Genomic DNA, 115,343 nt, shown 5'->3' on the forward strand with positions numbered 1-115,343 from the left:
TGTTTCGCTGTTTCGCTGTTTCGCTGTTTCGCTGTTTCGCTGTTTCGCTGTTTCGCTGTTTCGCTGTTTCGCTGTTTCGCTGTTTCGCTGTTTCGCTGTTTCGTTTCGGCTTGCTTCAGTCAGTCTGCCCGGATTGCGCGCCGCGAGTGCTGCGCAGCATCGCTTCGTAAATGCGCGAGTACTGATCGACCATCCGCTCGACGGTGAAGCGGCGCTCGAATGCCGCCCGGCATGCAGCGCGCTCGATCGTGTCGATTTCCGCGAGCGCGGCCACTGCTTCGTCGACGGAATCGACAAGGAAACCGGTCACGCCGTGTTCGACTATTTCCGGCGCGGCGCCGTTGTTGAACGCGATCACGGGCGTGCCGCAGGCGAGCGCTTCGATCATCACGAGGCCGAATGGCTCGGGCCAGTCGATGGGGAACAGTAACGCGCGTGCCTGCCCGAGAAAGTCGTTTTTGCGCGCGTCGTCGACTTCCCCGCAATACTCGACGTGCGGCAACTCGAAGAGGCTCGCAATCTCCTGCTCGAAATACTCACGGTCATCGTGGGCGATTTTGGCGGCGATGCGTAAGGGCAGGCCCGCGCGCCGCGCGATTTCTATTGCGCGGTCGGGCCGCTTGGCCGGCGAGATGCGACCGAGAAACGCCACGTAATCGCCTGGCTCTTCATGAAAGCGCAGCAGATCGGCGGGCAAGCCATGATGGACGGTCGCGCGCCAGTCAAGCCACGGAAGCGGCGCGCGCTGCGCCTCGGAAATCGACACCACCGGCATGTCGGCGAACTGGTGGTATAGCGCGCTCAAGCCGGGTACGTCGAGTCGCCAGTGCAAGATGGTTAGCGACGCGCATCCCAATCGCCGCGCGAATGGAAAGCTCGTGTAGTCGGTGTGAAAATGGACGAGGTCGAAGTCATCCGCGCGCCGTACCACTTCCTCGAGCATCGCGAAGTGAAACGCCTGCGCGTCGGCCGTATCTTCAATCAGGCGAATCGCACAATCGCTGCCCGAGACGAGTCGTGCCCTGGTGCGGGAATCGCCGGTTGCAAACAGCGTGACGTCGTGGCCCAGGGAGACAAGGCCGTCCACCAGCCATGCCACCACCCTTTCGACGCCGCCATAAGCGACGGGCGGCACTCGCTCGTACAACGGTGACACCTGGGCGATGCGCATGCGTTGCTCCGCTCGACGAACCGATGCGTAGCGCGCCGCATCGCGCATGCCCGGCAATGTCGCGTGTGAGCCGCCGCGATTGTCGTCGTTGGAAGATCGTCGTCGTTGGAAAAATGTACCGGTCGGCGATGAAATTTAAACGTTGTGGCGGGTAACGGGCAGCTAGGCGATTGGGCCGCTGTAGCCGTCGGCGGGCGACGCGGGCTCCACTCGCTCGACATGCTCGTCGATCCAGTCCGTCGCCCGTTCGCGCGCGAACTCGATCGCCTCATGCTCGTCGACGAAATCGCGATGAAACTCCATATCGTGCGTATCGTCGCTCGAACTCACGGCGCCTTCCGTCACTTCGATCCTCGCCTGCGCGACGATCGCGCCGTCGTCAACGCCTGCCGTGACGTGAACGATGCAGCCTCCATATTCGAAGTCCATGATGTCTTCTCCCGCGTGTAGTGGTTGTGCCGCGCTAGCCGCGCTTCGCGCTGCCGTTGCCGCGCGTCTTCGCGGAGGTTGGGGGCTGCGCGGTGTCCAATGTTTCCGCGCTCTCGTCGTCGATTGCTTCCGCCGCGCGTCGGCCCTTGCCCGACTGTTCCGCCGCAATCGGCGGCTCGGCGTCGCCCGCGTCGCCTTCCGCTTCGATCTGTGCCTGCGCGCGCAGCCAGTAATCGTCGGGCCGCCCTTCGGGCGAGCCGTCGCTCTCCCACAACTCATACGCGCGCTTGCGAATTCGGTCCTCTACTGTCGGTTCGACCGGTAAGCCTGACATTGCAATCTCCATACGGGTTGTGAGTCGGGGTTGTGAGTCCACCCACGCGCGCCACGCGGCGGCCGCGCCCGTGACGCAGCAAAGCACGTTCCCATGTGTTAACCGGTGAGGCTCGACGCCTCGAGTCGCAGATGCTCGCAAACACTCGCCAGGATTCACACCGACTCGCGCGCTTGCGCGCTCGCCGTAGCACCGGCCAGTTGTTATAATTCTTTCAGCAGTTCTGATTCAAATATAACGCCGCTCACACTGCCCACGCGCCAGGATTCCCATGCCGAAACCCGATCGTCTTCGCGCTCTCGCCGATGCCTTGACGAGGCAAAACGTGATGCGTCTGCGCGACGCCGCGGCTTTGCTGGGCGTGTCCGAAATGACGGTGCGCCGCGACATCGCGGCCAACTCGGATCGCTTCACGTATCTCGGCGGCTACATCGTCAGCGCGACCGACGTGCCGAACAACGCCGGCTATTCGCTCGAACAGGAAAAGGACCACTTCGCGCAGGCCAAGGCGGAGGCGTCGTCGATCGCCGCGGGGCTTATCGGCAACAACGAAACGCTTTTTATCGACTGCGGCACGACGCTCACCACGCTCGCGCGGCTCATTCCGCCCGAGCGACATGTCACAGTGGTCTGCTATTCGTTGAACGTGGCGGAGATTTTGCGGCGCAAACCGAATGTGCGGATGATCCTGCTAGGCGGCGTGTACGTGCCTTCGTCGGATTCGTTTGCGGGCGAGGAAAGCCTGGAGATGCTGCGCCGCATGGGCATCAACAAGGCGTTTATTTCAGCAGGCGGCGTGGACCCCGCGCGCGGCGTCACGTGCTGGAATTTTCACGAAGTCGCGTTGAAGCAGGCCGCAATGGCGAGCGCCGTCGAACGGCACCTGGTGGTGGACATGAGCAAGTTCGGCGTCGTCAAAGCCGTGCGGTTCTCGCAGGTGGACGACTTCGATTCGATCATCACCGAACGCGGCCAGGAGCACCGCAAGCGCAGATAACGCACACGTTACGTCTCGTTATGCGTCCGTTGCGTTTTCACTTACGTTCTCACTTACAGCGCTGCGCTTCGATACATGAGAAGCGCAGCGCGTGTCCAGCCAAAAGACGCTCAGCGCTTGCGTTGCAACGCGAAGAGCGTCCCGGCAAGCAGAATAAACGCGCCGATAATCACCTTTTGCCAGGTGCTCGGTACGCCGACGAGAATCAGCACGCTCTTGATGAGCGTGACCAGCACCACACCTAGCAGCGTTCCCACCACCGTACCCGTGCCGCCTGTAATGCGGGCGCCGCCGAGAATGACTGCGGCGATCACGTCGAGTTCGGAGCCCACCAGATCAAACGGATTCGCGAGGCGGTTGTTCGACACGTGCAAAATGCCCGCGATGCCCGCGAGCATGCCTGTATAACCGAACACGAACAGATGGATCGCGCGCAGGTTGTAGCCGAGCCGCTCCGCAATCGCGAGCGAGCCGCCCATCGCATAGACGGCGCGGCCCATCATCGTGCGATTCAGCAGCCACCATGTGACGACCGCGGCCGCGACCAGCGCGAGAACCGACACGGGCAGCACCGCGCGCAAGCCGTCCGCGGTGTGATAGAAAAACAGCGGAATGCGTCCGAATCGATCCATGCTGTGCGGAATGTTCATGAAGAACGTCGTGCCGATGAACGTCAGCAAAAGCCCGCGATAGAGATATTGCGTGCCGATCGTGACGATCAGCGAAGGCGCTTTCAGCCGATGCACGAGCAGTCCGTTCACCATGCCGAGCACGACGCCGCCGAGCGCGCCGGTGACGAGGATCAGTGCGAACGGCGCGTCCGGCCACCAGGCGAACACGGCTTTCGTGATGCCGTACATGGTCAGCGCGGCGATCGCGGTGAACGACACGTCGATGCCGCCAGATGCGAGCACGACGAGCGTGCCGAGCGCGAACAGTGACATCGTGGTCGCCGAATGCAGCAGGTCGAACAGCGTTGCGAACTGGAAAAATCGTGGATTGATTGCGCCGACGATCAGGCACGTCACCACGATCAGCGCAACGGTAAACCACTCGGGGTTGCGCGCGAGCCGCGTGCGCAATCCTGGCGCTTCGACGCTCGGCGCGATTTCGACGACGGTGGGAGTGGTCATGGTCTGCTTCATTGGCGATGCGCTGGGCGGGTCGGTGCGCGGATCGATGCGCGACGGGATGCGCGAGTTCATGGCGGTTGACGTCCTCTATGCCGCTTCGGAAAGCAGCGCGTGATACAGATCGGCTTCGCTTAGTTCGTCGGCGCGATATTCGGCGGCCACACGGCCCTTCTTCATCATCAGAATGCGGTCGCAGTTCTGGAGTAGTTCGGGCAAGTCGTCGCTGATCAGAATGATGCCTATACCGCGTTGCGACAGCCGCTGCATGATCCGGTAAATGATGTCCTTGGAGCCCACGTCCACGCCCACAGTCGGTCCATGCAGAATCAGCACGCGCGGGTCGATGGCGAGCCAGCGGCCGATCAGCACGCGTTGCTGATTGCCGCCCGACAGTGACTGCACCGGTTTGTCGACGCCAGGCGTTGCGATCTGCAACTCCTTCACGGTCTGTTCGGCGAGTGCTTGAGCGCGCGTGCGGTCGATCTGGCCGAAGCGGTCGCGCAGGCTCGAAATCATCGCGGTGATCACGTTGTCGCGAATCGGCTTGTCGAGAAAAAGGCCCTCGTTCAAGCGGTCTTCGGGCACATAGCCGATGCGATGTCGCTTCGCGTCGGAAGGCGTGCGCAGCGCGATCTGCTGCCCGTCGAGCAGCACGTCGCCCGATTGCGCCGGTGCGACGCCCGCCAGCGCGCGCGCAAGCTCGTTGCGCCCGGAATCGAGCAGCCCGGTCACGCCGAGAATCTCGCCACCGTGCAGCTTGAAAGAGACGTCGCTGAACTGCCCCGCGCGCGTGAAGCCGCGCACGTCGAGCACGATGTCCTGCGCATGCGCGCTCTCGCGGTAACGTTCATTCGACAGATGGCGGCCCGTCATCAGTTCGCTGATCTGCGCCTTGGTGAACTCAGCAATGGGCCCTTGCGCCATTTTCTGTCCGTCGCGCAACACGATCACTTCGCCGCCGATCGCGTAGCACTCGTCGAGTTTGTGACTCACGAACAGCACCGTGACGCCTTGCGCGCGGAGGTTCGCGAGCACTGCGATCAGATTGTCGACTTCTTTTTGCGTGAGCGACGTAGTGGGCTCGTCCATGACGACGAACTTCGCCTCGCTCGCAATCGCGCGGGCAATGGCGACGAGCTGGCGCGTTGCAAGCGGCAATTGCTCGATCAGCGTCGATTGAAACTCGCTGTTGCCGGGCAGGCCCACGGCTTCGAGCGCGCGCGCGGCGGTGGCGGCGAGCACGCGGCGATCGAAGGTACGCGCGAGCCGTCCTTCGTGTGTCGCAAGCTCCGACGTGAGCGCGACGTTTTCGGCGACGCTCATGTTGGGCAGCAGCGAGAGATCCTGATATACGGTTTCGATGCCGGCGGCGAGCGCTTCGAGCGCGGACAGCCGCGCGTGCGGCACGCCTTCGATAACCAGTTGGCCCTCGTCCGGCGGTTGCGCGCCGGAAATGATCTTGATCAGCGTGCTCTTGCCGCAGCCGTTTTCACCGAGCAGGTGATAGATCTGCCCGCGCTGGAAAGAGAGACTCACGCCACGCAATGCATGTACGCCGGTAAAGCGCTTATGCACGCCGACCACTTCCAGGAAAGGTTGCGACAACGGCGCGGAAGATACGTCTTGTTGATTCATGATGATCGGTCGCGGTGCCGGGGCGCGCCCACCGGACGCGCCCCGAAGTGAACAACGGAATCAGAACGGATACTGCTTGTAGTTCGACTTGTCGACATTCACCCAGCCCTGGCCGCGCACGATGATGCCCTTGCCGGGGCCCTTCGCGACCGTCACCTTCGTGTAGCCAGGAATGCCGAGATCCGCGCCGTTCTCCACGGTCTTGCCGTCCACCAGCATCTTCGCGACCTTGTTCATCGCAATGCCGGCGAGCTTGGGATCCCAGAACGCAATGCCGTTGATCGCGCCGCTTTCGAGGAACTTGCCGGCCTCGGTCGGCAGACCCGTACCGTACACGCAGATCTTGCCCTGCATGCCCGCTTCTTCGACCGCACGGCCAATGCCGATCACATCCAGCGACGACGACCCCTGGAAGCCCTTCAGGTCCGGATGCTTGCGCAGTACTTCTTTTGCGACTTCATAGGCGCGCTCGCCGTCGTTGTTGGTTTCGAGTTTCGGCTCGACCAGATTCATCTTCGCGTATTTGGCCTTCGCGTTGCCGATGCCGCCGTCGGCCCATTGGACCTGCGAGCGGCTACCGAGCGAGCCGACCAGCACCGCCCACTTGCCCTCGTTGTGCATGCACGAAGCAAGGCGTTCATTCAGACCGGCGCCATAAGCGGTGTTGTCGAAAGCCTCGATGTCGACCATCGTGTTCTTCGCGTTGTCCGCTTCATGCGTGACCACCTTGATGCCGCGATCCATCGCCTTCTTCAGCGCCGGTTCGAGCGTCGGCGGATCGTAGGGGACGACGGCGATCGCGTTCACTTTCTTCGCGATCAGGTCTTCGATGATCTTCAGTTGCTGCGCCGCGTCCGCCCGGCCTGGGCCCGTCTGATACGCGGTCACGCCGGGGTTGTCCTTCGCGAACTCCTTGACGCCTTCGTCCATCCGGTTGAACCAGTTGATACCCGTCACCTTGACGACCGTGACAATCGTCTCGTTGGTCGCGGCCTGCGCCGCGGCGATCACGCCCACCGTAAGAGCGGCTGCTGCGAGCGCGGCGCCCAGTCGAGTCAATTTCATGCAAAGTCTCCTTTATCGTTCGATGTCGCCCGTGCTGGCCGTGTCAGCCGTCGCGAACAGGCAGGGCAACCTGTCCGCCTTTACCGAAAACCCGCTCTGCGCTACCGCCTCTGCGTCGCGCCCGCACTGCCGGAAGCCGGGGGCTTCGCGGGCTGGGTGGAGCCTCCTCCGCCGCCCAGACCGAAGATCGCCCGCACGCGTTCACCGCCCGCGAACGCCAGCGACAGCAGCAGCAAGAAGCCCCAGGCGCAGTCGCCGAAAAACTGCGACACGCCCAGCAGATTGAAGAGGCTCGACAGAAACTGCAGCACCGTCGCCGCGAAGAACACGCAGATAATGCGACCATGGCCGCCTGCCGGATTCACGCCGCCCATCACCGCAATCAGGATGGCGATCAGCAGATACGAGTTGCCGTAGTCCCACTTCGCGCTGGACGTATGCGTCGCGCTGATCAGGCCGGCGAGCGAAGCCAGCACGCCGCACATCGCGTAAGTGGTGATCAGCATGCGCGCGCGCGGAATGCCCGCGTAGAACGCGGCCTTCGGATTCGTGCCCATCAGATAGAGTCGCAAGCCGAATGGACTGCGCTTGAGCAGCCACCCGAGAACGATCACTGCGGCAAGAAAGATGCAGAACGCAATCGGCACCTGCAACACGGTGCCGTTGCCGATATCCGACAAGGGCTCGACATAATCGACATGCACCGACGCGCCGTTGCTGATCACAACCGCAAAGCCGGTAAACAGCAACTGCGTGCCGAGCGTGCAAAGAATCGGTGTGAGTCTGAGGCGCGCGATCACCACGCCGTTGAGCAGGCCGCCGAGCAGCCCCATCATGAGCACGATCGCGCAGAAGAGCGACGTGTACAGCACCGGCGAATCGTCACCGTTGACGAGGCGCGGCACGAGCATCGCGGCGACCATGCCCGACAGGTTCGCGAGCCCGACACCGGACAGGTCGATGCCGCCGTTGCCCGACACCATCGAGAGCATGATGCCGAGCGCGAGCAAGCCGAGTTCCGGCAGTTGGCCGCCCATCGACTGAAGATTGTCGATGTCTACAAACTGGCCGCGCGAGAGCCACGTCGCGACCAGCACGACGAGCACGTTGACGATCAGCAGAAAATTCAGTTGCCGGTCGGCGAACAGTTTTCCCGCAGCAAACGAAGACTTCATGGCGCTGACGATCTCCCTGACACTGCACGAATGATTACGAAGCCTGCGCTGCCTGAGCCGACTCGCTCAGTACACGGTTCACTTCGGCGAGCGTCGGCATTGAAGGCGCCGTGCCCGCGCGCGTGACGGATATGCCTGCGAGCGCGCAGCCGAAACGCATGGCGGAAATCGCATCCTCGCCGCGCGCGAGAGCGGCCGCAAAGCCGCCTGTGAAGCCGTCGCCCGCGCCGGCGGTTTCGACCACCGCACCGCACCGGAACGCAGGCAACCATATCGATTGGGTCGCATCATGCAGCAACGCGCCGCCCTCGCCGAGCGTCACGATCACGGTGCCGACGCCTTTCGCGAGCAATACGTCGGCTGCACGCCGGGCATCGTCGACGTTCGCGATCGGCACGCCCGTCAGCGCGGCGGCTTCGGTTTCGTTCGGCGTGATGTAGTCGCACAACGGGAAGATGTCGTCGTCGAGCGGCAATGCAGGCGCAGGGTTGAAGACGGTCGTGACACCATGCTTGCGTGCCACTTCCAGTCCGCGCCGCGCGGCCGCCAGCGGCTGTTCGAGTTGCGTGACGAAGACGCGCGAGCCCGCTATATCGGCTTCGATGGCATCGACGTCGGCCGCGCTCAGCGTCCCCGCCGCGCCCGCGGCAACGATAATGGCGTTCATGCCGGTGGTGTCGTCGACGAAGATATGCGCGGCCCCTGTGGAGACGCCTTCGACCACCGAGGCGCGCGCCGTGATGCCTTCGCGCGCCCATGTTGCTTGTGCAATGGAGCCGAATGCGTCGTTGCCGATGCGCGTGCAGAACACGACCTCCGCGCCCGCGCGTGCCGCGGCGACTGCCTGGTTCGAGCCCTTGCCGCCTGGCCCCATAGCAAATGCGGAGCCGGCAATGGTCTCGCCGACGAGCGGCATGCGCGCCGCGCGAAACGTCAGATCGGTCACGTAGATGCCGAGAATGACGACACGTCCGCTCTGTTGTGGCTGCGAGCTCATGAACGCAGCCCTCCTTGCGAGGTGTTCATCGCAGCGCGATGCGGCGCGTGCCGCACCATCTCGTTCTTCAACAGCAGGTAATGAGTGTTCAGCACGTTGTCTCCTCCATTTTCTGGTTGGCGTGCATTTGGCTGCGCGGTCAGTCTCCGTACGGTATCCAGATGTTCTTCACCTGCACGGCCTGACGCAGAAACGGCAGGCCTTCGCTTGCACGGTCGAACCAGTCGAACTGGCGGCCGTAGTCGGTGAAGGTGCGCTTCAGGTTGCCGACCGACTCACGCTCGATCAGCGTCGCATCCGCCGCGCTGCCGAAGCACCATACCGCGTCCACGTCGTCGTGCCGGGCGAGCGCCGGCAGCAGCGCTTCCCGTTTGCCCGTGACGATGTTCACTACGCCGCCGGGCACGTCGGACGTCTCGACGACCTGATAAAAGTCCGTCACCGCGAGCGGACACGCCTCGCCCGGCAGCACCACCACGCGGTTGCCCATTGCCAGCGCCGGCGCCGCGAGCGAAACGAAAGCAAGCAACGGCGCCTCGTCCGGACATGCGATGCCGATCACGCCGAGCGGCTCGTGCATGGCCAGCGCAACACCTCGCAGCGGCGGCGTATGCACCGCGCCATCGAACTTGTCGGCCCACGCCGCGTAGGTGAAGAGACGCGTGACCGAGGCTTCCACCTCCGCATGCGCCGCGGCATCCGTCGCGCCGTTTCGCACCGTCAGTTGATGCGCGAATTCGTCTGCCCGCACCGCCAGATTCTCCGCAAGATAGAACAGCACCTGCGCACGGTTATGCGTGCTCGCCTGCGACCACTTTTGCGCCGCGCGCGCCGCTTGCACCGCGTTGCGAATGTCCTTGCGGTTGCCCTCGCCCACTTCGCCAACCCGCGTTCCATCGGGCGCATGAACCGGCAACGAATAGCCGCTGTCCGGACGCACCTGCTTGCCGCCAATAAAGAGCTTGGCCGTGCGGTCGATCAACGCAAGGTTCGAAACCTGACGATCGTCGCTCGCATTCGTCGCCGCGCTAACCGGCTGGCGCTTCGGAAGATTGAGCCACGCACGCGGTTTCAGATATTCGTGAATGCCCTCACGTCCGCCCTCGCGGCCATAGCCCGATTCGCGATACCCGCCAAAACCGACGGCCGCGTCGAACAGGTTCGTCGCGTTGACCCAGACGACGCCCGCCGCGAGCCGCGGCGCGACGTCGAGCGCGCGGCCGATCGTTTCGCTCCACACGCTGGCGGCGAGCCCATAGCGTGAATTGTTGGCGAGCGCGATCGCTTCGTCGGGCGTGCGAAAGCTCATCGTGACGAGCACGGGACCGAAGATCTCTTCCTGTGCAAGAGTGGATGCGGGCGCAACGTTAGTGACGAGCGTTGGCGGATAAAAGCAGCCGTTGGCGGGCAACGCGGTATCCGCTGCCTGCCAGATCGCGCAACCTTCGCGCCGCCCGGTTTCGACGAGCGAGTGAATCCGCTCCAGTTGCACCGGATCGACGATCGCGCCCATGTCGATGCTCTTGTCGAGCGACGGACCCACACGCAGTGTCTCCATGCGGCGCTTGAGCTTTGCGATGAAGCGTGCCTCGATGCCTTCCTGTACCAGCAATCGGGAGCCCGCGCAGCAAACTTGCCCCTGGTTGAACCAGATGGCGTCGACCACGCCTTCGACCGCACCGTCGAGGTCGGCGTCGTCGAACACGATGAATGGCGATTTGCCGCCGAGTTCGAGCGTCAGCGATTTGCCCGAGCCCGCCGTGACCGAGCGGATCAGCTTGCCAACCTCGGTCGAACCGGTGAACGCAATCTTGTCGACTTGCGGATGCTCGACCAACGCTGCGCCCGTCGACCCGTCGCCGGTGACGACGTTCAGCACGCCTGCCGGCAGGCCGGCCTGATGCGCGAGTTCGGCGAACAGGAGCGCGGTCAGCGGCGTGTATTCGGCCGGCTTCAACACGACGCAATTGCCCGTTGCAATAGCGGGTGCGATCTTCCATGCGAGCATCAGCAGCGGAAAATTCCACGGCACGATCTGGCCGATCACGCCAAGCGGCGCATGATCCGCGAACTCGCTGTCCTGCAACTGCGCCCAACCCGCGTGATGCAGGAAGTGACGCGCGACGAGCGGCACGTCGAGGTCGCGCGTCTCGCGTATCGGCTTGCCGTTATCGAGCGCTTCGAGCACCGCAAAGAGCCGGCTATGCCGCTGCACCATGCGAGCGAGCGCATACAGATGCCGCGCGCGCCCCTTGCCGCCGAGCGCCAGCCAGCCCGGCTGCGCCGCGCGCGCGGCGGCTACCGCGGCGTCGATATCGGCCGCGTCGCCTTGCGCAATATCGGCGAGTCGCTCGCCGCTTGCGGGCGCATGCGAGACGAACTGCGCGCCGCTCGCCGGCGCATGCCACGCGCCGCCGATGAAATGCCCGAAACGCGCTTCATGTTGCGCAAGCCATTGGCGCGCGGGCTGATCGTCCTCGGGTGCGGGACCGTAATCCATCGAAGAAAAATACTCCGCTACGCTCATGGTGGTCTGCTTCAGGCTACGGGGTGACGGTTGAAAGCGGAATAACGGCCGCTCACGTGATGTTCGAGTTGCCGCTCGATGTCGGCAAGCAGGCTCGACGCGCCGATGCGAAAGAGCTCCGGTTCGAGCCAGGCGCGGCCGAGTTCTTCCTTCATCAGAATCTGATAGGACAGCACCGACTTCGCGCTCGACACGCCGCCTGCCGGCTTGAAGCCGATCGGCACGCCGGTGCGCTCGTGATATTCGCGGATCATGCGCACCATGACGAGCGACACGTCGAGCGTCGCATTCACGCCTTCCTTGCCAGTGGATGTCTTGATGAAGTCGGCGCCGGCCATCATGCAGACCATCGACGCGCGCGCGATGTTCGACAGCGTGCGAATGTCGCCGGTCGCGAGAATGGCTTTCAGATGCGCGGGACCGCAGGCCGCGCGGAATTCGCGAACTTCGTCGTAAAGCGCCTGCCAGTTGCCGGTGAGAACATATTCACGCGTGACGACGATGTCGATCTCCGCCGCGCCGTCCGCAACCGAGGCCTCGATCTCCTTCAGCTTCAGCGGATGCGGAATCAGTCCGGCCGGAAAGCCGGTCGACACCGCCGCGACCGGAATGCCGCTGCCCTTGAGCGCATCCACGGCCGCGCCGACAAAGCGGTGATAGACGCACACAGCGCCCGTCGTGATGCGCTGCGGCGTCATGCCGAGCGCTTCGAGAAGGTCGGCGCGAACGGGCTGACGCGCTTTCGCACATAGGCGCCGCACGCGGCCTTCGGTGTCGTCGCCGCTGAGTGTCGTGAGATCGATGCAGGTGACGGCTTTGAGCAGCCAGGCGGCCTGCGCGTCTTTCTTGACGGTGCGGCGCGTGGCGAGCGTCGCCGTGCGGCGCTCGACCGCCGACTGGTTGATGCGCAGACCGTCGAGCCATGACGCGTCGAACGGCATGCCCGGGTTGCGTACCGGATGAACGAGCGGCCCGCCGCGCAATGCGACGACCGAAGACGACGGCGAGAAAGAAGGATCAGGCATGAGGCGTCCGGAATTTTGGTGCACGGCACAACGAGGCGCCGGCGAATGACTCGTGTCTATGCTACCTCGCATGACAGGATTATCACAAGCGTTACGCGTCGATCATCACATTTTAACGATCTGACGGGGTGTGACGCCGCAAATGTTATTGACGCACCAAATCCATGATGCGAAGATCACAACACACCTAGGGCGCATCGCGGCAGCCACAAATAGAATTTGGTTGCGCCGACGAAGGAGACAAGCCAGATGAGTGAACCGGTCGCGCTCGCTTCATCGCTCCGCACGCCATTGATCCGCGTGGCCGGCGTCACCAAGCGGTTTGGCGGCGTACAGGCACTGCGCCGCGTCGATCTCGAAGTCCTGCCCGGAGAAGTCCACGCGCTGCTGGGCGAAAACGGAGCGGGCAAATCCACGCTGATCAAGATACTCAGCGGCGTCCATGCGTACGACGAAGGCGTCATTGAAATTGCCGGCGAGCGGGTCGTGTTCGACTCGCCCGCGCAATCGCGTGAGGCTGGAGTCGCAGTCGTCTATCAGGACTTGAGCCTCGTTGAATCGCTGTCGGTCGGCGCAAATCTCATGCTCGGGCGCGAACCTCGCACCCGCCTCGGCTTCGTCAAAAATCGCCAGTTGATGGCGACGGTCAGCGCGTTTCTCACGTCACACGGCATTCCGCTCGATCCGCGCACACCGGTCGGCGCCCTGCCCTTTGCGTACCGGCAGATGACCGAAATCTGCAAAGCGCTGATGGGCGACGTGCGCGTGCTGATTCTTGATGAACCCACTTCGGCGCTAAGCGGCGGTGAGGAACAGATTCTCTTTGACGCGATTCGCACGGTCACGGCGCGCGGCGTCGGCGTGATCTATGTCACACATCGGCTGAATGAAGTGTTCCGTATCGCGCAGCGTGTCACGGTGTTTCGCGACGGCGCCAATGCCGGCATGTTCCCGGTCGCGGAAACCGACATGAAACGACTCGTCGCGGCAATCGTCGGGCCGAAGCATGCCGCTTTGCAGGCAAAAGCAAACGCCGTTGAAGGCACCGGTGCGCCGGCCGGCGCGGCAACGTCTCTACCAGCTTCAGCGGCGGCCAGTGCTTCGACTACACCGGCGCTGAACATGTCCAGCGTCTGTAACGACCGTCTGCAAGACGTCGATCTGAACGTGGAACAAGGCGAGATACACGGCCTCGCGGGGCTGATCGGCAGCGGACGCACCGAGATTCTGGAAACGATCTTCGGGCTTCGCGCGATCGGGAGCGGCACCATCGCGATCGACGGTAAAGCGTGTTCCCAACTGAAGCCCGCCGAGGCGATCAGGCTCGGCGTCGCCCTCGTGCCCGAGGACCGCCATCTTGAAGGGCTGGTTCTCGATCATTCGATCGAACGCAATCTCACGTTGCCGCGCTTGCCGCAGTTTTCGCGCTGGGGTTGGTTGCGCAGCCAGGCCGCGGTATCGCAGGCGAAGACCGCGATGCAGGCGTTCTCCGTCAAGGCGCCAGGCGCTTCGACGCCCGTCAGACTCCTGTCGGGCGGCAATCAGCAGAAAGTCGTATTCGCCAAATGGAACCATCCGCGGCCGAGGCTCCTTCTGCTGGACGAACCGACGGTCGGTGTCGACGTCGGCGCGAGAGAGGAAATCTACGACGTGATTCATCAGGCGGCGCGCGACGGCACCGGCGTACTCGTCGTGTCCTCGGATCTGGATGAACTACTGCGCTTGTGCGACCGCATTTCGATCGTCGCAGACGGCCGCATCGTCAAGACCGTCGCGCGCGCGTCGCTCGCGAACGCCGAGGCGCTGCATCACCTGCTGCAACTTTCCCGCTCATCCACCGAGTCTCGCGAAGGGACTCCCCACGGGGCTCACGCAACATGAACGACTCCGCTTCGCCGTTGACGGCTGAACGGCAGGCCGCTTCGGCGCCGCGCAGCCGCGCGCGACGCATCGCGCAACTGCTGCTGCAAGGCGACCGGCCGTACGCGCTCTATATCGCGTTCGCCGTGCTGCTGGTGGTGTTCAGTTTCGCGTCGCCGTGGTTTCTCTCGATCGACAACTTCCTGAACATCGGCCGGCAGACCGCGCTGGTGTCGATCATCGCCATCGGCATGACGTTCGTGATCATCGCGCGGCAGATCGACTTGTCGGTCGGGTCGTCGCTCGCGTTATCTGGCATGTCCGCCGCGCTCGCGATGGCGTACATCGGCGATCACTGGTTGATCGGTGCAGTGGCCGGCATCGGCACGGGCGCGCTCGTCGGCGCGATCAACGGACTGGTGACCACGCGCCTGAACATTCCGTCCTTTCTCGTGACGCTGGGTTCGTTGAGCGCCGCACGCGGACTTGCACTGCTCGTCACGACCACGAAGCCGGTCATCATCACCAACGACTCCTTCATCTCGATCTTCGGCGAAGGCGATATTGCGGGCGTGCCGGTGCCCATCATCTGGACGGTACTTGCGGTCATCGCAGGCATTCTGCTGCTGCATTACAGCGTGTTCGGCCGCCAGGTTTATGCGGCAGGCGGCAATCCGACGGCCGCGCGCTACTCGGGCATCGACATCCGCCGCGTGACCACCCTCGCGTTCATTCTCACCGGGGTGCTGGCCGGACTTGCGGCGCTGGTATTGTCCGCGCGCTCGCATGCGGCGCGGCCCGACGTGGTGCAAGGACTCGAACTCGACGTGATCGCCTCCGTCACGCTCGGCGGATGCAGCCTGTTCGGCGGACGCGGTTTCGTGCTCGGCACGCTGCTCGGCAGTCTCATCATCGGCACGCTGAACAACGGACTCGTGCTGCTGGGCGTGAGTTCGTCGCTACAGCTTGTCATCAAGGGAATCATCATCGTTGCAGCAGTCGCATTTACGAAGAAGTGACGAGGCACGCCGATCACTCGTGAAACGCGGACCCCGGCGCGAACCGCGCGTGAGGTTGCCCGACCGGCAGGAGACTTAACCCCGACTCAATACAGACGTAAAGACCAACGGAGGAGAACATGAAACATTGTCATGGCTCGACAAGCCGGGCGGCACGTGGCGTGAATTCGTCAGTGGCGGCCGTCGTGACTGTGAGCGCCGCACTGGCCGCCGCACTGGCTTGCGCCAGCGCCGGCGCGCAATGCGTGAGCAGTCTGCAAGCGGGATCGATCGGACCGAAGTCGATTGTCGGCCAGGGACCGAACGGCGAGAAAGCCGCTTCGGTCGACGCCGTCCAGCTCACCGCCGCCGAGGCGGCCAAAGTGAAAGCGGGCAAATTCAAGGTCGGCATTTCGATGCAGACGATGAACCTCGACTGGTCGCAACTGCAGGTGCAAGGCATTACCGACACGCTGAAAAAGTACGACGTCGACGTGATCGGCACTGCGTCGGCCGAGTATCAGGTCGACAAGCAGATTGCGGATATCGAGAACACGATCCAGCGTCATCCCGACGGCATCATCTCGATTCCGGTCGACGGCACCGCGACCGCTGCGACGTACAAAAAGGTCTCCGCCGCCGGCATCAAGCTCGTGTTCATGGACAACGTGCCGACCGGGCTCAAGCATCCCGAGCAATACGCGTCGATGATTTCCGCCGACAGCGAAGGCAACGGCCAGATCGCGGCCAAAGTGCTCGCGTCGTGCGTGCCGCAGGGCGCGACCATCGGGCTCGTCAATTTCGGCGTCGACTACTTCAGCACGAAGGAGCGCACGAAGGCAGTCAACGAGTGGATGAAGACGAACCGCCCGGACATCAAGATCAAGCAGGTCGACTTCACGGATCCGTCGAAGGTCGGCCAGATTGCGGGCGACTTTTTGACGGGCAATCCGGACGTCAAGGGGCTCTTCGCCGTGTGGGATCAACCGGCGCTCGACACACTGACTTCGATGCGCGCGCAAGGCGTGAACATTCCCGTCACCACCGTCGACCTGGGTCTTCAGTCGGCGATCGAGATCGCCAAGGGCGGACCGCTGAAGGCGACCGGCTCCCAGCGTCCGTACGATCAGGGCGTGGCCGAAGCCATGGCGATGATGAAAGCACTGATCGGACAGACGCCGCCCGCATGGATCGGCGTGCAGTCTTTGCCGGTAGTTCAATCGACGGTGCTCGAAGCCTACAAGACGGTCTTCAAGAAAGACCCGCCGCCGCAACTCGCGGACGCGTGCAAGAAGGCCAAGCCTGCTTGCGGATGAACTGCGGTCAGCGCGTCACGTGATCGTCCGCAAGGTTGGGCGATCAGGTGACGCAGCATGCGGATCGGGCCGTGCCTGCACCGCTGCAGGCACGGCCCGATCCATTCCACGGAACATCAATGCCGCCACGATCCATGCGGCAATTCCTCATCGCGCCGGGCGGCCGCGAGGCCCGCGACCATGCCCGCCCGGTCGTGCGCGATGCAGTACACCGGTTTGGCGCGCTCGAAGCGCCAGCTGTCCGCGAGCGGGCCTGCATCGACGGGATCGAAGCCGAACTGATCGACCAGTGCGCTCACCACGTGCCGCGCTTGCTGATCGTCGGCGGCTAGCGGCAACGCGCGGCGGTTCGGCGTGCCGGGCGCCGTGCCGGCCGTTTCGAGATCTTTCGCGAGAATCGCATTGAACGCCTTCACGACTCTCGCGCCGGGCAACGCGGCGGCGAGCATCTGGCTCGTCGTCACACCGTTTTGCAGTGCTTCGATCGGACCGTCGCGGTCCGGATAGTGATTGCAGGTGTCGATGACGATCTTGCCGTCGAGTGCCGCAACCGGCAGATGACCGATCTGGCCGAACGGCACGGACACCACGACGACGTCGCCGAACTTCGCCGCTTCCTGTGCGGTGCCCGTCGCGCAGCCGAGCGCCGCCGCCGTGCTGATCAGGGTGTTCGGATCGCGCGAGTTGGCGATCATCACTTCGTGGCCGTGACGCTGTGCGACGGTCGCCAGCGCGCGGCCGAGAAAGCCCGCGCCGAGAATGCCTATCTTCATGTTCCACACTCCATGCATGTCTGAGAATCCCTCCGGTGAACACCCGCTCATCGGTGACAGGCACTATGATTCAAAACTCATGCGTGATAAATGCGCAAATAATGACGAGTGTCGAAAGCAACAGTGGGGAATGTGCATGGATCGGCTCACCAGCATGGCTGTGTTCGTCAAAACCGCCGAGAGCGGCTCGTTCGCGGCAGCCGCGCTCGCGTTCGGCATCTCGTCGCAGATGGCCGGCAAGCATGTCGGCATGCTCGAAGAGCGCGTCGGCGCGCGACTGCTGAATCGCACGACACGCCGTCAGAGTCTCACCGAGATTGGCCAGATTTTTTACGAACGCTGTAAGGCGCTGCTCGCGGATGCGCAAGCGGCGGAGTCGGTCGCGCAGGAATTGTCGGCCTCGCCGCGCGGGCGTCTGCGGATCACCGCGCCTGTCACGTTCGGCGCCTGCTGCCTCGCCCCGATGATCACCCGTTACCTGGAAGCGCATCCCGACGTGCGGGTCGAGTTGACGCTGACCGACCGCTTCGTCGATCTGATCGACGAAGCGTATGAGGCCGCGATCCGCCTCGGCACGCTGTCCGATTCGACGCTGATAGCGAGGCCGTTGATGCCGTACCGGCTGGTCGCGTGCGCATCGCCGGCTTATCTCGCGAAGCGTGGTGAGCCCGTGACGCCCGAGGCGCTCGCCGCGCACGAGTGCCTCGCGTTCGCCTTCACGAGCATGCCGGCCGCCACCGAATGGCGTTTTATCGACGATGCCGGGCGTGAGCACGTCGTGCCGGTTGCAGGCCGCTTCGAGGCCAACGACGTGAAAGCGCTGGTCGCGGCCGCGCTCAACGGCGCGGGGATCATGCTCGCGCCCGAAGTTGCCGTGCGGGACGACCTTGCGGCGGGCCGTCTGGTGCGCCTTCTGAACGGCTATGAAGCGCACCCGCGGCCCATGCACGTGGTGTTTCCGGCGAGCCGCGTGACGCCGAAGCTGCGCACGTTCATCGACCAGGTGGTTGCGGAGTTTGGGCCTTCTGCCGCTTGAGAACCCGAAGCGTGCGAAGAACCCACCGGGGCGCAATGGGCTCTAACGGTGGCCTCTCACCCCGCCTCATATCGAATCCCGGGAACTCAAGTCTGCACGTAGCCTTGCAAATATCCGCTAAACGGGCCTTCAGTGCATTCGCCAGGCGGCGCTCCAACTCGCCCCGGAAAGCCGCCAATCTCGCTGCATTGCCCGCGAGAATCCCCGGCTTTGCCCGCGTCGGGCGCCGCACAAGGCAAAATACGGGTTTTGCGCGCGCAAAGCGCGGCGGCACGGGCAGCCATTGCGCACCGGCCGCCGCCGCGCGGCGTGCCTTCCAGACATCGCGCGACGGCGGCCATGCCGGCGCGTCGCGTGTGGCGCACTCGGGACAGCTCGTCCTTTAACAGAGCATCTCAGGAGCATTTATGACCGATTCGAACCCGTCCTTCCTCGGCAGGATTTCACTGGCCGTCAGCGCGTTTTTCCGCATTCTCGGCGACGGCGAATTCGCCGCCGGCGTACTGCGCGTGCGTGACGGCGACACGGCTGCCCAGACACGGGCGCAGGCGAGCGCGCCCGCTGCGCAGCAGGCGCCGTCGCTGAAGGAAGCCAACCCCGACGCTGCGCTGCAACTGCTCGGCCTGCTGCAACGCGACGCCCGTTTCATCGACTTTGTCGAGGAAGACATCAAGCGTTTCAGCGACGCCGATATCGGCGCCGCCGCACGGCTCGTCCATGAAGGTTGCCGCGCGACGCTGCGCGAGCACTTTACGATCCGCCCGGTGCGCGACGAAGCCGAAGGCAGCCGCGTCACGCTTCAGGAAGGTTTCGACGCAAGCGCGATTCGCCTGACCGGCAACGTCGTCGGCAAGGCGCCGTTTAGCGGCAACATCAGCCATCGCGGCTGGCGCGTCGAAGAAGTGCGTCTGCCGAAGCTCGCGGAAACCCACAACGCGAAGGTGATTGCGCCGGCCGAGGTGGAGCTATGAGCGGCGCACGCTACTCCATCGGCATCGACCTGGGCACGACGCACTGCGCACTCTCGTATGTGGACACGAGCGCAAGCGACGGCGAGAAGACCGCGCTGACGGTGCTGCCCATTGCCCAGCTGACCGGGCCCGGCGCGATTGCCGACCTCGATCTGTTGCCCTCGTTCCTGTATCTGCCGCACCCGGATGAGCTGGCTCCCGGCGACCTGCACCTGCCGTGGACCGGCGAGCGCCAGTTCGCCGTCGGCGAATTCGCGCGCAGCCGCGGCGCAGCCACGCCGATCCGGCTCGTGTCGAGCGCGAAAAGCTGGCTGTGCCACCCAGGCGTCGATCGCCGCGCGGCGATTCTGCCGAACGATGCGCCGCCCGAAGTCGCACGCGTGTCGCCGCTCGAAAGCTCGGTGCGGTATCTGACGCATCTGCGCGAAGCCTGGGACCATCTGCACCCCGACGCGCCGTTTCGCGAGCAGGACATCACGGTCACGATTCCCGCATCGTTCGATCCGGCCGCGCGCGAATTGACCGCCGAAGCCGCCGAGGCCGCCGGCTACGGCCGCATGACGCTGCTCGAGGAACCGCAGGCCGCGCTGTATAGCTGGATTCAGAAAAGCGGCGGCCAGTGGCGCAAGCAGGTCAAGGTCGGCGACATTATTCTGGTGGTCGACGTGGGCGGCGGCACCACCGACCTGTCGCTGATCGCCGTCATCGAGCGCGACGGCAATCTCGAACTGCATCGCGTGGCGGTCGGCGAGCACATTCTGCTGGGCGGCGACAACATGGACCTCGCGCTTGCGCATGTGGTCGCCCGCAAACTCGCAGCTCAGGGCACTCAGGCCGACGCGTGGCAGTTGCGCGCCCTCACCTATGCATGCCGCTCGGCCAAGGAAACGCTGCTGAGCGATCCGGCTACGGACACGGTGCCGCTCGTCGTGCCGAGCCGCGGCTCGAAGCTGATCGGCGGATCGATCCGCACCGAGCTCACGCGCGCAGAGTTGACGCAGACCATTCTCGACGGCTTCTTCCCGCAGGTGGACAGCGGCGCCCGGCCGGTGAGCCGCGCCCGTGCCGGTCTCACGCAACTCGGTTTGCCGTATGCGCAGGACGCGGGCATCACGCGGCACCTGGCCGCGTTCCTCGCCCGTCAGGTCGGCGCGCTCGCGGAACTCCAGGGTCTGGGCGAGACGGCATCGCACGACGCCGCGCAAAGCGCGAGCTTTCTGCATCCCACGGCGGTGCTGTTCAACGGCGGCGTGTTCAAGTCGGCGCTGCTCGTCGAACGCATCATGGGCACGCTCAACGGCTGGCTCGCGGCTGAGGGCGCTGCGTCGGCGCGGCTGCTCGAAGGCGCCGATCTCGATCTGGCCGTCGCGCGGGGCGCAGCCTACTACGGTTACGTGCGACGCGGTCAGGGCGTGCGGATTCGCGGCGGCACGGCGCGGGCTTACTACATTGCAATCGAGTCGGCGATGCCCGCCGTGCCAGGACTCGAGCCGCCGATCCAGGCGCTGTGCGTCGCCCCCTTCGGCATGGAGGAAGGGACCGACGCCGAACTGCCCGCGCAGGAGTTCGGGCTCGTCGTCGGCGAGCCGGTGCACTTCCGGTTCTTCGGGTCGTCGGTGCGTCGTCAGGATCAGGTTGGAACGCTGCTCGACTTCTGGGGTCCCGACGAGTTGCAGGAACTCGAGGAGATCCAGGCCACGCTGCCCGCCGCGGGCCGCACAGCCGGTGAAGTGGTGCCGGTCAAGCTGCACGCGCGCGTGACGGAAGCCGGCACGCTCGAACTCGAAGCCGTGCCGCGCGGCACCGACGAGCGCTGGAAAGTCGAGTTCGACGTGCGCGGCAACGCGAATGCATGAGTGAGATGAAGCGGTACAGCGTCGGCATCGATCTCGGCACGAGCAACACGGTGCTGGCTTATGCAGAAGCCGGATCCGACGAGATTCGCGTGTTCGAGATCGAACAGCTTGTGAGTCCCGGCGAAGTCGCCGCGCGTCCGCTGCTGCCGTCGGTCCGGTATCACCCCGCGCAAGGCGAGTTGAGCCCGGGCGATCTGCAATTGCCGTGGAGCGACGGGGAATCGGTTTCGTCGCGAGATGCGGATGGCCGCGCGGGTCGAACTGCAGCTCAACGCGCGAACGACACCGCCAGGCTGTCGAGCGATGGCGCCGACCACGCGCAGCCCGTTGTAATCGGCCGGCTCGCGCGGCTGCTGGGCGCTCAGGTTCCGGGGCGGCTCGTCACGAGCGCGAAAAGCTGGCTGTCGCATGCATCGGTCGACCGCGTTGCGCCAATCCTGCCTTGGGGCGCCGCCGACGACGTTCACAAGGTCTCGCCGGTCGAAGCCAGCGCGAGCTATCTGGCGCACGTCCGCGCGGCGTGGAATCAACGCTTTCCCGACGCGCCGCTCGAACGCCAGGACGTGGTGCTCACGGTTCCGGCCTCGTTCGACGAAGGCGCCCGCGCGCTGACCGTAGAGGCGGCGCGCATGGCCGGACTGCCCTCGCTGCGGCTGCTCGAAGAACCGCAAGCGGCGTTTTACGACTGGCTGTTTCATCATCGTGAACGGCTCGGGGCAGAACTCGCGCATACGCGGCTCGTGTTGATCTGCGACGTGGGCGGCGGCACCACCGATCTCACGCTGATCGAAGTCGGCATGGCGGACGGCGAGCCGCAACTCACGCGGATTGGCGTGGGCAACCATCTGATGCTCGGCGGCGACAACATGGACCTCGCGCTTGCGCATCTGGTCGAAGCGCGCCTCGCCGGCGGCGGCGAGCGCACGCGTTTGTCGGCGGCCAATCTTTCGCAACTCGTCGAGCGTTGCCGCGGCGCTAAAGAGCTACTACTGGGACCGCAAGCGCCCGACACGGCGTCGATCACGCTGCTCGGCGCGGGCTCGAAGCTTGTCGGCGGCGCGCGCACGGCTCAGATCACGCGCGATGAAGTGGAGCGCGTGATCGTCGACGGATTCTTTCCGATGGTTGGGTCGCACGAGCGGCCGGGCCGGCCACGCGGCGCGATCGTCGAGTTCGGTTTGCCCTATGCGACCGATGCGGCCGTCACGCGCCATATCGCCGCTTTTCTGAGCCGCTTCGAGGCTCAGTCGCGCAAGGCGTTGGGGTGGGTTCAGAGCGATTCTGGCGCTGGTCCCGCTGCCGACCCACAGGGTGTCTCGGACGTCGAACCCGCATCCATTGCTGGCGGGCCGCCGCCACTCCCAGTGCCCGACACCCTGCTGCTGAACGGCGGCGTTTTTCGTGCGCACGCATTGACGCAGCGCCTCGCGACCACGCTGGGCACGTGGCGCGGCGAGCCGCTTAACGTGCTGCATAACGACAATCCCGACGTCGCCGTCGCGCGCGGCGCGGTCGCCTATAGCCTTGCGCGGGCGGGCGGCGCGCCGAAAATCGGCGGCGGCTCGCCGCGCAGCTACTTCCTCGTACTCGACGAACCCGCCGGCGACAAGCCGGATTCGCAGCCTGCGCAACGCGGTATCTGTCTGCTGCCGCGCGGCACCGAAGAAGGCCACGAAATCCTGATCGCCGAGCGAACGTTCGCGCTGCGCCTCGGGCATCCGGTGCGCTTTCACCTCGTGTCGTCGAGTGCGGACACTGTCTATGCGCCCGGCGAGCTGGCCGATCTCTCAGGCGCCGACTTCGTCCGCTTGCCGCCCATCGCGACCATCGTGCAGCCGCGCGGCGCCAGCAGTGCGCGCGAGACCGCCGTGCGGATCGCCACGTCGCTCACCGAGGTCGGCACGCTCGAAGTGCACTGCATCGACCGCGACAATCCCGCCGAGCGCTGGCTGCTCGAATTCCAGCTGCGCCGCGAAGACGCGCAGGTGAATCTCTCCGACGATCCCGCGCAGGCGCGGCATCCACGGCTTGACGAAGCCATCGAGCAGATCGACCGCTGCTTCGGCTCGCGCTCGCAAAACGTCGACAAGAAGGAAGTGAAACGCTTGCGCTCGCAACTCGAACAGTTGCTGGGCCCGCGGGAAAGCTGGAACAGCGCGCTGCTCCGTGAACTGTTCGGCGCCCTTTGGGAACGCGCGCGCAGGCGCCGCCGCTCGGCGGATCACGAGCGGCTGTGGCTCAATCTGGCTGGCTACTGCGTACGCCCGGGCTTTGGCTATCCACTCGACGAATGGCGCGTCGAGCAACTGTGGTCGTTATTCGACGACGGTATTCAGTACGTCCAGGAAAGCCAGGTGTGGTCCGAATGGTGGACGCTCTGGCGCCGCGCCGCGGGCGGCCTTGACGAAGGCGCGCAATTGCGCGTGCTCGATGCGATGCACTATCTGCAGACGGCCGCGCAATCGCGTCACAAGCTGCCGTTCGACGTGTCGAAAACAGGCACCGCCGATATGCTTCGCCTGGGCGCGTCGCTCGAACGCATTCCTGTTGCGCGCAAGATCGAACTCGGCGAATCGGTGCTCGCGCGTTTGCAGAAGCCTTCGGAGAATCATCAAGGCTGGTGGGCGGTCGGGCGCATCGGCGCGCGCCGGCCGTTCTATGGCAGCGCGCACAGCGTCGTGCCGGCCGACGTCGCGAGTCAGTGGCTCGATGCGATTCTCGCGCTCGACTGGAAGAAGGTGGACCCGGCCGCCTTCGCCGCGGTCCAGATCGCGCGCATGACGGGCGACCGTTCGCGCGATCTGCCCGATGAGATGCGCCACGCCGTGCTGCGCAGACTCGAAGCGGCGAGCGCGCCGCGAGCGTGGATCACGATGGTCAGTGAAAACGTCGAACTGGATAACGCCGACGAAGGCCGCGTGTTCGGCGAGTCGTTGCCGGCGGGACTGAAACTGATCTCGGGCTAACGGCGCTCAGGGCCGCTCGCCTCGCGCGAGCCGCGCGTCGATATCGTGAACGACCGGCATCAGATCCGCGACGCTGTCGATCACGTAATGCGCGCCCGCAGCCCGCAATCTTTCGACCGCCGCGTCCCGGCGCCGCGCAAAGTCAGCGGGCGCGAGCGCCTTCACGTCGTCTTCGGCCATCCCGAACGCGTTGCCGCTCACGGCCACGCCAACGGCCCACGTGCCGCCGTTGATTCCTTCTTCGATGCCGACCTCGGTATCGTCGACCTTGATCGCCTCTTTCGCGCGCCACACGCCGAGTTCCGGCAGCGTCTTGTAGATCATGTAGGGTGACGGCCGCCCTTCCGGCGTGTCGCCCGTGCAGACGATGCTGTCCGGCGAAAAGCCCTGCGCTGCCGCGCCCGGCACGATCTCCGCCATGATCTCTCGCGTGTAGCCGGTCGTCGTGCCGATGCGGATGTCGTCGCGGCGCAATGCGCTCGCCACTTCGGCAACGCCCGGAATCACCGAGCTATAGCTCGCGGCCACCGCAATGTTTTTCGGCACGAAGACGTTGTAGACCGCGTCGATGTCCTCCTCGCGAGGCGCATGCCCATACTTGTCCGCCCATGCCCGCGAGACGCGTGGCAGCGCCATCAGCGCCGCGATGTGCGGCCGCTTGGCCATGCCCATCGGTCCGCGCGCTTCGTCGATCGTGATCGATACGCCGAACTGCTCGAACGTTTCGACGAACGCGCCCATCGGCGCAAGCGAACCATAGTCGACCACCGTGCCGGCCCAGTCGAAGATCACTGCTTTAACGTGTTTCATTGACTTCCGTTTCGTATTGCCGCGTTGGTGGGACTACGTTGCGGCCAGGTTATGGTCAGGTCGCTGCAGGTTGTTCAGGCGGCTTCGGCGAGCACCTTGCGCTCTTCGAGCGCAGCCGCGGGCGGCGCGGCGTGATTGACGCCCATCGTTCGCAGCGAGTTTGCGCACGCCTTTACGACGCGGCGCATCACATGCTCGTCCACCTGCCCGATACAGCCGATCCGAAAGCTCTCCACCACCGTCAGCTTGCCCGGATAGATGATGAAACCCTGCTGCTTCATCAATTCATAAAACCGCTCGAAGCTGAACGAAGGATGCGCCGGCGAGAAAAACGTCACGATGACCGGCGAGCGCCAGCGCGTGTTCAGAAGCGGCTCGAAGCCGAGTTCGTGCATGCCCGCGACCAGCACGTCGCGATTGTTCGCATAGCGCGCGAGACGCGCCGGCTGCCCGCCTTCGAGTTCGTGTAGACGCAGCGCCTCGATAAACGCGGCCACCGTATGAGTCGGCGGTGTGAAGCGCCACTGGCCGGTGCGGTTCATCACGTCCCACTGATCGTGCACGTCGAGCGCGAGCGAATGACTGCGTCCGCGCGCATCCTCTAGCGCGCTCTTGCGCGCGATCACGAAACCGAAGCCCGGCACGCCCTCGATACACTTGTTCGCCGACGACACAAACGCCTCGCAGGCAATATTGCGCACGTCGAGCGGCACGGCGCCGAATGCGCTCATCGAGTCGATCAGCAGCTTGCGCCCTTTGGCCGCCGTGACCGCGGCGATTTCCTCGATTGGATTGAGAATGCCCGAGCTCGTTTCGCAGTGCACAGCGACGACATGCGTAATGCTCGCGTCCGCGTCGAGCATGCGTTCGACTTCCGCGGCGCGCGGCGGCAAATAATCGCCCTTGTCGAGCACCGTGTGCGCGCGGCCGAGGTAGCGCAGCGTGGTCGCAATGCGCTTGCCGTATGCGCCGTTGGCCAGCACGAGCGCATGGCCGTCGCGCGGAACCAGGCTGCCCAGCATGGCTTCGACGCAATAACTGCCGCTGCCTTGCAACGGTACGCAATCGTATTCGCCGCCTTCGTCGCCGGCGATGTCGAGCAGCCGGCCGCGCAGGTGAGCGGTCATCGCGCGGAAATCGCCGTCCCACGAGCCCCAGTCGCGCAGCATTGCCTGCTTCGTCGACAAAGCGGTAGTCAACGGGCCTGGCGTCAGCAGATACGGTTCGCCTTGTGACGGTTGGTCCATCGCGGGGTTGCCCTGTGACGGCGCGCCTGTGGCGCCTGTTTGCGCTTTCGCCGGGGAACTGCCAGTCGCGCTTTCCATGCCGGAACTCCAGTCTTGCTGGTTTGGATAGCGCCTACAGTACCGAAACGCCATGCATCGGTAAAATCGATATAATCGATGCCTATATCGCAAATACTTATACCTAGCCCATTCCAATGCCACGGAGGCTTACGTGCAATACGCGCAATTGCGGGCGTTTCATGCGGTGGCCGAACACGGCGGATTTTCACGGGCGGCACAGGCGCTGTCGCTTTCGCAACCGGCGGTGTCGGATCACGTGCGCAGACTGGAGCAGGATTACGGCGTGAAGCTGTTCGAGCGCGGACCGCGCGGTGTCGAAACCACCGAACTCGGGCTGCGCCTCTTCAGCGTGACGCGGCATATGCTCAGCTGCGAGCGCGACGCGCGGCAATTGCTCGAATCGGCCGGCGGGCTGGAGTCAGGTTCGCTATCGCTTGCGGCAGACGCACCGGATCTCGCGGTCGCGCTCATCAGCGCGTTTCGCAAGCTGCATCCGGGCATTGTGGTGACGCTGTCCATCGCCAACGCGGCGGACTCCATGCAGCGGGTGCTGTCGAGCGCGGTGGACGCGGCCATTACCGCCGCGCCGCAGGTGCACAGCCGGCTCGAATCGCGCGTGCTGCGGCGCGATCCGCTGGTAGCCATGGTGCCGGTGCGCTATCCGGTCGCGAAAAAACGCAAGCTGAGCTATCGCGAACTCGTGCAGCAGCCGATGATCTTTCGCGAGCCGCAATCGGTCACGCAGCAACTGCTGGAGATCGAACTGGTGCGCGAGTCGCTGCAAGTGGAGCCGGTCATGTACGTGGACGGCCGCGAGGCGCTCGAAGAAGCGGTGGCTCAGGGCATGGGCGTCGGTGTGATTGCGCGGGCGGAATTCAATCAGTCGCGGCGTATCCGGATGATCCCGCTCGACGATTGTCAGGTGCGGATGACCGAATCGCTCACGCGGCTCGCGGAGCGGCCGGGGTCGAATCTGCTCGATGCGTTGTTTGCTGTGCAGTTGCCGGGCATCGAAACAATGACTGTGTGACAGCGGCAAGCGGCGTTTATTAGCGGCGCTTTATTAGCGGCGCTTTATTAGCGACGTTTTCCGCGACCTTCTGCGCCGCTTTCCTTCGTGCCGCTTCTATTCAATCTATACGACGCATTCGAATCGGTGTCCGAATCAACGGCGCGCGCCACGTTAAAGCGCGCGCTGTTTTTCTTAACGTGATCCGCCGCTTGCGATCAGGCTTTCGCCGGTGAGCCAGCGTGCTTCGTCGGAGGCGAGGAACGCGACGACCTCGGCGATGTCGTCCGGTTGACCGATGCGGCCGAGCGGCGTCGTGCTCACCGCCCACGTTTCCAGGTCAGAACCGATAAAGCCCGCGCTGTGCGTGCCTTCGGTCGCAACCATGCCCGGATTCACCGAGTTCACGCGAATCTTGCGCGGCCCGAGTTCTTTCGCAAGCACGCCCGTGATGCCGTCCACCGCGCCCTTCGTCGCCGTATAGACCGCGCTTCCCGGCGGCGTGATGCGGCTCACAACCGAACTCACGTTGACAATGCTGCCGCCTTCGCCCAGATGCTTGACCGCTGCCTGCGTGACCAGCAGCAGACCCAGAACGTTCACATTGAAGTGCTTATGGAAATGCTCTTCGGTGATCTCTTCGATCGTCGAAAACCCGTACACGCCGGAGTTGTTGACGAGAATATCGAGGCGGCCATACGTCTCCACCGCTGCGTCGACAATGCCTTTCGCATCCGCGGCTTTCGACACGTCGCCTGCCACCGCTACCGCTTTGCCGCCGGCGGCGGTGATGGCGGCGACCACGTCGTCGGCGCCGGCCTTGCTCGACGCGTAGTTCACCACCACCGACGCGCCGTGCGCGGCCAGGCTCTTTGCGATCGCCGCGCCAATACCTTTCGATGCACCCGTTACAACTGCAATCTTGCCTGCGAGCTTGCTCATGATCGTATGTCCTTGAGTTGGAGTAGCGCCTGAGTGCTGCCGCGACGATTCGCGGCATTCACGCTGTTTCAGCAGAACTGCTGCGGCGCTGGCACTGGTCACAATGTAAGCAAGGCGACCATGCGGATAAAGCGGCTCGCGGCGAAAAGATACGTCGGGACAGCCGAACAATCGCCGAGCAATCGCCGAACGAACGCCGAACGAACGCCGAACGAACGCCGAACGAACGCCGAACGAACGGCAAGCGGACTGTAAGGGGATGGTTTGCCGGCCTGACGGCGCGACTTCAGCGTTTGCGCCCGAGCACGATATGCATGGCGATGCTCAACAGCACCGCTAACGCACCCAAAGTATCCAATGCCGCAGACAACACGATCGTCTCCTTGCTAGCGTAGTCACTGCTTGAGGAACGATTGGCTACCTGACCGATTAAAGGACTTTTGCGGAAATTCGGCAACTGCGCGGGCTCGACTCGGCGGCATGGCCGCCTGGCCGCCTGCGCTCGGCATCGGGTCGCACCGCGTCGTCAATAGAGCAAACTGCCGACGACAACTCTGCCTGCTGCGGTGGACAATGCCCTATCCCGGCAATCGCACGGAACGCCTATGAAAGCGCAGCGTCCGCATCGTCCTCCGCAGTTCCCTCGCGATGCTCCGCACGCCGAGTGGCGCGATCACACGCTGCCTTATATCGTCGTGGCAGCGGTGATCCTGCTCACGGTCTCGCTGATCGTGTGGATCGTCGACCCCGCTCCGCCGAAGACGATCACGCTGAGCGCCGGACCGCACGACAGTTCGTTTGTCATCGCCGCCGATCAATATAAAAAGATCCTCGCGCAAAACGGCGTGACGCTGAAGGTGCTGGAGTCCGACGGCTCCGTGCAGAACCTGAAGCGTCTGCTCGACCCGAAGCAGCACGTCGACCTCGCGCTCGTCCAGGGCGGCGTGGCGGACGGGCTCGATACGTCGTCGCTGATGTCGCTTGGCAGTGTCTTCTATGTCCCCGTGGTCGTGTTTTATCGCGGCACGGGCGTGACGCAGCTGTCCCAACTCGAAGGCAAACGCATCGCGGTGGGCCGCGAAGGCAGCGGCACGCGGCTGCTCGCGCTCAAGCTGCTCGATGCAAACGGCATCGAACCCGGCGGTGACACAACGCTCATGCCGAGCGACGGTCTGCAAGCGGCCACGCAACTCGTCAAGGGCGAAGTGGACGCGGCGATCCTGAGCGGCGATTCCGCCACGCGCGGGCTGATGCTGCGCCTGCTTCGCGTGCCGGGCATTTCGGTGCTGAATTTCGACGAAGCCAGCGCCTATACGCGACTCTTTCCGTATCTGGATCAGATCGATCTGCCGCCAGGCGTGCTCGATCTGCGGCACAAAATCCCGCCTGAGACCGTGCATCTGATCAGCCCGACGGTCGAACTGGTGGCGCGAACCGATCTGCATCCGGCAATCTCCGATCTGCTGATTGAAGCGGCGCAGGAAGTGCACGGCATGCCGGGCCTATTACAGCGTGCGGGCCAATTCCCAAGCCCGATCGCGCATGAGTATCAGATCAGCGAAGACGCGCAACGCTACTACCGCACGGGCAAGAGCTTTCTGTACCGGACGCTGCCGTTCTGGCTCGCGAGCATCGGCGACCGCACGCTCGTGTTGCTGTTGCCGGTGGCCGTATTGCTCTTTCCCGCGATGCGGCTGATCCCGGCGCTGTATGCGTGGCGAGTGCGCTCGCGCATCTACCGCTATTACGGTTCGCTGATTGCGATCGAGCGCGGCGCGCTCGCGCAGACAACCGACGAGGAGCGCAAGCGGCTCTTCGCGGAACTAGATCAGATCGAGGAATCGCTGAATCGGCTGCGCATGCCGTTAGCGTATGCGGACGCATTCTATGTACTGCGCGAACACGTCGGATTCGTGCGCGCGAGACTTGCGGCTGCGGCGCACTGAGTGAGTGGCCACGGTGATAAGCGGCCACCGTGCGGTTTCAGGTGGCCGCTTCTACATCATTCAGGCTTCAGGTCGGCCGGAGTGGTCTCCGACACGTTGGCGGATTGCGCAGCAACTTTGTCGTCAGGCGACGCATCCGCAGAACCGGCTTGCGCATTCTTCTGGTCGCCTGGCTGTGAAGCTTCGAGCGGAGCGTCTTTCGGAGCGTCCTGAGCGGCTTCTTGAACCGGTGCGGCAGCATCGACGGAACCTGCGGCAGGCGTTTCTTTCTGCGAATCGGCCGACGCAGCCGCCGCCTTCGCGCTCTTCGCAGCGCGATGGGCCTGCAAACGTTGCGCGCCCGCTGCTTCCTGCGCCGTGACCTTGCCGGCCTCCGCGCCCGTTAGATCCACGCGGGCCGCGCCTTCGACCAGCGACTTCCAGTAGCGGCTGCCACGGCACCAGGTCTTGATCGCGTCGCGCAGTTCAGCTTCGCTCAGCGACAGGTCCTTCGCGTGCACCACGAGGTCTTCGAAGATGCCGACCTTCAGCGGCAGCTTCGGCGCCGGGTTCTTCGGGAACGCATTGGGGAAACGCTTTTGCAGACGCCCGATGGACTTCACCACCGGATCGACCGGTTTGGCGTCTGCCGCGGGCGCCGCTGCGGGCCTTGCCGCGCCGGCGCCAGCACCACCGCCACGGCGCTGATGCGACGGCTTGCCGCCAGGCCGCCGGTCCGCCTTCGCGCCCGGCGCTGCGCCGGAGTTCGCGGAGTGCGCCGCATTGGAAGGCTTGGCGGGCTTCGCACCAGGCTTGCCGTCATTCCTGGCATCGCGCCGTGCGTCGGACCTGCCCTCGGCCTTTGCGCCGGACCGGGCCTCGGCCTTTGCGGCAGGCGCAGACTGGGCGCGTGCCGCGGCCAGTTGCTTCTTCAGTTCAGCAAGTTGTTCGAAACCCATAGCGCACAACCAATCGAGAAAGACGAGATTGTAGCAGCGCTCGGTAAGACCTTCGTGACGGCGTTGCAACGCTGTCCGGGCCGCCGCCGCGAGCTTTGCACCGGCTTGCGATTACACTCGACATTTCAGGCATATTTTTCCGGCTGGCACTCGCGCTTCATGGACCTCAGGCAAATCCAGTACTTCATCGCACTTTTCGAGGACGGCTCGGTCACGCGGGCAGCCAAGCGGCTCAATATCGTGCAGCCGGCGCTCAGCATGCAGATTTCGAAGCTGGAAGCCGAGCTGCATCAGAAGCTGTTCGAACGCGGGCCGCACGGCATGACGCCGACCGACGCCGCGCGCCAGATGTATCGCCTCTACACGCCGATCATGCGCGACATCGAGCGCGCGCGTGAGCAGTTGAGCCGGCGCGATGCGATCGTCACTGGCCGCGTCGCGCTCGGCATGGTGTCGTCGGAGGCGGAAAGCGTGCTGCCGGAATCCCTCGCAAGATTCAACGCGATGTTCCCGCAAGTCGAGGTATCGGTCGCGGACGGCTTCAGCGCGCAACTGATCGACGCGGTCGAAGCGGGTCGGCTCGACGCAGCCGTCATCAACAAGCCGCGTGGACGCCTGACACTGGACGTCGTGCCGCTACTCGACGAAGAGATGGTGCTCGTGACGAGCGCCGCGCTCGGTCCGCAGCTGCCGCCGACACTCGAGCTTGCCGCGCTCGCCGACGTGGAACTGGTGCTGCCCACACGGCGCAACGGCTTGCGCGGCGTGCTCGACGCCGCGCTCCTCGCAGCCAATGTGGTAATCAAGCCGAAGTTCGAGATCGACCTGCTGAATACGATCGTGCAGTTCGTCGAACAAAGCAGCGTGGCGACGATCCTGCCGCGCGTCGTCGTGCAGCGCAAAGTCGATCAAGGGGTGCTGTGCGTGCGTGCAATCACTTCGCCGCCCATCGTGCGGCACATTATCCTCGTGAGTCATCCGAAGCGCCCGCTCGGCCCGGCCGCGCTGGCGCTCATCGACATCATCACCGAAGAGATCCGCCGGGTGACGACCGGCACGGCGCTCGCCTGAGCGCCGTGGTCTTCGCAGCAAACGAAACGCTAACGTGCTGCCGGTGCTTCATACCGGTTCGCGAACCGCACCCTGATCGAGCTTGCCGAGCGTTTCCGGCACGATGAACGCGCCGATCAGAAAGATCACGCTGATCGCGCCGACAAAGATCGCGAGCGTCAATGGCAACTGGCTCGCATCTTTTGCGACGAGCGAGACCGCCGTCGGCATCATCCCGCCGATAGCGAAGCCGATATTCCACGACAATCCGGTTCCGGTCGCGCGAATCGCGGTGGGAAAGCGCTCGTTCAGGAAGATCAGAATCGGCGCGTAACCGGCACTGCCGAGCGCGCTGAGTATCACCGCATAGACGCCGACCATCGTGATGCTGGATGCGCCCGGCAACAGCAGGAACAGCGCGGGCAACGCGAAGAGACGAATCAGCCCGAGCCACACGAACGCTGTCTTGCGGCCGATAAACGTGCTCAGGTGTCCAGCGGCGACCGATGCAATCACCACCGCTACGCTGCACAGCATCAGGATCGCCGCGGCGGCGCCGTTCGGCGCGTGGGTCACCACTTTCAGGAAAGTCGGCAGATAACCCGACGTGAGGTAATAACCGCTGCCGCCGCCTACCGTCAGCAGCAGATTGACCAGGAGGATCGAGCGGTAGTCGCGCGAAAACAGCGTGCGCACCGGCGAGCGCACCACTTCGACTGGCGCCTTCACCGCCGACGTGGAGGCAGCCGCGGCCTTGGCGGCTTTTTCAGCCGCGAGCTTTTTCCACAGCGGCGATTCTTCGAGGCTGCTGAACACGAACAACCCGAGCACCGAACTGACGATGCCGGTGAAGAACATGCAGCGCCAGCCCCAGACTTCGAAGAGTTGGCCGGGAAACAGCGTGGACATCGCGAGATACGTGAGCGACGCGAGCAACGCGCCGAGCCCTGCTCCGCCACCGCCGATCAGTCCCGATACCGCGCCGCGATATTTCGGTGCGACGGATTCGGTGCCGATCGTATGAGTCGACGCCACCACGCCGCCCACGAACACGCCCTGCACGAGACGCAGCACGAGAAAGATGATCGGCGCGGCGAGACCGACCTGCGCGACGGTCGGCAGTGCGCCGAATGCCGCAGTGGAAAGGCCGACGCCGACCACGGCGATGATCATCGCGCCCTTGCGTCCGTGGCGGTCCGCATACGAGCCGAACCAGGCCGAACCGAGCGGGCGCATCAGCAACGTCACCGCAAACGACGCGTAAACCGCCGCGAGCGACAGCATCGCGTGATCGGATGGAAAGAACAGCCGCCCGACCACTGGCGCGACGAACAGCAACACGAACAGGTCGAACAGATCCAGTGCCCAACCCAGGCACGAGGCGAATACTGCACCCATCACTTGCCGCTGATCTATCGCGGGCAAGGCGGCGCTATTTTGCGCTGCTAAGGACATCGTCATCTCCTTGACTGTCTGCGGACGTCTCTCGATCGTCCGCGATTTGGCGCACGTTCTTTCGCGTGCTTGGGTGGTGTTAAGAAACCTTGAGGAATGCGTGGCGATAATCGGCGCGGCTCGCAATGTCCGCATGCCCGGGAAGACGCCGCGCGAGTATTGCGTCGGCGATCTTCTCGGCCATCATGATGGTCGGGATGTTGGTATTCGCGGACGGCAGTCGCGGCATCAACGACGCGTCCACGACGCGCAAGCCCTGTGCACCGCGCACGCTGCCCGCCGTATCGGTGACGGCCGCCGGATCGCTGGCGTCGCCCATGCGGCAGGTGCCGCTCGCATGCCAGACGCCGAACACGTTCGCGCGAATGAAATCCTCGAGCGCGGCCTGATCGGCGAGCAGATCCCCGAGCCGCTGACCACGCGTGAAGAAGCGTTCGATCAACATGCGCCGCAGCGGCGCGGGGCCGTCGAGCAGACGGCCGAGCAGCGACGTGAGCAGCGCATTGCCCGCGCTGACCCGGCTCAGCGCTTTTACCCGCGCGGAAAACGCAGCGGGAAAGAAGTCGCGGGAGTTCTCTCCGAGCCCCGAGGCCGCAACGATTTGCGCGAGCGTCCGCACGCCACAGGCAAGCCGCGCGATATCGCGCGGGTCGTCGAGCAGATTCAGATCGACGCGCGGCGGCGCGGCGGGATCGGCGCTAACGAGTTGCACGCGGCCACGCGAATGAGGTCGGTTGCACCAGAGAAAGAAGAGGCCTAGCCGGTTGCCAAGTTCATGCCAGGCGGCGCGGGTCGCACTCGACAGATACAGGTCCGACGCTTCGCCGCCCGCGATGCCCGAACTCAGGCGCGCGGCCATCATGCTCGCGCGTCGCCGCGACAACGGCATGCGCAATTGCGGCGCGAGAAAATGGCAGAACGTGAGCGACGGATGATCCTGCAGATTACGTCCCACGCCCGGCAAATCGATGACACAGTCGATGCCGAGTGCATTCAGCTCCTCCTTGGGGCCGATGCCTGCGTGCATCAGCATCGCGGGCGACTGCAGCGCACCCGCGCACAACACGACTTCGTTCGCGTTGAAACGAACGCGCTCGCCGTTGCGTGCGAGCGCGACCACACCGCGCGCCACGCGCCCTTCCATCACGATGCGCTCCACTCGCAGATCGGCGTGGATATGCAGATTGGTGCGCTTGCGCGTGGACTCGTCGAGATACGCGATTGCCGTGGACACACGGCGGTCGTCGAGATTCGAGAATGCGGCGGGAAAAAAGCCGTCGCCGAATTCGGCATTCTGGTCGTGCAGTGGCGCGACACCGTTCTTGCGCAAGCCGGTGGCGAACGCGTTGCAAAAGGGCGGCCAATCGGCAGGCATGATGCGCCTGATCGGCACGGGTCCTTCTTTGCCGTGCAACTCGCCGTCCGGGAAATCGACGTCGCGTTCGAGCTTGCGAAAATACGGCAACACGTCTTCCCAGCCCCAGCCGCTCGCGCCGTTCGCCGCCCACGCGTCGTAGTCACGCGGCAAACCGCGATTGGCCGACTGCACATTGATGCTGGAGCCGCCACCCATCACGCGGCCCTGTTCATAGACTCGCGGCGCCGAATCGCGCGTGGCGCGCGCCGTCAATTCAGGCCAGATGTACGTGTCGCCGCAAAACACCGGCAGTGGATAACTGTCGAGAATCTCCGGGGGCACGCGGCCCGGCGGCGTGTCCGCGCCGGCTTCGATTAGCGCGACGCGCAGCGACGGCACCGCGGAGAGGCGCTGCGCGAGCACGCACCCCGCTGATCCGCCACCGACAATCACGTAATCGAAGTATTCCATCTGCGTGTCTCCTGAATCGTTTTATGTGCTACGGCACCGCGGTTGTTCAACTGCCGCGAAACACCGGCTTGCGCTTGCCATGGAACGCCTCGACGCCTTCGCGGAAATCGTCGGACGTGCGTAAGCGGCTATAACAATGTCCTTCGAGTTCGATTGCGATCGACAGCGGCGCGTCCTCGGTATCGTTGAGCAGCTTCTTCGCGGTTCGCTGCGCGAGCGGCGAGAACGCACGCAGTTCGTCGACGAGCGCATCGGTGGCCGCTTCGAGTTGCGCGTCGGCCACGCACTCGACCGCGATGCCCCACTCGTATGCCTGCTTGCCCGGAATGCGGCGCGAACGCATCACGATGTCCTTGGTGCGGCCTATGCCGACCATTTGCTGCAAGCGCGCCGATCCGCCGGAGCCGGGAATCTGTCCGAGCTTCTGTTCAGGCAGCGCATAGAAACTGGTGTCGGTCGCAATCCGGAAGTCGCAGGCGAGCGACAATTCGAAGCCCACGCCGAAGCAGAAGCCGCGATTGGCGGCAATCACCGGCTTCGAGCAGCGCGCCGGCGCCGCGATATTCCAGGCAAGCTTCGACACGTGTTCCGGCGAGGCTTCCAGGAAGCCCTTGATATCGCCGCCGCTCGAAAAATGCTCGCCCTTCGCGCGCACCACGATCACGCGCACGCGCTCGTCTTCGTCGAGTGCCTCGAAGGCTGCGCGCAACTGATCCCGCGCATGCATCGAAATCACGTTGAACGGCGGCCGGTGCAGAACGATGTCGGCGCGCTCGCGTTCGGCGTCGATCTCGATCGAAAAGCCGTCGAGGTCTTGCAGCAGGCTCTGGCCGCTGTGGGTAAGCTCGGTCATGAGAATCACTCCTTGTTGATTTCGGTTTGCTTCTGAATCGTTTCGTTGCCGCGCTGGCGATCGCTCTCGCCGTTGCTCTCGTCTGTCAGGTATTCACCCGCGGACAGCTTGCGGCGCAAGATCTTGCCGACCGGCGACTTCGGTATATCGTCCACGAACACGTATTCGCGCGGGCGCTTGAAGTTGACGAGGTCCGACGTGCGGCAATACGCATCGAGCGTTTCGGCGTCGACGTATTCACGCCGTTTGATGAAAGCCACCACGCGCTGGCCCCACCGTTCGTCCTTCACGCCGGCCACCGCGACGTCGTCCACGGCCGGATGCAGCGAGAGCACCGACTCGATATCGACCGGGGAAATGTTCTCGCCGCCGCTGATGATCATGTCGTCGACGCGGCCGGACACATACAGATCGCCGTCGCAGTCGATATAGCCTGTGTCGCCCGTGAAATACCAGCCGTCGCGCAGTGATTTCGCGTTCGCGTCCGGCCGGTTCCAGTAGCCTTCGAACGCTTCGTCGCCCAGCAGGTCGACGATGATCTGGCCTTCTTCGCCGACGTCCGCGAAATCGTCGGGCGTACCGGCGTCGAGCTTCACGACCCGCAGACGTGTGTTGATGCCCGCGCGCCCCGCGCTGCCCGGTTTCTTCGTCGCGTCCTGGTCGATACTGAATGTGTAGACTTCTGACGAGCCGTAGTGATTGACGAACAGTTGCGGTTCGAACGCCGCCGAGAGCCGTTTGAGCAAGCCATCGTTCATCGGCGCGCCGGCGAAGCCGAGCTTCGTCACCGTGGACGTATCCGTCGACGCGAACGCAGGGTCGCCAAGCAGATCGTGATACAGCGTCGGCACGAGATAGAGGCACGTGACCTTGTGACGCGCGATAGCATCGAGCGCGAAACGCGCATTCCAGCGGCGCGCGCAAACGAACGTGCCGTCCACGAGTGCCATGGCGAGAAGCGAGCGAACGCCCATCGTGTGATAAAGCGGCATCACGCCGAGCGTGCATTCGCCATGACGGTAGAGGTTTTGCGCCACGTGCGCGAGCGCTGCCGCGCGTTCCTGCCGGTGACGCCGCGGCACGCCCTTCGCCTTGCCCGTCGTACCCGACGTATAGAGGATCAGCGAATAATCGTCCGCGACGGCATGTGCATCCGCGTCGGAGTTCGCGCGGCCGGCAACCTTTGTGAGCAGGCTGTCGAAGCCCGCGCTGCGCCCGGGCGCAACGTCGAGTCCGATACGCGGCACCTGTTGCGCTGCAGGACTTTGCATCACCGCCTCGGCCGACACCGGCTCGTAGACGATTGCCTTCGCGCCCGCGTCGCTCACGCAGTAATCGAGCTCTTCGGGTTTTGCACGCCAGTTCAACGGCACGATCACGATGCCCGCAAACTGACACGCCCAGTGCAGCGTCGCCATTTCCCAGCGGTTTTGCAGCACTACAAGCAAGCGGTCGCCGTGCGCGAGGCCAAGTCCACGCAGACCGTCGGCCACATCGACGATGATGTCGTGCCACTGCGCATACGTGAGCGCAAGCTCGCCGTCCACGAGTGCCAACGCGTTCGGACTGCGCTCGACGCTTTGCAAAAATGTACGCCCGAGATCAAGCATGGCTCGCCTCCAGCGCGTCGCCCGTCACGTTGCGTTGCCGGCGGCGCGCGGCCACGTCGAGCACGGCCGCGACGATCGGCGTATAGCCGGTACAGCGGCACAAGTGGCCGGAAAGCATGTCGCGCACCTGCGCTTCGCTCGGATCGGGCACGCGTTGCAGATAGTCGGCGCACGACATCAGGATGCCCGCCGTGCAAAACCCGCATTGCAATGCGTGATGGCGTTGAAACGCTTCCTGCAGATCGCCGAGCACCATGTCTGGCGCAAGACCTTCGACAGTGTCGATACGCTGCCCTTGCGCCTGCACGGCCAGCATCAGACAGGACCGCGCCGCAACGCCGCCTACGTGAACGGTGCACGCACCGCAGACGCCGTGCTCGCAGCCTACGTGCGTGCCAGTCGCCCCCAGTTCGTGACGAATGAAGTCGGACAGCAGATCGCGCGGCTCGCAATACGCGCTCCGTTCCCGGCCGTTGAACGTCAGCGTCACGCACTGACGTTCGTCTCGCCGCACGACTTGCGGCAGGCCGTCTGCCACTTTTCCGTTGGATGTGTTGCTCACTTTGCCTCCTCTATCACGCGCCATCCGAGTTGCCGGACCAGATGCCGGCGATAGCTCGCACTGATATGCGCGTTGTCCTGCGCGCCCAGCTTCCAGCTCAAATCGTTCAACGCCCCGCGCAAATCGTCGCCGGACAGACGCGGCCATTGCTCGACCACCGGCCGGTCCGCCACGCCGCCCACGGCGAGACGGATGGCATCGTCGGTGACCACTGCGGCGCACGCGACAATCGCGAAATCGCCATGACGTGCCGAGAATTCCGCGAAGCCATAACGCTCGCCTTCGCGCTTTAGCGGAAACCGCACCGCTTCGACGATTTCGTCGGGCTCGCGCGCAGTCATCAACATGCCCTGAAAAAACGCGTCCGCCGAAAGCACGCGTGGCTTCTTTTTCGAGCGCAGCATCACGTCGCCGCCAAGCGCGCTCAGCACGAGCGGCAGTTCGGCGCTCGGGTCCGCATGCGCGATCGAGCCGCACACGGTGCCGCGATTGCGAATCTGAAAATGCGAGATGTGCGGAAAGGCCATTGCGAGCAACGGCACTTCATCGCGTAGCGACGCGCGCCATTCGACGCTGCCTTGCGTCGCCGCCGCGCCCACCGTCAAAGAACCGGCTTTGCGGTCGACGCGTACCGAGTCCAGTTCGCTGGTGCGCGAAATGTCGATCAGCATGCGCGGTTGCGCGAGCCGCATGTTCAGCACGGCCATCAGCGATTGGCCGCCCGCGAGCACGCGTGCGTCTTCGCCGTGTTGCGCCAGTGCGTCGAGCGCATGTTGCGCGTTCATTGCGCGCAGGTAATCGAACGGCGCGGGTTTCATCGTTGTCTCCTGAAGCGGGCCAACAAGCGCGACAGCCACGAACCGCCGCCCTCACCAGAACTGTGGGCAGACGCCGCGAGCGGCTTGCCCGCGGCCTGGCGTCCCAGCGATTCGAACAGCTGACGCAACACGACTTTCGCCGCGCCTTCCAGCATGCGCGCGCCGACCGCCGCGACCTTGCCCGAGACCTGCGCCTCGTAGTCGTACGAAAGACGCGTGCCGGTCGCGATAGGCGTCAGTTCGACAAGACCGCTGCCACGCGCACTGCCCAGCGACGAAATGCCCGCGCCCGCGAGGCGCAAACGGTGCGGTGCGTCGATCTCCGACAAACCGATCTTTGCCTCGAACCGCGCCTTGATCATGCCGACACCCACCGTCACGTCCGCGCGATACTGGTTCGGACCTTCGGTTTCGAGTGCGTGACAGCCGGGAATCACCTTCGCGAGCGCGTTCGGATCGAGCAGCACGGCAAACACGGCTTCGGGTGTCGCGGGCAGATCCACACTGCCTTGCGCGGTCAGCGCCTTGCCGCTGCCTGACATCGCCGGGTTCTTCGGCGCGGGCGCTTCGCGCAACTCAGGGCGCGAGGGTTCAGGGTCGTCGATGCCGATCAGCGCCATGACTTTCGAAGGCGTAAGCGGCAAACGGATGTCGTCGACGCCGAGCGCATCGGCCACCGCATTCGCGATGCATGGCGGCGTGCTCATGTTGTTGCCCTCGCCGAGTCCCTTTGCTCCGAGCGGCGTGAACGGCGACGGTGTTTCCAGATGCACGATCACCGGATCGGGCACTTCGCACGCGGTCGGCATCAGATAGTCGGCAAGGGTGCCCGACTGGAAGCTGCCGTCCGCGCCATAACGGAACTCTTCCATCAGCGCCGCGCCGAGTCCTTGCGCGAACGCGCCGCGAATCTGGCCGTCGGCGAGCGCGGGATTGAGCAAGGTGCCCGCGTCGTGCGCGGTCACATAGCGGTCGATGCGCACGCGGCCCGTTGCGCGATCCACTTCGACCCCGCACATGTCGAACGCAAAACCATAGGCTGCCGACGTATTGACGCGATCGTTTTCATCGGGTGCCGCCATGTTCGGCGGATTCCAGAACACCGTCTCGCGCAACCCGGGCTCCTCGCCCTCGGGCAGCAACGCGGGCGCCCAATGCGGCGCATTCGCGGCGACCCGGCCAAACGGTTGTGCGCGATCCTCCGCGCCTTCCGCGAAGATGCGGCCGCCCTCGAAGCGGACATCTTGCGGCGCACAGTTCAGTTGCTTCGACACGATGCGCGCGATCTTGTCGCGCACGCGCATGGCCGCGAGATGCACAGTGCCCGCGACCGCGCCCGCAAAGCGGCTCGAATAATTGCCCGCGGCGACCGACCACGCGTCCTTGTGCGTATCGAATTCGACGTTGACGGCCACCTCGTGCGGCGCAATGCCGAGCACATCGGCCACCACCTGCGCGCATACCGTCATGTGGCCCTGGCCCGCAGGCGTCGATGCAATCGTCACGACGACGCCGCCGAGCAGATCCACGCTGACCGTCGCGCTGGCAATCGCGCCGCTTTTTGGACCGGCCTTGCGACGCGCATCAGCGGGCATCACGGTCGTGATGTAACCCATGTTCGAGATCGACGGCTCGACGATCGCCGAGAAGCCGATGCCGTACAAGCGCCCTTCGCTACGTGCGGCCTCGCGGCGGGCACGCAGTTCGTCGTAGCCGCCTTCGTCGAGTGCGCGGCGCAACGCTTCCTGATAGTTGCCGGAATCGAGCAGCGCGCCTGCCGCGGCGCGATACGGGAACGCATCGGCGCGCACGAAGTTGCGGCGATACACGTCGAGCACATCGAGCCCGAGTTCGACGGCGATCCGCTGCATGAGCCGTTCGAGCGCGAAATACACCTGCGGTCCGCCAAACCCTCGCACGAGTCCGGTGGGCGTCTTGCTGGTCAGCACGACGCGGTTGCGCACGAGCAGATTGTCGATCGCGTAGGCGCCCGTGAGACACCCATGCATGCGATAGAAGGTGGCGGGCTCCGGCGCACGCACATATGCGCCGCAGTCTTCGAGTTGATCGTAGGAAAGCGCGGTGATGCGGCCGTCGTTTTCGACCGCCGCTTCGAGAGTGGAAAGGCGCGCCGTGGCGGACGTCGCCGCACTCAGATGCTCGAGCCGATCCTCGACCCATTTGACCGGCGCGCCGGCCTTGCGCGACGCGAGGCACATCAGCACCACATACGGAAACACCGCCTGCTTCACGCCGAAGCTTCCGCCCGAATCACGCGGCGCCTTGTGACGCAGACGATTCGCCGGCACGTTCAAGGCCATCGCCATGACCGCGTGCAGCGAGAACGGCCCCATGAAATTCGACGTGACGTCGTAGCCTTCGTCGCCAGCAAGATACTCGGCAATCACCACGCCGCATTCGATCGGCGCACACGTATTGCGCGGATAATGCGCGACCAGTTTCACGCGGTGCGGTGCCTTTTCGAACGCCGCCTCCGGCTCGCCGTACCGGAAATGCCGGTCGCTGATCACGTTGCTGCCCACCTTCTCATGCAGCACCGCGGAGTTATCCTCGACAGCTTCCTCGATCGACGTAACAGGTTCCAGCGTCGCGTATTCGACCTTGATGAGATCGAGTGCGTCTTCAGCGAGAGCGCGCGTTTCGGCCAGCACGACCGCCACCGGTTCGCCGACATACCGCACGCGGTCCATCGCGAGCGCCCACTGCTCCATTGGCGATTTGATGCCGACCACGAACGGGCGCGACCATGCGCGCAGATCGTCCCGCGTGAGAATCGCGCGCACGCCTTGCAGTTGTGCCGCCGCTTGCGTATCGATTGCAAGCAGTTCCGCATGCGCGTGCGGCGAGCGCAAGACCGCCGCGTGCAGCGTGCCGGGACGCACGCCGATGTCGTCGCCATAGCGGCCCCGGCCCGTGAGAATCGCGGGATCTTCGAGACGCTGCATCGGACGCCCTACGTGACGCTGTACGCCTTGCGCGGCGTCGGCCTCGCGGTCCTGTGTGGCCGCATCGGCGGTAGTTACCAGATCGCGCTGGTTCATTGCTCGCCTCCCGCTTGCCGTTGCGCGAATTCGTCGGCGAGGCCGCTCCAGCGTTGGGCGATCTCGCCGTGCTCGATACCGAACAGATCGAGAATGCGCCCGACTGTGTGATCGACCACGTCTTCGATTGTTTTTGGATGCGCGTAAAACGCGGGCACCGGCGGCATCACGATCGCGCCCATCTCGGTCGCGTGAGTCATATTGCGCAGATGCGCGAGATTCAACGGCGTTTCGCGCGCGACCATGACGAGGCGGCGACGCTCCTTGAGCATCACGTCGGCAGCGCGCGTCAGCAGGTTGTCGGCGAAACCGTTCGCCACGGCGGCGAGCGTTTTCATCGAGCACGGTGCGATCACCATGCCGGCCGTGATGAACGATCCGCTCGCCACCGCCGCGCCGATATCGCGCACGTTGTAGACCACGTCGGCCAGACTATCGAGGTCGCCACGGGTCATGCCGAGTTCTTGCGCAGCCGTGACCGCGCCCGATGCCGACACGATCAGATGCGTCTCGTGTGTGCCGAGACGGCGCAATGCAGCAAGCAGGCGCGCGCCGATCAGCGCGCCGCTAGCGCCTGAAATGCCGACGACGATGCGCTGCGTCCGAGCCGCGCGCAGGTCGTGCCGGTTAGTGTCGAGCGTCGCTTCAGACATGACCGTCACCGAGATAAGCGTCGAACGCGGCGTTATCCGCCGCGACGAGTGCGTTCAGATCCACTGTGTCCTCACCGGGAATCCGCACGCGGGTGAACACATGCGACGCATAGGCAACCGGACGCGTCGCGTCGAGTCCCATCTTCGCGCTGATGCCCTGCAGATACGCCGGTGCGTCCTCGGGCTGGCCGACGGTAGTCGACGGATCGAGTGGCGAACCTTGCGCACCTTCGATCACGACGAGATCGCGATCCGCCTGGAAGCGCGTGGCAATTGCCCATTCGATTTCGGCGGGATCGTGCACATCCACGTCCGTATCGACCACGACCACCTGCTTGATGTCGTAATGCGCGCCGAATGCGCACAGAATCACGTTCTTCGCCTCGCCCTCACGCTTCTTCTCGAACTGCACCCACAGGTGATAACGGCACACTCCGCCTACCGACAGGTGCACGTCCTTCACGTTCGGATGGCTGCGTTGCAGATGCGCGAGCAGCGTCGCCTCGCGTGGAATTGCGCCGAGCAGCAAATGCTCCATCTCGGCGGGCACGATCGTATGAAAGATGGGGTTCGTGCGATGTGTAACGGCGGTGACCTCGATCACCTCGCGCGCTTCCTGTGCGCTGTAGTACTTCGGGAACTCGCCGAACGGCCCTTCCATCTCGCGCACGTTCGGCAAGATGCGGCCCTCGATCACGATTTCAGCGAAAGCCGGTACATGTACTCCGTTGCTCACGCATTTTGCGACCGGCAGCGGTGCGCCATGCAACGCGCCGGCGATCTCCAGTTCGTCGGAGTCGATTGGAGAAATAGCTTGCGACGCAAGCATCGTGAGCGGATCGACGCCTATCGCAACGGCCACGTCGAGCGCGTCGCCGGCCGCTTCTGCCGCTTTCTGGAATGCGTGAAGATGACGCGGCAACAGCAGAATCGCCATGCGGTCCGCAGCGTGCACCTGAATCCGGTTGATCGACACGTTCTGCACGCCGGTACGGGGATTGCGCGCAATCACGAGGCCCGCGGTGATGTACGGGCCGTTGTCGTGTTCGCTATGTGTAGGAATCGGCAATAGCGCGTGAAGATCGATATTCTTCGTATGTACGACCTCTTGGCACGGCGCTTCGTCGCGCGGCACGAGTCGCGATGCGAGCGGATGCTCCGCAGCATCGCTAAAGCGCGCGAGTAATTGACTTTCGTCCACCCCGAGCGCTTCCGCGATCCATGCGCGCCGGGACATGAAGCCGCTCACCACCGGCACGCGATGACCGCCTGGTCGAGCGAAAAATGCCGCCTGCGTGCCGTCCAGGCGCTTGGCAATCGCCGCCAGTTCGTGTTCCAGCGCGACGGCCTGGTCGATCGTCGCGAGGCGTCCGCTGCACGCCAGATGCGCGAGCCAGTCGCGCAAAGCAAGGGCTCCGCCTTTGCGGGCCCAGCTCGGGTCTGAGGTGTCGTGCGGGGCGGCATCACGTGTATTCATCTGCGTCTCCATCGATGACTGGCTTCATGCCCTGCTTGAATTCCGCTTCATGCCGGAACGGAGCGCCAGTTGATGATGAAAGCGTAACGAGATCCGCGTATAACTTCTAATATGGAATATTGATGCTTCGAATCATTCCCGATGATATGGGTGTTAGCACCAATGACAGCAGTTTGTAGGCGGGTTATCAATCAACCATCCGTATGCAAGGGCATATGCACGAGTCTGTTCACCCTTGTTGATGGCGTGCCGTCCGGTCCGCTGCGCGTGTTCTGATAAGCCGCGCCCCGCTCATTACGTTTGCTGATGTTTTACTCATATCAACATGGACCTCCGGCAAATCCAATACTTCATCGCGCTGTTCGAGGACGGCTCCGTCACCCGCGCCGCTAAACGGCTGAATATCGTGCAGCCCGCGCTCAGCATGCAAATCGGCAAACTCGAAGAGGAACTGCATCAACAACTGTTCGAGCGCAACGCGCATGGCATGGCGCCGACCGCGGCCGGGCGGCTGATGTATCGCCTCTTTCTGCCGATCATGCGCGACCTCGCGCACGCACGTCAGCAACTCGTACAGCGAGACGAAGTGGTGACCGGGCATGTATCGATCGGGCTGATTGCGTCGGTGACCGAGAGCGTGCTCGCCGATGCGTTGTCGCGCTTTCACGCGCGCTATCCGCATGTCGAAGTAACGGTGGCAGACGGCTACAGCGCGACGTTCATCGACTGGGTGGCGGGCGGTCAGCTCGACGCGGCGCTCATCAACAAACCGCGCGCGCGTCTCTCGCTCGACGCACAGCCGCTGCTCGATGAAGAGATGGTGCTCGTGACGAGCGCCGCGAACGGCCCCGAGTTGCCTCACGCGATCGAACTCGCACAGCTTCCCGAACTGGAACTCGTGCTGCCGACAAAGCGCCACGGCCTGCGCGGCGTGCTAGATACGGCCGCCCAGCACGAGGACGTGCTGCTCGCACCGCGCTTCGAAATCGACGTATTGAGCACGATCGTGAAGCTCGTGGAGAGTACGCGCTTTGCGACTATCCTGCCGCGCATCGCGGTGCAGCGCGCGGTGAGTCAGGGCAGCCTGCGCGCGTATCCGATTCTCGCGCCGCGCATCGTGCGGCACATTGTGTGCGTAACGCATCCGCGGCGGCCCTTGAATGCGGCGGCGGATGCGCTCGTGTCGGTAATCGCCGATGAGTTGCGCAAGGTGTCGAGCGCGTCGGAGATGGAGGCCTCGATCGAATAACCACGCGAGGCGCGAACCTTCAATTATTCGGACACATCGGCGAAGCCGCCAAGCCTTGCGCCGAGGGCCCGGATGGCGCGAGCGACGTCCGGCGAAAGCAGTGCCTGCAGTTCGTCGGCATGGCGGTAATCGCGCATGCCGTCGGTCAATGCGCGCTCGCCTGCAATGGCAGGATGGCAGTATATTTCTGCGACCCCGCCTTTTAAAGAAGCGAGCGCCGTGAGCCACGCGGCCTCGTCCATGCGGCCGCTGCCGGCGATGCCGACGACATAGTCGTTGTGAAAGATGCCTGCACGGTCGAGCCGCGCTTTGACCAGCGCGATCCACGGCCTGAGCCACAGCGGCGCATTCGGCTCGAACGGCAAACGCATCGCCTTCATGCCGAATTCCCGGCCAATCTCGAGGATCAAGCCAAGCACCGTCGGATGCAAATGAAAATGCTTGTGAGTGTTCACGTGATCGAGCGCGAGTCCGGTCCTGGCAAACGCCTGGAACTGCGCGCGAATTTCGCGCGCCAACTGCTCCCGTACATGCGGCAGAAAGAAGAACCGCACGCCGTCGCGAACCATGTTGTCTCCGAAGCGACCATGCTTGTCCAGCAACGTCCCAATGCAGGTGCGCGGCAATACAGCGTCGCCGTCGGCGAGAACGAGATGGAGTCCCACGCGCAAGTGCGGCATTGCGTGCGCGCGCTCGACTGCATCGTTTGCGGCGGGCGCACCGATCATGAGGCTGGCGGCGGTAAGCACGCCGTGTCGGTGCGCCTGTTCGACGGCCAGGTTCACACGAGAATGCAAGCCGAAGTCGTCGGCGGTGATGATCAACGCTCGGGGCCTAGCGGTGCACGGCTCGAATGCTTGCGGTCCGGAAGCATGCGGTTTTAATGCTTGCGGCTTTAATGCTTGCGGCTGTGGTACATCCACCTCAGCGGCCATCGGATGCCTCCATCACGTCCATCGAGCGCAATGGCCTCGTGCGCGCGGTCGAACGCGAGCTTCGGACCCGAACGCGGGTGCCACGCCACATGACATGTGAACCGAACGCAGCAGCGAGCCATTGAAACAGCAGCAACGTATCGCGCAACGGCAGAAGCGGAAGATCGCGCCAGAACGCACGCCCGAGCGAGTCCGCTGTTTCACCGGGAAACGCACACCGCAATGCGACCTCATGGCGCGCGGCACGCAGATGCAGCAGCAAACGCGCGGCCAGTCCCGCCATGGTGCCGGCCGCGCCGACGAGCGAGCCCCAGCCAAACGGGCCACCGTTCGCGCCGGTGGCGAACACAGCGCTCAGACACGCGCCGGCCACGAGCCAGGGAGTCGGAAAAGTGATGAACAGAAAAGCGAAACCGAGCGGATTCACCGAACGTATCGTGCGCAACCAGCGCGTCTCGCGTTGCCACAGTTCTGCAAAGGTGGGTTCGGTCACATCCGTGGCCACCATCACGCGCGAGAGCACCGTTTGCAAGCCCAGCGCGCGCACGTGCTCGGCTAGCCAGTAGTCGTCGGCAAGACAGTTCTTAAGGGCCTCGAAACCGCCGATCCGTTCGAGCGTGGCGCGCCGCAACGCAAGCGTTGCGCCGAAACCGAAGCGCCGCGAACCCGCCATATGCGCGACGCGCACCGAGGGCGCAAACCATTCGTTGACGAATAGCGCGCCCACGCGCGGCCAGAAACCGCCGACACCTTGTGCGGCATACAGACAGGTGAGAACGCCAATGCGTGGGTCAGCAAGCGGTGCTGCCACGCTCTCCAGATAATCGGCCCGCACGGCGATGTCGCTATCGGCAATCACGATCACGTCGTGACGCGCGCGCTCGACCATGTTCATCAGATTGCTGACTTTCAGGTTGCTGCCATGCACGCGCGTGTCGATCGCAAGCTCGATGTCGAGCGACGGGTACGCAGCCTGCAAACGACGCGCGACGGCAATCGCGGGGTCGTCGGGAGAACACACGCCAAGAACAAGCTGGAAATTCGTGTAACGCTGCTCGCAAAACGTCCGCAGGTTCTCATAGAGGCGCGGCTCGGCGCCGCACAGCGGCTTGAGCACACTCACGCCCGCATGCGGCAACGGATCGGTTCGGCACGAGGCGCGCGCGCCGAACTTCGCACCGTGCACGAGGCTTCTCGGATCGACTGCGGGAGCGGCCGGCGAAAGGTCGTCCCGGTCCAACGCGGCGCGGCCACGAACGGTAGAGAATGGCATTGCGACCGTCGCAACCAGCGTATACAGCGACGCCGCGATGCAAACGGCGAACAGAATCCATTCGCCTGCAGTGAATGCGTGCGCAACCATTGGCGGATTCCGTCAGTGTCCGCGCAAGACGAACGGTGTCCCGGTAAGGCGAAGATGCAAGATGACGAGCCAAAGCCGCGGACAATCCGGGGCGACGGCGACTGGCCTCGCGTAGAGGCCCGCAACGTTCGCGTAGCGATCTGCAACGGCAAGGTGGAATGCGGCTTGGGCAACCTGGCGGGCCACGATCACGCCGCCCGCGACCATGGCGAGCGCGGCGAACCGGAAAGCCGCGGAGACAAACAGATGTTGCGCGCCCGGCAGCGCCGCTACCGTCACACAGGCGAGCACGTCGGCTGCGAGAGCCGTGAGCGAGGCCACCATGAGATGGGCTCGCAGCATATCGACGGTGGCTGGCTTCATGGCTTCGTTTCGTGGCCTGATGAACGCATCGTGCGGCTTCTCGCAAGCCAGCAGCGCCCACTCTTCGACGCAATCGTCAGCAAGAAGAATAACGGTCACCATGGCGAGGCGCCTGCCGTGAATTCCGTCGATGTACTTACGATTTCGTTTCGGTATTCCGACAACAGAGGGCAATGCAGCGTGCTCATGTCACATGTTCATTTGGCGAATTCATGTTGCCAATACAACAGTAAGCCGTTGATGAGCGATGGTATCGATTCAAGCTGAAGGAAACCTTAAGCAAAACGCGGTATAACGCTGCTAGCGGACCGCATGGCTGACGCTGGAAGCTGCAGCCGCTGGTTCATTCGCTGGGTTGATTCGATGCGTACCGTCCCACCATAAAAACATCTACGGAATTTCTGCCCTATGCGTGTACTTCTCGTTGAAGACGACGATCTGATCGGCTGCGGGATCGAAGCAGGTTTGCGTCAAGCAGGTTTCACTGTCGACTGGGCGCGAGACGGCCACAAGGCCAGTCTCGCGCTCGACACCACGAGCTATGCGCTCGTCGTGCTCGATCTCGGCCTGCCGCGCGTGTCTGGCATGGACCTGCTCAGACGGCTGCGTGACGCCGGCAATGACGTGCCGGTGCTCGTGCTGACCGCGCGCGGCACGGTGGTGGACCGCGTGGGCGGTCTCGAAGCAGGCGCGGACGATTATCTCGGCAAGCCCTTCGACCTCACCGAACTCATCGCACGTTGCCGTGCGCTGCTGCGACGCGCGCAGGGCCGCAGTGTCGAGCTGATCCGCTATCGGGAGCTCACGGTGAACCCCGCGTCGCAAACTGTGGAGGTGGCCGGCAAACGCGTATCGCTTACGTCGCGCGAATGGGCAATCCTCATCCAGTTGCTGACGAATCAGGGCATTCCGCAATCGCGCTCGCGTCTCGAAGAAAGCTTGTATGGTTGGCAGGAGGAGATTGAAAGCAATGCGATCGAGGTACACGTGTCGAATCTGCGCAAGAAGCTCGGCGCAAACCTCATACGAACCGTGCGCAATATTGGCTACGTGGTGGAGAAACAGTAGATGAGCGCATCCATTCGCCGGCGGCTCATGCTGCTCGTGCTCGCCAGCATTGGGCTCGTCTGGGCGATCGCTCTCGCGTCCAGCTATCGCCAGGCCACACGCGAAGTCGCGGAGTGGGAGGAAGCCCGGCTCGCGGAAGTCGCACAGATGCTCGCGTTGCTCGACCAGTCGAATCTCGCCACGCTCGCCAATGCGCACATCGACGTGCGTGAGGAAGAACGAGGCGGGGAGACAAGTGCGAACGACACCGACGACGACGATTCGCTGCCGCGCGACGCACTGTTCCAGGTGCGCGCGCGCAATGGCGACGTGATTGCCGGCAGCCCGCCCTTGCGCGCGCTCAACGCGTGGGATTTGCCGGTACCGCCTGTCACCGGCGTGCAGGACGTCGTGCTCGGTGGCCAGACATACCACTCGTTCACGCTGCGGGACACGCCGCTCGGGCACACCGTGCGCGTATTCGAACAGGCCAACACCCGCAGCGATCTGGTGAGCGGCGTCGCAAGCCGCATTGCGCGCCCTGCCTTGATCGCGTTGCCGGTGCTGGCACTGCTCGTGTGGTGGAGCATCGGCTGGAGTCTCGCGCCGCTGCGTATGCTCTCCGATGCGATCCGTTCGCGGGACATCAATCGCCTCGAGCCTGTCGATATCGGCCATGTGCCAATCGAGGTGCGGCCGCTCGTCGACGCGATCAATCTGCTGCTCTCGCGCCTGTTGCATTCGCTCGAACGGGAACGCGCGTTCACTGCCGACGCCGCGCATGAACTCAAAACGCCGCTCGCCGCGATCAAGGTTCAGGCACAAGTCGCGCTGGCCGAACCGGACCCCGCACGTCAGCGGCTCGCCATGGAGCGCGTCGTGCAAGGCGTGGATCGAAGCGCGCGGCTCGCCGAACAATTGCTGTTGCTCGCGCGTCTGGACATGCAGGAGAAAATGGCAACGGCACCGCTCGCGCCTGGCGCCGTCGCGAAGAGCGCATTGCTGGCGAACGCGGGCAATGCACAGCAGAAAAACATTCGCGTGACGCTGAACTGCGACATGCGCGCGGAGATCAATGCGGAGCCCGTTCTGATCGGCATTCTCTTCGACAATCTGCTGGATAACGCGATCAAATACGGGAGCGACGGCGGCACGATCGAGATAGCGGTGCGGCGTGAGAAACAGCAGGTTCTGGCGCCACTAAAAGAGCCCCTGAAGGAGCCGCTGCAAGAACCAGCGAAAGAGCCGCTATCCGAACGCATTCTGGTGAGCGTGCGCGACGACGGCCCAGGCGTTGCGCCAGCAGATCTGGCGCGTCTCACGGACCGCTTCTTCCGTGCAACCGGCAACCAGGCGACCGGCAGCGGCCTCGGCCTGTCGATTGTCGCGCGCATCGCGCAACACTTCGGCGCCACCGTGCGATTCGGCACTGGGCTCGACGGCCGCGGGCTTGCCGTCGACGTATCGTTTCCCGCTTATACGGCGGCCGCTGTCAGATCTTTGAAGCCAGCCGGCTAGCGGCGGTTCGTTTCCCCCGCGACGCTGCCTTCGGCGAGGGGTGCCTGCTGCCGGCTGTGAACGGCGCCGCCGCGCTCGCGACGATGCTCTGCCCGGTTCGCCCGCAGCGTCGAAGTGTGCGCGCGATCGCGTTTTGACGTCTCGGCAAACTGCCAGGCGATCAACCCCGGCACGAAGATCAGCAGATCGCGAATCCGGCGTGCGCCCGCAAGCGCCAGACAGGTCGACGGATCGAGACCCAACGCGCCGCCGATCAGGACGAAGCCGCCCTCCTGCACGCCGAGACCGCCCGGCACGAAGAACGCGGCGCTGCTGATTGCCTGGATCAACGACTCGATCACCACGGCTTCGACAAGCGTCACTCGCGCGCCGAGAAAATACAGCGCGAGCCAGATTTCGAGCGACGTCAAAAAGCACTGCAGCGGCTGCCAGAAAAACAGGTAACGCAGCACAACGCCGCGGCGTCGCCAGATCAGCTTGATTGCACGATCGATCTGCGCCGACTGCCCCACGAGCGCGGCGAGCTTGCCGCTTGTCATGTGATTGAGCGCGCGCGTCATGCGCTCGAACGGACTGGCGTGCTGCACGAGCGCGAACAACACGAGCAGCGGCGTCAGCACGACCACACCCCAAGCGAGTTGCCCGGCGAACCGCAGCGTGTCGGAATGGGCATGTGCGAAAAGAAAGCCGATGCCGACCATCGTAAAGAGCAACTGGCTGATCACGGTCAGCTGCATGTCGACGATGATGCTCCCCACCGCCGTCGACGGCCGCACGCCCCAACGCCTGAGCATGCGAAAAGACACCACTTCTCCGCCGATGCGCGCGACCGGCAACATGCTATTGACGGATTCGCGCACCCACACGAGGTGCAGCATGTTCGCAATGTGCGGCCGGTTTGCGCCACGAATCAGCGAGCGCCAGTCGCAGGCATTGGCGAGCATCGGCAGTACATGGGCAAGCGCCGCGAGCACGAGCCCCGCGCCGGCCGCGCGCAATGCGCCGAGCACCGCACCCGGGTTGTCCTGCCAGACGAGCCACAGCGACGCGATGAGGCCCGCGAGCGCGGCGACGCGGCCTAAATGCTTCATCATGCGAAGACCTCGCGCGTGCAAGGGACTCGCCGCTCATCGTTCGATTCGGAAGACCTGCGCGTCATTGCTGCCCTAACCTCCTCTACTTCCGCCGTCTGTTCGCGGCTCATTGTGATTCAGCGCGACTCGTCCCGCGCGGGCGACAGCAGGCCGTCACCGTCCACCTCGAAGCTGAAGCCCCGCCAGATCACGCGCGAAGAGCCGAAGCTCGCCACGAAAATCGCAAACAACACGATATCCCATATCGGCAGCAGCCACAGCCCGCCGTGCGCCTGCTGCAATGCGCGATCGGCGCAAAGCTTCAATGCGAAGCGCGCAAACAGCGCGAGCGCCACGATCCCCCAACTCCATGAAGCGCCACCCGAGAACACCACCGCGAGCAATGCGAACGCGAGCGGATGCATCAACGCGGAGCCGAGATGGCCGAGCGGATCGACGCTGCGGATTGTCCGGCTCCAGCGCAACTCGTGCGAGACGAGTTGCGCCGCGCTCGCCTCCACGCAGGCATGCGAGATGGTGAACGGCGGAATCGCCACTTTTTCGCCGATTGCGCGTACCGCTTCGCCTATCGCGTGGTCTTCCGCCAGATGACGTGCGAACGGCAGCATGCCGCCGATCTTGTCGAGCGTGGCGCGCCGCATCGCAATCGTCTGTCCAAAGCAGGGTCGCGCAAGACCGAGCGCGATGCCGGTGACGACTCCCGGCAAAAACTGATAGTGCGTCGCGGCTGCCGACAGGCGCGGCCAGAAGCCAGGATCGGGCTCGCCGCGATACGCGCACGTGACGAGTCCAACACCCGGCTTCTCCAGTTCGCCGACGATGTGGCGCAGATAGTCGGGCCCGACGCCGACATCGCTATCGGCAAACACAAGCACGTCGTGCCGCGCGTGCGGCAGCATATTGACGATGTTGCTGATCTTGCGATTCGGGCCGTACAGGCCGCTGTCGGAAATGACCGTGATGTCGGCCTGTGGATACAGGCGTTGCAATTCGTGGACGGCCTGCAATGCCGGGTCAGCCGGGTCGTGCACGCCGAAAACGAACTGCACGGCGCCGCCGTAGTTCTGCTCGCAGAAACTCGACAGATTGCGCAGCAGCGCGCCTTCGCTGCCGTGCAGCGGCTTCACGACCGTTATATCCGGGAAGCTGCCCGGTTCGGCCACCGCACGCGCAAAAAACCGCCCGATCAGCACGCTCGCCACGAGCGTGTAGCCGACGCCGGAAACCGCGCACGCGGCGCATGCATAAGCAATCGCGGCCGCGATCCAATGCGCGGCGTTCACGCCTCGTGAGCGCGCAGGAATCGGAAGAACTCGACGCCTTCGCGCAAGCGCCGTTTCATCATGTCCCAACTGGTCAGCATTTCGCGCACGATTTCCCAGATTTTCGACGGACGGAAATAGAAGCGCTTGTAGAAGTTTTCGAGCTGGTGATAAATCTCTTCGCGCGACAGATGCGGATAGCCGATAGCGGCGAGCTGAACGCCTTCTTTGCTGACGAGGTTGATCACCTTGTTCTGTTCGAGCCAGCCGTTTTCAACCGCCTGCTCATAAAGGCGAGTACCTGGATACGGCGCGGCAAGCGACACCTGGATGGTGTGCGGATTGATCTGCTTCGCGTATTCGATCGTCTTCTGGATGGTCTCCTGAGTCTCGCCGGGCAAACCCAGAATGAACGTGCCGTGAATCTTGATGCCGAGCTTGCGGCAGTCGTCGCTGAAGCGCCGCGCAATGTCGGTACGCAAACCCTTCTTGATGTTCAGCAGGATCTGATCGTCGCCGGATTCGTAGCCGACGAGCAGCAGCCGAAGGCCGTTTTCCTTCATGATCTTGAGCGTGGCGTACGGCACGTTCGCTTTCGCGTTACACGACCATGTCACGCCGAGCTTGCCGAGACCACGAGCAATCTCCTCGACGCGCGGCTTGAAGTCGGTGAAGGTGTCGTCGTCGAACATGATCTCTTTTACTTCGGGCATGTTGTCGCGAATCCACTTCACTTCTTCAAGCACGTTCTCGACCGAGCGCGTGCGATAGCGATGCCCGCCCACTGTCTGCGGCCACAGGCAGAACGTGCATTTCGAGCGGCAGCCGCGCCCCGTGTAGATCGACACGTACGGGTGCTTCAGATAGCCGATGAAGTAGTTGTCGATCGTCAGATCGCGTTTGTAGACGGGTGCGACGAACGGCAACTCGTCCATGTTCTCGAGGATCGGGCGCGCTGCATTGTGCTCGATCGAGCCGTCCCGCGCGCGATAGCTGAGGCCGAGAATCTCCGCGAATGGCTTGCCCGCAGCGATCTCCGCGCAGGTGAAGTCGAATTCCTCGCGGCAGACGAAGTCGATCGCCTCGCTCGCCGTGAGCGAGTTGTGCGGATCTACGGCGACCTTTGCGCCCACCATGCCGACCAGCAGCGACGGCTTACGCTTTTTCAGGTCATCTGCGAAAAGCGCGTCGGTCGGGAAAGACGGCGTGCTGGTGTGAATGATCACCAGATCGTATTGCTGCGCAATGTGAAGCGTGGCGTCGACTGACAACCCATCGGCGGGTGCGTCGAGCACGCGGCTGCCGGGAACCAGTGCCGCCGGTTGCGCAAGCCACGTCGGATACCAGAACGAGCGGACTTCACGCTTTGCCTGATAACGCGAACCGGCGCCACCATCGAAGCCGTCATATGACGGCGCCTGCAAGAACAGAGTTTTCATGGATGCTCCAGCAACCTTGAACAGGCGCTTTCTGTTTTCTGTCGAACAACTGTCGGAGGGGCGCTCGCCGCGGGCGAGCAGAGACATGTATTCGCGCAGATGCTACGGAGCAAAGCTGAAGGAAACCTTAAGCAGAATGACGCGAGCGGACGTTGTCGCGCTCGCATGAACAGGAGGTTTCGGCATGCTTACTAATGACCTGCGAACTACCGGAAACGAAAGCCGGATCAACGCGCGAGGTGTCGTGCCCAATCGAGCCAGCCAAGATTGAGTGCGGCGTTCACGGCGACGCCGAGGGCCGACGCAATGGCCGCAATCATTGTCCAGAATGCGGAGCGCCGCGCGGCCGTTGCGGAGGTATGCGCGGCATTGGCGGCGTCGCGCGACGCGCTGGCCGCCACCTGCGCCACATGGGACGAGGACTCCATTTGCGCGAGCGACTTCAGGGCGAAGCCGCGCTCGTCATTGGCTCGCGCCTGTTCCTTTTCAAACAGATAGCGATGACAAAACGGTGTGAGCGGTGCCTCCGGATTTTGCGCAGCGAAGAACTTCGCATACGCTTCGCCGCCGTTGGCGTCGATTTCCTGATAAGCGGATTGTCTGTCCACACGAACCTCACCTGCGCGCGGCACGCGGCGCCGATCGACGTGCCGGCCATGCGCCGGGAGCGCAAGCCGGCCGCCGCCGCTTCGCTATCGTCTCGCGTGCTGGGCTTGACTCTAGATGGGCTTGATATCCGCTGCCTGCTTGCCCTTGGGCCCCTGCTTCACCTCGAAGCTGACCTTCTGGTTTTCCTGCAACGACTTGAAGCCCTCCGAGCGAATCTCGGAGAAATGGGCAAACAGGTCTTCACCTCCGTCGTCGGGTGTGATGAAGCCGAAGCCCTTCGCGTCGTTGAACCACTTCACTGTACCGGTAGGCATGTCGATTCCTCATGTGCATCGGGTTGACTAAACTGGCAATTCTCGGGCGGGGACTGCCGCTCGACTGTACGCCTGTTTGCGCGGTGTCGCAGCGACTGCGCTTGCTCCACGAACCTTCCCCCCTTGTCAGGCAGCGAAGTTCCATGGTCCCCGAAACATGCTGAGCAAGAGGCGTGCCTCGCCCGTTCGAATGCGCCCGCCGCCGGTGCGTTTGGAAACAATCAGCTAAGATGTTCGTTATCGGCAGTCCAATCTCGGCAGCGCGGGTTCGGCTCATTCTCCGAACGCCGCGCAGCCTGTCGTTTTCCCATTTACAGGAACCAGCATGGCAATTTCGAGCTATACCGATACCCGACTTCTGATCAACGGCGAATGGTGCGATGCCGCCAGCGGCAAGACGATCGACGTCGTCAACCCCGCCACCGGCCAGGTGATCGGCAAGGTGGCGCACGCAGGCATCGCCGACCTCGATCGCGCGCTGGAAGCGGCGCAACGCGGCTTCGAAGCATGGCGCAAGGTGCCGGCTCATGAGCGCGCCGCGGTGATGCGTAAGGCAGCCGCGCTCGTGCGCGAGCGCGCGTCGGACATTGGCCGTCTCATGACGCAGGAACAGGGCAAGCCGTTCGCCGAAGCGAAGATCGAAGTGCTGGCCGCGGCGGACATCATCGAGTGGTTCGCCGACGAAGGCCGCCGCCTTTATGGCCGCGTCGTGCCCTCGCGCAATCTCGCCGCGCAGCAACTCGTATTGAAGGAGCCGATCGGTCCGGTCGCCGCCTTTACGCCGTGGAACTTCCCGGTCAACCAGATCGTGCGCAAGCTGAGCGCGGCGCTCGCGAGCGGCTGTTCGTTCCTCGTGAAGGCGCCGGAGGAAACTCCTGCGTCGCCGGCGGGCCTGCTGCAGGCTTTCGTCGAAGCAGGCGTGCCGGCCGGCACGGTGGGCCTGGTGTTCGGCGATCCCGCCGAAATCTCGAGCTACCTGATTCCGCATCCGGTCATCCGCAAAGTCACGTTCACCGGCTCCACGCCGGTCGGCAAGCAACTGGCCTCGCTGGCCGGCGCGCACATGAAGCGCGCCACGATGGAACTGGGCGGTCACGCGCCGGTGATCGTCGCTGAAGACGCCGATGTGGCGCTTGCCGTCAAGGCAGCGGGCGGCGCGAAGTTCCGCAATGCGGGCCAGGTCTGCATCTCGCCCACCCGCTTTCTCGTGCACAACAGCATTCGCGAAGAGTTCGCCGCGGCGCTCGTCAAGCACGCCGAAGGCCTCAAGCTCGGCGACGGTCTCGCGGAAGGCACGACGCTCGGCCCGCTCGCCAATGCACGCCGTCTGACGGCCATGAGCAAGGTGCTCGACGACGCGCGCAAGACCGGTGCGAAGATCGAGACAGGTGGCGAGCGCGTCGGCTCGGAGGGCAACTTCTTCGCGCCGACCGTGCTGACCAACGTGTCGCTCGAAGCCGATGTGTTCAACAACGAGCCGTTCGGCCCGATCGCGGCCATCCGCGGTTTCGACAAACTCGAAGAAGCGATCGCGGAAGCCAACCGTCTGCCGTTCGGCCTCGCCGGTTACGCGTTCACGAAGTCGTTCAGCAACGTGCATCTGCTGTCGCAGCAGCTCGAAGTCGGCATGCTGTGGATCAACCAGCCCGCCACGCCCACGCCGGAAATGCCGTTTGGCGGTGTGAAGGATTCGGGCTATGGCTCCGAAGGCGGCCCGGAAGCAATGGAAGCGTATCTGGTCACGAAGTCCGTGACGGTGATGTCGTCCTAAGGCATCTGGTCGGGCAAGCTGCGCCCGATCGTTGCTAGACGTACAGGGTCCGCGAGGTTACGCTCGCGGACTTTTTTATTTCCATTGCTGATCGATGCAGCGGCAGACGCATCGGCTCGACATTCGGCGGCCAATACAAAGGCGAAATGCCTGCTGCTGCGCCGGGCAGTCGAAGCGATGTAAAGCGCGCGCATGCACCGCGCTTTACATCATGCCCGTCAGCGCCCCTCACACATGCATATCGCTCTCCTTCAGCGGCGGCGCCGTCGGCGCCAGCAACTCCTCGCGCAGCGTGTCGCGTGCGTGATGCCTGCGCACCCATAGCGCGGTCAGCATCGGCACCAGAATCGCGGTGACGAGGCACGCGGTCGCAACCATTGCGGTCGCGGCTGGCACGAGCGGCTTGAAACTCGGAATCATCTCGCCGATGATCGCCGGATTTGCCACTGCCGCGCCCGCCGTCGACGACGCCGCGAGTCCCGCCGCGCCATTGCCGCCCGCGATCCAGCGGTCCGCGAGAATCAGCGGAATGCCCGTCACGACGATCACCGCGAGACCCAGCAACACGCCTGCCATGCCGCTCTTCGCAATCACGTTGAGGTCGATGCCGTTGCCGAGCGCAAAGCCGAAAAACGGAATCAGCGGATGCACGCAGCGGCCGAAGAACTCGCGCAGGTCGCTGTCGATATTGCCGAGCGCAAAGCCGATCAGAAACGGCAGCACCGCGCCGACGAAGAGCCGCGGCTCGAAGAAAGCGACACCCGTCGCGCCCAGAATGATCATGCTCACGAGCGGTCCCGACTCGACCGACATCAGCACGAACGCGCCCGCTTCCTCTTTCGTACCGTATTGCTGCATCACGGCCGCGTAGAGACCGCCGTTGGTCATATCCATCGACGTGGTGATGGCCAGCACGGAAAGCCCGGCAAAGAGCCCTCCTTTGATTCCGTCGATAGGAATGAAATGCGACGCCACGAGCGTCGCGATCCACGCGACCACCATCTTCGTGACGAGCAGCGTGCCCGACTTGCGCAGCACGGTGCCCGTGGCCCGCAAGTCGATCGTCGCACCCATGCAAAAGAACCACACGGCGAGAATCGGCACGGTGCCCGCGATCAATCCGTTGGTGAACGACCCGAAATATTTGCCCGCACCCGGCGCGAATGTATGAACGCAGGCGCCAAGCAGCAGCGGTACCAGCATCAGCCCGCCAGGAATACGGTCGATGGCCTTCTTGAGCTTCATTGTCTCCTCCGTGGACTTCGCGTCCAGTTTTCGGGTGAATCAGGATAAGAACCGGTCTTTCGCCGACTGCTCCCTTTCGGCGCAATATAGCATCGCGAAAGGAACGTCGTTCCGATTATTTCGATGGCGAAGGTAATCGTTTACCCTCCTCTATGACAGTTAGTCCAGTAGGCCGGCCAGCGAGTCACTGAAATTTGTGGACCACTGTTCCGAAACCGCGAATAACGCGCTACAGTCGATGCCACACACATCGCCCGTGCAGCAATGCGCGAGGTCGAGCCAATCATCGGAGACAGATCGTGGAAGCGAGCATGCAAGTGAGGCAGGCCATAAACAGCGAATACGCCAGGACGCTGGATACCGCCGGATTGCGCAAGGAGTTCCTCGTGGACCAGGTGTTCGAGCGCGACGCGCTGCGGCTCACCTATAGCCACATCGACCGGATCATCGTGGGCGGCGCATGGCCGGTCGCGCGAGCGGTCGAAGTGCCCGGTTCGCTCGGCAAGTCGATCGGCGTCAACTATCTGCTGGAGCGGCGCGAGCTCGGCGCGATCAACATTGGCGGCGATGGCTGGGTCGATGTGGACGGCACGCGCTACACCGTGCGCAATGAGGAAGCGATCTACGTCGGGCGCGGCGCGCAGTCGGTTGCATTCGGCAGCAGCGACGCGTCGCGGCCGGCCAGGTTCTACCTGAACTGCGCGCCCGCCCACGAATCGCACCCGACCCGCACGATCTCGCTTGGCGAGGCGTCGCCGCAAACGCTCGGCGACGCAGCCACGAGCAACCGCCGCACGATCTACAAGTTCATCGTGCCGGAGGTGCTGCCCACCTGCCAGCTTTCGATGGGCATGACCAAGCTCGAACCCGGCAGTTTGTGGAACACGATGCCCTGCCATACGCACGAGCGGCGCATGGAGGTGTACTTCTATTTCAATGTCGCCGACGACGCCGCCGTCTTTCACATGATGGGCGAACCGAATGAGACGCGGCACATCGTCGTGCATAACGAACAGGCGGTGATCTCGCCGAGCTGGTCGATTCACTCGGGCGTCGGCACGCAGGCTTACACGTTCATCTGGGGCATGGTCGGCGAGAATCAGGTATTCAGCGACATGGACCACGTCGCCGTGCGCGATCTGCGTTGAGCATGTGCTTCGCGTGTATCGGCCACACCCGCGACCAAAACCTTCGCATATGCAACACACGACATGGGCTCTGACATTGTGACTATCCCGGCAATCAACCGCTCTGCGGCAAATCCGTTCGACCTCGGCGGCAAGGTGGCCATCGTCACCGGAAGCAACACCGGCCTCGGCGCCGGCATGGCGCTCGCGCTTGCCCAGGCGGGCTGCGATATCGTCGGCGTATCGCGGGCCGATGCGGGCGACACGCCGGCGCGTGTCGAAGCGACCGGCCGAAGATTCGCGGACGTGCGCGCCGATCTTTCGTTCACCGCGCCGGTCGACGACATCGTGCGCGCTGCCGTCGAAGCGTTCGGACGCATCGACGTCCTCGTCAACAACGCGGGCATAATTCGCCGCCAGGACGCGCTCGAATTCACCGAGGACGACTGGGACGCGGTCATGGACCTCAACCTGAAAAGCCTCTTCTTTCTCGCCCAGGCCGCCGCCCGGCAGTTCGTCAAACAACAAAGCGGCGGCAAGATCATCAACATCGCGTCGATGCTGTCGTTCCAGGGCGGCATACGCGTCGCGTCCTACACGGCGTCCAAAAGCGGCGTGCTCGGTCTCACGCGGCTTCTCGCAAACGAATGGGCCGCGCAGCGCATCAACGTGAACGCAATCGCGCCAGGCTATATGGCGACGGCGAACACGGCAGCTTTGCGCGAAGACGCGCAGCGCAACGATGAAATCCTGAGCCGCATCCCGGCCGGACGCTGGGGCGCGCCGGACGATCTCGCCGGACCGGTGGTATTCCTCGCATCGTCCGCGTCGGACTACGTGCACGGGCATACACTGGCAGTAGACGGCGGATGGCTCGCGCGCTGACTCCGCAAAAAGCGCGCGAGACGGTATGCTCCGGGCGTTCGTCAACACGCAGTACAGAAAAGAGTTCGATCAGGGAATCACGGAAATGGCAGCAACCGGCAAACAGCGCAAGGTCGACCCCGCATCCCTCGCGCACGACGTAGAAAGCGTCGAGTGCGGCAACGACAAAGGCGAATCGGCTTCGTCCATTGGCCGCGTGTTCGCTCTTCTCGCCGCGATCGGCGACAGCGGACAGATCGGCATCAGCGAGTTGTCGCAACGTCTCGGCATGTCGAAGACCACCGTGCACCGCGTGGTTCAGACGCTGAAGGCACTCGGCTACGTCACGCAGGAAGTCGAGACAGAGCGCTATCGCCTGACCATCCGGCTATTCGAGCTGGGCGCGAAGGCGCTCGAAAGCGTGGATCTGGTGCGCGAAGCCGATGTGGAAATGCGCCGCATCGGCGCGGTGACACGCGAGGCGGTGCACCTGGGTGCATTCGACGAAGACGCGATCATCTATATCCACAAGATCGACGCCGACTATGGACTGCGCATGCAGTCGCGCATCGGCAGGCGCAATCCGTTGCATAGCACGGCAATCGGCAAAGTGCTGCTCGCATGGATGGACCCCGCCGACGCGCGTGAGGTGCTCTCTCACGTCGAGTTCCGTAAGTCGACACAAAAGACGCTGTCGTCGGCCGAGGCCGTGCTGAGCATTTTGCCGCGCGTTCGCGAGCAAGGCTACGGCGAGGACAATGAAGAACAGGAAGAAGGCTTGCAGTGTCTCGCGGTGCCTGTCTTCGACCGTTTCGGCCGCGTGATCGCGGGACTGTCGGTTTCGTTTCCGACGATGCGCTGCGGCGCCGATACCAAGTCGCACTACGTCGCGCTGTTGAAGCAATCCGGCCAGGCAATTTCGGCGCGACTCGGCTATCGCGAGGAGGCCGCGCCCGAGCACGCGGCCGTGCAGCCCGGCTAAACGGATGCGGATGCGAGTGCAGCGCGCGGCTGCACTCGCAGATGAAATCGAGCACGTTGCGCAACGACGCGGGCTCGAACTTGCATGCCGCGGGAAGTCTGCTGATCGCTGTTCGGCGGAAACCTGTTGCTCATATGCTTATCAAGCACGAGGCGGCAATTGCCACGCGCCGTCGCGGTCGCGGTCACGTTGCGCAAAATTGTCGGCATGTCGGCACACCGCGCCACATCAATAACGTTAAGGCTGCGCCGACACGCAGGCGCACGTGTCGCTCAAGGCAGCATTCGCTGCAAAACCAGATCCTTGAGAATGAAGCGATGATAAAGCGCGCCGGCGACATGCAAACCGATCAGGGCCAGCAACGCCCACGCAAGATAACCGTGTATGTCGCCCATTTCATGACCGACGCTCGAGCCCACAGGCGAAATCGACGGATAAGGCAGCAGACCGGCGAGCTTTACCGACCAGCCACGCGACGACGCATTTGCCCATCCCAGCACGGGCACGATGACGAGCGCAAGGTACAGCAAACCATGCGTGACATGCGAAACGGTGCGAAGCAATGGCGACACAGGTGCGGGCCCAGGCCGATGCGTGAGTCGCCAGACGATTCTCAGAATCACGGCCGCGACCAGGGTCGCGCCCACTCCCAAGTGCCACGCGATTAGCCCTTCGGGCCGGGTGCCCTTGTGAATGTCAGGCATGGTCCAGCCGATTATGAATTGCGCCGTAATCAGCACGACCACGAGCCAGTGAAGGAACTTGGCGACGCCATCATAGCCGGTCGCATAAAGGTGCGAACGGGTATCGACAGATTGCATGCGCATGAGAAGGGCCGTTTCGAAAGCGTCGTGGGGAGCCGCGTTTCGCGGCCGCATGGGAGCCAGTATGCTACGGCGCGAATCTTAAGAAAAGCTGATGTCGCGCCGCGCGCCATTTCCGCTCAGGCATGAACGGCGCCAAGGTTCGACACGAAGCGCCAGTCTGCAACCGAATGTATCTGCGAGGCATACGCGCGGTTCCACGTCATGATGGCCGCTTGCCGGTGTCGGCGGCAGCGAAGTTTCAACGCGCCGCAACTGGTTGAATCCGCAATCACCCGGCGTTTTCGCAACACGCTCAACGGCTTGCCTGTCGCGCGCACCACATCGCAGTTCATTTCAACGCCCTTGCTCACCCTCGCCTGCCCACGTGCCGTGCATTGCTTTCGCGCAATGCTATCGACACGTCCTGTTACACACGAACACAACGGTAATTCCGCCTCTCAGTAGAGTTCGGATCAACAGGAAAAGGAGCAACTCTCATGAAACGAATTTTCGCGCTGGCCATTCTGGCGGTAACGCTCGGCACTGCACTGAGCGGTTGCATCGTGGTCCCGGACGGCGGCGGTTATCACGACCATTACCGTTACCACGATCGTTACTGATCGCGGCATACGCGGACCGTCCACGCTCAATCATAAAAACGCGGGAACCCCCACATGAATCGAACACAAAACCGTTTGCTGTCCATTGCAATCGTCGCGGGTCTTGGTATCGGCGCGTCTACCGCCGCGCTTGCTCACGTCGACGTCGGCGTGAACATCGGCGTGCCCGGTGTCGCGTATGCGCCGGAGCCTGTCTATGCGCCGCCTCCGCCGCCCGTCTACGCGCCGGCGCCACCGGTCGTGGTCGTGAGCCCGGGCTGGTATGGCGAGCGTTACTACGACGGCCACCGCTACTGGGAGCGACGCGAGTGGGAAGAACGTCATCGCGAACGTGAATGGCGTGACGCGCGCGGTCCGCACGGCGACTGGCGTGGGCACGGCCACGGCCATGGTGAGTGGCACGGCCACGGCGGCGATGATTGACGCTTGCTGCGCGGCGTTATTGTCGATAAACATCGCGCCGCGCGGCATCGTTTTGCGCGTCAGCACTTTGCAGGAGCGACAGTTTGCTACGCACTGATCTACGGCGAGTCACCGCGCAGCTAGACGGCATGCTCGTCTGCGCGGAATACAGCGAGCAGACCGGCCAATTGTGTTTGCGCCAGGACGGCACACTCGTTCGCGAATGGTTCCCACCGCACTCGTGGACCGCGATTGCGTCGGTGGCGGGCGCGCGGCATTGGGGCACGCGTCCCACCGACGACGATCTGCTCGCGTTGCTACGCAACGAGATGACCCTGTTGCGCACACCGCAAGGAAATGCGTCGCAGAAGTAAAAAAGCGCGCAACACTCGATGCGTTGCGCGCTTCCCGACCGGCGTCTCACCAGTTGTGTTTCTACCACTTGCGTTGCGGGCCTTGTTTCAAAACCTTTTCCGCAACCGCTTTTCAGCCGCTTACCGCGCGTTGTACACCGGCGGCGAGTACGAACTGAACGTAACGTCACCGCCACGGCCCGCTTGCCAGGTGCCGTGGCTGCCCGAACCATAGCCGCTGTTATCGGCTCGCGCGAAGCCCTGCTGACCGGCGGACTCGGTTTGCACAGCCTGAGTGTCCTGCGTCGCAGCTTGCGCAGACGGCTGCGCGAACGAAGCGATCGGTGCGCCAAGCACCGCAGCAATTGCAACAGCCTGAATGAGTGATTTCATTTTGACCACCTCCGGTCATGTCTTCTGCGTATGCTGCAAACGGGATTTGCCTGCAGCGATGAAGGCAGTGTAGGCGCGCGGCGACACAGGATAAATCCGTTAATCCTGAATTCAGTGTTGCGGTTGCGCCGACAATCGGAAGCGGTCGAGTCGAGTTCAGTCCTGCGGCACGGCCACGCCGACGTAATTCTCTGCCATGACGGTAGCCGCCGAGCGCGAAGTCGTCACGTATTCGAGTTCCGCCACCTGAAGCTTGCGCTCGAACGCCGACGCGCCTTCAATACGGTGCATCATGCTCGTCATCCAGTACGAGAAATGCTCCGCACGCCAGATGCGCTTGAGCGCTGTTTCGCTATAGCCGTCGAGCAGGTCGGTGCGGTTCTCGACATAGAACGCGTTCAATGCTTTCGCGAGGAGACGCACATCGGCGACGGCAAGGTTCATCCCTTTCGCGCCGGTTGGCGGCACGATATGCGCGGCGTCGCCTGCGAGAAAGAGCCGGCCATGCTGCATCGTTGCCGACACGAAGCTGCGCATGCCGACAATGTTCTTCTGGAAGATCTTGCCGTCCACCACGTGCTGGCCGTCGTGCGAGTCCACCCGGGCGTGCAGTTCCGCCCAGATGCGATCGTCCGACCAGTTGTCGACGGAGTCCTTCGGGTCGCACTGAAAATACATACGCTGAACGTTGGCCGAGCGCGTGCTGATCAATGCGAAGCCGCGGTCGTGGCGCGCGTAAATGAGTTCGTCCGACGACGGCGGTCCTTCACACAGGATACCGAACCATCCAAACGGGTACACGCGTTCGAAGTCGCGTCGCAATGCCTGCGGAATTGCCGCGCGCGACACGCCTTGCGAGCCGTCGCAACCGATCACGAAGTCGCATTGCAACTCGAACGCTTCGCCTTCGTGACGATAGCGGATCGACGGCTTGTCGGTATCGATGCCGTGCAGCGACGTGTCCGTTACGCCGAAGCACAACGCCCCGCTCGCGGCGACGCGCGCCGCGACGAGATCCTTGATCACCTCGTGCTGAGCGTAGACGGTGATCGAATGACCGGTCAGTCCGGTGAGATCGATCCGCCGACGCTTGCCTTCGAACGCCAGCTCGAAGCCATGGTGCAGCGCGCCTTCCGCCTTCATGCGCTCGCCGACGCCGGCTTGGCTGAGAAGATCCATCGTGCCCTGTTCGAGCACGCCGGCACGGATCGTCGATTCGATTTGCTCACGCGTGCGCGTCTCAAGCACGACCGATTCGATACCGCGCAAATGAAGAAGATGTGAAAGAAGCAGGCCCGCGGGCCCGGCGCCGATGATGCCAACCTGGGTGCGCATGATGTGTCTCCTGAGTGCAAGTTTGATTTGCGCCCAGTTTGACAATCGGCCCTGCTATCGCGCAACGCGATATGCGAGATACCCTCTATCCATTTTTGCGATAAGGCATCTGTAGTTCAAGCATTGCTGAATTGCGCAAATACCGCGCGACGCCCTACTGACGGCGCTCGCGGCGCGGCCATTCGCCATGCGGTCCGAGCCCGCACCGAACGGGCACTCAAGGTAAACCCCGAGCGCGATTTCAGTCGCAGCGTTCAGGCAAGAAACAGCCGATACACCGGATTGTGCGTCTCTTCCCAATGCGGATAACCCAGCGTGGCGAGGAAGCGCTCGAACTCCGCGTTGTCCGTCTGCGGCACCTGAATGCCGACGAGAATCGAGCTATAGTCCGCGCCCTGATTACGATAATGGAAAAGGCTGATGTTCCAGTCAGGCGCCATCGACGAAAGAAACTTCATCAGCGCGCCCGGCCGTTCGGGAAACTCGAAGCGGAATAGCCGCTCGTCGTGTGCGAGCGGCGAGCGGCCGCCGACCATGTAACGGATATGCTGCTTCGAGAGTTCATCGAACGTCAGATCGACGGTGGCAAAATTGTGCGCCTCGAAGGCGCCTGCAATCTGCGCCGATTCGCTGCGGTTCCTGATCTGCACGCCCACGAAAATGTGCGCGGACTCGGCCTGCGCGATCCGGTAATTGAATTCGGTGACGCTGCGCGTGCCCACCAGTTCGCAAAAGCGCCTGAAGCTGCCGCGCTCTTCGGGAATCGTCACCGCGAACACCGCCTCGCGCGCCTCGCCCACTTCCGCGCGCTCGGCCACGAAACGCATGCGGTCGAAGTTCATGTTCGCGCCCGACGTAATCGCGATCAGCGTCTGGTTCTCGACCCCTTCGCGCTCCGCATACTGTTTGGCGCCCGCCACAGCGAGCGAGCCCGCCGGTTCGAGCACGCTGCGGGTGTCCTGAAAGACGTCCTTGATCGCGGCGCACAGCGCGTCAGTGTTCACGAGCAGCACGTCGTCGAGATATTCGCTGCACAGGCGGAAGGTTTCTTCGCCGACGAGCTTCACCGCGGTGCCGTCGGAGAACAGGCCGACCTCGTTTAGCGTGACGCGCTCGCCGGCTTTCAGCGATGCGGCCATCGCGCACGAGTCGTCGGTCTGCACGCCGATCACCTTGATCTCGGGACGCACCGATTTGACATACGCCGCGACACCCGCCGCGAGTCCGCCGCCGCCGATCGGCACGAAGATCGCGTGAATCGGGCCCTGATGCTGGCTCAGGATTTCCATGGCAACCGTGCCTTGCCCGGCGATCACATACGGATCGTCGAACGGATGCACGAAGGTCAGCCCGCGCTCTTCCTGCAGTTGCACCGCGTGGCCGTAGGCATCGCTATACGATTCGCCGAACTGCACGACTTCGACGGTCGGGCCGCCGTGCGCGCGCACCGCGTCGACCTTGACCTGCGGCGTGGTGACCGGCACGACGATGATCGCCTTCACGCCCATGCGCGCCGCAGACAGCGCGACGCCCTGCGCATGATTGCCGGCCGACGCGGTGATCACGCCGCGCGTGAGCGCCTCGGCGGGAATATGCGCCATCTTGTTGTACGCGCCGCGCACCTTGAACGAGAACACCGGCTGGTTGTCCTCGCGCTTCAGATAGACCGGATTGCGCAGCCGCGCCGACAGTTGCGGCGCACGTTCGAGTTCGGTCTCGCGCGCCACGTCGTAGACGCGTGCGGTGAGGGTTTTCTTCAGATAGTCGTGTCGAAGCGCGACGCTGTCAGCCGTTTCGGCGATCTGTTCGAGTTGGTGTGACGGCAAGGCAAGCTCCTGTGCGGCAAGCGCGTAGCATCGAGAGGCGACCAGGAGGCGGGAGCAGGCGGACATAAAAAAACCCGCCTCGTGGGGCGGGTTATGTGTGACTGCTATCAGACGCGCGCTAACCCACCATTCGATGAATGATGCTAATAATCAGCGCAATACGGATGTCGAGGCAGTTCATGTGGCCGATCATCGTTGACTTGTCGAGGTTTGTCAATGGCGGTGCCGTAAGCTGCGATCTACGATCTCTCAAGGACGTTGCGGTTTCAGATTCCGCCGCGGTTTTGCCCGTCGCTGTGGAACGCGTAATCCGCCTGCAAAAGCCATTGATCCGGAGCGCTCGCCGAGTATGCGCTCGCGCAGAAACGAATCCAGCTGAGCCATCATCGCTTCGCGCGCGCAGCGTGAAAAGAGCGCGTGATCGACCTTGCTGATCTTCTGCACCGAGAGATTCTTCAGCTTGCGCAACCGGTTTCCGTCAGGGCCAAAGTGGATGTCGAGTTCGTCGAGGCCGTCGTCGAGCATTCCGTATAGCAGCGCGGTTTGCACGCCTTTGCGCTCCAGATCGAGCACGAGTCTGCGGATGGCGCTGCCTGGCGTTCGCTCGCCGACGAGCGTCTCAAGCACCGCACCCACGCGTGCGGCGACGCGCGCCGACCATCTGCGCGCGAGCTCGGCGGTGATCGCGCGAGTATTGGCCTGGCCGCTCAGCAAGCGCAGCCATTTGCGCGGATTGCGCATCGCCCGCCGATACACCTCGCTCGGCGCGACGTACTGCGCACCCGGCCGCACGCGCGCGCCGCCCCACTTGAAAAACGGCAGATTGATGCACGCGCAACCGACCACGGCGGAATGCGCGAGCGCGGTATGCAGGCTCACATAAGCACCACTGCAGACGCCGGCCATGACGACCTTTGGGTAGCCAGCCGCTGTCAACCAGTCGACGCCAGCGCAGGCATCGTCGATCGAGTAGGTCGAATAGAGCGCGTCGAGCGTCAGCGTTGCGTCGCGGCGCAGGCTGTCGCCGAGACCGCTCAGATCCATGCGTAGCGATGCGATGCCCTGCGCCGCGAGCCGCCGAGCCATCAGCACGGTGAAGCGGCTGTCGCCGATCCGGTGCACACCACCCGTGTTGACGAAGAGAACAGCGGGCGCTGCGTCGAGCGCGCGTTGTGGTTCGCACAGCACACCGACGTAGCCGCCGAACACGACCGGCGTCTCGCGCCCGTGCGCAAAAGCGATACTCGCCGATGCCGCGGCGTCCAGTACTTCCACCTTCGGAAGCGGCGCTGACGCAGTGCCCGCGCCGAGCCATTGCAGCACGCTGTCGAACGCACGGCGAGGCGGCTCGCTGTAGCTCGGATCGGTCAGAAACTTACTGTATTCGCCGAAGAACTGCACGTCCGCTTGCGCGCCGAGCGCCATGTAACGAGCGGCGAGCCGCTTCAAGCGGGGGCTGCCGGCCAGATCCTGCAACAGCACACGGCGCGCGGGAAGCCCGGTGCCAGCCGCGCTGCCGCACGGAGCGCCACACTCCGCAGCCCGTTCGAGATCGACTTTTGCAAGCAGTTCGAGCGTGTCCGGATAGAGCCTGAAGCCGTGCGCGCCGACGGTGTGCGGCAACTCTTCGTCGAGATGCAATCCGAGCGCGGTCTGGGCGGCGAGCCACGTATGCTGCTGAAGCTCCAGTTCGCGTATGTATGCCTTGCCGGAAATCACGGGCATCAACAGTACGAGGTTGTCGACGCCGCCCAGTTCTTGCGCGGCGAATGCGGCGAGTGTGGCGCCTACGCGCAGACCGCACAGCGTGACGCGCTCCACGCCGGTTTCCGCACGCAGAAATTCAACCGCGGCCTTGATGCTGTCGATCCATGCACGCCAGCGCAGCGGGTCTTCCTCGTTGCCGCCCGAGTCGCCCGTGCCGGGATAGTCGAAACGCAACGCGACGGCACCGCGTGCGGTCAGCACGTCCGCGAGTTCGCGCCAGCCGCGATACACGGAAAGCGCCTCATAGCCGAACGGATTGCACAGCACCACGCCCATCTCGGGCTGCAAAGCGGCCGGCCCATGCAGCCATCCCGAACAGCCGTTGAACGCAACCGGTCTCATCGTGCTCGTGACCGTTGCGAGAGATTGCCGGAGTACAGCCTCAGCTTCGCGTTGCAATCGACTCCTCCGGCACGAGTTGCGCGATCACGCCGGCCAGCGCAGCGATGCTCGCGAACATGTCGTGGGTGATCAGCGAGCCCGGAATCTCGATCGCGAACGCTTCTTCGACGGCCAGCATCACTCGCACGGTGCCCAGCGACGACAAACCGGCAGCGTATAGATCGTCGTTATCGCCTAGCGTGTCGATTTCGACATCGAGGCAGGCGGTCTCCTCGAGAATGCGGCGCACATGATGTTTCATTCATTTCCCCGATTGCGTGAATTTCTCGCGCGGCACTCGAACGTCGCCGTCGCGGATGCTGTGTGTCCGTAAGGAGAACGCATCGCCGCTCGCGCAATGAGCCGCGAGCGCCCTTCTGTCGATCTTGCCGTTTGCGTTCAGCGGCATTGCGTCGAGCGCGATGACTCGCTGCGGCACCGCGTAGGCCGGCAGGCGCTGACGGCATGCATGCAGAATCTGCGAGACGTCGACCGGCGTGTGCGTCACGAACGCAAGCAAGCCGTGCGCGCGGCCTGCTTCATCGACGGGCCATGCGATCACCGCGCAAAGCGCGGCGCGGCTACTCGTCTGAACCACCTGCTCGACTTCCTCGATCTCGATGCGGTTGCCGCGAATCTTCACTTGCGTATCGAGACGCCCTTGAAAGACGATGCCCTCTTGCGGCACCTCGCGTGCGGCGTCGCCGCTTCTGTACCAGTGCGATGAGCGCAAGCCCGCATAACGCCCTGTAACGAACCGGCAATTGTTGGGTTCGTCCGCGCGCAGGTAGCCTGCCGCGACCTGTGGGCCGCCGATCAGCAATTCACCGCTCTCGCCTTGTGCGACCGGCTGCAAAGCTGCGTCGACGATCAGCAGTTCCATGCCGGGCAAGGCCCGGCCAAGCGGCATGACGGCGTGCGTTGCATCGGCGAGAAATCGCGGCGTGGCTTCGAAAGCGGTGCACGCGACGGTCGTTTCCGTCGGGCCGTAGAGGTTAAAAATGCGGCTCTGCGGCGCCGCCTGCTGCCATGCCTGCGCGAGTGACACGGGCAGCGGTTCGCCGCCGAAGCACGTCACGCGCAGACTCGCGAACTGGTTGGGCGTGAGCTTGCGCAACTGACGCATGAAGGCAGCCACCGAGGGCACGCTGTTCCAATGCGTGATCGCATGTTCGCGGATGAAAGCCGCGTTGTAGATCGGCTCGACCGTTTTCGGCACGTACAGGCAGGCGCCGTTCGCCCAGCACACGAACATGTCGTGCACCGAAGGATCGAAGGACAGTTCGCAAAATTGTGCATAACGTGCATCAGGTAGCCGGCCGAGCAATTGAAGTTGCGCGGCGACGTAGGCGCAGGCGTTCGCGTGCGAGATCGGCACGCCTTTCGGCGCTCCGGTGGAGCCCGACGTGAAGAGAACGTATGCGTGATCGTTCAGCGCGCGTTCAACCGCGCGGCACGGGTCAATGCACAATGAATCCGATAATCGAGGCAGATCCGCCACGCGGCGACCAGCCGGAGAGTCGTCCATGCCGCTGAAATCTTCCTCATCGTCGATGAAAAAGATTTGGGGGCACTCGTCTATCAGCATGAGCACTTCATCGAGTAAAGCCGTACAGCGGCGATCGACCAGCAGCACGGGCGCCGCCGACTGCTCGACGGCCGCCGCGATACGGGCGGCGGGCAGCGTCGGATTGAGCGGCACGTAGGCGAAGCCCGCCTTCATGACGCCGAGCAAACCCGCATAGGCGGCGACGCTGCGGTGTGCGAAAAGCAGACAACGGCGAACGCCGTCGGCGGGCATTGCCGATGTCAGTCCGGCCGCGATACGGCTCGCACGCGAAGCGAGTTCGCCATAGCAATACAGGTGTTCGTCGACCCAGAGCGCGGGCCGCTCGGGCTCGCTTGCGGCAGTGTCGAAGAAAAAGGAATCCAGCATTCACGGCCTCGCGTTGCACATGCACGGTCCCGCCGCGCACGGTCGGCAACCGGGCGAAAGCGGTTCTCCGTCATGTCGGACACACACTGCCGAGCGGACGCAGTGCGCGGTGGCGCACTGAGTTACCGCAGCAGAATGTCGTAACCAGGATGAACGAAAACGGCGCCTTGCAACGTCAGTTGCGCGAGCAAATACTCGTGCCGCCGGCCATTGAAGGATTTGGAATGATCATAGGATCCGGCCGCGCCGGTATATGTACGATAACGCTCTCACACCGCGATCGAGCGTGCGGGAGAACGCGCGTCGCGCTGACTGCGGACGCGGCGGCGGCGATGATTGGGTGCGCGTCGCATTCGAGCGCTGAGGAGAAAAACGCGCTGATGAACCGCGCGCGTTTTTGAAGAACCGGCAGCGATGGCTGCGGGAATACGTGAGGCCGACGCCCAGAATGGGACGCTCGAACGACGAGGCAGCGCAACGCTGATGAAACCTCGCTGCAACGTCGATGAAACACCCATGCAACAACGGCGCATGACGCGCCGTTTGAACAATCAGTCTTGCACGCCGCTCTGCTTCCTGAACGCGGCGAGAATGCGTCGTTCGAGCGCGTTGTAGTCGCCGCCGAAGTGGTGATCGCCCGACGTACGGATCACTTCGATGCCCGTCTTCGTCAGCGCGGGACACAGCGTGTCTTCTTCGTCTGCGCCGTATATGCACTGCACGATCGCGGGCGGCACGCGGGTCAACTCGGGGCGCACCTTCAACGCCTTATCGCTTGCGGGCATGCCGAGCCAGCCGCCTACGCGGATCTGGAAGTCGGCGTCCGGCGCGAAGCCGAGCAGCGAAATCAGCGACACCTTCGCGCGGAACGCGTCGGGCAAGCGGTTGTATGCGAAAGGCATTACGTCCGCGCCGAACGAATAGCCGATAAGCGCGATGTGCTGCGCGTGCCAGCGCGCGCCGTAGGTTTGCATCACACGTGCGAGGTCGCGGCTCGTCTGCGCGGGCGGCTTCTCGCTCCAGAAATAGCGCAGGCTGTCCCAGCCGATCACCGACACGCCGTCTTTCTGCAACGCCTGCGCGATGGTCTTGTCGAGATCGCGCCAGCCGCCGTCGCCGGATATCACGATCGCCATCAAGCCGTTGGGATGCGCCGCCGGCAACTCGATCAACGGCAGATCGGAGACGTCGTCGTCATGGGCCGATATGGTTTGCAGATGCGGCGCAATCAACGTGACGAGCCGCGCGCGATCGGCGTTGCCCGTCGACGCTTTTTCTACAAAGCCAGGAATCTTGTCGCGAATGATGGTTGCATCCGGCGGGCACGGCCGGAAACGCCGATCGAGCGTGGGCTCGGCATCCACTGAAACAGCACCTGCAATCGTGTTCGAAGGCGCCTGTTCGAGCACCTGCATGGCGAGCGTCGCGCCCTGCCCGGTGCCCGCGACGATCGGCGCGAAATAGTGGCTCGACTGCGATTGCCGTTCCAGTTGATGGCTCAACGCTTCGGCGTCGCCCACGAGCTGATTGCAGGTCTCTTTCTTCTGCGCCAGATCCGTCGCGAGGTTCGCTGCATACCGTGCCGTATCCACGCCAACGGTCAATGCGCCGGCCTTGGCGAGCGCCTCGGCGCTGTGCTGATCGGCCGCGCTCCAGCCGCTTGCCTGCGAGTAAAGCACCACGAAGCCACGCAACGGACCCACCGGCTGCGTGACGGTGACGTTGCCGTAGCGGCCGCCGGGAATGGTGGTCGACGCCGCTTTGGCGAGCGTGCTGCAACTGACGAGGCCTGCTACGACAGCAAGCCTGAAAAACGAATGCAAGGTCATGAACGCCGGCCTCCTGCCAGCAATGACAGGTCGGCGAGCGTGAAAACCACGCCTACCGAACCCGACGCCGCGAGATAGCGCGGCTCCCAATGCGGCTGGAACTTGCTCTTGAAAGCGCGCAGCCCGCGGAAGTTATAAAAGCGGCCGCCGAAGCGCCACACGATGCCCGCAACCCGATGCCAGCGCGACGCGAGCGGCGTCGGCTGCATACCCGAGAGCGGCGCGATGCCGAGACTCAGCGAGCGGAATCCGGCCTGTTTCAGATGCAACGCGAGCTGCGTGAACAGATATTCCATTGCGTACGGCGACGCACTTTCCACGTGACGCATGACGCCGACAGTCGCCTCGGTGTTCAGGTCGGTCGTCATGAACGTGACGAAGGCAACCGGCTCCCCGTTCTGGCGCACCAGCATGACCGACTGCGCGGCGAGGTATTCGTCGGTGAAGGCTGCCACCGAAAAGCTCTTCTCACGCGCGTCGCGGCTGTTGAGCCAGCCGTTGGAAATGCCGCGCAACGTTTCGAGCGACGCCGGCACATTCGCCTGATCGATCACTTCGACGGTGAAACCGTCGCGCTCGCCGCGCTTGAGCGCGTAGCGCAGATGCGCGCGGTGTGAACCCTTCAGATCGAAATCGTCGAGCACGACATGGGCTTCCTCGCCGAGCTTCATCAGCGAAAGGCCCGCGTCGAGGTACAACGGCAAAGCGTTGGCGCGCACCTGATAGAACGCCGCGCGTCCGCCATGCGCATGCGCGAGCGCGACGAACTTGCTGATGAGGCCCGCCCACTCTTCGCGCGGCCCGACCGGATCGTGCAGTGCGGCCCACGTGCGCCCATATTTGGCGTACATCAGGAAAGCTTCACGCGACTCCGAGAACAGAAAACTCTTGTCGCCCATCAGCGCGAGACCGGCGTCGCTGCGCTCCTGCGCACGCACGATGCGCGCCGCGTCGTGCAGATCTTCCGGCGCCGGTTTCACGAAGTGGCCCGGCGCGGGGCGCAGCAACTGCCAGAACGAGAACGTCGCCGCAAACAGACTCGCGGCCAGCGTCGCGCGCAGCGCACGCGGCGCGCGTTCGTCGAAAGCGAATTGCCACCACAGGTCGCGCGTATAGGGAACGTCGCGAAAAGCGAACAGCATGACCCAAGTGGCGAGCATCAGCACCATCGCAACCGACACGAGCCAGCCGGCCGTGAAGCGCTCCGCAAACAGCGACGAATGACGATTGAAACGCCGGCGCGTTGCAAGCAGCAGCACGATCAGCGTGCACAGCACACCTGCTTCGACGAATGCGAGACCCTTGGTCAAGGACAGCGCGAGACTCACCACGGCGAGAGCCAGGGTCATCCACCAGGCGGCGTCGAGACGCCTTAGCAGACCGCGCGCGACGAACAGCAACAGCACGCCGAGCACACTGCACAGCATCTGCGAGCTTTCCAGAACCCACAGCGGCAGCACGTCGCGCAAAATATGAAGACGCTGCCAGAACGCGGGCGTTGCGCTGGAGATCACCAGCATGCCGCCGACCACGAACGTGACGAGGCTCAGGAAGAGCGGCGCAAGTCTCGACGCGCCCGCGGCGTGCCGCAACGGCAGGCGGCCTTTCAACGCGCGGCCTTCGAAACCGGCGAGCAGCGCAGCCGAAACGACCAGCGGCACGCCAAAATAGATCGCACGATAAGCGAGCAACGCAGCGACCATCTGCTGCGTGGCCACACTTCCGTTCAGCGTGAACACCATTGCCGCTTCGAATACGCCGACGCCGCCAGGTGTATGACCGATCATGCCGAGCAGCATGGCCGCGGCATAGACGGTGATGAACGTGACGAAGCTCACGTCGGCGTGCGGCAGCAGCGCCCACAGCGCGAGGCCGGCGGCGACTACATCGACCACCGCAAGCCCCACCTGTTCTAGCAGATCGCGGCGAGCGGGAATGTCGAACGACAGCCACTGCCAGCGTGTGCGGACCGAGCGCGTTTCGACGCGGCATGCGGCGCACAGCAGGCCGAGCGCAACCAGCAGCAACGCACCCACCCAGCGAACGGTGGCGGGCGACAGATGCAGCATCGGGGCAAGCCTGCCGCCTACGCACACCATGCCGAGCGCCGTCATCAGTACAAGTGCGAGCGCGAGCGAAACGCTCGTGAATACGGTCATGCGGCCGATCTGTGCGGGCGTGATATTCGCCACGCCGTACACGCGGGCGCGCACCGCGCCGCCAGTCAATGCGCCGAAGCCGGTGGCATTGCCGAGCGCGGAGCCCGCCGTGGCGCCGATCCACAGCGCTGCGCGAGGCACGGCCGCGCCCAGATAGCGCAGGCCGACTGCATCGCGACCGACCAGTGCCACATAACTAAGCGCCGTGGCGGCGAGCGCGGCGGTCCACTCGCCGGCCGTCAGCCGGCGCAGCTCGTGCATGACCGAGCGGTAATCGACGGCCTGCGACAGATGCTGGAGCACGACGAGCAGCAGCGCGCAGATTGCAAGCGCGAAAACGGGCGAGAGTAATCCCCTGATGCGAGAGGTCTTCGATGCACGAACGAACATCGCGCCTATGCGGCCGAAATTATTCTTATATCGATGGAACATGGTCAATGCGGGCCTTGCGTGGAGCTGTCGCGGCGACGGGCCGTCTGCCGCAAGGTCGCCGGTTCGGCGATTACAACTGGATAACGGCAGACAGGTTAAAAGGTTGACAGTGCAGGCCTTGGCGCCGGGGTTTAACCTGGGCCGATTGTGTGCAACGGGCGGGCTTCGCGGAGCGTTCTGGCGCCCGGTCGGCGGGTGTTGAATCCAGGGGGCTGAAGTTTAAACGCTTATTCGGCGCCGCGAACGAAGATCCGCAAATTGCCGGAACGGAACGCTGCTGTAGCGGCTTTGCGCGCGCACTAGCGTGGGTTAAACGTGCATATCCGCCGGGTGAATCTCAGTGGGAAAACTTCGTGGGCGCGAATAGCGCCGGTTAAGCTTTTCGCCACATCTGCCGTAATCGCAAGCATCAGCCTCACGAGATGCGACGTGTTAGCCGCAAGAACGAGGCACTTGACTGGAGAACGATGATGGCAGAACAGGATTGGATGATGGCGGGCTTGTATCTGGTCGGTCTGGTGTCGACCGCTCTCGTGATGAGCGCTTTGTCTGCGCGAGCAACGAAAGTGCGTCAAACGCTTGCCCGAGTACCGCGTCGCTCGGGTGAATGAGCGGACACAAACTACGAATTAGCAGACGCACAAAGCACAAGCGGCGCAAATGCGCCGCTTGTTTCTGCTTGTTTCCGCTTGCTTCTCTCTGATCGGCCTGCGAAGGCTATCGCTTTACCGAGCCGTATCGGCGGAAAGCGCCAGCACGGCGCAAGCAAGCTTGCACCCGGCCTTTCGAGGCGCGGGCACCAGCGCGCGAGCCTTACTGCGGGCGGCGATGCGCTTCAGCGATCACAGCGCAGTTTTGCAGATGCAGATTCAGCGCGTGCAGCGCGAGTGCGCGCAGCTTTGCGAGCCAGTTACCGTTGGTGGCGACGGTGTTGCGAGCGGATGCAGTGTTAGAGGCGGTGTTCATGGTCGGGCTCCTGTATAGGGTTTCTACCTAGGGAATAACCCGATTATAGTCTTCTTATTGCGCAGCGCAACAAAAAACAAACATGTTGCGCAAGAGTCACAGACGTGGACCTGTCTCGCACGAGCCGACCGGGGCAAAAAAAGGGCGCAATGGCAGCGGGCAGTATTAACAAACCGCACCGTACAGGTGCAATAATGACCCTTTTGCCCGCGACAGCCCACCGCGGCCTCCTCCATGACCGTCGCCGAGAAAGCCCTTATTGCGCCTCTGATCGTCGCGTGCGCGATGTTCATGGAAAGCGTCGACGCAAACGTGATCGTCACCGCCCTGCCCGCCATGGCGCGCGACTTCGGGCGCGACCCCGTCACGCTCAAAATCGCGGTGACCAGCTACGTGCTCGGCCTCGGCGTATTCATTCCGGTGTGCGGCTGGCTCGCCGACCGCTTCGGCGCACGCACGGTATTTCGCACCGCCATCGGCATCTTCGTCACGGGGTCGCTGTTGTGCGCGGCCTCCAACTCGCTTGCCACCTTTACCCTCGCGCGTTTCGTGCAAGGCGTCGGCGGCGCGATGATGGTGCCGGTCGGGCGAATCATCATTTTCCGGGTTGTGCACAAAACCGATTTCATCCGTGCGATGAATTATCTGAGCGTGCCCGCGATGCTCGGCCCCGCGGCCGGTCCGCTGCTCGGCGGATTTATCACGACCTATCTGCACTGGCGTCTGATTTTTTTCATCAACGTGCCGATCGGGATTCTCGGCATCTATCTGACGAACAAACACATTGCGAACACGCGCGAGCCGCACCCGGGTCCGCTCGACTGGATCGGCTTTTTTCTGTCGGCGGCGGGCGCGGTGCTTCTTCTGCTGGGATTGTCGCTGATTGGCGGCGAACTGATTTCGAATCTCGACGCGTTCGGCATGTGCGCGGTGGGCGCCGTCCTGCTTGCCGTGTATGTCGCGTATGCGCTGCGCGCACGGCTGCCGCTGCTCGACTTGCGCTTCTTCAAGGTGCCGACGTTTCAGGCAAGCGTGCTCGGCGGGTCGTTGTTCCGCATCGGCCTCGGTGCACTGCCGTTCTTGTTGCCGCTGATGCTGCAGGAAGGTCACGGCATGAGCGCGTTTCAATCGGGGCTGATCACCTGCGCGTCCGCATTCGGCGGAATGTTCATGCGCACGGTTGCGTCGCGCGTGCTGCATCGCTATGGCTTTCGTTCTGTGCTGGTGGTCAATGCCGCGCTATCAGGAGTCTCGATCGCGGCCTGCGGACTGTTTTTTCCTGGTACGCCAACGTGGATCATCTGGGTGGTCGTGCTGCTTGGCGGCTTCTTTCCCGCGCTGCAATTCACGAGTCTCAATTCACTGACCTATGCCGAAATCGCGAGCCGCGACGTCGGACGCGCAACGAGCCTGGGCAGCGTCGTGCAGCAGATGTCCCTCGGCCTCGGCGTGACGGTCGGCGGCATCGTGTTGCAGATTTCGCGTTTGCTGCACGGCCATGAAGCCATCATGTGGTCGGATTTCTGGCCCGCGTTTCTTGTAGTCGGACTGTGCTCTTTCGCGTCCATTCCCGTTACGCTGCGCCTGCCGCCGCGCGCCGGCGAGGAGATCTCACGCGGCGGCCGCGGCTGACACCGGAGCATCGGCCCGCCTGCTCACTGGTCCTTATGGATCACGCTGACGTCGCCATTGCGTTCGAGAATGGCGGCCGCCACTTTGTCCATCGACCGTGAGCCGGTTTTCTGGCGCACGCTTTCGCATACATCGTTCCGTGTCATCAGCGCGGCTTTCATTTCCCGTTCGTTGAACGCACCGTTGTGGTAGACCTCACGCTCGACGCCGCCGATGAGCCGCTCAATCGCGGAAGATCGCACGCACGCCCATGCAAGGACGCGGTGACACACGACGATCATCAACGACGCGAGAACCGTCGCGACGAACGGCGATGCGCCAACAATCGCACGGCCCAACGTCGCGCCGAGCAGAATCACCACGACCGAATCGAACGGCGAGCGTTTGCCGAACGAACGCCGGCCTGAAATCCTGATCAGCACAAGCGTGACGAGAAACACCACGAAGGCGCGCAAGCTCATCTGCAGCGGGTCGAGATCCCTGCCTTGCCCGAATAGCAGATAGATCGCGTCCATCATTGTTTGTCCTCCTTGTAGCGGTCTCGCGCCGCCTGTCTTTTTGAGGTGTTCTGTGAAACGGGTGACGACGCCGCATGAGAGGGTCGAGCGCACGTTGCCTGCTGCGTCAAACCCGTCGATCAGACAGTTGAATGCACGGGAGTAAAGCCAGGCGGCATCGGCAACTTCTCCGCGCATGTCTGCGTTCAGCAAACCGCATGCCGTTCGCAACGCCGCAGTTCGTGAGATGACGCTCGTATCGCGATGCGGTGCGACGCATTGCACCTCTGCCATGATGTTCACCAATCTTTTGCCTGAAGCTTTCGGACCGCTGTCAGTCGTCAGGTCCCGCAATTGCTTGGACCACTTACGATTGGATCAACAACACAAGGAGCTTCCATTGAAACGCGCATCTCTTGCCACGGCTCTCGTGGCGTCACTCGCTTTCATGCACACTGCAGCGCACGCCGAAGGCTGCACCAAGGGCGCGGTTGTCGGCGGCGTCGGTGGCCATGTTGCGGGCGGTCACGGCGTGGCCGGCGCAGCAGCAGGCTGTGCGATAGGCCATCATGAAGCCAAGAAAAAGGACAAGGCCGCGAGCGCCGCGGCTGCCGCAAGTCAGCCTGCGGGAAAATAGCGCGACGTGATGTAAAAAAGACCCGGTGCGATCCAGCGATCGCAACCGGGTCTTCTGCAAGCGCGTGCGAAGTTATCCCGCCGCGCTGACCTTCTCCGCAAGTTTTGCGTCGTAACTCGAATGGACATGCACGCGTTTCTTGTCCGGATACGCGTATGAATAGGCCTTTCTCAACGCGAGCGAAGCCTCGTGAAAGCCCGACAAAATGAGCTTCTGCTTGTTCGGATAATTGGCGATGTCGCCGACCGCAAAAATGCCTGGTCGCGAGCTTTCGTAGTTGGATGTATCCACGTCCACACGGCCGCCGTGAATGCTCAAGCCCCAGTGACCGATCGGACCGAGATCGGCGACCAGTCCGTACAGCACGACGAGCTGTTCGGTTGGCAGTTCGGTCTCACCCTCGATATGTCGCAATGTGATGGATTTGAGCGCATCGGCTTCCGCGTCGCTTGCAACAGTAAGCCCCGAAATCGCGCCGACGATAAAATCCATCTCCCCTGCTTCCACTGCGCGCCGCATCAACTCCACGCTGGAGTCGGCCGCGCTAAAGCCATTTCGCCGATGCACGAGCGTGACGCGTCGCGCGACCTTGCGCAACGCAAGCGCCCAGTCGAGCGCGGAATCACCGCCGCCTGCCACGACAACGGTCTTGTCGGCGAAATCGGCGAGACGCTGCACGCTGTAATGCACATAGCGCGATTCGAGCGGCGCGGCTTCCGCAAGCGGCAGCTTCTGCGGCACGAAGGCGCCGTTGCCGGCCGCGAGCAGAATTGCAGCGACGTCGAATACGAGGCCGCGATCGGTCCGCACGGTCCAACGGCCGTCGCTGCGTTGTTCGACCGATTCGACCCGCTGCTCAAGATGAATGGGAACATCGAACGGCTTGCATTGCGCGAGCAGCCGGTCCACCAGTTCACGCGCGGTGCAAGACGGTATCGCGGGAATATCGTAGATCGGCTTGTCCGGATACAGCTCGGTGCATTGGCCGCCAATCTTGTCGAGCGCATCGACTATCTGGCAGGACAGCCCGATCACCCCGGCTTCGAAAGCGGCAAAGAGGCCAACGGGGCCCGCTCCGACGATCAGCACATCGGAACGGATGGATTCAGAGGGCGGCTCCGATACCGGCTCGGAGGCAGTCTGTGAAACTGGCTGCGGATTTGACTGCAAAGCTGATTCTGAGCCCTTTAGTGATGGAGGCTCGGCGGCGGACGTCATTCAGTATCTCTTCGATGGGACCAGTGACCCACCATACCGAATCGCCGTAGGCGCGGCAACGATGCCATTACAGTGAGCAAGGACGCTCGTCGAGCCGCCCACCGGTTTTCACAACGCAAAAGTGGTTACCTGAAAATCGCCAAAAATGGCCATTTTGCAAAGCCAGTGCCGCGACTAGTATTCACTCACCGCATCATTGATGCGTTCCACTAAACGCCAAGGAGTGAATCATGCAACAACGTCTCGATTTCTACAAAGCCGGTCCCGCCGCTATCAAAGCCATGCTGGGTCTTGAAGAACGCATCGGAAAATCGTCGATAGAAAAGTCGCTCGCGGACCTGGTTCGCCTGCGCGCATCGCAGATCAACGGCTGTGCTTTCTGCGTCGATATGCACACTGCCGACGCCCGTAAAGCCGGCGAAACGGACCGGCGCCTCGCCACCGTCGTCACCTGGCGCGAAACGCCGTTCTTCACCGATCGCGAGCGCGCCGCGCTGGAATGGACGGAAGCCCTCACGCTCGTCTCGCACGACCATGTGCCCGACGCGGTTTGGGAAGCGGTGCGCCCGCATTTCGGCGACGAAGAACTGGTCGACCTGACGCTGCTTATTTCGGCGATCAACGCGTGGAATCGCTTCGCCATTTCGTTCCGCAAGATGCCTGCATGAGCACCGGTTGCGCGAATGCATTGCACCGCGCTTCGCGTTCTGAGCTGGCTCAGTGAAGCAGTGAATCAAGCAGTAAATCGCAACGCGAAGCGTGAGCAGGCAGCCGCGGCATCAATGGCATCAAGCGGTATGAAGCGGTTTGCAATGCGCTCGCTTCGCACCACATCAAGGCAATCAACGCAATTCAAGCGAGCGCGACCTTGAACGCCCCGGTCAGTTCGCTCAACTGCCGCGCCTGATCCGCGAGCGAGTTCGCAGTCGCCGCGCTTTCCTCAACGAGCGCCGCGTTCTGCTGGGTCACCTCGTCCATCTGCGTGACGGCGAGACTCACCTGCTTGATGCCTTCGCTCTGTTCCTTGGAAGCCGCCGCGATTTCTCCGACGATGCGCGCGACGCGCTGGATCGCGGCTTCTATTTCCCGCATGGTGCTGCCCGCGCGATCGACAAGCGCCGCACCGCTTTCGACGCGCGAATTCGACTCGGCGATCAGCGAGCCGATCTCCTTCGCGGCGGCCGCTGAACGTTGCGCGAGACTGCGCACTTCGCCGGCCACGACAGCGAAGCCGCGTCCTTCTTCGCCGGCACGCGCCGCTTCGACTGCCGCGTTCAATGCCAGAATGTTGGTCTGGAACGCAATGCCTTCAATGGCAGCGATGATGCCCGTCATCTTCGCGGCTCCGGCATGAATCGCGTGCATCGTCTCCACCATGCCTCCCACTGAATCGCGCCCCTGAACGGCCATTTCCGACGCACTGGTGGCCAGCTCGCTCGCATGGTGCGCATGCTCGGCATTAAGCTGCACGGTCGAGGTCAACTCTTCCATCGCCGCGGCGGTTTGTTCCAGCGACGCCGCCTGCTCCTCCGTGCGCTGCGACAGATCGAGATTGCCCGCCGCGATCTGCTGTGTCGACGACGCAATCGAATGCGATCCCGCGCGCACGCTTGTCACCGTCGCGCGAAGCTTGTCCTGCATCGACGCGAGTCCGCGCAGCAGTGTCGCCATTTCGTCGTTCGAACGGATCGCGACGCGCGTCGTCAGCTCGCCTGCGGCAATCGCATCGAACTGGCGAAGCGCGGCGTGCAGCGGGTCCATGATCGCGCGGCGCAACGTGCGCCAACTAAAAAATGCGACTGTGAGACCGATCAGCACGCTGCCGATGCTCGCACTCAACAATCCATGAAAGAGCGCGGCGGAGCGCTCGTTGGCGTCGGCGGCCTGCTGGTTCAGATAGGCCTCCAACGCGCCCTGACTCGCGTTCATCGCGGTGTACAACGCGATTAGCCGATTCGCGCGCGTCTCGTCCATCCAGCTCGCGTCGCCGGTGCGGATTGCGTCGATCAACTGGTCGATGCCGTCGCGCCGCACGGCGGTACGCTTTGCGTCGAGGTCGTCGGTAAGGCGTTGCAGTTCGGGCGTCTTCGGCAGATCGCGGAAACTGCGCCACCAGGTATCCGATTCGCCGAGCAACATGCGCGCGCGTTCGAGTTGCGCGTTCAGTTGCGGCGAGTGCGGATTGCTCATTGCCCAGTCGAGCCCGAAGCGCGCCCGCGACATGGCCGTGCCCGACTTGCCGAGCGCCACCACCGACGCGAAATGTACGTTGTACGCCTCGCGCTGTGCCTGGTTGCTTTCGGCCATGCCGAAAATGCCAAGCGCGCCAATGACAACAAGCAGCGCGCCGAGGAATGCAATCGTGATTGCGATGCGTAGATTGATGGTGAGCTTTCTGGTCATGACGGTGTGTCTCTTCCCCGGTGATCGTTATTTTCCTAAGCGGCATTTGTTCCTTCTATGAAACAACGTACCTTATATGGAAAATTATAACGATGCGGGTTCGCGTCAAAAAACAAAATCGACACGGGTGGCGTGGGCGCGACACTGCCCGGCTCACGCGCCCCGCTGCCGTCGGGAAATTCGCCGGACTTCCCGCGCCGTCGCGATGCCCATATCATTGAAGCGTTTGCTGACAAAACCTCAGACAAGGGCGCCGTGCGCCGACCATTCGCCATCACATGACCAGGGATTCGTCGCATACCGCGCTACTGTGGATCGTCGCCGCCGGCTTCTTCATGCAGTCGCTCGACACCACGATCGTCAATACGGCGCTGCCGTCGATCGCGCGCAGCCTGCACGTCGCGCCGCTTGCGATGCAGCCGATCGTGGTCGCCTACACGTTGACCATGGCGATGCTCACGCCCGCATCCGGCTGGCTCGCCGACCGCTTTGGCACGCGGCGCGTCTATTTCGCCGCGATCCTGATTTTCGTGATCGGCTCGGTCTGTTGCGCGAGCGCGCATACGCTCGGCCAACTCGTGATCGCGCGCGTGCTGCAAGGCGTGGGCGGCTCGATGCTGCTGCCTATCGGACGCCTTGCCGTGCTGCGCAGCGTCTCCGGCGAACAATACGTCTCCGCGCTCGCGTTCATTTCGGTCGCGGGACAACTGGGCCCGATCGCCGGGCCGACGCTCGGCGGCTGGCTCGTCGAGGCGATCACATGGCACTGGATCTTTCTGATCAACGTGCCGATCGGCGCCGCGGGTCTCTACGCGGTGCAGCGCTTTCTTCCATCGCACGGTGAGAGGCAGGCGCCGCCGTTCGATTTCATTGGCTGCGGGTTGCTGTCGCTGTGCATGATCGCCTTTTCGCTGGCCGTCGACGCCCCCGCGCCGACCCACCAGGCTGCGTGGTTGGCGGCATTGTTCGCGCTGGCGGCAGTGAGCGCGCTCGCTTATATCCCGCACGCAAGACGGCGGCGCAACCCGCTCTTCAAGCTCTCGCTCTTCGGCGAGCCGAACTTCAGCGTGGGTCTGATCGGCAATCTCGTATGCCGCATCGGCTCGAGCGCCGTGCCATTCCTCGTGCCACTGCTGTTGCAACTGGAACTGGGCTATACGCCGCTGCATTCCGGTCTGATGATGCTGCCCGCGGCCCTCGCGGGCACGATCGTGAAACGCTGGATCGCGTCGCTCGTGCGACGCTTTGGCTACGACCTGTTTCTGCTGGTCAATACGCTGGTCGTGGGTTCGTCCATTGTTGCCTTCGCCTTGATCACGCGCGGCACGCCGCTTTTCGTCGAGATAGTGATTCTGGCGGTGTTCGGTGCGGCCAATTCGATGCAGTTCGCCGCGATGAACAGCGTCACGCTCAAGGATCTCTCGCATGAAGACGCCGGCAGCGGCAACAGCCTGTTTTCAATGGTGCAGATGCTGGCGATCGGCCTCGGCGTATCCATTGGCGGCGGCCTCGTGAAACTCTTTTCCGCGCAATGGGGCTCGGCCGCGCTCGGCTTCCGCCTGAGCTTCGTGTGCGTCGGCGCGATCACGCTGATGTCGGCATGGGTGTTTCGTCACCTCGACACCGCGCCCCGCGTGCGTGCGCCGGCCAGCCAGGGTGTCGGGCGTTGAAGGAAGCGTCACTGTCTGCTCGCCGTGTTGCCTGGCGACTTCGTTGTTGCATGTTGATGCGATACGCATAAGCGGATTCCGCTTTGTTCTCGCTCGGGTTCCGGCACGGCGTTTCGCGTTAGCATGGACGCCGTTCACGAATAAGAAAGGACTTACAGATGCCATTTGACGAGCGCATGCTGAACGGCATGGGCGTGCTGACAGCGATCGTCGATTGCGGAAGTTTCGCGGCGGCAGGCGTGGCGCTCGACATGTCGCAGTCGGGTGTGAGCCGCTCCGTCGCGCGGCTCGAGGCGCGCCTGGGTATCCGGCTGTTCGACCGCACCACACGCTCGGTTACGCTCACCGACGAGGGCCGGCGCTTCTACGAACAGATCGTGCCGCTGCTAAGCGGTCTCGAAGAAGCGGCAGCCTCGGCCGCGCAAGGCGTGACAGCGGTGCGCGGCCGCCTGCGCGTCAACATGGACCCGTTCTTTTCGCGGCTGGTGCTTGGACCCAGACTGGGCGGTTTCGTCGACAAACACCCGGATCTGCAGCTCGAACTGATCACGCGCGACCAGTTGGGCGATATGGTCGGCGACGGTTTCGACGTCGCGATCCGCTTCGGCGAGCCGCCGGTGTCGTCGCTGATCGCACGCAAGGTGCTCGACACGCGCATTCTCACAGTGGCCGCGCCTTCGTATCTGAAAAAGCACGGACATCCATCCAACCCTGCGGAGCTCGAGAGCGGCGCGCATGCATGCATCAAGTTTCGCGATCCGCTTACCGGTTATCCGTTCACGTGGGAGTTTCATCGCGGCCGCAGGAAAATGGTCGTCACGCCTCAAGGGCGGCTGACGGTGAACGACGTCGGCACGCTGCACAGCGTATGCACCGCAGGCCAGGGGGTCGCGCAGATTCTCTCGCTCGGCGCCGAGTCGCTTGTGACGAGCGGAAAGCTCGTCGAACTCTTTCCCGAGTGGGGCGACGAGGTTTATCCGCTGTATGCGCTGTACCCGTCGCGGCACCATCCGCCGGCCAAGGTGCGGGCATTCCTCGACTTCATTATTTCGCTGACGGGCGCCGGACAGACCGACTGAACGCGCGCAGGCCCGGGCTTTGCTCCACATGGTGAGTCTTCACAAGGAGAAAGCCATGGCCGACACCAAGCAGCAAACCGGCGATAAGCCGGACGACATCGCCCATCCGCAGCCGGCAGTGCATAGCGACAACGAGAAAAGCAAGCTGCCGGAGCGCGGCGACGAAGGACGCGATCAGTCGCCAGCCGATCGCCCCGGCCAGAAGCCGGGCGAAGGCGAACCGTCAGTGGGTTGAAATTAAGCGTGGGTCTACAAGCGGCTTTGCTGCATTTGCGCGGCAAAGCTGCATAAATTTTTCCCTTCCACCGCCTTTCATACGCCAGACATTTTTTCCGTTTTTTTACCGAATATTTTTTCGGCGTGATGAACTATTTTTCTGCTTGCAGCGACGTATGCGACCAGGCAGACCGGCTGCCGCCCCTTCAACAGATAACAAAGGCGACGCCCATGTTCATTCCCTCGCCCTCTTTCCAGTCCGCCATCCAGTCCGCCAAAGTGTCGATCTGCCTGCCGACGTGCAACCGGCCGGAGCTGGTCGTCGAGTGCATCGACTCGTGTCTTGCGCAGACCTACGGCAATGTGGAAATCGTGATCGGCGACGACTCGACTGATGCGCGCACCGAACAACTCATCGCGTCGCGTTACAGGAACGAGCGGCGCATCCGCTATACGAGGAACGAGCCGCCGCTCGGTCAGGCGCGCAATGTCGCGAGCCTCTTCCAGCGTGCGCGCGGCGACAGGATTATGCTGATTCACGACGACGACCTGCTTGCCACCGACGGCGTCGAGAAACTGGTGTCGCTCTGGCACCTGCATCCACGGCTCGATGCCGCGTTCGGCGCGCAGTATGAGGCTGATCATTCCGGCGCGATCGACGTCGAGGCGAGCACGCGGCTCAATGCGGCGTTCCGCCGTACAAAGGACGCCGAAGGGTTGCAACCGCTGCCCGGCAGGACCGGCCTCATTCAGATGTTCCCGAACAACGGCTGGATGGCCGACGCGCGGCTCGTCAAACGCATCGGCTACAAGGAACAGTACGGCGTGTGCTGCGATTTCGTGTTCGGCACCGAACTTTGCCTCGCGGCGCGCGAGGTGTTTTATCTGCACGATTACGTGTCGGTGTATCGCAAAACCGCGACGTCCATTTCGCAGAGCACGCGCGGCACGTCGTCGGCGGCCACGCTCAGTGCTTACGCGTTCGTCAAGATGCTGAAGCTGCCGCCGCAACTGGAGCCGTCACGCAAGCTCGCGCTGCGGCGGCTCGCGCCCATCGTGGTGTCGGTACATGCGAGGAACCGTCAGGCCCGGCTCGGCTTCAAGATCGCGCTTGCTCATCTGTTTGCCTACCACTATGGCTTGAGCGCGCGGCTTTACTACCATTTGCTGATGCTGTCGCGAGCCGCGATGAGCGCGCGCGATCGGGCCGTGGCGATCGCCGCCTCTGCTGCGCCTGTCGCGCCTGTGGGTTCGGTCGCTCTTGTCAGTCCGGTCGCTCCTGTCGCGTCGGCGGCCTTGAACGGCGAAACCGGCGCGGTAGTGAGCGACTTCGTCGCCGAATTGGCCGCCGATACGACCGAGCCCGGCTGATCGTCCGCGGCTCGCCGGCATGCGCGGTCAGCGTTTTTTCTGCTAAGCATCCTCTGCTTAGCAAACACGTATTTGTTGCTTGGACTCGCGCACGCCGCTGATTACGATGAGCCGGACACGTCATCAGCTTCGAGGTGATTCGCCATGTCCGACAGTGCCTGTTTCAAGCCGCGCGTGATCGAGCCGGTTGCCGTCAATCAGCCGGAGGGTTTAGGACTTGCGGTGGAGTTGTGGCTCGCCCAACCCGTTGACGGAATTGCCGGGCGAGCCGTGCGGATCCATTTGCGCAGCGACGCGAAAATGGCGCAGGCCGAAGCGCTGCGCGATCTGCTGCACGTGCTCGGCACCGAAATCGTGGTGTCCTGAGCACGTGCGCGGCGCGCTTGTGGAAAGCGCGCACGTGGGTCGGGAGACTTACGGTTCGTGACGCAGGTAGCCTTCTTTCGACGGATCGCGCATGCGCAACGCGACGAGCCCGGCGATAGCGCAGAGCAAGGTGACATACCAGTAGAACATCGACTCGCTACCGACCGACTTGAGCCACAGCGCCACGTATTCGGCCGAGCCGCCGAAAATCGCATTGGCCACCGCATACGAGAGACCGACGCCGAGCGCGCGCACTTCCGGCGGGAACATCTCCGCCTTGATCAGGCCGCTGATCGACGTATAGAAGCTCACGATCGCGAGCGCCAGCACGACGAGCGCGAACGCCGCATAGGGGCTCGTCACGTCTTTGAGCGCGTGCAGAAGCGGCACGGTGCCGATGGTCGCGAACAGGCCGAAGCACAGCATCGAATTGCGGCGGCCAATGCGGTCCGACAACGCGCCGAAGGCCGGCTGGAGCACCATGTAGACGAAGAGCGCCGCGGTCATCACATTGCTTGCCGTCTTGGCGCTCATGCCCGCCGTGTTCACCAGATACTTCTGCATGTACGTGGTGAACGTATAGAAAATCAGCGAGCCGCCCGCAGTGAAACCGAGCACCGTCATAAACGCGACGCGGTGCTTCCACAGGCCGCGCAGCGTGCCCGCTTCCTTGCGCTGACGCGTCGCGGCGGTGGTGGTTTCATCGAGCGATTTACGCAGATACAACGCGATCAACGCGGCTACCGCGCCGATCACGAACGGCACTCGCCAGCCCCATGCCTTGAGCTCCGCGGTGGAGAGCGTTTGTTGCAGCACCACCAGCACGAGCAGCGCGCACAGCTGGCCGCCGATCAGCGTCACGTACTGGAACGACGCGAAGAAACCGCGCCGCCCCTTGAGTGCGACTTCACTCATGTAGGTCGCGCTGGTGCCGTATTCGCCGCCCACCGACAGTCCCTGGAACAGACGCGCGACCAGCAGCAGCGCAGGCGCGAGCGCGCCGATCTGCGCGTACGTGGGCAACACGGCGATCACGAGCGAGCCGCCGCACATCATGAACACCGACACCATCATCGCCATGCGGCGGCCATGTTTGTCGGCGAGACGGCCGAAAAACCAGCCGCCGATCGGGCGCATCAGGAAGCCCGCCGCGAACACGCCGGCCGTGTTGAGCAATTGTGTCGTAGTGTTGCCGCTCGGAAAGAATGCGGGGGCGAAATAAAGCGCGCAGAACGAATAGACGTAGAAGTCGAACCATTCGACGAGATTGCCCGATGACGCGCCGACAATCGCGAAGATGCGGCGCCGTGTGTCGTGGGCGGAGGCCACGCTGTGGTCTGTGAGGTCGGTCATGTTGTGTCTTCCTTGTCTCTTGAACGGAGGCGGCGGTCATGGCGCCGCCTTCAGCACGCAGTTTTCAGCGTGCGCGAATTTTACAGAATCGCAAGTGGAAGTTGGGGGTTTGTTGGCAAGCGCTACGGTGCGCACCGCTGGCCGACCGGTCCCGCGGTTTTAAGTCAGTTTTGCGATTTATCCCTCGTGATTGAATCGTGAGGTATAAATTTGACGCCGGTCTATTTATACCTTAATGTTTAATCACAGGGTATAAGGAGACGCCAACCATGGCCAGCTTCCACAACGACGCACTGCAAACGCTGTATTCGTCCGTCACTGAGCGCGCGAGCGCACAAGGCCACATTCCCCTGCACTCTCCGGGATCGGCCGCCCAGAAGACCGTCGACGGGAAAACGTACACCTACTGGCGCGTCTATCTGGCATCGGGAAAGCACAAGGAAACGTCGCTGGGCCGCGCCGGCGAGCCTGCTACCGACGCAGCGCTCGAGGCGAAACTACTCGAGAGCGCGGAGATGCGCGCGCTTGCCGCCGAGGTCCAGATACTGCGCAAGGCCAACTTTGCCGCCGCGGACAACTCTTCGGCGCTCACGCTGGCAACGCTCTTCAATGCGGGAATTTTCAGCCACGGCGGAGTGCTGGTCGGCTCCCACGCCTTCGGCGCGCTTCTGAACAGCCTCGGCGTCCGGCTGCCTGCGAACTACAGGACGGAAGACATCGACATTGGCAGCACCGGCAGCATTTCGGTGGCTATCCCCGAAGAGCGCAGCTTTCTCGACATCCTTCGTGATAGCGGTATTCCGTTTCTCGAGGTGCCGGAACTGGACTCGCGAAAGCCGTCCACGTCGTTCAAGGCGCGTGGACAGCCCCTCAAGGTGGACTTACTCGTGCCGGGTACCGAGGCGTACGAGACGAAGGCCTTGCCGCACTTGCGCGCCCACGCGACAGGGCTTCCCTACTTCAGGTATCTGGTATCGAACCCTACGCGCGGCTTTATCCTCGGCAAGGAGCATGTGGTACCGGTGATGCTGCCCGATCCCGCCAGATTCGCGCTTCACAAGCTTATCGTCAGCACGCTTCGCGATCCGTCGCGTGCGCTGAAGGCAGATAAGGACCGGCGGCAAGCCGCGGTATTGATCGACGCGCTCGCGGAAAAGTTTCCGGACTGGCTGACGACAGCCGCCGACGAACTGGAGGAGAACGCGCGCGCTCGGGTCGCCACGGCGGCCACTCAGGCGTTGAACCTCGCCCCGGGCTTGTCGGAGCGCGCGCGGGATTTTCTGGCTGATCTGGGCGCCCAGGCGTAAGCCATAACCCTTAACCAGATTCGAGCGCCGACCGTCACGACTCACCCGTCGGGAAAGCCAAGCTCGACTTTGGACTCCACAAAGAGACAGGCGCGCCGGCCACAACAGCGGCGGGCGCGCCCAAGAGACCCCTAAGCGCCCCTAACCGCCCCGTTACGCCCTCACGGCCGGCGGCACGTAGCGGCACTCGTAACGCTTCCTGACCGTGCCGTTTTCATCGACGCTTTCGAGATACACGTCGAACTGCCACAAACGCGCCATGTGCTTGAGCACTTCGTCGCTATCGGACGAAAGATGGCGGTTGTCACTCATGAAGTGCCGCAGCGTCAGACTGCGGTCGCCACGCGTATTCACCGACCACACCTGGATATTCGGCTCGCGATGATGCATGTCGTACTGCCGCGACAATGCCTGGCGCACATATTGATAACCGCTGTCGTCGTGAATCGCGGAGACTTCGAGCGCGTCGCGCATGTCGTCGTCGAGCACCGAGAACAGACGCATTTCCCGGATCAGATGCGGCGACAGGTACTGCGCGACAAAACTCTCGTCCTTGAAATTGCGCATCGCGTAGTGCATGGCGGGGAGCCACGGACTGCCGGCCAGTTCCGGGAACCACTTGCGGTCTTCGTCGGTAGGGTTTTCGCAGATGCGGCGAATATCGCTCATCATCGAAAAACCTAGCGCGTACGGATTGATACCGCTGTAGTAAGGCTTCGTGACGGGCGGCTGATAAACCACATTGCTGTGCGAATGGAGAAACTCCATCATGAAGCCGTCTTCCAGCTTGCCCTGGTTGTACATCGTGTTGAGCAGCGTGTAGTGCCAGAACGTGGCCCAGCCTTCGTTCATGACCTGCGTCTGCCGCTGCGGGTAAAAGTACTGTCCCACCTTCCGCACGATGCGGATCACCTCGCGCTCCCAAGGCTCCAGCAACGGCGCGTTTTTCTCCGCGAAATACAGCAGATTTTCCTGCGGCTCCGGCGGATAACGCTCCTCGATTTCCTCGGGCAACGGCGTATGGCGCGTGGGCAGCGTACGCCACAGTTCGTTGACCTGCGACTGCAGGTACGCCTCGCGCTCGCGCCGCGCGGCGAACTCCTTTTCGAGCGATAGCTTCTGCGGACGCTTATAGCGGTCGACGCCATAGTTCATCAGCGCATGACACGAATCGAGCAGTTCTTCGACACGGTCCAACCCGAAGCGCTCCTCGCACTCGGCAATGTAGTTCTTCGCGTAGACGAGGTAATCGATGATGGCATGCGCATCCGTCCACAGCCGGAACAGATAGTTGCCCTTGAAGAACGAATTATGCCCATACGCCGCATGCGCGATGACGAGCGCCTGCATCGTCATCGTGTTCTCTTCCATCAGATACGCGATGCAGGGGTTTGAATTGATGACGATCTCGTACGCGAGCCCCATCTGCCCGCGACGGTAGCTTTTTTCGGTAGAGAGAAAGTGCTTGCCGAACGACCAGTGCCGGTAATTCACCGGCATGCCGACGGACGCATAAGCGTCCATCATCTGTTCAGCGCTGATGAGTTCCAGCTGGATCGGATACACGTCGAGCTCATATTGCTCTGCAACACGGGCAATATGCGAGTCGTACTCTTCGATCAACTCGAAGGTCCAGTCGGACGGGCACGGCAGAGGCCGTCTATCGGCTACGTTCATACGGACTTCCCTTTGCCCCTCAGTGGGCGTTCCGGTGTGTCCCCGTGCTTCAGCGTTGTCGACTGCTCCAGCTGCGACGGGTCGGACCGCGTCCGCCGCTGCCTCGGCATGCCCCGACTGACGCTGCGGCACGCCTTTCCCACGCTCCGGCTGATAGCCGCGCGCTTCGTTGTGCAAGTGCTTGTCCGTCATGACGACGCCACCTGCTTTTCGAACAACTCGCGAAACACCGGATAGATGTCAGCCGCGGTTTCGACTTTCTTCATCGCCATATGCGGCTGGCTCAACGCCAGTTGCGCATACTCGAGCCACAGATTCTGCTCTTCGGGCGTCACCTGAATATACGCAAAATAGCGCACCTTCTCCAGGATGTCATCCGAGAGTATCTTGCGGCACTTCGGCGAGTCGTCGGTCCAGTTGTCGCCGTCCGACGCCTGCGCGCCGTAAATGTTCCATTCAGTCGGCGAATAGCGCTCGTCCATGACCTTCTGCATCAGTTCGAGCGCGCTCGACACGACCGTGCCGCCGCTTTCCGTCGAATGGAAGAAAGTGTCTTCGTCGACCTCTTCCGCACGCGTGTGGTGGCGGATGAACACCACCTCGATCTTTTCGTAGTTGCGCTTGAGGAACAGGTACAGCAGGATGAAAAAGCGCTTCGCCAAATCCTTGCGCTGCTCATCCATCGAACCCGACACATCCATCAGACAGAACATCACGGCCTGGCTGGACGGCGTCGGCTGCTTCACGCGGTTCACGTAGCGCAAATCGAACGGATCGATAAACGGAATGCGCCAGATGCGCCCGCGCAAGTGGTGGATTTCCTCTTCGAGCAGTTTGATGTCTTCGCGACGGTCGTCGGGGTCCGCTTTCATGACCTCGAGTTGCCGCTCCATCTCGTGCAACTGATTGACGAGCGGTGCGCCGAGTGCGATGCGGCGGCCCAGCGCGCTGCGCAACGAACGGACCACGTCGATGTTGTTCGGCGTGCCTTCGGCAGCCCAGCCGGCGCGAATGCTCTTCCACGTGGGCACGGCCATCAGGTGAGTTTTGACGAGCCGCGGCAATTCGAGGTCGTCGAAGAAATACTGCATGAACTCTTCGCGGCTCAGTTCGAACACGAAGTCATCCTGCCCTTCGCCTTCGTTACTGGCCTGGCCGCCACCGCCTCCGCCGCCACCACCTTGCGGACGCTGAATCTTGTCGCCGCGGATGTAGTCGGAGTTGCCCGGATGCACCATTTCGCGCCGGCCGCCCGGCCCGTGACGGAACGACGGCTCTGCGATGTCCTTGCGCGGAATCGTAATGCTCTGCGTGTTCTGTATGTCTTTGATGCTGCGGTCGCGCACCGCTTCCGAAACGGCGCGACGAATATAGTTCTTAACGCGACGCAAAAAACGCTCGCGATTTGCAATGCTTTTGTTCTTGCCTGCTAACCTGCGGTCGATGATTTGATGAAGCACGCCTCGTCTCCCTTGTCGACTCGTCGCGAGACGTACGCTGCATGGTCCAGTGCTATGTCCATGCAGCTTGCGCCTCGCAGGGTGCCCGCGCGGTCGGACCGCGCGGGCGGCACGCAATGCGGATCATGACGACTTGCGCACGCGCAGATACCAGTCACAGAGCAAGCGCACCTGCTTCGGCGTATAGCCCTTCGCCACCATCCGGTTGACGAAGTCTTCGTGCTTGCGTTGTTCTTCCGCCGAGCCTTTGGCGTTGAACGAGATGACAGGCAGCAACTCCTCCGTGTTCGAGAACATTTTCTTTTCGATCACCACGCGCAGCTTCTCGTAGCTGATCCATGCAGGATTCTTCCCTGCATTCGCAGCTCTCGCGCGCAACACGAAGTTCACGATCTCGTTGCGGAAATCCTTCGGGTTGCTGATGCCGGCGGGCTTCTCGATCTTCTCCAGTTCGGCGTTCAATGCCGCGCGGTCGAAGCTCTCGCCAGTATCGTGATCGCGGAACTCCTGATCCTGAATCCAGAAGTCGGCATACGTCACATAGCGATCGAAAATGTTCTGCCCATACTCGGAGTACGACTCCAGATAAGCGGTCTGAATCTCCTTACCGATAAATTCCGCGTAGCGCGAGGCAAGCACGTCTTTAATGAACGACAGATACTTCTGCTCGGTTTCCGGTGGGAATTGCTCGCGCTCGATCTGCTGTTCGAGCACGTACATGAGGTGCACCGGATTCGCCGCGACTTCGGTCGAATCGAAGTTGAACACGCGCGACAGAATCTTGAACGCGAAGCGGGTCGACACGCCGGTCATCCCTTCATCTACGCCCGCGAAGTCGCGGTACTCCTGGTACGACTTCGCCTTCGGATCGGTGTCCTTCAGATTCTCGCCGTCGTAGACCTGCATCTTCGAGAAGAGGCTCGAATTTTCAGGCTCCTGCAAGCGCGTGAGCACCGACATCTGCGCCATCATTTTCAACGTGCCGGGAGCGCATACCGCATTGGCGAGCGACGAATTGCGCAACAGCTTCTCGTAGATCTTGATCTCTTCCGAGTAGCGCAGGCAGTACGGCACCTTCACGACGAAGATCCGGTCGAGCAATGCTTCGTTGTTGCGGTTGTTGCGGAATGCCTTCCACTCCGACTCGTTCGAGTGCGCGAGAATCACGCCGTCGAAAGGGATCGCGCCGAAGCCTTCCGTGCCCTTGAAGTTGCCTTCCTGGGTTGCGGTGAGCAGCGGGTGCAAGACCTTGATCGGCGCCTTGAACATTTCGACGAATTCGAGCAGGCCCTGATTCGCGAGACACAAGCCGCCCGAGTAGCTGTATGCGTCAGCATCGTCTTGCGCATACTGTTCGAGCTTGCGGATGTCCACCTTACCGACGAGCGACGAGATGTCCTGATTGTTCTCGTCGCCAGGCTCTGTTTTGGCGATACCGATTTGCCGCAGGATGGACGGATAGCGCCGCACCACACGGAATTTACGGATGTCGCCGTTGTACTCGTGCAGGCGCTTGACCGCCCACGGGCTCAGAATGCTTTTCAGGTAGCGGCGTGGTATGCCGTATTGCTCTTCGAGGATCGGACCGTCCTCGTCGTAGTCGAACAAACCGAGTGGCGATTCGTTCACGGGCGAGCCCTTGATCGCGTAGAACGGCACGCGCTCCATGAGCTGCTTCAGGCGTTCCGCGATCGACGATTTACCGCCGCCGACCGGGCCTAACAGATACAGAATCTGCTTCTTCTCTTCGAGCCCCTGGGCCGAGTGCCGGAAGTAGGCGACCACCTGCTCGATCACCTCCTCCATTCCGTAGAACTCACGGAATGCGGGGTATACCTTGATGACCTTGTTCGCGAAGATACGCGACAGACGCGGATCGTTGCGAGTATCGATCTGTTCGGGTTCTCCGATTGCCGTCAACATGCGTTCGCCAGCCGTGGCGTACGCGGCGGGATTGTCTTTGCAGAGCGCGAGATACTCCTCGAGCGAGAGTTCGTCCTCTCGTGTTTTCTCGAAGCGGGTCGCGAAACTGCTGTAGATATCCATGCTACCTCCTCGCCGAAGTCTAGACCGATGTCGTGCGCGGCGCGCTATTCGGAAACGACATCGCTCGAATTCATCCTAAACCCTTTTAAATTTTTTTTCACGAACTACGTTGCGAAAATCGCGCCGCATTCGCCTCCCAACATTCATCACTTGGAAAGCTTGTTTCGACGACCTACAATCTTGCGCGTCGAACGATCGAACAGCTCGCTCACCAGGTGCATCCCAACACTTGCATTCACGCGATGGCTGCACACGCACACCGCGTACCTTGAAGCCAGCGCCTTGCAAAATTCGCGCTACGTCCCCGCTCTTTTTGCTATCGCACTTTCCTTCCTAACGCATGGACATGCGTTTGGTCTACATGTCTTCGCATCTGTTACATGTCTGTCGACCGCCGTTGCATGTGCGGCTCGCCGGCGTACTTCCATGCTGTTCGTCCATGTACGCGAGCTTTTGTTCCATCGCGATTCACATCCACTCAGAAATCGTTGTGCCGCTCTCCGTGCTTCGCTATCGAGCCACGCTTTCGCTGCTTCGCCGCTTTGACATAACCGCGTCGACGACATGGTTGCCTGCATCGCTCGCACTCACTCACACTCTTGCAGAATGTGCGCCACCGGTATCGCGCATGTATGTTTCTTACCGCTCGCGGCCGCGCAGTTCGCTCGCTGTTCGCTCTCTCTTCGCTCTCCCTTCGCTCTCCCTTCGCTCTCCGTTAACTGGATAACGGCGCGGCATTCAAACGGTTCAATAGGGTATACGGCTAAGCGGTAAGCGCAGACGCATCAAATGTAAAACGGCCGCCCATCGGCAGCCGTTAAACGTGGTGTTTGTAATGCGCCGTTACAAGAACGACATCGGATAGAAACCGGGCGCCGTGTCACATCACACAGTGTCACGGCTTCAGGTCAGTTCGATCTCGACCTCTCCGAGTCCGTCGATATGGCCGCGCACAATGCCGGGTTTGCCCACATTGTGCGCACCGACATAAGAGCCCGTGGTCAACGTCCACTCCGGCTCGATCGTGATGCCCATGGCGGCGCAATGGTTGACGAACCACACTAGCAGTTCGCGCGGGTCGCCCGCGGGATTTCCAGTGGCGTCCGGCACGAGCGAATTGCCGTCGAAGCTCAGCTCCAGTTCCGGCGAAACAAAATCGAAACCGCGCGCGAGTCCGGCGTACGGCACCGGGTGGCCGGTGATCAACGCTCCGTTATTCTGGGCATCGGCGAGTTGGGCAAGAGGCGCGATGTTGGGCCATTCCGCAAAGCGGCTATCGACGATCTCAATGGCCGGCAGCACTTCGCCGACCAGCGCGAGGACCTCGTCGCGCGCGTAGGCATGGCCGCGGGGCTCGATCGCCTCGGAGAAGCGGAACGCGATCTCGAGCTCGATCAGCACGCGAAAGAAGCCCGCGCGAGCCACTCGCGCGGGCGAAGGCAGCACGAGCGAAGCGGGGATCGGCGCGCCAGAGGCGGCCCCGCCGGGCACCTTCGCGCCGATCTTCCACGCACCGGTGGAGTCGCCGAGACCCTCGATGACCGCCTGCTGGATCGCGTAAGCGGTGGCGGCGTCCGGCGGCATCTGTTCGGGCACGAGCCCGTCGATCGGGCGATGCTGCCGCCGTGCTTCGACGAGGCGGTGCGCGAGGTCGTGTGGCGTCATGTCGGTCCTTTGTGGCTGGCGCATTTAACGGCTACTGCAGCGCGGTGGTTAGCGATGGTGAAGAGTAGTAAAGCGGCGACGAGACGTTGCTGGGCGGCACTTAGCCACGCGGCGGTTTGCGCGGCAGCGCCCCTCGGGCCCGGACAGCCGCAGCGTCGCCGACAGCCGACAGCCGACAGCCGCGATCCGGTCACGAATTACCGTAGCCGCGCCCGTCAATGTACCGGATCGTGAAGCCCGCCAGGGCTTCGGCCGCTCGACAAACGCGACTTAATGCACACGCCATAAAAAAACCGCGCTTACATAAGCAAGCGCGGTCTTATTTGCAGTCGGCTCAGTCGCCACGGCTTCCGCAGCCGACGCGTCGGGAACGATCATTGCAGCGCACGTTCCCGCGGCCCGAGCGGCGTACAGGCCACTACCTTAGACGTCCGGTCAGAACGTTTCCCAGTCCTGATCGCTGCCGGCGCTGGCGACGGCCGCAGCCTTGGCAGGCGCACGCGGCGCGGGAGCGGCTTTCGGTGCTGCAGGCGCGGGTGCCGGCGCGGCTGCTGGCGAAGGCGCGGGAGCAGCGCTTGCATGCTGAACCGGCGCCGCTGCGCTTGCGCGCGGGGCTGCACGAGGCGCCGACCGCGGCACAGCCGGGGCAACCCGTGCCGGCGTCGGCAGATGCCGCGACAGCGAGCCGCCCGGCATCTGCGCGCCACCGTCTTGCAGTTGAAACACGGCGACCGCGCCGCGCAGCTTGCCGGCCTGGTCTTCCAGAGAAGACGCCGCTGCGGCCGCTTCTTCGACGAGAGCGGCATTTTGCTGCGTCACTTCGTCCATCTGGGTGACGGCGCGCGCCACCTGGTCGATACCGCTGCTCTGCTCCTCAGATGCCGCGGCGATTTCGCCCATGATGTCGGTCACGCGCTGCACCGCGCCGATGATCTCGGTCATCGTGCGACCCGCTTCGTCGACGAGCGCCGAGCCCGACTGCACGCGGTCCACCGACGTATCGATCAACTCCTTGATTTCCTTGGCCGCCGCCGACGAGCGTTGCGCAAGGCTGCGCACTTCCCCTGCGACGACCGCGAAACCGCGCCCGTCTTCGCCGGCACGGGCGGCTTCCACGGCCGCATTCAGCGCGAGGATGTTGGTCTGGAACGCGATTCCTTCGATGATCGAAATGATGTCGGCGATCTTCGCGGAACTCTGGTTGATCTCGCCCATCGTGCCGACCACCTGGCCGACGACCGCACTGCCCTTGTTGGCGATTTCCGATGCATTGGCCGCGAGCGAGCTTGCCTGGCGGGCGTTCTCGGCGTTCTGCTTCACGGTGCCCGTCAATTGTTCCATGCTCGACGCCGTTTCTTGCAACGCGGACGCCTGCTCTTCCGTGCGCGACGACAGGTCAATGTTGCCGGCCGCGATCTCGCGCGTCGCGGTAGCAATCGACTCACTTCCGCCGCGCACTGCGCGCACCGTTTCGGTGAGACTGCGCTGCATCTTCCCGATACCTTCGAGCACCTGCCCCATTTCGTCACGCGACGTGATGACGACCTGACGGCGCAGATCGCCTGCGGCGATCGCGTCGAAATGACCCAGCGCCTCGGCGAGCGGGCGGGCGATTGCCCGGCTGAGCGCCACATACGACAGCAGCGCCGCGAGGACACCGGCGACGAGCGCGCCGAGACTGACCATGCGGAACATCTCGAAGCTCGACTGCGCGGACTCGAAACCCTGCCGGGCCTGATCGAACTGATATTTGCTGAGCGCCTCGTCGGCAGTCGCGAGTTCGTTGTAGGCCACCTGCATGCGTTTCGCGCCGTCGATCAACTTGCTCTGATCGCCAGCCGTAACGATGGCTGAGAACGCTTCGGCCTGTTGATGCAGTGCGTCGCGCTTGCCGACCACGACTTGCGTGAGGCGTTCTTCCTCCGGTTCGCGCGGCAGGTCCATGTACTTTTTCCACCACATGTCGGACGTGGCACGCATGCCCCGCGCGCGCTCCAGCGTCGCCGTGACTTCCGGCGTACCCATCATGAACGCTGCGCGGTCGAGCGCGAGACGCTCGCGCGCCGCGAACAACTCGGCGTTGCCGATGTTGACCGCGCTCGGCATCGAGTTCATGAAGGTATCCTTGTACGCGTCGTTAGAACGGCCCATGCCGAATAGACCGAACGCGCCGATGCCGACGAGCAGCGCCGCGAGAAAAGCCATCGTCAGGCCGATCCGCGCCTTGATCGAAATTCCTTTATTCAACATGCTTGTTCCTGTAGTAGACGGATGAGAGCGCGCGCTTAGACGCGTTGCTCTATTAGCCTCGTTTACGGCAAGCAAGCGGGATACTTGAAGCGCTGCTAGTATGAAGAAAGGCGGTTGCCGGAAGTTAGCAAGAAATGCAAGGAAGATCGCGCGGGGGCGTGTGTAGATGGGATGCGGTGCGGTGCAGCCTGGTGAGCGAGGCTGGGGTTTGATAGCCGTGGGTGCCGGCTGAAGCGGGGAATGGTGAAGTAGTGACTGGCTAGCTGCTAATCATTTAATCGGCCGACGGGCTCGGCACTCGGCTTTTGGCCCTCGCTGATTCGGCCGCTCGGCGGATTAGCAGATCAGCAGATCCGCGCGAGCAAGAAACCGGGGCGGCGTGATGCGTGCCAAACGCGGCTGCGCGCCATATTGAATAACCGCGGTACGCACCTCGAACATCGCAGCATGGCATGCAAGGATCGACGCCAGCAGCCCGGCGCCGCCCTCATCCCAACACTCAGCCTTCCACCTCGGCCCACGTGGGAATCGACGGCTGCGCGCCCGCCCGCGTGACCGACAGCGCCGCCGCGCGCTGCGCGAAGCGGATCGCCGCATCCACGCTCGCACCCTGCGCGAGTTGCGCGGCGAAACCGCCGATGAAGGTGTCGCCGGCCGCCGTAGTATCGACGGCTTTGACCTTCGGCGCGTCGTACAAGGCCGGCGCCGCGCCTTCGAGCGCCGCCTGCACACCGCGCGGGCCGAGCGTGACCAGCACGTTGCGCGCGCCGGCCGCGCGCAACACGGCAGCCGCAGTGGCCGCTTCTTCGGGCGAGCCGACGGGCAAGCCGGTCAACGTCGCCGCTTCCAGTTCGTTCGGTATCAGATAGTCGATGAGCGGCAGCCACTCGGCGGGAAGCGGACCCGTGGCCGGCGCCGGATTCAGAATGACCGTCTTGCCGAGCCGCCGCGCCGTGGCCAGCGCCGCTTGCACCGTGTCGAGTGGCGTTTCGAGCTGGCAGATCACCACGTCAGCGGCGGCCAGAACCGCTTCATGACGCGCAATAGTCTCAGGCGTCACTTCGCCATTGCTGCCGGCGACGATCACAATCGCGTTCTGACTCGCATCGTCGACGACGATCAGCGCGACGCCCGTCGCCTCACGGCCGGTCTCGACCGCCGCGCAGTCGATGCCTTCCGCTTCGAGCCCCGCACGCAACTGGGCGCCGTTCGCGTCCGCGCCGACACAGCCGAGCATCGACACCTGCGCGCCGAGTCTGGCCGCGGCCACCGCCTGGTTGCCGCCCTTGCCGCCCGCGACCTGCGCGAACGTGCGGCCGGCCAGCGTTTCGCCGGGATGCGGCAAACGCGGCGCGCGCGCGACGAGATCCATGTTCAGACTGCCGACTACTGCCACGCGTGCACGCGTTTCGTTACTTGACACTCGCTTCTCCCGAAATCCAGCTTTCTAACCTGCCGAAGTACATGGCGGCTCGACACACGTCCAAGCCGGCCACCCGCGCTCAAGCCGCGAGATCGCGTTTTCCCGCGCCAGCCCATGCCGACGTCGATTCACGCACGATGAGCCGCGGCGAGACCACACGTCGACGACCGGCTGGCCGCGCGCTCGCCGACGACTTGCCCGCGATCCGTTCGATCAGCGTCTGGGCAGCCATGTCGCCGAGCGCGCGCACCGATTGCCCGACGGTCGACAGCGCCGGATACGTGAAGCGTCCGAGTTCGATATCGTCGAAACCGATGATCGAACAGTCGCGCGGCACGCTGATATTGCGCTCCGCCGCGGCGCGCAACGCGCCGATGCCCATCATGTCGTTGCACGCAAAAATAGCTGACGGCTTGAGCGTGTCGAACAGCTGCGCGGCCGCGCGATGCCCGCCGGTGCCCGAAAAATCGCTTTCGACGATCGCATTGGGCGGAATCTCGATGCCGCGCTCGGTCATTGCGCGGATAAAGCCGTGCACCCGCATGGCGCTCACCGCCGTTTCGACCGGCCCGCTGATGCAGCCGATCTGCACATGTCCAAGTTCGAGCAGATGACGGGTAGCCAGATATGCACCCTTTTCATGATCGATCTGCACGAGATCGGCGTTCACGCCTTCAATGTTGCGGTCGACGATCACGAGCGGCTCGCGCGCGTCGGCGAGAGTCTGCGCGAGTACCGCGTCGTCGCCGGCAGACGCGACGATCAGTCCGTCGATCCGCTTTTCCTGAAGCACGCGCAAATAATTGCGCTGCTTCGCTGGGTCGTCGTCGGAATTGCAGAAGAACACGCAGTAGCCGTTGCGAGCGCAACCGTCCTCGATGCCGCGCGCGAGCTCCGCAAAATACGGGTTCGTACTGTTCGGCACGACGAGTCCGATGGTCGCGGTGGCGCGCGCCTTCAGCGAACGGGCCACCGCCGACGGCACATAGTGAAGCTGGCGAATGGCGTGCTCGACCTTCGCGCGCACGTCTGCCGACACGGGACGCGAGTTGTTCACCACGTGGGACACCGTGGTGAAGGACACGCCCGCCACGGCCGCTACATCCTTGATCGTCGCCATAACCTGTTGCTCTCCCGCCTGTTTTTCCCGCCGGTCATGCTTACTGCCGACCTGCAAGACACCCTTATCGAAGGCACGTCACACTCGTCAATTCTTACGCTTTACCGCAAACAGCCCTGCAACCGCCCGACACGCGCTAATCTTCCGGCGTCAGGCACGCTTGCGGCGGCTGCGGTATGTGTCCAGCACCACTGCCACCACGATCACCGCGCCTGTAATCATGCGTTTGGTCGGCTCGTTCGCGCCGATCTGCGCGAGCCCGGCCGCCAGCACCGAAATGATCAACACGCCAAAAAATGTACTGATAACCGAACCGCGCCCGCCCATCAGACTGGTTCCGCCAATCACGACCGCCGCGATCACCTGGAGTTCCACGCCGACACCCGCGTTCGGATCGGCCGCCTCCAGACGCGAAATCTGGAATAGCGACGCGAGGCCCGCCAGCGCGCCCATCAGGGCGAACACGATCACCTTGTAAGGCCGCGGATTGACGCCCGCGAGCCGCACGGCCTCTTCGTTGGTGCCGATGCCGACCAGATAGCGGCCAAATACCGTGCGCGTCAGCACGAGTTGCGCGATCACCATCACCGCCACCGCGATCAGGAACGCCGGCGAGATGCCGACCGCGATCGGGTTCGACAGGAAATCGAACGCGTCGCCGATGTACGCGGTGCGCGAATTCGTCATCTGATAGGCGAGGCCGCGCGCGGCTTCGAGCACGCCGAGCGACACGATGAACGACGGAATCCGCCAGCCGACCGTGACCGCGCCGGTAATCGTGCCGGTCAGCGCCGCGGCGGCGACGCCGAGCAGAGCCGACGGCAACGGGCCCCAGCCCCACTTCAGCGCCGCCACACTCACCACCGACGCGCCGAGTGCGAGCACGGAACCGACCGACAGATCGATGCCCGCAATGATCAGCACAAAGGTCATGCCCACCGACATCACGACCAGATCCGGAATCTGATTGGCGATCGTGCTGAACGTGTCGTACGTCAGAAAGTGCGAACTAAGCAGCGAGAACAACACGATCATGCCGAGCAATGCGCCGGCAAGACCGAGGTAATTCGAAAATCCCAGCCGCGTGCCGGCCGGCTTGCCGCTCGCGAGGGGCGCGGAGGGATCGGCCGGGACCGCGTTCACGTTCCCGCTTGCATTGGTGTCGCCGTTTGCAGCCGCTCCGCCCTGCTTTGCGCCCGACGTTTCGCGCAACGATTGATCGGTCATGACAAACTCCCTGCTTCATTGGTATCGAGTGTGTGCAACAGCGCTTCGCGGCTGCGGTAGCCGGCAAAAGCGGCCGCCAGCAACGCGTCCTGCGACCATGTATCGCGTTCGAACACACCTGTCAGGCTTCCTGCGGACATCACGCCGATCCGGTCGCAGATCAGCATCAGCTCACGCAGGTCGCTCGACACCACGACGAGCGCGCGTCCTTCACGAGCCAGCGCGCCCATCAAGCCATAAATATCGAACTTCGCGCCGACGTCGATGCCGCGCGTAGGTTCGTCGAATAACAGCACGCGGCAATCGTGCGCGAGCCAGCGGCCGATCACGACCTTCTGCTGGTTGCCGCCCGACAGCTCGCCGACAATCTGCTCCGGTCCGGAGCTGCGAATCCGCATTGCGTCGATCTGCTTTTTCGCCAGCGCGTTTTCGCGCTTTGCATCGACGATGCCGTGCCGCGCCACGCTGCCGATATTGCCGAGCGACACATTGGCCGCAATCGGCTGCGGCAACAGCAGGCCCTCGCCCTTGCGGTCCTCGGTGATGAGCGCGATCCCCGCGCGCACCGCGTCCGACGGCGAATCGATCCGCACCGGCGTGGGCGGCGCACCCGGCGTGGCGGCCAGCGCCACCGTGCCGCTGTCTTTCTGATCGGCACCGTAAATCAGCCGCATCAACTCCGTGCGGCCCGCGCCGATCAGACCGCTGACGCCAAAAATCTCGCCCGCGCGGACTTCGAACGACACGTCGCGCACGACCTTGCCGCGCGTGAGCCGATCCACTTTCAGCAGCGGCGCGCCGATATTGCGCACGCCGAGATCGATCTGCTCGCCCAGTTCGCGGCCGACCATCCACGTGACGATTTCGTCGCTCGTCAGATTGGCCATCGCGTCGACGTGCACGAGGCGCCCGTCGCGCAGCACCGCGATCTGCTCGGCGACTCGCGCCAGCTCCTCGAGCCGGTGCGAGATATAGACCAGCGCGACACCGCGTGCCTTGAGCCTGTCGATCTGCTCGAACAGCAGATCGACTTCGCGCGCGGTCAGCATCGCCGTTGGCTCGTCGAGGATCAGCACACGGCAATCGTCGATCAGATTGCGGGCGATCTCCACCATCTGCTGATGGCCGATGCCGAGTTCGCCGACGAGCGTATCCGGATGGATCGCGTCGAGCCCGACCTGCGCCATCGCGTGCCGCGCGTCTTCACGCAGCTTGCGCCGGTCGATCCAGCCGAAGCTGAACGCGCCCGCGCGCGGCAAGCGGTTCAAAAACAGGTTTTCCGCCACCGACAACGTGGGCAGCAGGTTCAACTCCTGCATCACCATCCGCACGCCGAGCGCTTCGGCTTCGGTCCGGCTGGCCGGCGCGTAAGGCTGGCCGGCGAGACGCATGGTGCCGGCGGTCGGCTCGACGAGACCGCCGATAATCTTGGACAGCGTGCTCTTGCCGGCGCCGTTCTCGCCGGTGAGCGCCAATACCTCGCCGGCGCGCAACGACAATGACACGTCGGCGAGCACGGGTTCGGCGTAAGTCTTGCCAATGCCGCTAACGGACAGAATGGCAGGCAAGGCGTCGTGGTCGGTTGAATCCATCGCGATCCTGTTTCACCGCGTCAGGCGTGCCTCGTACGATTGGCTCGACGAGGGCGCGTCCGGCGCCGTGTGGTCAATGCCGGCCCAGTGCGCGGAATGCGCAGGCGCTAAGGCTGCGCTCCCTCCGCCGCGCAGCCGCCGTCATGACGCTTACCTCTGAATTAACGGCGGCCCGGCAGGTTTCTTGAGCGGCTATTGAGCGTCTATTGAAAAGTAAGCGCGGAGTCGTTGTTTTTGGCGGCGCTGGTGGCGTGGTTTGGCCTGGTTTGGGCCTGGATGTAGCTTCGTGGTGGCGCGGCTGCGGTCTTTGCTTCGGCCTTGCTCTGCCATCGGCTTTGCTTACGCCTCGGCTTTCACCAAGACCTGGCACACCCGCAGCCGAATTCACTGTCGTCATTCGCAGCCACCACTACAGCCACTACCGGGCCCCGTTCACGGCGAGATTCCAGCCGCGTTCGCGTCGCCTCGTCAGCGCGACTCCGCGCGCCCTGCCAGTCGATCAGGGTCGAGGTCGGCAACGCTTACTTCGTCACCAGATCGCACGGCGTTCCCACCACGCCCGACAACTGCGATTGCTTCTTGTGCTCGCTCAGGGCTTTCAGCGCGGTATCGATACCGAACACAGCCTGCTTCGCGGCGTACTGGTCGGCGGTGGCGAGCACGCGGCCGTCTTTCAGCATCGGCTTGATCGCGTTGATGTTGTCGTAACCGACTACCATCACCTTGCCTTGCTTACCCGCCGCGCGCACCGCGGAGACCGCGCCGATCGCCATATTGTCGTTGCCCGCGAGCAGCGCCTTCAGGTTCGGGTACTCGTTGAGCATGGCCGACGCAACTGCATTGCCCTTGTCGATTTCCCATTCGCCCGACTGCACCGAGACGACCTTCGCGCCGACGGTCTGCATCGCGTCCTTGAAGCCAGCGGTGCGCTGCTGCGCATTGGTCGTGGTCGAGACGCCCTCGATGATGCCGACCTCGTCGCCCGCCTTCAGCTTCTTAGCGAGGTAGTCGCCGACCTTTTGCGCGCCCTTGCGGTTATCCGGTCCGACGAACGGCACGTTCAGGTCCTTCGACTTCAACACGTCCGGGTCCAGCCGGTTGTCGATATTCACGACGATGATGCCCGCGTCCACGGCCTTCTTGACGACCGGCACGAGCGCCTTCGAATCGGCCGGAGCCAGCACGATCGCGTCCACCTTCGAGACGATCATCTGTTCGACGATGCGAATCTGGTTCGCCGTATCGGTCTCGTCCTTGATGCCGTTCGTGATCAGGTCGAACTGCGACGAGTTGTGCTTCTGGTAGTCCTTCGCGCCGGTTTCCATGGTCAGGAAGAACTCGTTGGCGAGCGACTTCATCACCAGCGCGACTTTCGGCTTATGAGCGGGTGCGTTCTGAGCGTAGGCGGCCGAAAACGGCAAGGCGGTGCTAGCGGTGGCGAGGATGGCGGCCGCGACGATGCGGCGGCGAATGCGGTTGCTCATGCATATCTCCTGGGTTTGTCGGTTCAAGGTCGAACCGTATTTTTAGTTACGCGCAAACGTTTGCGGGACTCATTCTCAGCGCACTGCGACTGGATTGTCAACGAATCGTGGTGTTGCAGTGCACCGGCACGCACAAACTGCAGTGTGCTGCCAGCCATACGCAGTCGGCCCCTCGCCTCGCGCCGAAGCGTGAGCCGTGCGTCTGTACTGATGGTGTGTAGCAATAGGTCCTCGCTCGGTCCGCGCGTGACGGTTTTGCCGCCGGCTGCAACTTCGGCAGTCGGCGGGCCGCCTATGCTGGACTTTTATTGCGCCGCATGCAAGCGGGGACCGCACATTGGCGTGCGTCGGATCAGAGCCAGCCGGCCTTACGGAAACGCAAGTAAAGGATGACGTCGACGGTCAGCATGATCGCGAGGCACAGCGGATAGCCGTAGCGGAAATGCAGTTCGGGGATGTTCTGGAAGTTCATGCCGTAGATACCGGCGATCATGGTCGGCACGGCGAACAGCGCGGCGAACGAACCGAGCCGTTTAGTCACTTCGTTCTCCGCCAGCGAGATCATGCCGAGGTTCACCTGCACCGCGGTCACGACCATTTCCCGCCGTCCGTCGATGATGCGCACGATCCGGTCAAGGTGATCGTAAACATCGCGAAAGTAAGCTTGCATGCCTTCGCACACACTCGGAATGCGACCGCCCGTCAGCTTGCTGATCGCCTCCTGCAACGGCGCGATGTGATGCTGAAGAATCACGAGGCGCCGTTTCAACGAATACAGATCCTGGATGATCGCGCGCGAGCCCGCCGAGTCGTTACGCTCGAAGATGCGGTCTTCAATCGCTTCGATTTCGGTGTTCATCGCCTCGACGATCGGAAAATAGCGGTCGACAATGTCGTCGGCGAGCGCATACAGCACGAACGCCGCGCCCGCCTTGAGCAACTGCGGCTCGCGCTCGCAGCGCGCGCGCACATTCTGAAAGCCCGCGCGGGTGCCGCGTCGCACCGACAGCACGTAGTTAGCTCCGACGAATACGTCTACTTCACCGATCAGCAGTTCGCAATCCTCGTCCATCTCCAAGGTATGCATCACGGCGAACAGCGACTCGCCGTACTCTTCGATCTTCGGACGCTGATGACCGTTCTGCGCGTCTTCGATCGCGAGGTCGTGAAGGCCAAACTCGTGCTTCATCACCGCGAGTTCGCCGGGGCCCGGGTCTTTTAGCGCGACCCAGACGAAGCATTCGGGGCGGGCCACATAGTCGCTGATGCTATCGATGTCGATGTCTGCCAGCTTCCGGCCGTCCTGATAGGCGGCACAATTGATCAGCATTTTGATTACCCTGAAAGCGAACAGAACGGCCTTGCAACGCGTTGCGTATGCGCAGCCCGGTCTGCATGAATGAAGTGCGATAGCCGCCATGTTAAGGGCTGGCGGCGGCTCTCATGTATCGAATTGTTAAGCGCCGCAAATACCGTGCATGGGCGCGCGCATCCGACCTTGCGTGCCGCCGCGTTCTTCTTCATGATCGTTGCCAACAGCGAAATCAAGGAGACCGCAATGTGCTACATCACCCGCATTGCCGGCATGGATCCGGCGTTGGGCGTTGGCGTCGCCGATGCAATCTTGCTGCAAGCTAATAGCAAGTTTGCGCGCGAGTCGCAACGCACGGCAATCGAAGCGCAGGGTCAATTTTCGTGAGCCGTCTGATCTTTATTTGTGGTCACGCAGGCACGGGCAAGACGACGCTCGCAAGGAAACTGATCGGCCCACTGATGAAAGCGACGGGTTCGCCGTTCTGTCTGCTGGACAAGGACACGTTGTACGGCAGCTATAGCGCAGCCGCAATGCACATGCTGACCGGCAACGCGAACGATCGGGACAGCCCGCTTTTCCTCGAGCATCTGCGTGAGCCGGAGTATCGGGGTCTCGTCGAAACCGCGCGCGACAATCTGGAACTCGGCGTGAGCGCGCTGGTAGTCGCGCCGCTTTCGCGGGAAGTCCGCGAGCGGCGGCTTTTCGATCGCGCCTGGCTCGGTATCGGCGAAGACGTCACTGTGCGGGTCGTCTGGGTACAGGTGCCGGAGGAGACGGCGCATCAGCGGATCATGGCACGCGCCAATCCGAACGACGCGTACAAGCTCGCGCATTGGGACGAGTACCGGCAGCGGCGCTTCGTGCCGTCCGGCGACATGTGCAACGATCTGCTGATGTTCGACAACACCGCGCCGAGCGCTGCGGATCATGACGCCCTGCTCGTGCGCATTCTCGGCGAACCGCATGTGGCGTCGGCAACGGTGCCTCCGCTGCCTGTCTGATGGCCGTGCCGCGGCGCAACGTCAAGCAGGCGCAGCGTGGCGAAGCAAACGAAAAAACGCCCCGCATGCGGGGCGTTCGTTTCTGTCGACAGACGCAGCTCGTTAAACGGTCGCCGCGCTTTGCAGCGACTCCAACGCCTGTCCTTCATACAACTGGCCGAAGCGGTTGCCAAGGAAGTCGCGCAGCGAGACCTGCTCCTGACGCACGAAACCGCGCTGCGGCAGCTTCTTTTCGCGGAACAGATCCAGCACTGCGCACATTGCGCCCGCCGTGGTGATTTGAATCGCGCTCATCGGCACGCCGCAAATCGTCTTTGCGAAGATCTTGCGCGTGAACACTTCCTGCACAAGCTGACCGTCGCGCATGCCGCTCACCGTGATGAACACGAGCACCACGTCCTGTGCGGTCGACGGCACCGAGCGGCGCATGATCGTTTTCAGCGTGTCGCGGTCGCTCGAAAGACGCAGGTCCTCGAGCAGAAATTGCATCAGATTGCGGTGGCCCGGATAGCGTACCGACTTGTAATCGAGCGACTCGACGCGGCCCGACAGCGTCTCGCACAACGTGCCGAGACCGCCCGACGTGTTGAACGCTTCGTACTCGGTGCCGTCGAGCGAAAAATGTTCGAGACCTTCGAGCGGCTGCACCCACTGCGTGCGGCTGTCGCGGATCGCTTCGCACGGCTGGCAGTATTCGTTGATGAGGCCGTCCACGCTCCACGTGAGGTTGTACTTCAGCGCATTGGTCGGGAACTGCGGCAGCGCGCCGACGCGCATCTTGACGTCGCGAATTTCCGTGAAGCGGTTCGCGAGTTCGTGCGCGGCGATGCCGATGAAACCCGGCGCGAGACCGCACTGCGGCATGAACGCGTGATCGGCGTCGTCGGCGATTGCGCGGATTGCGTGAGTGGCGCGCACGTCTTCGGTCAGGTCGAAGTAATGGACGCCTGCGCCCTTCGCGGCAGCGGCCACGTTCACAGCGAGGTAATACGGCAGCGCGTTGATGAGCGCGTCGAAGCCATGAACCGCGGCACGCAGCGCGGCTGCATCGGCGGAATCCACGCGGCGGGTCGAAATTCCCTGCGCGGCTAGTTTGTCGAGCGCATGCTGATCGCGGTCGAACGCGACGACGTCATAGTCGCCGGTTTCGCGCAGCATATGGGCGATGGTGTGACCGATCAGACCTGCACCAACGATGGCAACTTTCATATTCTTCTCCATTGTCGATCAGAGTTAGTGCTATAGCGCTTACTCTGATCCCATGCACAGCTGTCGACCCGAGCCAGCGCTTCCGCGCCTGTCCGGCCTTTTCTGTGCGCTGTCTCCAGTTTCAGAATGCACCGCCCATAAAGGCGCGGCGCGCGGCGGGCTGAACCCTTGAGCGACAGTTTAGGGAGAAGCAAAAACAGTTCATACACGCAAAATGCTGCGCAATGACTACCAATTTCGACGTTTTGACGAACCACGCCGACGAAACGTCGAAAACGCATCAAAACGGCGTAAAAACACGGAGCACTTCACACCATCCCGCGGTCGATCTTGCGCGCGAGAATGATCGAGGTCGTAGTCCGCTCCACGCCTTCCAGCCCGCCGATCTGATCGAGCAGATCGTTCAGACGATCCGGCGAATCCGCGCGCAGCCAGGCCACGTAATCGAACTCACCGCTCACCGCGCATAACAGTTGCACCTCGGGCATCTTGCCGAGGCGCTTCTGCACGGCCGGCCCATGCTTCGGCGCAATGATGATGCCCACGTACGCGTAGATGCTCGAATCGAGCACGTCCTGGCCGAGCCGCACGCTGTAGCCCGCAATCACGTTGCTGCGCTCGAGCCGCGCAATTCTCGCGATCACGGTGGTGCGCGCCACGTCGAGCTGGCGAGCGAGATTGGCGACGCTCTCGCGCGCGTTCGCCTGAAGCAGCGCTACCAGGTTGCGGTCGAGATCGTCGAGTTGGTCGAGGCGCGGAGGTCTCATCGAGGGAGAAGAAAGTGGTCGCAGTGCTGCGGATTATCGCGCGTCTTCAGTGTCTGGCGGCAAGCATCACGCGCCGAAACGCTCGATCACGAAGTCGATGAAACTGGTGAGCTTCGGCGTGGCCCGCCGGTCGCGCGGATAGACGAGATGCACCGGCGCGCCTTCAGGCAGATGCTCTTCCAGCACCGACACCAGTTCTCCGCTCGCAATCTCGCGTGCGAGCAGCGCCTCCGGTTGCAACACGAGACCGAAGCCGCGCAACGCGGCCACCTTCAGCGCCTGACCGTTGTTCGCGCGAAAGCGCCCTGCGCGCAGCGAGTTTTCGGCGGCGCTTTCACCGCCCAGGCGCCACGCGCCCTCGCGGCCCCAATGGAGAAAACCGAGGCATTCGTGATGCGCGAGATCGGCCGGTGTACGTGGAATGCCCGCTCGCGCGAGATACGCCGGCGACGCACAGGCGCGCATGCGATAGGGTTTTAGCGGCCGTGCAACGAAGCTCGAATCCTGCAGCTGGCCGATGCGCACGGCGGCGTCGAAGCCCTCTTCCACCAGGTCGGTCATGCGGTTCGACAGGTCGAGTTCGAGCGTGACCTCGGGCCACTCGCTCAGATAGTCGGTCATCGCGGGAGAAAATATCTCGACGCCATAGGTGAGCGGCACTGTCACCTTGAGCACGCCGCGCGGAGCGGCGGCCATGGACTCCGCGAGCGACTCGGCGTCCTTCACGTCGGCGAGAATGCGCCTGCATTGCTCGTAGTATTGGCGCCCGATTTCCGTGAGGCTTTGACGGCGCGTCGTACGCGTGAGCAAGCGCGTGCCGAGCCGGGCTTCGAGCGAGCGGATGTGTTTGCCGACCATCGCCGACGAAATCTCGAAGCGCTCTGCCGCTGCCGTCAGGCTGCCCGCCTCGACCACGGCCACGAAAATCTCCATGCTGACGAATTTATCCACCCGCTATTTCCTGTTCGTTTCGGTTGTAAGCGTTTGTCGCATAAGAGCCGCATTGTAGGGATAACGTGTTACTAATAGCGCCCACGGCCAGGTTGAGCGATCCGCACGTAGTGCTGTCGCGCGCAATGTGGCGCATTGCCGGGACCGCTCGCCACACGCCTTGTCCCACTTCCAATTCGAACAGACATCAGGAGTTTCGATGAAAAAAGCACTGGTCATGCTGGCCTCCGCAGTCGCGATGAGCGGCGCATTCGCACAAGCTTCCGCACCGGTTGCGGCGTCTTCGGGCACGGCGGCTTCCGCAGCCGTCGCGAAAGGCGGTCATGAGCGCAATGTCGAAGACCGCATCGCCTACCTGCATTCGCAACTGAAGATCACGCCGGAGCAGGAAACGCAGTGGAAGGCGTTCGCCGACGTCATGCGCGGCAACGGCGAGACGATGGGCGAGCTGTTCAAGCAGCGTCGCGCCGCCACGAGCGTGTCAGCTCTCGACGACATGAAGCAGTACGCGACCATCGCACAGGCGCACGCAGACGGCATGAAAAAGCTGGTGGACGCATTCGATCCGCTTTACAACAGCTTCTCGCCCGAACAGAAGAAGCTCGCCGATGTAACGTTCCGTCAACATGGCGCAGACGGCCGGCCGCGTCATCATGGCAAGGGTAAGAGCGACAAGTCGGCACCGGCTGCGGCGAGCGACGCCACGGTCAAGCCGTAACTAAGCGGCCACGCAACTCATCTGGCACACGCGCCTGGCGCAACTTCGGCACAGGGCGCGTTGCGGTTCTTGCCGCACCGTGCCCGACGTGCCAAAAAAGGCCGGCAACTGGATGCGTCTGGCATGATGCAGGTCCGCGATAGCCGACGCGAAGTCGCGACGTCGCCGTCAACAACCCTCTGCCTGCATCATGAACGATCTGAAAAACCTCGACCTGCGCGATGATCCCGCCGCCCGGCGTGTCGTCAAAGACGAAACGGTGAATGTCGAATTCGCCGCCACGCACGGCGAACTGATGAGCCTGGAAGGCCCCAATCGCTACCTGCCCGGCGACGCCTTGATCACCGGATCGACCGGGGACCGCTGGGTCGTTTCGCGCGAGCGCTTCGACGCCAAATACGTTCCGGCCGACGCAGCGCATACGCATACGCATGGTGAGGCCGGCGCGTATCGCAATCGCCCCGCTGTTGTGCTCGCGAAACAGATGAACGATGCGTTCTCGCTAGCCCGTTCGGCGACCGGCGGCGACGTGCTGCGTGGCGCGGCCGGCGACTGGATCATGCAGTACGCGCCGGGCGATTACGGCGTCGTGCAGGCCGCGCGCTTCGCGAAGGTCTACCGTTTCGCAGACTGAAACCGTCACGCGAACTCGTCACCGAGATCCACCGTGACTTCGCGCGGCACCGCTTCGCCGTTCGCATACTGCTCCTCTAGCGAGCCGATGCTCGCCTCCACATACGCGCGCAACACCGCGAAGCTGCGGCCCCGCAAGCGCGCGGGCAACGCGCGATAACGCGCGAGCGCCGCCGGCGCGATTTCCACCGTCATCACGATGCGCCGTGCGGCCGCGCCGAAGCGCATCGCCACCCAGTGAATCGCAAGCGTCGGCGTGCCGTCTTCGGCCGGCCGCTGGATAAACTGTGTCTGCTCTGGAAAGAGATCGCTGATAACGCGCGCCAGTTCCTCGAACTCGGGATTCGCGCAGTCGTATTGGTAAGCTTCCATGGATGTGCCGAAAGAGAGTGATCAGCCGTAGCAGGCGGCCGATTGTAAAGCAGCGACCGCGAGCGCCGGCTGTGAGCACAGGCTATGAAGCACGGCAGCGCTAGCGAGGCAGTTCCGTCATGCGCTCAGCGCCTGGCCGTCTGAACGTCCGGAATAGCAACCCTGCTACGACGAGCGCTCCCAATGCATAGACGGCGTCGACCGCGGCGAGCGGCACGAGTTGCGCCTGGAACAGCGCGGCGGGCACGTCCACGAGCGCATGCAACACGATCGCGAGCGGCAGGATCCCGCGCCAGCCGGCCCGCAGGCCGCGCCACATCAGCACCGACAAGCCGATCTGAAAAATCAGCGCAGCCACGCGTTCGAGCGCAAAAATACCGGCTGTTTGCGGCGTCAGGCTGGCGAGTATCAGATGGATGCGCATCAACGATTCGGTCGGCAGGTTGCTCAGATAACCGTCGAGCTCGCCGCGATTTTCCAGCACCGCAAACAGAATCCATTGAATCTGCACCAGCACGCCGACGAGCCACGCTTCCGCGCCGCCATGACCGAGGCCGTAAGTGAGCGCGGTGCCGTCATCGGTGCGCGTGGCCTGCGGCGTTGAAGCCACCGTGGACGCACTGGCCGCCGCACTAGCCGCCGCACTCGCCGCCGCACGTTTCATCAGCAGGCGCATGCCGATGAAGCGCCCCACTTCCTCGCAGATGCCTGCCGCGAGCGCACCGTAGACGACGAACGCGAGCGGATTCGACAGGAACGTGGCCGTCGCCTCGTTCCGATGCAGCATGTAGTCGTTCAACGCGCGCTCGATCACCATGGCGAACAACGCGAACACGGCGATGCCGGCGATCGCGTCGCGCGGCTTGAGCGCGAGCGGCCGGCGCAGGCGGCGGTAAAGGACAAAGGGCAAAGCGGCGACCAGCAGCGTCGCGAGGACGAGGCTCGACAGGGTAAGCGGTGCAACAACCATGAGTTTCCTTGCGATGACAGGCGCGCAACCGCTGCGCGCCGCAGCCCGAATCATCGCAGATCGGCGGAAAGTCGGCCTGGAAGCTCGCGCGGATGTCGGCTCAGGCGTGGGCCTTCACGTCAGCCCGACGTGGACGCGCGGACGATCAGTTCGCCCGGCAACAGGCAGTCGCGCGCGCCGGTCTCGACGCCTTCGATGCGCTCATGCAGAAACTCGACCGCCCGGTAGCCAATGTCGTAAGTCGGCTGGCGGATGGTGGTGACGCCCGTCAATTCCGCCCAGTCCGGGTCGTCGATGGAAAGCAACGCGACGCGTGCCTGCCAGCCCGCGCCGTAACGCGCCTTCAGATGCAACGCAAGCCGCAACGCGACGGGCGCATTCGCCGCGAATACTGCGACGCGCTCAGCGTTGCCGACGACGCCCGGGTGCTCGCTCGACGCGTCGATTGCGCGGTCCAGCGCCGCGAGGCTTTGCTCGGCCTGCTGTGCGTCCGCGAGATCGAGCACGAGCGTATGGCCGCGCGCGGCGTGCGGGCCCGTCGTGTCATGAGCGGCCATGGCTTCGCGGAACGCCGCCTCGCGCAGCCGCCGCGAGCTGACCTGCTCGAACGGTTGCACGACGAACCAGATGTCGCGAAACCCACCGTCGAGCAGATGACGTGTGCCGAGTTCCGCCGCCGCCCGATTGTCGAGCCCGACGATATCGGCGACGAGTCCTTCGACGGAGCGGTCCACCAGCACCGC

99 protein-coding genes (1 of these 99 running past the window's edge) are annotated in these 115,343 nt (G+C 63.3%); 35 read left to right on the forward strand and 64 right to left on the reverse strand.

Going from position 1 to position 115,343, the window contains the following annotated elements; all coding sequences use genetic code 11:
• Positions 1-115: 115 nt before the first annotated feature.
• The 3 genes from J2W46_RS24135 to J2W46_RS24145 all read right to left on the reverse strand — a co-directional run bounded on the left by J2W46_RS24135 (position 116) and on the right by J2W46_RS24145 (position 1,934).
• A complete protein-coding gene (locus J2W46_RS24135) occupies positions 116-1,171 on the reverse strand; it encodes a glycosyltransferase family 4 protein (protein WP_310356836.1) in 1,056 nt (351 codons plus the stop codon).
• A 162-nt stretch (positions 1,172-1,333) separates the two neighbouring features.
• Complete coding sequence (locus J2W46_RS24140; RefSeq protein ID WP_020066128.1) at positions 1,334-1,600, reverse strand: hypothetical protein; 267 nt, start codon at positions 1,598-1,600, stop codon at positions 1,334-1,336.
• Between the two features lie 34 nt (positions 1,601-1,634).
• A complete protein-coding gene (locus tag J2W46_RS24145) occupies positions 1,635-1,934 on the reverse strand; it encodes a DUF2934 domain-containing protein (protein WP_310356839.1) in 300 nt (99 codons plus the stop codon).
• A gap of 271 nt (positions 1,935-2,205) precedes the next feature.
• On the opposite strand from J2W46_RS24145, the gene J2W46_RS24150 reads away from it, so the two are divergent.
• On the forward strand, positions 2,206-2,931 hold the full coding sequence (locus J2W46_RS24150; RefSeq protein ID WP_020066130.1) for a DeoR/GlpR family DNA-binding transcription regulator: 726 nt from the start codon (positions 2,206-2,208) through the stop codon (positions 2,929-2,931).
• Between the two features lie 110 nt (positions 2,932-3,041).
• Here the strand turns inward: J2W46_RS24150 and J2W46_RS24155 are convergent, their stop codons facing one another.
• The 7 genes from J2W46_RS24155 to deoC all read right to left on the reverse strand — a co-directional run bounded on the left by J2W46_RS24155 (position 3,042) and on the right by deoC (position 12,488).
• The gene (locus tag J2W46_RS24155) at positions 3,042-4,076 is read right to left on the reverse strand and encodes an ABC transporter permease (protein ID WP_087754723.1); all 1,035 of its coding nucleotides are present in this window, start codon (positions 4,074-4,076) and stop codon (positions 3,042-3,044) included.
• A gap of 75 nt (positions 4,077-4,151) precedes the next feature.
• Positions 4,152-5,699 carry a sugar ABC transporter ATP-binding protein gene (locus J2W46_RS24160; RefSeq protein ID WP_310356844.1) on the reverse strand — a complete coding sequence of 516 codons (1,548 nt, stop codon included), beginning with the start codon at positions 5,697-5,699 and terminating at the stop codon, positions 4,152-4,154.
• A 60-nt stretch (positions 5,700-5,759) separates the two neighbouring features.
• The gene (locus J2W46_RS24165) at positions 5,760-6,764 is read right to left on the reverse strand and encodes an autoinducer 2 ABC transporter substrate-binding protein (protein WP_020066133.1); all 1,005 of its coding nucleotides are present in this window, start codon (positions 6,762-6,764) and stop codon (positions 5,760-5,762) included.
• Positions 6,765-6,865: 101 nt separating this feature from the next.
• Positions 6,866-7,939 (reverse strand): ABC transporter permease, encoded by a 1,074-nt coding sequence (locus J2W46_RS24170; RefSeq protein WP_020066134.1) that lies wholly within the window; start codon positions 7,937-7,939, stop codon positions 6,866-6,868.
• A gap of 34 nt (positions 7,940-7,973) precedes the next feature.
• The gene (rbsK, locus tag J2W46_RS24175; protein ID WP_310065130.1) at positions 7,974-8,936 is read right to left on the reverse strand and encodes a ribokinase; all 963 of its coding nucleotides are present in this window, start codon (positions 8,934-8,936) and stop codon (positions 7,974-7,976) included.
• Positions 8,937-9,075: 139 nt separating this feature from the next.
• Positions 9,076-11,463 (reverse strand): aldehyde dehydrogenase family protein, encoded by a 2,388-nt coding sequence (locus J2W46_RS24180; RefSeq protein WP_310356856.1) that lies wholly within the window; start codon positions 11,461-11,463, stop codon positions 9,076-9,078.
• 11 nt (positions 11,464-11,474) lie between these two features.
• On the reverse strand, positions 11,475-12,488 hold the full coding sequence (gene deoC / locus J2W46_RS24185) for a deoxyribose-phosphate aldolase (protein WP_087754578.1): 1,014 nt from the start codon (positions 12,486-12,488) through the stop codon (positions 11,475-11,477).
• 249 nt (positions 12,489-12,737) lie between these two features.
• Between deoC and J2W46_RS24190 the strand changes: the two genes are divergently transcribed.
• From J2W46_RS24190 to J2W46_RS24200, 3 genes are all read left to right on the forward strand, one after another.
• Positions 12,738-14,369: a sugar ABC transporter ATP-binding protein gene (locus tag J2W46_RS24190; RefSeq protein WP_310356859.1), complete on the forward strand. Its 1,632-nt coding sequence runs from the start codon at positions 12,738-12,740 to the stop codon at positions 14,367-14,369.
• Entirely contained in the window at positions 14,366-15,367 is a 1,002-nt protein-coding gene (locus tag J2W46_RS24195) for an ABC transporter permease (protein WP_087754576.1), read from the forward strand. The genes J2W46_RS24190 and J2W46_RS24195 overlap by 4 nt, the downstream gene beginning before the upstream one ends.
• A 119-nt stretch (positions 15,368-15,486) precedes the next feature.
• Complete coding sequence (locus J2W46_RS24200; RefSeq protein WP_310356863.1) at positions 15,487-16,662, forward strand: substrate-binding domain-containing protein; 1,176 nt, start codon at positions 15,487-15,489, stop codon at positions 16,660-16,662.
• Positions 16,663-16,778: 116 nt separating this feature from the next.
• On the opposite strand, the gene J2W46_RS24205 is transcribed toward J2W46_RS24200, so the two are convergent.
• A complete protein-coding gene (locus tag J2W46_RS24205) occupies positions 16,779-17,486 on the reverse strand; it encodes an NADPH-dependent F420 reductase (RefSeq protein ID WP_310356866.1) in 708 nt (235 codons plus the stop codon).
• An 85-nt stretch (positions 17,487-17,571) separates the two neighbouring features.
• On the opposite strand from J2W46_RS24205, the gene J2W46_RS24210 reads away from it, so the two are divergent.
• From J2W46_RS24210 to J2W46_RS24225, 4 genes are all read left to right on the forward strand, one after another.
• Positions 17,572-18,471: a LysR family transcriptional regulator gene (locus J2W46_RS24210; RefSeq protein ID WP_088174390.1), complete on the forward strand. Its 900-nt coding sequence runs from the start codon at positions 17,572-17,574 to the stop codon at positions 18,469-18,471.
• A gap of 407 nt (positions 18,472-18,878) precedes the next feature.
• The gene (locus J2W46_RS24215) at positions 18,879-19,442 is read left to right on the forward strand and encodes a DUF2760 domain-containing protein (RefSeq protein ID WP_310356870.1); all 564 of its coding nucleotides are present in this window, start codon (positions 18,879-18,881) and stop codon (positions 19,440-19,442) included.
• Complete coding sequence (locus J2W46_RS24220; protein WP_310356872.1) at positions 19,439-21,298, forward strand: Hsp70 family protein; 1,860 nt, start codon at positions 19,439-19,441, stop codon at positions 21,296-21,298. Before J2W46_RS24215 ends, J2W46_RS24220 begins: the two co-directional genes overlap by 4 nt.
• A complete protein-coding gene (locus J2W46_RS24225) occupies positions 21,295-24,264 on the forward strand; it encodes an Hsp70 family protein (RefSeq protein WP_310356875.1) in 2,970 nt (989 codons plus the stop codon). The genes J2W46_RS24220 and J2W46_RS24225 overlap by 4 nt, the downstream gene beginning before the upstream one ends.
• Before the next feature lie 6 nt (positions 24,265-24,270).
• On the opposite strand, the gene phnX is transcribed toward J2W46_RS24225, so the two are convergent.
• Together phnX and J2W46_RS24235 are read right to left on the reverse strand one after the other, a co-directional pair.
• On the reverse strand, positions 24,271-25,074 hold the full coding sequence (gene phnX / locus J2W46_RS24230) for a phosphonoacetaldehyde hydrolase (RefSeq protein WP_020066148.1): 804 nt from the start codon (positions 25,072-25,074) through the stop codon (positions 24,271-24,273).
• A 74-nt stretch (positions 25,075-25,148) separates the two neighbouring features.
• The gene (locus tag J2W46_RS24235) at positions 25,149-26,399 is read right to left on the reverse strand and encodes a 2-aminoethylphosphonate--pyruvate transaminase (protein ID WP_310356880.1); all 1,251 of its coding nucleotides are present in this window, start codon (positions 26,397-26,399) and stop codon (positions 25,149-25,151) included.
• Between the two features lie 133 nt (positions 26,400-26,532).
• Between J2W46_RS24235 and J2W46_RS24240 the strand changes: the two genes are divergently transcribed.
• Positions 26,533-27,411 (forward strand): LysR substrate-binding domain-containing protein, encoded by an 879-nt coding sequence (locus tag J2W46_RS24240; protein WP_310356882.1) that lies wholly within the window; start codon positions 26,533-26,535, stop codon positions 27,409-27,411.
• A gap of 174 nt (positions 27,412-27,585) precedes the next feature.
• On the opposite strand, the gene J2W46_RS24245 is transcribed toward J2W46_RS24240, so the two are convergent.
• A complete protein-coding gene (locus tag J2W46_RS24245) occupies positions 27,586-28,332 on the reverse strand; it encodes a glucose 1-dehydrogenase (RefSeq protein WP_310356885.1) in 747 nt (248 codons plus the stop codon).
• Between the two features lie 605 nt (positions 28,333-28,937).
• Here J2W46_RS24245 and J2W46_RS24250 point away from each other — a divergent pair.
• The gene (locus J2W46_RS24250) at positions 28,938-30,278 is read left to right on the forward strand and encodes a TAXI family TRAP transporter solute-binding subunit (protein WP_310356887.1); all 1,341 of its coding nucleotides are present in this window, start codon (positions 28,938-28,940) and stop codon (positions 30,276-30,278) included.
• 56 nt (positions 30,279-30,334) lie between these two features.
• Here J2W46_RS24250 and J2W46_RS24255 read toward each other — a convergent pair whose 3' ends face one another.
• Positions 30,335-31,216, reverse strand: coding sequence for a ProQ/FinO family protein (locus tag J2W46_RS24255; protein ID WP_310356889.1), 882 nt, complete (start codon positions 31,214-31,216; stop codon positions 30,335-30,337).
• 159 nt (positions 31,217-31,375) lie between these two features.
• Here J2W46_RS24255 and J2W46_RS24260 point away from each other — a divergent pair, with 159 nt between their 5' ends.
• Entirely contained in the window at positions 31,376-32,287 is a 912-nt protein-coding gene (locus J2W46_RS24260) for a LysR family transcriptional regulator (protein WP_027804331.1), read from the forward strand.
• Between the two features lie 48 nt (positions 32,288-32,335).
• Here J2W46_RS24260 and J2W46_RS24265 read toward each other — a convergent pair whose 3' ends face one another.
• The 9 genes from J2W46_RS24265 to J2W46_RS24305 all read right to left on the reverse strand — a co-directional run bounded on the left by J2W46_RS24265 (position 32,336) and on the right by J2W46_RS24305 (position 44,584).
• Positions 32,336-33,721, reverse strand: a complete 1,386-nt coding sequence (locus tag J2W46_RS24265) for an MFS transporter (RefSeq protein WP_087754564.1) — start codon at positions 33,719-33,721, stop codon at positions 32,336-32,338.
• 79 nt (positions 33,722-33,800) lie between these two features.
• A complete protein-coding gene (locus J2W46_RS24270) occupies positions 33,801-35,549 on the reverse strand; it encodes a GMC family oxidoreductase (protein WP_310356892.1) in 1,749 nt (582 codons plus the stop codon).
• Positions 35,550-35,595: 46 nt separating this feature from the next.
• Entirely contained in the window at positions 35,596-36,402 is an 807-nt protein-coding gene (locus J2W46_RS24275; protein WP_310356895.1) for an enoyl-CoA hydratase/isomerase family protein, read from the reverse strand.
• A 5-nt stretch (positions 36,403-36,407) separates the two neighbouring features.
• Positions 36,408-38,012, reverse strand: a complete 1,605-nt coding sequence (locus tag J2W46_RS24280) for an AMP-binding protein (RefSeq protein ID WP_310356899.1) — start codon at positions 38,010-38,012, stop codon at positions 36,408-36,410.
• A complete protein-coding gene (locus J2W46_RS24285) occupies positions 38,005-38,550 on the reverse strand; it encodes a (2Fe-2S)-binding protein (protein ID WP_088174380.1) in 546 nt (181 codons plus the stop codon). The genes J2W46_RS24280 and J2W46_RS24285 overlap by 8 nt, the downstream gene beginning before the upstream one ends.
• 20 nt (positions 38,551-38,570) lie before the next feature.
• Positions 38,571-39,392 (reverse strand): FAD binding domain-containing protein, encoded by an 822-nt coding sequence (locus tag J2W46_RS24290; RefSeq protein WP_288824737.1) that lies wholly within the window; start codon positions 39,390-39,392, stop codon positions 38,571-38,573.
• Positions 39,389-42,454: a xanthine dehydrogenase family protein molybdopterin-binding subunit gene (locus tag J2W46_RS24295; protein ID WP_310356905.1), complete on the reverse strand. Its 3,066-nt coding sequence runs from the start codon at positions 42,452-42,454 to the stop codon at positions 39,389-39,391. The genes J2W46_RS24290 and J2W46_RS24295 overlap by 4 nt, the downstream gene beginning before the upstream one ends.
• Positions 42,451-43,107: a UbiX family flavin prenyltransferase gene (locus J2W46_RS24300; RefSeq protein WP_310356908.1), complete on the reverse strand. Its 657-nt coding sequence runs from the start codon at positions 43,105-43,107 to the stop codon at positions 42,451-42,453. The genes J2W46_RS24295 and J2W46_RS24300 overlap by 4 nt, the downstream gene beginning before the upstream one ends.
• A complete protein-coding gene (locus J2W46_RS24305) occupies positions 43,100-44,584 on the reverse strand; it encodes a UbiD family decarboxylase (RefSeq protein ID WP_310356910.1) in 1,485 nt (494 codons plus the stop codon). The genes J2W46_RS24300 and J2W46_RS24305 overlap by 8 nt, the downstream gene beginning before the upstream one ends.
• Positions 44,585-44,909: 325 nt before the next feature.
• Between J2W46_RS24305 and J2W46_RS24310 the strand changes: the two genes are divergently transcribed.
• On the forward strand, positions 44,910-45,833 hold the full coding sequence (locus tag J2W46_RS24310) for a LysR family transcriptional regulator (RefSeq protein ID WP_088174376.1): 924 nt from the start codon (positions 44,910-44,912) through the stop codon (positions 45,831-45,833).
• A 23-nt stretch (positions 45,834-45,856) separates the two neighbouring features.
• Here the strand turns inward: J2W46_RS24310 and hpnK are convergent, their stop codons facing one another.
• The 3 genes from hpnK to J2W46_RS24325 are packed head-to-tail and all read right to left on the reverse strand — an operon-like array spanning position 45,857 to position 48,494.
• Complete coding sequence (hpnK, locus tag J2W46_RS24315) at positions 45,857-46,768, reverse strand: hopanoid biosynthesis-associated protein HpnK (protein ID WP_310356912.1); 912 nt, start codon at positions 46,766-46,768, stop codon at positions 45,857-45,859.
• Positions 46,758-48,131 (reverse strand): bacteriohopanetetrol glucosamine biosynthesis glycosyltransferase HpnI, encoded by a 1,374-nt coding sequence (gene hpnI, locus J2W46_RS24320; RefSeq protein ID WP_310356914.1) that lies wholly within the window; start codon positions 48,129-48,131, stop codon positions 46,758-46,760. Before hpnI (J2W46_RS24320) ends, hpnK begins: the two co-directional genes overlap by 11 nt.
• 12 nt (positions 48,132-48,143) lie before the next feature.
• Positions 48,144-48,494, reverse strand: a complete 351-nt coding sequence (locus tag J2W46_RS24325) for a hypothetical protein (protein ID WP_027804334.1) — start codon at positions 48,492-48,494, stop codon at positions 48,144-48,146.
• 408 nt (positions 48,495-48,902) lie between these two features.
• On the opposite strand from J2W46_RS24325, the gene J2W46_RS24330 reads away from it, so the two are divergent.
• Positions 48,903-49,562, forward strand: a complete 660-nt coding sequence (locus J2W46_RS24330; protein WP_020066169.1) for a response regulator — start codon at positions 48,903-48,905, stop codon at positions 49,560-49,562.
• Entirely contained in the window at positions 49,563-51,059 is a 1,497-nt protein-coding gene (locus J2W46_RS24335) for an ATP-binding protein (RefSeq protein WP_310356931.1), read from the forward strand.
• Here the strand turns inward: J2W46_RS24335 and J2W46_RS24340 are convergent.
• The 5 genes from J2W46_RS24340 to J2W46_RS24360 all read right to left on the reverse strand — a co-directional run bounded on the left by J2W46_RS24340 (position 51,056) and on the right by J2W46_RS24360 (position 55,777).
• Positions 51,056-52,153: a lysylphosphatidylglycerol synthase domain-containing protein gene (locus tag J2W46_RS24340; protein WP_288824746.1), complete on the reverse strand. Its 1,098-nt coding sequence runs from the start codon at positions 52,151-52,153 to the stop codon at positions 51,056-51,058. The two genes, J2W46_RS24335 and J2W46_RS24340, sit on opposite strands and share 4 nt — an antisense overlap.
• A 116-nt stretch (positions 52,154-52,269) precedes the next feature.
• A complete protein-coding gene (gene hpnI / locus J2W46_RS24345; RefSeq protein ID WP_310356935.1) occupies positions 52,270-53,436 on the reverse strand; it encodes a bacteriohopanetetrol glucosamine biosynthesis glycosyltransferase HpnI in 1,167 nt (388 codons plus the stop codon).
• Positions 53,433-54,854: a hopanoid biosynthesis associated radical SAM protein HpnJ gene (gene hpnJ, locus J2W46_RS24350; protein ID WP_374726863.1), complete on the reverse strand. Its 1,422-nt coding sequence runs from the start codon at positions 54,852-54,854 to the stop codon at positions 53,433-53,435. The genes hpnI (J2W46_RS24345) and hpnJ overlap by 4 nt, the downstream gene beginning before the upstream one ends.
• A 227-nt stretch (positions 54,855-55,081) precedes the next feature.
• Positions 55,082-55,462: a hypothetical protein gene (locus J2W46_RS24355; RefSeq protein WP_020066174.1), complete on the reverse strand. Its 381-nt coding sequence runs from the start codon at positions 55,460-55,462 to the stop codon at positions 55,082-55,084.
• 111 nt (positions 55,463-55,573) lie between these two features.
• Complete coding sequence (locus J2W46_RS24360) at positions 55,574-55,777, reverse strand: cold-shock protein (RefSeq protein WP_006052818.1); 204 nt, start codon at positions 55,775-55,777, stop codon at positions 55,574-55,576.
• Positions 55,778-56,102: 325 nt separating this feature from the next.
• Between J2W46_RS24360 and J2W46_RS24365 the strand changes: the two genes are divergently transcribed.
• Positions 56,103-57,548: an NAD-dependent succinate-semialdehyde dehydrogenase gene (locus J2W46_RS24365; RefSeq protein WP_020066175.1), complete on the forward strand. Its 1,446-nt coding sequence runs from the start codon at positions 56,103-56,105 to the stop codon at positions 57,546-57,548.
• A 228-nt stretch (positions 57,549-57,776) separates the two neighbouring features.
• Here J2W46_RS24365 and kdgT read toward each other — a convergent pair whose 3' ends face one another.
• The gene (gene kdgT, locus J2W46_RS24370) at positions 57,777-58,793 is read right to left on the reverse strand and encodes a 2-keto-3-deoxygluconate transporter (RefSeq protein WP_027777136.1); all 1,017 of its coding nucleotides are present in this window, start codon (positions 58,791-58,793) and stop codon (positions 57,777-57,779) included.
• 311 nt (positions 58,794-59,104) lie between these two features.
• Between kdgT and kduI the strand changes: the two genes are divergently transcribed.
• From kduI to kdgR, 3 genes are all read left to right on the forward strand, one after another.
• Positions 59,105-59,941, forward strand: a complete 837-nt coding sequence (kduI, locus tag J2W46_RS24375; protein ID WP_310356938.1) for a 5-dehydro-4-deoxy-D-glucuronate isomerase — start codon at positions 59,105-59,107, stop codon at positions 59,939-59,941.
• Between the two features lie 63 nt (positions 59,942-60,004).
• Entirely contained in the window at positions 60,005-60,805 is an 801-nt protein-coding gene (kduD, locus tag J2W46_RS24380; protein WP_310356941.1) for a 2-dehydro-3-deoxy-D-gluconate 5-dehydrogenase KduD, read from the forward strand.
• 85 nt (positions 60,806-60,890) lie between these two features.
• Positions 60,891-61,766 (forward strand): DNA-binding transcriptional regulator KdgR, encoded by an 876-nt coding sequence (gene kdgR / locus J2W46_RS24385; RefSeq protein WP_310357260.1) that lies wholly within the window; start codon positions 60,891-60,893, stop codon positions 61,764-61,766.
• Positions 61,767-62,038: 272 nt separating this feature from the next.
• Here the strand turns inward: kdgR and J2W46_RS24390 are convergent, their stop codons facing one another.
• Entirely contained in the window at positions 62,039-62,593 is a 555-nt protein-coding gene (locus tag J2W46_RS24390) for a cytochrome b (RefSeq protein ID WP_310356944.1), read from the reverse strand.
• A 476-nt stretch (positions 62,594-63,069) separates the two neighbouring features.
• Between J2W46_RS24390 and J2W46_RS24395 the strand changes: the two genes are divergently transcribed.
• The 3 genes from J2W46_RS24395 to J2W46_RS24405 all read left to right on the forward strand — a co-directional run bounded on the left by J2W46_RS24395 (position 63,070) and on the right by J2W46_RS24405 (position 63,968).
• Positions 63,070-63,192, forward strand: coding sequence for a hypothetical protein (locus tag J2W46_RS24395; protein ID WP_020066184.1), 123 nt, complete (start codon positions 63,070-63,072; stop codon positions 63,190-63,192).
• Positions 63,193-63,246: 54 nt separating this feature from the next.
• Complete coding sequence (locus tag J2W46_RS24400) at positions 63,247-63,615, forward strand: hypothetical protein (protein ID WP_020066185.1); 369 nt, start codon at positions 63,247-63,249, stop codon at positions 63,613-63,615.
• Between the two features lie 83 nt (positions 63,616-63,698).
• Positions 63,699-63,968 (forward strand): hypothetical protein, encoded by a 270-nt coding sequence (locus J2W46_RS24405; protein ID WP_027804338.1) that lies wholly within the window; start codon positions 63,699-63,701, stop codon positions 63,966-63,968.
• Between the two features lie 120 nt (positions 63,969-64,088).
• Here the strand turns inward: J2W46_RS24405 and J2W46_RS24410 are convergent, their stop codons facing one another.
• The 8 genes from J2W46_RS24410 to mprF all read right to left on the reverse strand — a co-directional run bounded on the left by J2W46_RS24410 (position 64,089) and on the right by mprF (position 75,963).
• A complete protein-coding gene (locus J2W46_RS24410) occupies positions 64,089-64,340 on the reverse strand; it encodes a hypothetical protein (RefSeq protein WP_088174365.1) in 252 nt (83 codons plus the stop codon).
• Between the two features lie 156 nt (positions 64,341-64,496).
• Positions 64,497-65,675 (reverse strand): 4-hydroxybenzoate 3-monooxygenase, encoded by a 1,179-nt coding sequence (locus J2W46_RS24415; protein ID WP_310356949.1) that lies wholly within the window; start codon positions 65,673-65,675, stop codon positions 64,497-64,499.
• Positions 65,676-65,929: 254 nt separating this feature from the next.
• Positions 65,930-67,501, reverse strand: coding sequence for a threonine ammonia-lyase, biosynthetic (ilvA, locus tag J2W46_RS24420; protein WP_310356952.1), 1,572 nt, complete (start codon positions 67,499-67,501; stop codon positions 65,930-65,932).
• Positions 67,502-67,750: 249 nt separating this feature from the next.
• Complete coding sequence (locus J2W46_RS24425) at positions 67,751-69,610, reverse strand: alpha/beta hydrolase family protein (protein ID WP_310356954.1); 1,860 nt, start codon at positions 69,608-69,610, stop codon at positions 67,751-67,753.
• A gap of 40 nt (positions 69,611-69,650) precedes the next feature.
• Positions 69,651-69,911 carry an acyl carrier protein gene (locus J2W46_RS24430; RefSeq protein WP_204520924.1) on the reverse strand — a complete coding sequence of 87 codons (261 nt, stop codon included), beginning with the start codon at positions 69,909-69,911 and terminating at the stop codon, positions 69,651-69,653.
• A complete protein-coding gene (locus J2W46_RS24435; RefSeq protein WP_310356960.1) occupies positions 69,912-71,585 on the reverse strand; it encodes an amino acid adenylation domain-containing protein in 1,674 nt (557 codons plus the stop codon).
• A 551-nt stretch (positions 71,586-72,136) separates the two neighbouring features.
• Complete coding sequence (locus J2W46_RS24440) at positions 72,137-73,414, reverse strand: virulence factor family protein (RefSeq protein WP_310356963.1); 1,278 nt, start codon at positions 73,412-73,414, stop codon at positions 72,137-72,139.
• Entirely contained in the window at positions 73,411-75,963 is a 2,553-nt protein-coding gene (gene mprF / locus J2W46_RS24445; RefSeq protein WP_241077915.1) for a bifunctional lysylphosphatidylglycerol flippase/synthetase MprF, read from the reverse strand. Before mprF ends, J2W46_RS24440 begins: the two co-directional genes overlap by 4 nt.
• A 512-nt stretch (positions 75,964-76,475) precedes the next feature.
• Here mprF and J2W46_RS24450 point away from each other — a divergent pair.
• Positions 76,476-76,616 (forward strand): hypothetical protein, encoded by a 141-nt coding sequence (locus J2W46_RS24450; protein WP_020070266.1) that lies wholly within the window; start codon positions 76,476-76,478, stop codon positions 76,614-76,616.
• Between the two features lie 202 nt (positions 76,617-76,818).
• Here J2W46_RS24450 and J2W46_RS24455 read toward each other — a convergent pair whose 3' ends face one another.
• Entirely contained in the window at positions 76,819-76,971 is a 153-nt protein-coding gene (locus J2W46_RS24455; protein ID WP_164853511.1) for a hypothetical protein, read from the reverse strand.
• Between the two features lie 234 nt (positions 76,972-77,205).
• Here J2W46_RS24455 and J2W46_RS24460 point away from each other — a divergent pair, with 234 nt between their 5' ends.
• Positions 77,206-78,603, forward strand: coding sequence for an MFS transporter (locus J2W46_RS24460; RefSeq protein WP_310356967.1), 1,398 nt, complete (start codon positions 77,206-77,208; stop codon positions 78,601-78,603).
• Positions 78,604-78,626: 23 nt separating this feature from the next.
• On the opposite strand, the gene J2W46_RS24465 is transcribed toward J2W46_RS24460, so the two are convergent.
• Complete coding sequence (locus tag J2W46_RS24465) at positions 78,627-79,121, reverse strand: DUF421 domain-containing protein (RefSeq protein ID WP_087752529.1); 495 nt, start codon at positions 79,119-79,121, stop codon at positions 78,627-78,629.
• 379 nt (positions 79,122-79,500) lie between these two features.
• Between J2W46_RS24465 and J2W46_RS24470 the strand changes: the two genes are divergently transcribed.
• Positions 79,501-79,737 (forward strand): hypothetical protein, encoded by a 237-nt coding sequence (locus J2W46_RS24470; RefSeq protein ID WP_020070262.1) that lies wholly within the window; start codon positions 79,501-79,503, stop codon positions 79,735-79,737.
• Positions 79,738-79,809: 72 nt separating this feature from the next.
• Here the strand turns inward: J2W46_RS24470 and J2W46_RS24475 are convergent, their stop codons facing one another.
• A complete protein-coding gene (locus tag J2W46_RS24475; RefSeq protein WP_310356980.1) occupies positions 79,810-80,826 on the reverse strand; it encodes an NAD(P)/FAD-dependent oxidoreductase in 1,017 nt (338 codons plus the stop codon).
• A 359-nt stretch (positions 80,827-81,185) separates the two neighbouring features.
• On the opposite strand from J2W46_RS24475, the gene J2W46_RS24480 reads away from it, so the two are divergent.
• Positions 81,186-81,623, forward strand: coding sequence for a carboxymuconolactone decarboxylase family protein (locus J2W46_RS24480; RefSeq protein ID WP_020070260.1), 438 nt, complete (start codon positions 81,186-81,188; stop codon positions 81,621-81,623).
• 184 nt (positions 81,624-81,807) lie between these two features.
• Here J2W46_RS24480 and J2W46_RS24485 read toward each other — a convergent pair whose 3' ends face one another.
• Positions 81,808-83,358, reverse strand: coding sequence for a methyl-accepting chemotaxis protein (locus tag J2W46_RS24485; RefSeq protein WP_020070259.1), 1,551 nt, complete (start codon positions 83,356-83,358; stop codon positions 81,808-81,810).
• Positions 83,359-83,636: 278 nt separating this feature from the next.
• On the opposite strand from J2W46_RS24485, the gene mdtD reads away from it, so the two are divergent.
• From mdtD to J2W46_RS24510, 5 genes are all read left to right on the forward strand, one after another.
• Positions 83,637-85,028, forward strand: a complete 1,392-nt coding sequence (mdtD, locus tag J2W46_RS24490) for a multidrug transporter subunit MdtD (RefSeq protein WP_310356984.1) — start codon at positions 83,637-83,639, stop codon at positions 85,026-85,028.
• A gap of 158 nt (positions 85,029-85,186) precedes the next feature.
• Complete coding sequence (locus tag J2W46_RS24495) at positions 85,187-86,107, forward strand: LysR family transcriptional regulator (RefSeq protein WP_310065092.1); 921 nt, start codon at positions 85,187-85,189, stop codon at positions 86,105-86,107.
• 55 nt (positions 86,108-86,162) lie between these two features.
• Positions 86,163-86,342, forward strand: coding sequence for a hypothetical protein (locus J2W46_RS24500; RefSeq protein ID WP_020070256.1), 180 nt, complete (start codon positions 86,163-86,165; stop codon positions 86,340-86,342).
• 212 nt (positions 86,343-86,554) lie between these two features.
• A complete protein-coding gene (locus J2W46_RS24505; protein ID WP_310065091.1) occupies positions 86,555-87,694 on the forward strand; it encodes a glycosyltransferase family 2 protein in 1,140 nt (379 codons plus the stop codon).
• 144 nt (positions 87,695-87,838) lie between these two features.
• Complete coding sequence (locus J2W46_RS24510) at positions 87,839-88,060, forward strand: hypothetical protein (protein ID WP_020070254.1); 222 nt, start codon at positions 87,839-87,841, stop codon at positions 88,058-88,060.
• A 48-nt stretch (positions 88,061-88,108) separates the two neighbouring features.
• Here the strand turns inward: J2W46_RS24510 and J2W46_RS24515 are convergent, their stop codons facing one another.
• Positions 88,109-89,413: an MFS family transporter gene (locus J2W46_RS24515; RefSeq protein ID WP_020070253.1), complete on the reverse strand. Its 1,305-nt coding sequence runs from the start codon at positions 89,411-89,413 to the stop codon at positions 88,109-88,111.
• A 269-nt stretch (positions 89,414-89,682) separates the two neighbouring features.
• Here J2W46_RS24515 and J2W46_RS24520 point away from each other — a divergent pair, with 269 nt between their 5' ends.
• Complete coding sequence (locus J2W46_RS24520) at positions 89,683-90,720, forward strand: GSU2403 family nucleotidyltransferase fold protein (protein WP_310356988.1); 1,038 nt, start codon at positions 89,683-89,685, stop codon at positions 90,718-90,720.
• Between the two features lie 153 nt (positions 90,721-90,873).
• Here J2W46_RS24520 and J2W46_RS24525 read toward each other — a convergent pair whose 3' ends face one another.
• The 11 genes from J2W46_RS24525 to corA form a co-directional block, all read right to left on the reverse strand.
• Positions 90,874-92,589 (reverse strand): SpoVR family protein, encoded by a 1,716-nt coding sequence (locus tag J2W46_RS24525; RefSeq protein WP_020070251.1) that lies wholly within the window; start codon positions 92,587-92,589, stop codon positions 90,874-90,876.
• Positions 92,586-93,857 carry a YeaH/YhbH family protein gene (locus tag J2W46_RS24530; RefSeq protein ID WP_020070250.1) on the reverse strand — a complete coding sequence of 424 codons (1,272 nt, stop codon included), beginning with the start codon at positions 93,855-93,857 and terminating at the stop codon, positions 92,586-92,588. The genes J2W46_RS24525 and J2W46_RS24530 overlap by 4 nt, the downstream gene beginning before the upstream one ends.
• 123 nt (positions 93,858-93,980) lie before the next feature.
• On the reverse strand, positions 93,981-95,903 hold the full coding sequence (locus J2W46_RS24535) for a PrkA family serine protein kinase (protein ID WP_013339422.1): 1,923 nt from the start codon (positions 95,901-95,903) through the stop codon (positions 93,981-93,983).
• A 903-nt stretch (positions 95,904-96,806) separates the two neighbouring features.
• Positions 96,807-97,568, reverse strand: a complete 762-nt coding sequence (locus J2W46_RS24540; RefSeq protein ID WP_310356993.1) for a 2-keto-4-pentenoate hydratase — start codon at positions 97,566-97,568, stop codon at positions 96,807-96,809.
• Positions 97,569-98,003: 435 nt separating this feature from the next.
• Positions 98,004-99,818, reverse strand: coding sequence for a methyl-accepting chemotaxis protein (locus J2W46_RS24545; protein ID WP_204520939.1), 1,815 nt, complete (start codon positions 99,816-99,818; stop codon positions 98,004-98,006).
• A 499-nt stretch (positions 99,819-100,317) separates the two neighbouring features.
• Positions 100,318-101,241 (reverse strand): ribokinase, encoded by a 924-nt coding sequence (gene rbsK, locus J2W46_RS24550; protein WP_087752538.1) that lies wholly within the window; start codon positions 101,239-101,241, stop codon positions 100,318-100,320.
• 79 nt (positions 101,242-101,320) lie between these two features.
• Positions 101,321-102,361: a LacI family DNA-binding transcriptional regulator gene (locus J2W46_RS24555; RefSeq protein WP_020070246.1), complete on the reverse strand. Its 1,041-nt coding sequence runs from the start codon at positions 102,359-102,361 to the stop codon at positions 101,321-101,323.
• A gap of 150 nt (positions 102,362-102,511) precedes the next feature.
• Positions 102,512-103,588 (reverse strand): ABC transporter permease, encoded by a 1,077-nt coding sequence (locus J2W46_RS24560; protein ID WP_020070245.1) that lies wholly within the window; start codon positions 103,586-103,588, stop codon positions 102,512-102,514.
• Positions 103,585-105,180, reverse strand: a complete 1,596-nt coding sequence (locus tag J2W46_RS24565) for a sugar ABC transporter ATP-binding protein (protein WP_310357003.1) — start codon at positions 105,178-105,180, stop codon at positions 103,585-103,587. Before J2W46_RS24565 ends, J2W46_RS24560 begins: the two co-directional genes overlap by 4 nt.
• 521 nt (positions 105,181-105,701) lie before the next feature.
• A complete protein-coding gene (locus J2W46_RS24570) occupies positions 105,702-106,664 on the reverse strand; it encodes a sugar ABC transporter substrate-binding protein (RefSeq protein WP_310357005.1) in 963 nt (320 codons plus the stop codon).
• A gap of 352 nt (positions 106,665-107,016) precedes the next feature.
• Complete coding sequence (corA, locus tag J2W46_RS24575; RefSeq protein WP_027777171.1) at positions 107,017-107,994, reverse strand: magnesium/cobalt transporter CorA; 978 nt, start codon at positions 107,992-107,994, stop codon at positions 107,017-107,019.
• 228 nt (positions 107,995-108,222) lie between these two features.
• Here corA and J2W46_RS24580 point away from each other — a divergent pair, with 228 nt between their 5' ends.
• Both J2W46_RS24580 and J2W46_RS24585 read left to right on the forward strand, forming a co-directional pair.
• On the forward strand, positions 108,223-108,363 hold the full coding sequence (locus tag J2W46_RS24580; protein WP_310357009.1) for a cytochrome bd-I oxidase subunit CydX: 141 nt from the start codon (positions 108,223-108,225) through the stop codon (positions 108,361-108,363).
• Positions 108,360-108,980: an AAA family ATPase gene (locus J2W46_RS24585; protein ID WP_310357011.1), complete on the forward strand. Its 621-nt coding sequence runs from the start codon at positions 108,360-108,362 to the stop codon at positions 108,978-108,980. The genes J2W46_RS24580 and J2W46_RS24585 overlap by 4 nt, the downstream gene beginning before the upstream one ends.
• A 102-nt stretch (positions 108,981-109,082) precedes the next feature.
• Here J2W46_RS24585 and J2W46_RS24590 read toward each other — a convergent pair whose 3' ends face one another.
• The 3 genes from J2W46_RS24590 to J2W46_RS24600 form a co-directional block, all read right to left on the reverse strand.
• Positions 109,083-110,189, reverse strand: a complete 1,107-nt coding sequence (locus J2W46_RS24590) for a saccharopine dehydrogenase family protein (RefSeq protein ID WP_020070239.1) — start codon at positions 110,187-110,189, stop codon at positions 109,083-109,085.
• 308 nt (positions 110,190-110,497) lie between these two features.
• The gene (locus J2W46_RS24595) at positions 110,498-110,956 is read right to left on the reverse strand and encodes an Lrp/AsnC family transcriptional regulator (protein WP_020070238.1); all 459 of its coding nucleotides are present in this window, start codon (positions 110,954-110,956) and stop codon (positions 110,498-110,500) included.
• 66 nt (positions 110,957-111,022) lie between these two features.
• Positions 111,023-111,907 carry a LysR family transcriptional regulator gene (locus J2W46_RS24600; protein WP_110405112.1) on the reverse strand — a complete coding sequence of 295 codons (885 nt, stop codon included), beginning with the start codon at positions 111,905-111,907 and terminating at the stop codon, positions 111,023-111,025.
• A 199-nt stretch (positions 111,908-112,106) separates the two neighbouring features.
• On the opposite strand from J2W46_RS24600, the gene J2W46_RS24605 reads away from it, so the two are divergent.
• Positions 112,107-112,625, forward strand: a complete 519-nt coding sequence (locus J2W46_RS24605) for a Spy/CpxP family protein refolding chaperone (RefSeq protein WP_020070236.1) — start codon at positions 112,107-112,109, stop codon at positions 112,623-112,625.
• A gap of 190 nt (positions 112,626-112,815) precedes the next feature.
• Positions 112,816-113,259, forward strand: a complete 444-nt coding sequence (locus J2W46_RS24610; protein ID WP_087752545.1) for a PGDYG domain-containing protein — start codon at positions 112,816-112,818, stop codon at positions 113,257-113,259.
• A 5-nt stretch (positions 113,260-113,264) separates the two neighbouring features.
• Here J2W46_RS24610 and J2W46_RS24615 read toward each other — a convergent pair whose 3' ends face one another.
• The 3 genes from J2W46_RS24615 to J2W46_RS24625 form a co-directional block, all read right to left on the reverse strand.
• Positions 113,265-113,630: a DUF3022 domain-containing protein gene (locus J2W46_RS24615; protein ID WP_020070234.1), complete on the reverse strand. Its 366-nt coding sequence runs from the start codon at positions 113,628-113,630 to the stop codon at positions 113,265-113,267.
• Between the two features lie 100 nt (positions 113,631-113,730).
• Positions 113,731-114,600 (reverse strand): YhfC family intramembrane metalloprotease, encoded by an 870-nt coding sequence (locus J2W46_RS24620; RefSeq protein ID WP_087752546.1) that lies wholly within the window; start codon positions 114,598-114,600, stop codon positions 113,731-113,733.
• A 119-nt stretch (positions 114,601-114,719) separates the two neighbouring features.
• Positions 114,720-115,343, reverse strand: the 3' portion of a protein-coding gene (locus tag J2W46_RS24625; RefSeq protein WP_087752559.1) for a LacI family DNA-binding transcriptional regulator. Its footprint extends 459 nt past the window's final position; only the last 624 of its 1,083 coding nucleotides appear in the window; the start codon falls outside the window, past its right edge; it ends in the stop codon at positions 114,720-114,722.

Origin of the sequence: Paraburkholderia strydomiana (assembly GCF_031456815.1) — a bacterium.
In the GTDB taxonomy this organism is placed as follows: Bacteria; Pseudomonadota; Gammaproteobacteria; order Burkholderiales; family Burkholderiaceae; genus Paraburkholderia; species Paraburkholderia caledonica.

Bases quoted from the DNA above. Each gene is read 5' to 3' on its own strand.
- J2W46_RS24400 (WP_020066185.1), top strand. From the start codon at position 63,247: ATGAATCGAACACAAAACCGTTTGCTGTCCATTGCAATCGTCGCGGGT.
- J2W46_RS24220 (WP_310356872.1), top strand. From the start codon at position 19,439: ATGAGCGGCGCACGCTACTCCATCGGCATCGACCTGGGCACGACGCAC.
- J2W46_RS24555 (WP_020070246.1), bottom strand. From the start codon at position 102,361: ATGGCGACGATCAAGGATGTAGCGGCCGTGGCGGGCGTGTCCTTCACC.
- J2W46_RS24565 (WP_310357003.1), bottom strand. From the start codon at position 105,180: ATGGATTCAACCGACCACGACGCCTTGCCTGCCATTCTGTCCGTTAGC.
- J2W46_RS24165 (WP_020066133.1), bottom strand. From the start codon at position 6,764: ATGAAATTGACTCGACTGGGCGCCGCGCTCGCAGCAGCCGCTCTTACG.
- deoC (WP_087754578.1), bottom strand. From the start codon at position 12,488: ATGCCTGATCCTTCTTTCTCGCCGTCGTCTTCGGTCGTCGCATTGCGC.
- J2W46_RS24305 (WP_310356910.1), bottom strand. From the start codon at position 44,584: ATGAATACACGTGATGCCGCCCCGCACGACACCTCAGACCCGAGCTGG.
- J2W46_RS24155 (WP_087754723.1), bottom strand. From the start codon at position 4,076: ATGAAGCAGACCATGACCACTCCCACCGTCGTCGAAATCGCGCCGAGC.
- J2W46_RS24195 (WP_087754576.1), top strand. From the start codon at position 14,366: ATGAACGACTCCGCTTCGCCGTTGACGGCTGAACGGCAGGCCGCTTCG.
- J2W46_RS24525 (WP_020070251.1), bottom strand. From the start codon at position 92,589: ATGACGGACAAGCACTTGCACAACGAAGCGCGCGGCTATCAGCCGGAG.
- J2W46_RS24540 (WP_310356993.1), bottom strand. From the start codon at position 97,568: ATGACGCCACACGACCTCGCGCACCGCCTCGTCGAAGCACGGCGGCAG.
- J2W46_RS24570 (WP_310357005.1), bottom strand. From the start codon at position 106,664: ATGAGCAACCGCATTCGCCGCCGCATCGTCGCGGCCGCCATCCTCGCC.
- J2W46_RS24390 (WP_310356944.1), bottom strand. From the start codon at position 62,593: ATGCGCATGCAATCTGTCGATACCCGTTCGCACCTTTATGCGACCGGC.
- J2W46_RS24505 (WP_310065091.1), top strand. From the start codon at position 86,555: ATGTTCATTCCCTCGCCCTCTTTCCAGTCCGCCATCCAGTCCGCCAAA.
- J2W46_RS24545 (WP_204520939.1), bottom strand. From the start codon at position 99,818: ATGTTGAATAAAGGAATTTCGATCAAGGCGCGGATCGGCCTGACGATG.
- J2W46_RS24580 (WP_310357009.1), top strand. From the start codon at position 108,223: ATGTGCTACATCACCCGCATTGCCGGCATGGATCCGGCGTTGGGCGTT.
- J2W46_RS24590 (WP_020070239.1), bottom strand. From the start codon at position 110,189: ATGAAAGTTGCCATCGTTGGTGCAGGTCTGATCGGTCACACCATCGCC.
- kdgT (WP_027777136.1), bottom strand. From the start codon at position 58,793: ATGAAGCTCAAGAAGGCCATCGACCGTATTCCTGGCGGGCTGATGCTG.
- J2W46_RS24485 (WP_020070259.1), bottom strand. From the start codon at position 83,358: ATGACCAGAAAGCTCACCATCAATCTACGCATCGCAATCACGATTGCA.
- J2W46_RS24245 (WP_310356885.1), bottom strand. From the start codon at position 28,332: ATGAGCAAGCTCGCAGGCAAGATTGCAGTTGTAACGGGTGCATCGAAA.
- J2W46_RS24520 (WP_310356988.1), top strand. From the start codon at position 89,683: ATGGCCAGCTTCCACAACGACGCACTGCAAACGCTGTATTCGTCCGTC.
- J2W46_RS24425 (WP_310356954.1), bottom strand. From the start codon at position 69,610: ATGAGACCGGTTGCGTTCAACGGCTGTTCGGGATGGCTGCATGGGCCG.
- J2W46_RS24495 (WP_310065092.1), top strand. From the start codon at position 85,187: ATGCCATTTGACGAGCGCATGCTGAACGGCATGGGCGTGCTGACAGCG.
- J2W46_RS24510 (WP_020070254.1), top strand. From the start codon at position 87,839: ATGTCCGACAGTGCCTGTTTCAAGCCGCGCGTGATCGAGCCGGTTGCC.
- J2W46_RS24280 (WP_310356899.1), bottom strand. From the start codon at position 38,012: ATGCTTGATCTCGGGCGTACATTTTTGCAAAGCGTCGAGCGCAGTCCG.
- phnX (WP_020066148.1), bottom strand. From the start codon at position 25,074: ATGAAACACGTTAAAGCAGTGATCTTCGACTGGGCCGGCACGGTGGTC.
- J2W46_RS24145 (WP_310356839.1), bottom strand. From the start codon at position 1,934: ATGTCAGGCTTACCGGTCGAACCGACAGTAGAGGACCGAATTCGCAAG.
- J2W46_RS24135 (WP_310356836.1), bottom strand. From the start codon at position 1,171: ATGCGCATCGCCCAGGTGTCACCGTTGTACGAGCGAGTGCCGCCCGTC.
- J2W46_RS24340 (WP_288824746.1), bottom strand. From the start codon at position 52,153: ATGATGAAGCATTTAGGCCGCGTCGCCGCGCTCGCGGGCCTCATCGCG.
- J2W46_RS24190 (WP_310356859.1), top strand. From the start codon at position 12,738: ATGAGTGAACCGGTCGCGCTCGCTTCATCGCTCCGCACGCCATTGATC.
- J2W46_RS24620 (WP_087752546.1), bottom strand. From the start codon at position 114,600: ATGGTTGTTGCACCGCTTACCCTGTCGAGCCTCGTCCTCGCGACGCTG.
- J2W46_RS24210 (WP_088174390.1), top strand. From the start codon at position 17,572: ATGGATCGGCTCACCAGCATGGCTGTGTTCGTCAAAACCGCCGAGAGC.
- J2W46_RS24235 (WP_310356880.1), bottom strand. From the start codon at position 26,399: ATGGAAAGCGCGACTGGCAGTTCCCCGGCGAAAGCGCAAACAGGCGCC.
- J2W46_RS24395 (WP_020066184.1), top strand. From the start codon at position 63,070: ATGAAACGAATTTTCGCGCTGGCCATTCTGGCGGTAACGCTCGGCACT.
- J2W46_RS24295 (WP_310356905.1), bottom strand. From the start codon at position 42,454: ATGAACCAGCGCGATCTGGTAACTACCGCCGATGCGGCCACACAGGAC.
- J2W46_RS24265 (WP_087754564.1), bottom strand. From the start codon at position 33,721: ATGTCCTTAGCAGCGCAAAATAGCGCCGCCTTGCCCGCGATAGATCAG.
- J2W46_RS24535 (WP_013339422.1), bottom strand. From the start codon at position 95,903: ATGGATATCTACAGCAGTTTCGCGACCCGCTTCGAGAAAACACGAGAG.
- J2W46_RS24325 (WP_027804334.1), bottom strand. From the start codon at position 48,494: ATGAAGCCAGCCACCGTCGATATGCTGCGAGCCCATCTCATGGTGGCC.
- J2W46_RS24610 (WP_087752545.1), top strand. From the start codon at position 112,816: ATGAACGATCTGAAAAACCTCGACCTGCGCGATGATCCCGCCGCCCGG.
- mprF (WP_241077915.1), bottom strand. From the start codon at position 75,963: ATGTTCGTTCGTGCATCGAAGACCTCTCGCATCAGGGGATTACTCTCG.
- J2W46_RS24335 (WP_310356931.1), top strand. From the start codon at position 49,563: ATGAGCGCATCCATTCGCCGGCGGCTCATGCTGCTCGTGCTCGCCAGC.
- J2W46_RS24410 (WP_088174365.1), bottom strand. From the start codon at position 64,340: ATGAAATCACTCATTCAGGCTGTTGCAATTGCTGCGGTGCTTGGCGCA.
- J2W46_RS24465 (WP_087752529.1), bottom strand. From the start codon at position 79,121: ATGATGGACGCGATCTATCTGCTATTCGGGCAAGGCAGGGATCTCGAC.
- J2W46_RS24440 (WP_310356963.1), bottom strand. From the start codon at position 73,414: ATGACCTTGCATTCGTTTTTCAGGCTTGCTGTCGTAGCAGGCCTCGTC.
- J2W46_RS24250 (WP_310356887.1), top strand. From the start codon at position 28,938: ATGAAAGCGCAGCGTCCGCATCGTCCTCCGCAGTTCCCTCGCGATGCT.
- J2W46_RS24430 (WP_204520924.1), bottom strand. From the start codon at position 69,911: ATGAAACATCATGTGCGCCGCATTCTCGAGGAGACCGCCTGCCTCGAT.
- J2W46_RS24180 (WP_310356856.1), bottom strand. From the start codon at position 11,463: ATGAGCGTAGCGGAGTATTTTTCTTCGATGGATTACGGTCCCGCACCC.
- J2W46_RS24160 (WP_310356844.1), bottom strand. From the start codon at position 5,699: ATGAATCAACAAGACGTATCTTCCGCGCCGTTGTCGCAACCTTTCCTG.
- J2W46_RS24290 (WP_288824737.1), bottom strand. From the start codon at position 39,392: ATGAAACCCGCGCCGTTCGATTACCTGCGCGCAATGAACGCGCAACAT.
- J2W46_RS24215 (WP_310356870.1), top strand. From the start codon at position 18,879: ATGACCGATTCGAACCCGTCCTTCCTCGGCAGGATTTCACTGGCCGTC.
- J2W46_RS24595 (WP_020070238.1), bottom strand. From the start codon at position 110,956: ATGAGACCTCCGCGCCTCGACCAACTCGACGATCTCGACCGCAACCTG.
- J2W46_RS24450 (WP_020070266.1), top strand. From the start codon at position 76,476: ATGGCAGAACAGGATTGGATGATGGCGGGCTTGTATCTGGTCGGTCTG.
- J2W46_RS24170 (WP_020066134.1), bottom strand. From the start codon at position 7,939: ATGAAGTCTTCGTTTGCTGCGGGAAAACTGTTCGCCGACCGGCAACTG.
- J2W46_RS24200 (WP_310356863.1), top strand. From the start codon at position 15,487: ATGAAACATTGTCATGGCTCGACAAGCCGGGCGGCACGTGGCGTGAAT.
- J2W46_RS24310 (WP_088174376.1), top strand. From the start codon at position 44,910: ATGGACCTCCGGCAAATCCAATACTTCATCGCGCTGTTCGAGGACGGC.
- J2W46_RS24365 (WP_020066175.1), top strand. From the start codon at position 56,103: ATGGCAATTTCGAGCTATACCGATACCCGACTTCTGATCAACGGCGAA.
- J2W46_RS24480 (WP_020070260.1), top strand. From the start codon at position 81,186: ATGCAACAACGTCTCGATTTCTACAAAGCCGGTCCCGCCGCTATCAAA.
- J2W46_RS24205 (WP_310356866.1), bottom strand. From the start codon at position 17,486: ATGAGCGGGTGTTCACCGGAGGGATTCTCAGACATGCATGGAGTGTGG.
- J2W46_RS24255 (WP_310356889.1), bottom strand. From the start codon at position 31,216: ATGGGTTTCGAACAACTTGCTGAACTGAAGAAGCAACTGGCCGCGGCA.
- J2W46_RS24140 (WP_020066128.1), bottom strand. From the start codon at position 1,600: ATGGACTTCGAATATGGAGGCTGCATCGTTCACGTCACGGCAGGCGTT.
- hpnI (WP_310356914.1), bottom strand. From the start codon at position 48,131: ATGGTTGCGCACGCATTCACTGCAGGCGAATGGATTCTGTTCGCCGTT.
- J2W46_RS24615 (WP_020070234.1), bottom strand. From the start codon at position 113,630: ATGGAAGCTTACCAATACGACTGCGCGAATCCCGAGTTCGAGGAACTG.
- J2W46_RS24415 (WP_310356949.1), bottom strand. From the start codon at position 65,675: ATGCGCACCCAGGTTGGCATCATCGGCGCCGGGCCCGCGGGCCTGCTT.
- J2W46_RS24360 (WP_006052818.1), bottom strand. From the start codon at position 55,777: ATGCCTACCGGTACAGTGAAGTGGTTCAACGACGCGAAGGGCTTCGGC.
- J2W46_RS24270 (WP_310356892.1), bottom strand. From the start codon at position 35,549: ATGGAATACTTCGATTACGTGATTGTCGGTGGCGGATCAGCGGGGTGC.
- J2W46_RS24500 (WP_020070256.1), top strand. From the start codon at position 86,163: ATGGCCGACACCAAGCAGCAAACCGGCGATAAGCCGGACGACATCGCC.
- kduI (WP_310356938.1), top strand. From the start codon at position 59,105: ATGCAAGTGAGGCAGGCCATAAACAGCGAATACGCCAGGACGCTGGAT.
- J2W46_RS24330 (WP_020066169.1), top strand. From the start codon at position 48,903: ATGCGTGTACTTCTCGTTGAAGACGACGATCTGATCGGCTGCGGGATC.
- J2W46_RS24300 (WP_310356908.1), bottom strand. From the start codon at position 43,107: ATGTCTGAAGCGACGCTCGACACTAACCGGCACGACCTGCGCGCGGCT.
- J2W46_RS24260 (WP_027804331.1), top strand. From the start codon at position 31,376: ATGGACCTCAGGCAAATCCAGTACTTCATCGCACTTTTCGAGGACGGC.
- J2W46_RS24225 (WP_310356875.1), top strand. From the start codon at position 21,295: ATGAGTGAGATGAAGCGGTACAGCGTCGGCATCGATCTCGGCACGAGC.
- J2W46_RS24515 (WP_020070253.1), bottom strand. From the start codon at position 89,413: ATGACCGACCTCACAGACCACAGCGTGGCCTCCGCCCACGACACACGG.
- J2W46_RS24560 (WP_020070245.1), bottom strand. From the start codon at position 103,588: ATGACCGATCAATCGTTGCGCGAAACGTCGGGCGCAAAGCAGGGCGGA.
- kduD (WP_310356941.1), top strand. From the start codon at position 60,005: ATGGGCTCTGACATTGTGACTATCCCGGCAATCAACCGCTCTGCGGCA.
- hpnJ (WP_374726863.1), bottom strand. From the start codon at position 54,854: ATGAAAACTCTGTTCTTGCAGGCGCCGTCATATGACGGCTTCGATGGT.
- hpnK (WP_310356912.1), bottom strand. From the start codon at position 46,768: ATGGCCGCTGAGGTGGATGTACCACAGCCGCAAGCATTAAAGCCGCAA.
- J2W46_RS24150 (WP_020066130.1), top strand. From the start codon at position 2,206: ATGCCGAAACCCGATCGTCTTCGCGCTCTCGCCGATGCCTTGACGAGG.
- J2W46_RS24460 (WP_310356967.1), top strand. From the start codon at position 77,206: ATGACCGTCGCCGAGAAAGCCCTTATTGCGCCTCTGATCGTCGCGTGC.
- rbsK (WP_310065130.1), bottom strand. From the start codon at position 8,936: ATGAGCTCGCAGCCACAACAGAGCGGACGTGTCGTCATTCTCGGCATC.
- J2W46_RS24275 (WP_310356895.1), bottom strand. From the start codon at position 36,402: ATGACCGAGCTTACCCACAGCGGCCAGAGCCTGCTGCAAGACCTCGAC.
- J2W46_RS24605 (WP_020070236.1), top strand. From the start codon at position 112,107: ATGAAAAAAGCACTGGTCATGCTGGCCTCCGCAGTCGCGATGAGCGGC.
- kdgR (WP_310357260.1), top strand. From the start codon at position 60,891: ATGGCAGCAACCGGCAAACAGCGCAAGGTCGACCCCGCATCCCTCGCG.
- J2W46_RS24455 (WP_164853511.1), bottom strand. From the start codon at position 76,971: ATGAACACCGCCTCTAACACTGCATCCGCTCGCAACACCGTCGCCACC.
- corA (WP_027777171.1), bottom strand. From the start codon at position 107,994: ATGCTGATCAATTGTGCCGCCTATCAGGACGGCCGGAAGCTGGCAGAC.
- J2W46_RS24435 (WP_310356960.1), bottom strand. From the start codon at position 71,585: ATGCTGGATTCCTTTTTCTTCGACACTGCCGCAAGCGAGCCCGAGCGG.
- mdtD (WP_310356984.1), top strand. From the start codon at position 83,637: ATGACCAGGGATTCGTCGCATACCGCGCTACTGTGGATCGTCGCCGCC.